At 66.5% G+C, this 84,578-nt stretch carries 61 protein-coding genes, 2 tRNA genes and 1 rRNA gene; 27 read left to right on the forward strand and 37 right to left on the reverse strand.

Annotated elements, in window-relative coordinates; translation table 11 throughout:
* From bamA to rpsB, 9 genes are all read right to left on the reverse strand, one after another.
* A partial coding sequence (gene bamA / locus U1H82_RS17390) for an outer membrane protein assembly factor BamA (protein WP_322966238.1) occupies nucleotides 1–1,223 on the reverse strand: 1,223 nt, incomplete at its 3' end.
* A 79-nt stretch (nucleotides 1,224–1,302) separates the two neighbouring features.
* On the reverse strand, nucleotides 1,303–2,439 hold the full coding sequence (rseP, locus tag U1H82_RS17395) for an RIP metalloprotease RseP (protein ID WP_322966300.1): 1,137 nt from the start codon (nucleotides 2,437–2,439) through the stop codon (nucleotides 1,303–1,305).
* Nucleotides 2,436–3,593: a 1-deoxy-D-xylulose-5-phosphate reductoisomerase gene (gene dxr, locus U1H82_RS17400; protein WP_322966239.1), complete on the reverse strand. Its 1,158-nt coding sequence runs from the start codon at nucleotides 3,591–3,593 to the stop codon at nucleotides 2,436–2,438. The genes rseP and dxr overlap by 4 nt, the downstream gene beginning before the upstream one ends.
* Nucleotides 3,593–4,360: a phosphatidate cytidylyltransferase gene (locus tag U1H82_RS17405; RefSeq protein WP_322966301.1), complete on the reverse strand. Its 768-nt coding sequence runs from the start codon at nucleotides 4,358–4,360 to the stop codon at nucleotides 3,593–3,595. Before U1H82_RS17405 ends, dxr begins: the two co-directional genes overlap by 1 nt.
* Before the next feature lie 53 nt (nucleotides 4,361–4,413).
* The gene (gene uppS / locus U1H82_RS17410) at nucleotides 4,414–5,082 is read right to left on the reverse strand and encodes a polyprenyl diphosphate synthase (protein ID WP_375339555.1); all 669 of its coding nucleotides are present in this window, start codon (nucleotides 5,080–5,082) and stop codon (nucleotides 4,414–4,416) included.
* Between the two features lie 89 nt (nucleotides 5,083–5,171).
* Nucleotides 5,172–5,729, reverse strand: coding sequence for a ribosome recycling factor (gene frr / locus U1H82_RS17415; protein ID WP_007404456.1), 558 nt, complete (start codon nucleotides 5,727–5,729; stop codon nucleotides 5,172–5,174).
* A gap of 3 nt (nucleotides 5,730–5,732) precedes the next feature.
* The gene (gene pyrH / locus U1H82_RS17420; RefSeq protein WP_322966240.1) at nucleotides 5,733–6,458 is read right to left on the reverse strand and encodes a UMP kinase; all 726 of its coding nucleotides are present in this window, start codon (nucleotides 6,456–6,458) and stop codon (nucleotides 5,733–5,735) included.
* Between the two features lie 328 nt (nucleotides 6,459–6,786).
* The gene (tsf, locus tag U1H82_RS17425; protein ID WP_322966242.1) at nucleotides 6,787–7,722 is read right to left on the reverse strand and encodes a translation elongation factor Ts; all 936 of its coding nucleotides are present in this window, start codon (nucleotides 7,720–7,722) and stop codon (nucleotides 6,787–6,789) included.
* 160 nt (nucleotides 7,723–7,882) lie between these two features.
* Nucleotides 7,883–8,692, reverse strand: coding sequence for a 30S ribosomal protein S2 (gene rpsB, locus U1H82_RS17430; RefSeq protein ID WP_322966243.1), 810 nt, complete (start codon nucleotides 8,690–8,692; stop codon nucleotides 7,883–7,885).
* A 125-nt stretch (nucleotides 8,693–8,817) separates the two neighbouring features.
* Between rpsB and U1H82_RS17435 the strand changes: the two genes are divergently transcribed.
* The gene (locus U1H82_RS17435) at nucleotides 8,818–9,300 is read left to right on the forward strand and encodes a hypothetical protein (protein ID WP_322966244.1); all 483 of its coding nucleotides are present in this window, start codon (nucleotides 8,818–8,820) and stop codon (nucleotides 9,298–9,300) included.
* Here U1H82_RS17435 and pssA read toward each other — a convergent pair.
* Complete coding sequence (pssA, locus tag U1H82_RS17440) at nucleotides 9,236–10,060, reverse strand: CDP-diacylglycerol--serine O-phosphatidyltransferase (protein WP_322966245.1); 825 nt, start codon at nucleotides 10,058–10,060, stop codon at nucleotides 9,236–9,238. The two genes, U1H82_RS17435 and pssA, sit on opposite strands and share 65 nt — an antisense overlap.
* Nucleotides 10,061–10,071: 11 nt before the next feature.
* The gene (locus tag U1H82_RS17445) at nucleotides 10,072–10,794 is read right to left on the reverse strand and encodes a phosphatidylserine decarboxylase (protein WP_322966246.1); all 723 of its coding nucleotides are present in this window, start codon (nucleotides 10,792–10,794) and stop codon (nucleotides 10,072–10,074) included.
* A 142-nt stretch (nucleotides 10,795–10,936) separates the two neighbouring features.
* On the opposite strand from U1H82_RS17445, the gene U1H82_RS17450 reads away from it, so the two are divergent.
* Entirely contained in the window at nucleotides 10,937–12,157 is a 1,221-nt protein-coding gene (locus U1H82_RS17450) for an NADP-dependent isocitrate dehydrogenase (protein ID WP_322966247.1), read from the forward strand.
* A gap of 102 nt (nucleotides 12,158–12,259) precedes the next feature.
* Here U1H82_RS17450 and U1H82_RS17455 read toward each other — a convergent pair whose 3' ends face one another.
* The gene (locus U1H82_RS17455) at nucleotides 12,260–12,709 is read right to left on the reverse strand and encodes a c-type cytochrome (protein WP_322966248.1); all 450 of its coding nucleotides are present in this window, start codon (nucleotides 12,707–12,709) and stop codon (nucleotides 12,260–12,262) included.
* A gap of 136 nt (nucleotides 12,710–12,845) precedes the next feature.
* Here U1H82_RS17455 and U1H82_RS17460 point away from each other — a divergent pair, with 136 nt between their 5' ends.
* Nucleotides 12,846–14,624 carry a cation:proton antiporter domain-containing protein gene (locus U1H82_RS17460; protein ID WP_322966249.1) on the forward strand — a complete coding sequence of 593 codons (1,779 nt, stop codon included), beginning with the start codon at nucleotides 12,846–12,848 and terminating at the stop codon, nucleotides 14,622–14,624.
* Nucleotides 14,625–14,758: 134 nt separating this feature from the next.
* Here the strand turns inward: U1H82_RS17460 and U1H82_RS17465 are convergent, their stop codons facing one another.
* The 5 genes from U1H82_RS17465 to U1H82_RS17485 all read right to left on the reverse strand — a co-directional run bounded on the left by U1H82_RS17465 (nucleotide 14,759) and on the right by U1H82_RS17485 (nucleotide 22,010).
* Entirely contained in the window at nucleotides 14,759–17,431 is a 2,673-nt protein-coding gene (locus U1H82_RS17465) for a valine--tRNA ligase (protein ID WP_322966251.1), read from the reverse strand.
* Nucleotides 17,432–17,473: 42 nt separating this feature from the next.
* The gene (locus U1H82_RS17470; RefSeq protein WP_322966252.1) at nucleotides 17,474–19,099 is read right to left on the reverse strand and encodes a histidine kinase famiy protein; all 1,626 of its coding nucleotides are present in this window, start codon (nucleotides 19,097–19,099) and stop codon (nucleotides 17,474–17,476) included.
* 73 nt (nucleotides 19,100–19,172) lie between these two features.
* Nucleotides 19,173–19,748 (reverse strand): DUF2497 domain-containing protein, encoded by a 576-nt coding sequence (locus tag U1H82_RS17475; protein ID WP_322966253.1) that lies wholly within the window; start codon nucleotides 19,746–19,748, stop codon nucleotides 19,173–19,175.
* 54 nt (nucleotides 19,749–19,802) lie between these two features.
* Entirely contained in the window at nucleotides 19,803–21,335 is a 1,533-nt protein-coding gene (locus U1H82_RS17480) for a TolC family outer membrane protein (RefSeq protein WP_322966254.1), read from the reverse strand.
* Nucleotides 21,336–21,341: 6 nt separating this feature from the next.
* Complete coding sequence (locus tag U1H82_RS17485; RefSeq protein WP_322966255.1) at nucleotides 21,342–22,010, reverse strand: protein-L-isoaspartate O-methyltransferase family protein; 669 nt, start codon at nucleotides 22,008–22,010, stop codon at nucleotides 21,342–21,344.
* A gap of 270 nt (nucleotides 22,011–22,280) precedes the next feature.
* On the opposite strand from U1H82_RS17485, the gene U1H82_RS17490 reads away from it, so the two are divergent.
* The 5 genes from U1H82_RS17490 to U1H82_RS17510 all read left to right on the forward strand — a co-directional run bounded on the left by U1H82_RS17490 (nucleotide 22,281) and on the right by U1H82_RS17510 (nucleotide 28,918).
* A tRNA-Cys gene (locus tag U1H82_RS17490) sits at nucleotides 22,281–22,354 on the forward strand.
* A 159-nt stretch (nucleotides 22,355–22,513) separates the two neighbouring features.
* On the forward strand, nucleotides 22,514–24,400 hold the full coding sequence (locus tag U1H82_RS17495; protein WP_322966256.1) for a M61 family metallopeptidase: 1,887 nt from the start codon (nucleotides 22,514–22,516) through the stop codon (nucleotides 24,398–24,400).
* A 132-nt stretch (nucleotides 24,401–24,532) separates the two neighbouring features.
* A complete protein-coding gene (locus U1H82_RS17500) occupies nucleotides 24,533–25,093 on the forward strand; it encodes a PAS domain-containing protein (RefSeq protein ID WP_322966257.1) in 561 nt (186 codons plus the stop codon).
* The gene (locus U1H82_RS17505; RefSeq protein WP_322966258.1) at nucleotides 25,090–28,539 is read left to right on the forward strand and encodes a CheR family methyltransferase; all 3,450 of its coding nucleotides are present in this window, start codon (nucleotides 25,090–25,092) and stop codon (nucleotides 28,537–28,539) included. Before U1H82_RS17500 ends, U1H82_RS17505 begins: the two co-directional genes overlap by 4 nt.
* Nucleotides 28,532–28,918: a response regulator gene (locus U1H82_RS17510; protein WP_322966259.1), complete on the forward strand. Its 387-nt coding sequence runs from the start codon at nucleotides 28,532–28,534 to the stop codon at nucleotides 28,916–28,918. Before U1H82_RS17505 ends, U1H82_RS17510 begins: the two co-directional genes overlap by 8 nt.
* Nucleotides 28,919–28,933: 15 nt before the next feature.
* Here U1H82_RS17510 and U1H82_RS17515 read toward each other — a convergent pair whose 3' ends face one another.
* Genes U1H82_RS17515 through U1H82_RS17535 form a run of 5 tightly spaced genes read right to left on the reverse strand, consistent with a single transcriptional unit; the run spans nucleotide 28,934 to nucleotide 35,332 of the window.
* Nucleotides 28,934–30,214 carry a TolC family outer membrane protein gene (locus U1H82_RS17515; RefSeq protein WP_322966260.1) on the reverse strand — a complete coding sequence of 427 codons (1,281 nt, stop codon included), beginning with the start codon at nucleotides 30,212–30,214 and terminating at the stop codon, nucleotides 28,934–28,936.
* The gene (locus U1H82_RS17520; protein WP_322966261.1) at nucleotides 30,207–32,609 is read right to left on the reverse strand and encodes an FtsX-like permease family protein; all 2,403 of its coding nucleotides are present in this window, start codon (nucleotides 32,607–32,609) and stop codon (nucleotides 30,207–30,209) included. The genes U1H82_RS17515 and U1H82_RS17520 overlap by 8 nt, the downstream gene beginning before the upstream one ends.
* Before the next feature lie 25 nt (nucleotides 32,610–32,634).
* Entirely contained in the window at nucleotides 32,635–33,393 is a 759-nt protein-coding gene (locus tag U1H82_RS17525; RefSeq protein WP_322966262.1) for a GIN domain-containing protein, read from the reverse strand.
* Between the two features lie 14 nt (nucleotides 33,394–33,407).
* Entirely contained in the window at nucleotides 33,408–34,085 is a 678-nt protein-coding gene (locus tag U1H82_RS17530) for an ABC transporter ATP-binding protein (protein WP_322966264.1), read from the reverse strand.
* A 14-nt stretch (nucleotides 34,086–34,099) separates the two neighbouring features.
* The gene (locus U1H82_RS17535; protein ID WP_322966266.1) at nucleotides 34,100–35,332 is read right to left on the reverse strand and encodes an efflux RND transporter periplasmic adaptor subunit; all 1,233 of its coding nucleotides are present in this window, start codon (nucleotides 35,330–35,332) and stop codon (nucleotides 34,100–34,102) included.
* Between the two features lie 102 nt (nucleotides 35,333–35,434).
* Here U1H82_RS17535 and U1H82_RS17540 point away from each other — a divergent pair, with 102 nt between their 5' ends.
* Together U1H82_RS17540 and U1H82_RS17545 are read left to right on the forward strand one after the other, a co-directional pair.
* Nucleotides 35,435–36,745, forward strand: a complete 1,311-nt coding sequence (locus U1H82_RS17540; RefSeq protein ID WP_322966267.1) for a sigma-54-dependent transcriptional regulator — start codon at nucleotides 35,435–35,437, stop codon at nucleotides 36,743–36,745.
* On the forward strand, nucleotides 36,735–37,907 hold the full coding sequence (locus tag U1H82_RS17545) for a sensor histidine kinase (protein WP_322966268.1): 1,173 nt from the start codon (nucleotides 36,735–36,737) through the stop codon (nucleotides 37,905–37,907). The genes U1H82_RS17540 and U1H82_RS17545 overlap by 11 nt, the downstream gene beginning before the upstream one ends.
* Nucleotides 37,908–38,035: 128 nt before the next feature.
* Here U1H82_RS17545 and tpiA read toward each other — a convergent pair whose 3' ends face one another.
* Nucleotides 38,036–38,767, reverse strand: coding sequence for a triose-phosphate isomerase (gene tpiA / locus U1H82_RS17550; protein WP_322966269.1), 732 nt, complete (start codon nucleotides 38,765–38,767; stop codon nucleotides 38,036–38,038).
* A complete protein-coding gene (gene glpK / locus U1H82_RS17555) occupies nucleotides 38,764–40,260 on the reverse strand; it encodes a glycerol kinase GlpK (RefSeq protein ID WP_322966270.1) in 1,497 nt (498 codons plus the stop codon). Before glpK ends, tpiA begins: the two co-directional genes overlap by 4 nt.
* A 121-nt stretch (nucleotides 40,261–40,381) precedes the next feature.
* Between glpK and U1H82_RS17560 the strand changes: the two genes are divergently transcribed.
* The 3 genes from U1H82_RS17560 to U1H82_RS17570 all read left to right on the forward strand — a co-directional run bounded on the left by U1H82_RS17560 (nucleotide 40,382) and on the right by U1H82_RS17570 (nucleotide 43,518).
* Complete coding sequence (locus U1H82_RS17560; RefSeq protein WP_322966271.1) at nucleotides 40,382–41,899, forward strand: glycerol-3-phosphate dehydrogenase; 1,518 nt, start codon at nucleotides 40,382–40,384, stop codon at nucleotides 41,897–41,899.
* Nucleotides 41,896–42,696 carry a DeoR/GlpR family DNA-binding transcription regulator gene (locus U1H82_RS17565; protein WP_322966272.1) on the forward strand — a complete coding sequence of 267 codons (801 nt, stop codon included), beginning with the start codon at nucleotides 41,896–41,898 and terminating at the stop codon, nucleotides 42,694–42,696. The genes U1H82_RS17560 and U1H82_RS17565 overlap by 4 nt, the downstream gene beginning before the upstream one ends.
* A gap of 69 nt (nucleotides 42,697–42,765) precedes the next feature.
* Nucleotides 42,766–43,518, forward strand: coding sequence for a FadR/GntR family transcriptional regulator (locus tag U1H82_RS17570; RefSeq protein WP_322966273.1), 753 nt, complete (start codon nucleotides 42,766–42,768; stop codon nucleotides 43,516–43,518).
* 18 nt (nucleotides 43,519–43,536) lie between these two features.
* Here the strand turns inward: U1H82_RS17570 and U1H82_RS17575 are convergent, their stop codons facing one another.
* Genes U1H82_RS17575 through U1H82_RS17590 form a run of 4 tightly spaced genes read right to left on the reverse strand, consistent with a single transcriptional unit; the run spans nucleotide 43,537 to nucleotide 49,689 of the window.
* Complete coding sequence (locus U1H82_RS17575; RefSeq protein ID WP_322966274.1) at nucleotides 43,537–44,529, reverse strand: DUF2891 domain-containing protein; 993 nt, start codon at nucleotides 44,527–44,529, stop codon at nucleotides 43,537–43,539.
* Nucleotides 44,526–45,431: a DUF979 domain-containing protein gene (locus tag U1H82_RS17580; protein WP_322966275.1), complete on the reverse strand. Its 906-nt coding sequence runs from the start codon at nucleotides 45,429–45,431 to the stop codon at nucleotides 44,526–44,528. Before U1H82_RS17580 ends, U1H82_RS17575 begins: the two co-directional genes overlap by 4 nt.
* Complete coding sequence (locus U1H82_RS17585) at nucleotides 45,428–46,090, reverse strand: DUF969 domain-containing protein (protein ID WP_322966276.1); 663 nt, start codon at nucleotides 46,088–46,090, stop codon at nucleotides 45,428–45,430. The genes U1H82_RS17580 and U1H82_RS17585 overlap by 4 nt, the downstream gene beginning before the upstream one ends.
* Complete coding sequence (locus tag U1H82_RS17590; RefSeq protein WP_322966277.1) at nucleotides 46,090–49,689, reverse strand: hydantoinase B/oxoprolinase family protein; 3,600 nt, start codon at nucleotides 49,687–49,689, stop codon at nucleotides 46,090–46,092. The genes U1H82_RS17585 and U1H82_RS17590 overlap by 1 nt, the downstream gene beginning before the upstream one ends.
* A 176-nt stretch (nucleotides 49,690–49,865) precedes the next feature.
* On the opposite strand from U1H82_RS17590, the gene U1H82_RS17595 reads away from it, so the two are divergent.
* Nucleotides 49,866–52,556, forward strand: coding sequence for a TonB-dependent receptor (locus tag U1H82_RS17595; protein WP_322966278.1), 2,691 nt, complete (start codon nucleotides 49,866–49,868; stop codon nucleotides 52,554–52,556).
* Here the strand turns inward: U1H82_RS17595 and U1H82_RS17600 are convergent.
* The gene (locus U1H82_RS17600; RefSeq protein ID WP_322966279.1) at nucleotides 52,534–53,271 is read right to left on the reverse strand and encodes an acid phosphatase; all 738 of its coding nucleotides are present in this window, start codon (nucleotides 53,269–53,271) and stop codon (nucleotides 52,534–52,536) included. The two genes, U1H82_RS17595 and U1H82_RS17600, sit on opposite strands and share 23 nt — an antisense overlap.
* Before the next feature lie 242 nt (nucleotides 53,272–53,513).
* Between U1H82_RS17600 and U1H82_RS17605 the strand changes: the two genes are divergently transcribed.
* The 6 genes from U1H82_RS17605 to U1H82_RS17630 all read left to right on the forward strand — a co-directional run bounded on the left by U1H82_RS17605 (nucleotide 53,514) and on the right by U1H82_RS17630 (nucleotide 64,658).
* Complete coding sequence (locus U1H82_RS17605; protein WP_322966280.1) at nucleotides 53,514–56,243, forward strand: TonB-dependent receptor; 2,730 nt, start codon at nucleotides 53,514–53,516, stop codon at nucleotides 56,241–56,243.
* Nucleotides 56,244–56,393: 150 nt separating this feature from the next.
* The gene (locus U1H82_RS17610) at nucleotides 56,394–56,900 is read left to right on the forward strand and encodes an RNA polymerase sigma factor (protein ID WP_322966281.1); all 507 of its coding nucleotides are present in this window, start codon (nucleotides 56,394–56,396) and stop codon (nucleotides 56,898–56,900) included.
* Nucleotides 56,893–57,906: a FecR family protein gene (locus tag U1H82_RS17615; RefSeq protein ID WP_322966282.1), complete on the forward strand. Its 1,014-nt coding sequence runs from the start codon at nucleotides 56,893–56,895 to the stop codon at nucleotides 57,904–57,906. The genes U1H82_RS17610 and U1H82_RS17615 overlap by 8 nt, the downstream gene beginning before the upstream one ends.
* Nucleotides 57,907–58,426: 520 nt before the next feature.
* Nucleotides 58,427–61,180, forward strand: coding sequence for a TonB-dependent receptor (locus tag U1H82_RS17620; RefSeq protein WP_322966283.1), 2,754 nt, complete (start codon nucleotides 58,427–58,429; stop codon nucleotides 61,178–61,180).
* 80 nt (nucleotides 61,181–61,260) lie between these two features.
* A complete protein-coding gene (locus tag U1H82_RS17625) occupies nucleotides 61,261–63,543 on the forward strand; it encodes an alpha-N-acetylglucosaminidase (RefSeq protein ID WP_322966284.1) in 2,283 nt (760 codons plus the stop codon).
* On the forward strand, nucleotides 63,540–64,658 hold the full coding sequence (locus U1H82_RS17630) for an acyltransferase family protein (RefSeq protein ID WP_322966285.1): 1,119 nt from the start codon (nucleotides 63,540–63,542) through the stop codon (nucleotides 64,656–64,658). The genes U1H82_RS17625 and U1H82_RS17630 overlap by 4 nt, the downstream gene beginning before the upstream one ends.
* Nucleotides 64,659–64,767: 109 nt before the next feature.
* Here U1H82_RS17630 and galA read toward each other — a convergent pair whose 3' ends face one another.
* Together galA and U1H82_RS17640 are read right to left on the reverse strand one after the other, a co-directional pair.
* Nucleotides 64,768–67,653: a beta-galactosidase GalA gene (galA, locus tag U1H82_RS17635; RefSeq protein ID WP_322966286.1), complete on the reverse strand. Its 2,886-nt coding sequence runs from the start codon at nucleotides 67,651–67,653 to the stop codon at nucleotides 64,768–64,770.
* Nucleotides 67,650–70,460, reverse strand: coding sequence for a glycosyl hydrolase 115 family protein (locus U1H82_RS17640; protein WP_322966287.1), 2,811 nt, complete (start codon nucleotides 70,458–70,460; stop codon nucleotides 67,650–67,652). Before U1H82_RS17640 ends, galA begins: the two co-directional genes overlap by 4 nt.
* A gap of 192 nt (nucleotides 70,461–70,652) precedes the next feature.
* Here U1H82_RS17640 and U1H82_RS17645 point away from each other — a divergent pair, with 192 nt between their 5' ends.
* Nucleotides 70,653–71,774 carry a glycoside hydrolase family 43 protein gene (locus U1H82_RS17645; protein ID WP_322966288.1) on the forward strand — a complete coding sequence of 374 codons (1,122 nt, stop codon included), beginning with the start codon at nucleotides 70,653–70,655 and terminating at the stop codon, nucleotides 71,772–71,774.
* 144 nt (nucleotides 71,775–71,918) lie between these two features.
* Entirely contained in the window at nucleotides 71,919–73,778 is a 1,860-nt protein-coding gene (locus U1H82_RS17650) for a glycoside hydrolase family 97 protein (protein WP_322966289.1), read from the forward strand.
* Between the two features lie 234 nt (nucleotides 73,779–74,012).
* Here the strand turns inward: U1H82_RS17650 and U1H82_RS17655 are convergent, their stop codons facing one another.
* Entirely contained in the window at nucleotides 74,013–75,698 is a 1,686-nt protein-coding gene (locus U1H82_RS17655) for an alpha-L-fucosidase (RefSeq protein ID WP_322966290.1), read from the reverse strand.
* Nucleotides 75,699–75,952: 254 nt separating this feature from the next.
* On the opposite strand from U1H82_RS17655, the gene U1H82_RS17660 reads away from it, so the two are divergent.
* The gene (locus U1H82_RS17660) at nucleotides 75,953–76,321 is read left to right on the forward strand and encodes a hypothetical protein (protein ID WP_322966291.1); all 369 of its coding nucleotides are present in this window, start codon (nucleotides 75,953–75,955) and stop codon (nucleotides 76,319–76,321) included.
* On the opposite strand, the gene U1H82_RS17665 is transcribed toward U1H82_RS17660, so the two are convergent.
* Nucleotides 76,293–76,553, reverse strand: coding sequence for a DUF3253 domain-containing protein (locus U1H82_RS17665; protein WP_322966292.1), 261 nt, complete (start codon nucleotides 76,551–76,553; stop codon nucleotides 76,293–76,295). The genes U1H82_RS17660 and U1H82_RS17665 overlap by 29 nt on opposite strands.
* A 147-nt stretch (nucleotides 76,554–76,700) precedes the next feature.
* Between U1H82_RS17665 and U1H82_RS17670 the strand changes: the two genes are divergently transcribed.
* Entirely contained in the window at nucleotides 76,701–77,684 is a 984-nt protein-coding gene (locus U1H82_RS17670) for an amidohydrolase family protein (RefSeq protein ID WP_322966293.1), read from the forward strand.
* Here the strand turns inward: U1H82_RS17670 and U1H82_RS17675 are convergent.
* Both U1H82_RS17675 and U1H82_RS17680 read right to left on the reverse strand, forming a co-directional pair.
* Entirely contained in the window at nucleotides 77,668–78,525 is an 858-nt protein-coding gene (locus U1H82_RS17675; protein ID WP_322966294.1) for a serine hydrolase, read from the reverse strand. The genes U1H82_RS17670 and U1H82_RS17675 overlap by 17 nt on opposite strands.
* 115 nt (nucleotides 78,526–78,640) lie before the next feature.
* A complete protein-coding gene (locus tag U1H82_RS17680) occupies nucleotides 78,641–79,546 on the reverse strand; it encodes a LysR family transcriptional regulator (RefSeq protein WP_322966296.1) in 906 nt (301 codons plus the stop codon).
* A 184-nt stretch (nucleotides 79,547–79,730) separates the two neighbouring features.
* Between U1H82_RS17680 and U1H82_RS17685 the strand changes: the two genes are divergently transcribed.
* The 3 genes from U1H82_RS17685 to U1H82_RS17695 are packed head-to-tail and all read left to right on the forward strand — an operon-like array spanning nucleotide 79,731 to nucleotide 83,921.
* Nucleotides 79,731–81,416: an ABC transporter transmembrane domain-containing protein gene (locus U1H82_RS17685; protein ID WP_322966297.1), complete on the forward strand. Its 1,686-nt coding sequence runs from the start codon at nucleotides 79,731–79,733 to the stop codon at nucleotides 81,414–81,416.
* Nucleotides 81,400–82,470 (forward strand): efflux RND transporter periplasmic adaptor subunit, encoded by a 1,071-nt coding sequence (locus tag U1H82_RS17690; protein ID WP_322966298.1) that lies wholly within the window; start codon nucleotides 81,400–81,402, stop codon nucleotides 82,468–82,470. Before U1H82_RS17685 ends, U1H82_RS17690 begins: the two co-directional genes overlap by 17 nt.
* The gene (locus U1H82_RS17695) at nucleotides 82,467–83,921 is read left to right on the forward strand and encodes a TolC family protein (protein ID WP_322966299.1); all 1,455 of its coding nucleotides are present in this window, start codon (nucleotides 82,467–82,469) and stop codon (nucleotides 83,919–83,921) included. Before U1H82_RS17690 ends, U1H82_RS17695 begins: the two co-directional genes overlap by 4 nt.
* Nucleotides 83,922–84,311: 390 nt before the next feature.
* On the opposite strand, the gene U1H82_RS17700 is transcribed toward U1H82_RS17695, so the two are convergent.
* Both U1H82_RS17700 and rrf read right to left on the reverse strand, forming a co-directional pair.
* Nucleotides 84,312–84,388, reverse strand: a tRNA-Met gene (locus U1H82_RS17700).
* Between the two features lie 59 nt (nucleotides 84,389–84,447).
* A 5S ribosomal RNA gene (gene rrf, locus U1H82_RS17705) occupies nucleotides 84,448–84,562 on the reverse strand.
* Nucleotides 84,563–84,578 lie beyond the last annotated feature (16 nt).

The following is an 84,578-nucleotide window of genomic DNA, read 5'->3' on the forward strand; positions in this document are numbered from 1 at the left end:
CGCACCTGGAAGCTGTTGAAGGCGTCGCCCTCGGCCACGCGGATTTCGCGGCGGACGACCTTGTCCTGCGTCTGCGTGTTGCCGTTGATGTCGATCCGCTCGACATAGGTGCGCTTGGCTTCGGCGATGTTGAACGTGATCGACATGGTCAGCGCGTCCTTGTCGCGCTGGAAGTCGGGGTTCACATCGGTAAAGGCATAGCCGAACAGACCCGCCGTCTGGCTGAGGCTGTCGATCGAATCCTCGATCAGCTTGGCGTTGTACCAGTCGCCCTTTTTCATGGGCAGCGAGGCGGCCAGCTTGGCATTGTCGAAGTCGCGAATCTGGCTGTCGACCTTGACGTCGCCGAACTTATAACGCGGACCTTCCTCCACCACATAGGTGATGATGAAGTCCTTCTTGTCCGGGGTCAGCTCGGCCACCGCGCTGGTCACACGGAAATCGGCATAGCCGTTGGTCAGATAGAAGAGGCGCAGCTTCTGCTGGTCGGCGGCCAGGCGATCCTGGTCATAGCTGGTCGCCGAGGACAGGAAACGGAACCAGCGCGACTGCTTGGTGTACATCGCACCGCGCAGCTGATCGTCGGAGAATTTCTCGTTGCCGATGATGTTGATCTGGCGGACCTTGGACTTCGGCCCCTCGCTGATCTCGAACACCACGTCGACGCGGTTCTGGTCGAGATTGACCATCTTGGGCTCGACCACCGCGCCGAACCGGCCCTGGCGGCGATACAGCTCGATGATGCGGGCCACGTCCTGGCGAACCGCGGTCCGGGTGAAGATCTGCCGCGGCGCGAGCTTGATCTCCTTCTTGATCTTGTCTTCCTTCAGGCGCTTGTTGCCCTCCAGGATGACCCGGTTGATGATCGGGTTCTCACGCACGCGCAGCACGATGTCGCCCGTCTCCACGCCGGAGATCGAGAAATCCGCGAACAGCTCGGACGCCTGAAGGTCCTTCAGCGCCTGGTCGAGCGTTTCGGGCGTATAGGGCATGCCGACCCGAAGCTTGGTGTAGGACAACACCGTCTCGGGCTCGATACGCTGCGCACCCTCGACGCGCAGCGACTTGATCGTGCGCACCGGCGCCGGGGCGATCAGCGGCGTGGGTGCCGCCCCCGGTGTCGTACCCGCGCCCGGCGTGGCAGGCGCGGTCTGTGCCATGACGGGCACACCCGACAGCATCGTGCCCGCCAGCAATATGGCGCCCGCGCGCACAGTCTTCATACCCGTCATTGCTGTCACCAAACCCACCCCAGAAAAGTCGAACCGACCCCTGTCGTCGTCGCGCCCTGCCCCATCGGCGTCAGCCGATCAAGCTGCGGATGTTTTTCCATAGCCCCAAATTGCCCAGATCGTTGAACGTCACGAAGAGCATCAGGGCCAGGATTGCGATCAAACCGCCGCGAAACGCCCATTCCTGCGCCACCGGCTCCAGGGGGCGCCGCCGCACGGCCTCGATCGCATAGAAAAGAAGATGACCGCCATCCAGCATCGGCACTGGCAAGAGGTTGATGAACCCTAGATTGATGGAAACCAGCGCCACGAAGAAAACAAAGGCGTCGAGGCCCAGCGACATCTGCTCGCCCGACACCTTGGCGATCGATACCGGCCCGCCCAGTTCCTTGACCGAGCGGCGGCCCGAAATCACCTGGCCCAAAGTCTCGACCATCATCCGGACGATCTCCGCCGTCCGCTCGACCGCGACGACGGGCGCGCGCAACAGGCTGACCGGCCGGATATCCACCATGCCCGCGCCGCGCAGGCCGAGACGACCGATGCGGTAGCTGTTGCCGAAACGGTCGCGCTGCTGCTCGGTGCCGATCGTCGCGCTGGTCGTAAAGGGGGTGCCGTCCCGCGTCGCGGTGATCGTCACCCGGTCGCCCGCCCGAATCTGCACATAGCGGGCGATGTCGGCAAAGTCGGTGACGGCACGATCGTCGATCGCCGTCACCCGGTCGCCGGGGCGCAGGGCGGTCGCCGCTGCCGCGCTGCCCGGCATGATCTGTCCCACGACCGGCGGCACCACGGCCTCGCCATAAGCATAGGCAAAGCCCGCCAGGATCAGGATCGCCGCGACGAAGTTGATCGCAGGGCCCGCCGCCACGATAATCGCGCGCTGCCATACCGGTTTCGCCTGAAAGGTCCGGGCGCGCTCCTCGGGGGGCAGCGACAGCCAGGCGGCGTCGGGCTGGCTGGCGGGGTTCATGTCCCCTGCGAACTTGACGTAACCACCCAGCGGCAGCCAGCCGATCTTCCACCGCGTGTCGCGCTTGTCGGTGAAGCCCGCGATTTCCCGGCCGAAACCGATGGAGAAGGTCTCCGCCTTCACCCCGAACAACCGCCCGGCGAGATAATGACCCATCTCGTGCACGAACACGAGCGGGCCGAGCGCGAGTATAAAGGCCAGGACGGTCAGCAACAGGCCGGGGGTTTCGATCAAACGACGCAATCCTCAACGCGCTCGGCCGCGATCACCCTCGTCTCCGCATCGATCGCAATCACCGCATCGAGCGTTTCCGGCGGGGCCGGGTCGTAGCGATGAAGAACATGTTCGACGATTGCGGCAATTTCGAGGAAGCCGATCCGTTTGGCAAGAAAAGCCGCGACCGCGATCTCGTTGGCCGCGTTCAATATGGCGGGCGCGGCCCCGCCCGCCTCCAGTGCGGCCCGTGCCAATCGCAGCGCGGGGAAGCGCACCGGATCGGGTGCGGCGAAGTCCATCCGTCCCAAGGCAACCAGATCAAGCGGCGCCATCGGTGTCGGCATCCGGTCGGGCCAGGCCAGGCAATGCGCGATCGGCACGCGCATGTCCGACGGACCCAGCTGCGCCAGCATCGACCCGTCGACATAATCGACCGCCGAATGGATCACCGATTGCGGGTGCAGCACGATCTCGATCCGGTCGGACGGCACGGGGAACAGGCGGGCGGCCTCGATCAGTTCCAGCCCCTTGTTCATCATCGTCGCCGAATCGACCGAAATCTTGGCGCCCATCGACCAGTTGGGATGGGCGACCGCCTGTTCGGGCGTCACACCGCGCATCTCGTCAAGGCTCGCCTCACGAAATGGCCCACCGCTGGCCGTCAGCACGATCCGCCGCACCCGCTCGGGCCGCGCGAAGTCGAAACATTGGTAGATGGCGTTATGCTCGCTATCGGCCGGGAGCAAGGTCGTCCCTGCCTTGGCGGCCGCCGCCAGCACGACCTCGCCCGCAGAGACGAGCGGCTCCTTATTGGCGAGAACCACCGTGCCGCCATTGGCGATCGCGGCCATGGCGGGTTCAAGTCCCGCGCATCCGACGATGGCGCCCATCGTCCAGTCGACCGGCAAGGCCGCCGCCTCGATCACCGCGGCCCGCCCACCCGCAACGCGGGTTTCGGTTCCGGCCAGCGCATCGCGCAACGCAGGCAGACAGCTTTCGTCCGCGACCACCGCCAGTTCGGCCTTGGTCCGCTTCGCCGCCGCCGCCAGCTTGGCGACGTCGCAATTCGCGGTCAGCGCGCGAACGCGGTAGCGATCGGGCTCGCGCTCGATCAGGTCCAGCGTCGAGGTGCCGACCGATCCGGTCGCGCCCAGAATGGTTACGCTGCGCATCAGAACAGGTCCGGCAAGAAGATCAGAAGCGCAGCGATCGGCGCGACCGGCACGATACCGTCCAGCCGGTCCATCACGCCGCCATGACCGGGCAGGACATTGCCGCTGTCCTTGACGCCTGCCCGCCGCTTGAGCGCGCTCTCGAACAGGTCGCCCATCTGGGCCAGCACCGCCAGCACCGGCGTCGCGATGACCAGATGCAGCGGCAGGTCATGCCCCCAGCGCATCAGCACCGCGAGCAAGGTCGCCGCCGCGACGCCGCCAAACAGGCCCGACCAGGTCTTGGCCGGACTGATACTGGGGGCGAGCTTGGGCCCACCGAACTGCCGCCCGACAAAGAACGCCCCGCTATCGCATGCCCAGACCAGCGCCATCGACCAGAGCGACAACACCAGCCCGTCCGAATGCAGCCGGATCGCCAGCAGCGAAAAGACCGGCAGTCCGACATACAGCGCCCCCGCCCCGAACTCTGGACGGCGCGATACGATGGTCAGGAAAAAGAAGGTCGCCGCGATCAGCCCCAGCGCAAAAAAGCCCGGTCCCGCCGCCAGCCCCGGCGCCATGATGGCGAGCGGCACCGACAGGGCAAATTGGGCCAGCCGCTTCTGCTTGGCATCGACCTTCAGCAGGTCCGACCATTCGGCCATCATGAACAGGGCGACGACGACCGCCAGCAGCCAGAAGGCCAGATCGCCCAGCGCGAGACAGACGCTGGCCACCGCGATCATCACGATGCTGGCCAGGACCCGCTTGGTCAGGTTGGACATGCTCTTGACCGGAGCCGGATCGGGCGTGCCGGTCGACGGGATTTCAGGATCGGTCACAGGCCGCCGAAACGCCTGTTCCGACGGCCGAACTCCGCCACCGCATCGGCCAGCGCCGCCTCGTCGAAATCGGGCCAGAGCGTATCGACGAACAGCAATTCGGCATAGGCCGCCTGCCACAGCAGGAAGTTGGACAGCCGCTGTTCGCCCGAGGTGCGGATGACCAGGTCGAGCGGCGGCAGGCCGTTGGTCTGCAACTCGGCCTCGATCGCATCCGGCGTGATCGCGTCGGCGGTCATCTCGCCCGCCGCGACCCTTGCCGCCAACCTTTTGGTCGCCTCGACCAGTTCGGCCTGCGCACCATAATTCAGCGCGATCGCCAGGATCGGGCCGCTATTGCTTTCGGTGCGGGCGATCGCATCGTCGATCATCGCGACCAGATCGGGCGCGAAGCGGCGATAGTCGCCGATCACCCGCAACCGGACATTGTCCGACACCAACTCGGCCAGATCCTTGCGCAGGAAGATGCGCAAGAGCCCCATCAGGTCGCTGATCTCGGTTTCCGGCCGCCGCCAATTCTCCGAGGAGAAGGCATAGAGGGTCAGCGCCTCGATCCCCAGGCTGCGCGCCGCACGCGCGATGCGGCGCACCGCATCCACCCCGGCCTTGTGACCGGCGAAGCGGGGCAGCAGACGGCGTTTGGCCCAGCGACCATTGCCGTCCATGATGATCGCGACGTGACGCGGGACCGCACCCGTATCGGGCACGGCCACCAGCGACCCCAGAGCCGTCTGGGCCGAGGCGGCCGGAGGACTCACTTGCCCAGGATTTCCTTTTCCTTGGCCGCCGCCGCCGCATCCAGCTCCGCGATGGTGGCGTCGGTCAGCTTCTGCACCTCGGTCTCGTGGCGCTTGCGCTCGTCCTCGCCGAAGACGCCCTTCTTCTCGTCGGTCTTCAGGCTGTCCATGCCATCGCGGCGCACGTTGCGCACCGCGATGCGCGCGCTCTCGGCATACTTGTTGGCCAGCTTGGCAAGCTCCTTGCGGCGCTCCTCGGTCAGGTCGGGGATCGGCAGGCGCAGCGTCTGGCCGTCGTTGATCGGGTTCAGGCCCAGACCGGCCGAGCGGATCGCCTTTTCGACCGACGACACGTTCGACTTGTCCCACACCTGCACCGACAGCATGCGCGGCTCGGGCGCGGAGACGGTCGCGACCTGGTTGAGCGGCATGTGGCTGCCATAGACCTCGACCGTCACCGGATCGAGCAGCGCGGTCGAGGCGCGGCCGGTGCGCAGGCCGTTCAGATCGTGCTTCAGCGATTCGACCGCACCCTGCATGCGGCGTTCGAGATCGGATTTGTCATAGGCTGCCATGATTTAAGCTCCTGCGTTCTGGACGATCGTCGACACGCCTTCGCCAGCGAGCACGGCACCGAAATTGCCATGCTCGCGGATGTTGAAGACGACGATCGGGATATTGTTGTCGCGGCACAGCGCGATGGCCGAGGCGTCCATGACCTTCAGGTCGTCGGACAGCACCTTGGAGAAAGTGACGGTTTCGTAGCGGGTCGCGGTCGACACCTTTTTCGGATCGGCATCATAGACGCCGTCGACACTGGTGCCCTTGAACAACGCGTCGCACTTCATCTCTGCCGCACGCAGCGCAGCGCCGCTGTCGGTGGTGAAGAAGGGCGAGCCGACACCGGCGGCAAAGATCACCACGCGGCCCTTTTCCAGATGGCGCTCCGCACGGCGGCGGATGAACGGCTCGCACACGCTCGACATCGGGATGGCCGACTGGACGCGCGTGTCGACGCCGATCTGCTCCAGCGCATTCTGCACGGCGAGCGCGTTCATCACGGTCGCCAGCATGCCCATATAATCGGCGGTCGCCCGCTCGATCCCCTTGGCCGCCGCCGACAGGCCACGGAAGATATTGCCACCGCCGACGACGATGCACAGCTCATAGCCCTTGGCACGGACATCGGCGATCTCCTGCGCCACGCGCGCGGTGATCTCGGGCGAGATGGCCAGGCCGCCCTCGCCCATCAGGACCTCACCCGACAATTTCAGAAGGATACGTTTGAAGCGCGGGGTGGTCATCGTTTCTCGGATCTTGGTGATGAAAGTGGCGCGGACCTTAGGCGGCGACCGGCCAGCGGGCAACCATGGAGCGGCGGACCGTGGGGATTTTCGTGGAGCATTCCATTCCTCCCCAAGCTCGCTTGGGGAGGGGGACCATCGCGCCAGCGATGGTGGAGGGGCCAAGACGAACCGGCCATGCCCCTCCACCACGCCCTGCGGGCGCGGTCCCCCTCCCCGAGCAAAGCTCAGGGAGGATTTCAGGAAGCCCCAAACACAAAGAGAGCGGCCACCTTGCGGCAGCCGCTCCCCTTTGCCATCACCGTCCCATTACAGGACGGCACAGGAATTACGCCTTCTGCGGAACGCCCGAAGCCGCCGCCACTTCGGCCGCAAAGTCCGACGCTTCCTTCTCGATGCCCTCGCCCAGCTGGAAGCGGACATAGTCCACCAGCTTGATCTCGGCACCGGCGTCCTTGCCGGCCTTCGCCACGACGTCGCTGATCTTGGTCTTGCCGTCGATCACGAACAGCTGGCTGACCAGCGCGTGCTCCTTGCGGTACTTGGCGATCGAACCCTCGACCATCTTGGCGATGATGTCGGCGGGCTTGCCCGATTCGGCAGCCTTTTCGGTCGCGATCGCGCGCTCACGCTCGATCTCGGCCTCGTCCAGGTCTTCCTCGTTCAGCGCCTTGGGGAAGGCAGCGGCGATGTGCATCGCCAGCTGACGGCCCAGCGACTGCAGCACGTCGTCGGCGGCGTCCGACTCCAGCGCGACCAGCACGCCGATCTTGCCCAGGCCCGGCGCCTGCTGGTTGTGGACGTAGGACACGACCGCGCCCTTCGACACTTCGAGGCGCTTGGCGCGACGCAGCGACTGGTTCTCACCGATCGTCGCAACGTTGTTGGTCAGCACTTCGGCGACGGTGCCGCCCTGCGGCATCGCTTCATTCTTCAGCGCTTCGATGTCGTCGCTGGTCTTCAGCGCGATCGCGGTCACGTCCTTCACAAACGCCTGGAACTGGTCGTTCTTGGCAACGAAGTCGGTTTCCGAGTTCACTTCGACGGCGGCGCCGACGGTGCCATTGGTGGCGACGCCGACCAGACCCTCGGCGGCGGTACGGCTCGACTTCTTCTGCGCGGCCGCCAGGCCCTTCGTGCGCAGCCAGTCCAGCGCGGCGTCCATGTCGCCATTCGCCTCGGCCAGCGCCTTCTTGCAGTCCATCATGCCCGCGCCGCTCTTTTCGCGCAGGTCCTTGACCATCGCTGCGGTGATATCGGCCATTGTCTGATTCCTCTGTCTGAAAAGGGGGATGCGGGTAGGGCCGCCCCATCGGAGGCGGCCCTTAGCACGGCTTGCATGTCAAGCCGATGTCATCGACCGGCGAGATGCCCCATCCGGTCGACGATCGCCCCGCCCGCACCGCGGGGCTCTTGTCACGCGATTACGCGTCGAGCTGACGCTCGGCCTCGACCGCCTGCTCGGCGACGTCGGCGGGAGCGACGGTCAGCGCTTCCTCGACGGGCGGCTCGGCCATCGCACCAAAGTCGGTGCCGCTGCGGCGCTGCTGCTCGTTGTTGCCACGGGTCGCGGCGATGGCAACGGCTTCGCAGTACAGACGGATCGCACGGCTGGCGTCGTCATTCGCAGGAACCGGGAAGGCGATGCCGTCGGGCGAGACGTTCGAGTCGAGGATCGCGACGACGGGGATGCCCAGCGTGTTGGCTTCCTTGATCGCCAGCTCTTCCTTGTTGGCGTCGATCACGAACATCACGTCCGGGATGCCGCCCATGTCGCGGATGCCGCCCAGCGACAGCTCGAGCTTGTCGCGCTCGCGGGTCAGGTTCAGCACTTCCTTCTTGGTCAGGCCGTGCGTGTCGCCCGACAGCTGCTCTTCAAGGGTCTTGAGGCGCTTGATCGAGTTCGAGATCGTCTTCCAGTTGGTGAGCATGCCGCCCAGCCAGCGATGGTTGACGAAGTGCTGGCCCGCACGGCGAGCGGCCTCGGCGACCGGCTCCTGCGCCTGGCGCTTGGTGCCGACGAACAGGACCTTGCCACCGCCAGCGACGGTCGAGCTGATGAACTCGAGGGCGCGCGCGAAGAGCGGCACGGTCTGCGACAGGTCGAGAATGTGAACGCCGTTGCGGTCGCCAAAGATGTAGGGCTTCATCTTCGGGTTCCAGCGGTGGGTCTGGTGGCCGAAGTGCGCGCCGGTCTCGACCAGCTGCTGCATGGTGACGACGGGTGCCGCCATAAGATAATTCCTTCCGGTTAGTCCTCTGGGAAGCGGATGACGCGGCGGGCGAAGCCCATGCGCACCGAAATATGATGCTTCCCATGCGGTGTTGAGGGCCGGGCGCTTAGCCGATCGAAAACTCGATGGCAAGCGCGATGCAGCGTTCACTTTTGTTCCAAGGGCGGTTGACAGAGGAACATCGGCGGAACATAAAGCGATCACAACAGGGTACACAGGTTGACCGTCGCATAACGCTTTCGCAACGTCGCGGATTTGGCACGGTTCATCCTGATGTCGCCGTTTTGGCGACGGAACTGGACGGAAAAATCAATGGTTACGGCCGGGTTAATATGCCGGTTCGTAACGTACGGCAGGAGGCTGACATCATGATGATCGTGGTGAGTGTTCTGGTTTTCACGGGCGCCTTGGTGGCAGCCCTGACCACCATTGCGATGATGATCGCACCCCAATGGCGTCGCATCCTTCATCTGGCGACTGGCCATGTCGAACCGGCCTTCACCCCGCTCTCCACGCTGGTCGTGGCCGAGCATCGGATCGCCGTCAGGCGCTGGGCGGCGGGCTCGCCTGCCCCTTCGTCGCTGATCCGCCGCCGCGCTGCCGCTTGAGGCGGGCATAGGCGATCATGGTAATCGGGATGCTGGCCAGATAGGCAAGACACACGGCGGTTAATGCGTGCCACGGTGCCGAGAGGAAGGCCACACCGACCAGCACGATGATCGCCAGCGCCTCGAACCGCACATTGCGGCGCAGACGGAACGAGGTCCAGGACAGGGTCGCCAGGCTCGACACCATCAGCAACGCGATGAAGGCAACCCAAGGCGCGACCAGATAGGGCGAGGCGAAGATCGGCTCGCCGGTCCAGAACCAGAGATAAAGCGGCAACATCGCCAGCCCAGCCCCGGCAGGGGCCGGAACGCCGGTAAAGAAGCCAGCGGTCTTGCGCGGCTGATCGGCGACATCGAGTTGCGAATTGAAGCGCGCCAGACGCAGGGCACAGAATACCGCCTGTAGCACGGCGCAGATCCAGCCGATGCGCGGCAGGTTTTGCAGCGACCAGAGATAGAGGATCAGCGCCGGCGCGACGCCGAAGGAAATCGCGTCGGACAGCGAATCGAGTTCGGCCCCGAACCGGCTCTCGCCCCGCAACAGCCGCGCGATCCGCCCATCGAGCCCGTCGAGCACCGCCGCCACCATGATCATGGCGACGGCCGCTTCCCACGATCCGGCGATCGCGAACTTCACCCCCGTCAGCCCGGAACACAAAGCGAGCGCGGTGACCGCATTGGGAATGATCGCGCGCAGGGGAAGACCGCGTGGCGGGGCACCATCGGCACGGCGACGCGCGAAACGGGGGGAAAGGGCCATCGGGTTTAGACTTACTGCGCGATGCCGGTCATCGGCTTGCCGCCGACCCGGCCGATCACCGTCTCACCCGCGACCGACCGCTGGCCCAGGCAGACCTGCGGCGTGACATCGTCGGGCAGATAGACGTCGACACGGCTGCCAAAGCGGATCAGGCCGACGCGCTGACCGGCAGCGACCATATCCCCCGGCTTGACGAAGCCGACGATGCGCCGTGCGACCAGACCGGCAATTTGCGTGAAGCCGTATTTGCGGCCGTCGCGCCCCTCGACCACGAAATGCTGGCGCTCATTCTCGTCCGATGCCTTGTCCAGGTCGGCATTCAGGAACTTGCCCGAGATATAGACGACCTGACGGATGACACCCGCAACCGGCGTGCGGTTGATGTGCACGTCGAACACCGACATGAAGATCGATACCCGGACCAGCGGCGCCTCGCCCAGTTCGCCGACCAGTTCACGCGGGATCGGCACGCGCTGGATCATCGTGACCAGCCCGTCGGCGGGCGCGACGATCAGGTCGTCGCCCTGCGGCGTGGTCCGGATGGGATCGCGGAAGAACGCCGCGATCCAGATGCACAGGCCGACGAACGGCCAGAACAGCACCTTGGTGACGAGGGTGGCCAGCAGGGTCAGGCCCGCCCCGATCAGCACATATTTGCGCCCTTCGGGATGGACGGCGGGAAAACGCCACTTGACCGTGGTGGTGGCGATGGGAGGCTTTTCAAGCGAAGGCATCGGACCTGTTTACCTGTCCACCGGCCGTCGCACAATCTTTTCGGTTCGCCCCGGCCCTTTCGCCGATCCGAAGGGGTGGTTGATCCATCGCGCCCCCTCCCCTAGACGCGTGGCAAACCCGCCTAATCTGAAGGATGCGCATATGGCGAAGATCAAGGTAAACACCCCCGTCGTGGAGATCGACGGCGACGAAATGACCCGGATCATCTGGGAATGGATTCGCGAGCGCCTGATCAAGCCGTATCTCGACATCGAGCTCGCCTATTTCGACCTGTCGGTCCAGAACCGCGACGCGACCAGCGACCAGGTGACGATCGACAGCGCCCACGCCACCCAGAAGTACGGCGTCGCCATCAAGTGCGCGACCATCACCCCCGACGAGCAGCGCGTCGAGGAATTCGGCCTGAAGAAGATGTGGAAGTCGCCCAACGGCACGATCCGCAACATCCTGGGCGGCGTGGTGTTCCGCGAGCCGATCGTCATCAAGAACGTTCCTCGCCTCGTTCCCGGCTGGACCCACCCGATCGTCGTCGGCCGCCATGCGTTTGGCGACCAGTATAAGGCGACCGATTTCAAGGTCCCCGGCAAGGGCAAGCTGACCCTGAAGTGGGAAGGCGAGAATGGCGAGTCGATCGAGGAGGAGGTGTTCAACTTCCCCGCGGCGGGCGTCGCCATGGGCATGTACAATCTTGACGATTCGATCCGCGACTTCGCGCGCGCCTCGATGAACTATGGCCTGAACCGCGGCTGGCCGGTCTATCTGTCGACCAAGAACACCATCCTGAAGGCCTATGACGGCCGCTTCAAGGATATCTTCCAGGAAGTGTTCGACGCCGAATTCGCCGAGCAGTTCAAGGCGGCGGGCATCGAATATCAGCACCGCCTGATCGACGACATGGTCGCCTCGGCGTTGAAGTGGCACGGCGAATTCGTCTGGGCCTGCAAGAACTATGACGGCGACGTGCAGTCGGACACCGTGGCGCAGGGCTTCGGCTCGCTGGGCCTGATGACCTCGGTCCTGATGACCCCGGACGGCAAGACGATCGAAGCGGAAGCGGCGCATGGCACCGTGACCCGCCACTATCGCCAGCACCAGCAGGGCAAGGCGACCTCGACCAACCCGATCGCGTCGATCTTCGCCTGGACCGGCGGCCTGAAGTATCGCGGCAAGTTCGACAACACGCCCGACGTCGTGCGCTTCGCCGAGACGCTGGAAAAGGTCTGCATCAAGACCGTCGAGAACGGCCAGATGACCAAGGACCTCGCCATCCTGATCGGCCCGGACCAGCCCTGGATGACCACCGAGCAGTTCTTCGAGGCGATCCGCGTCAATCTCGAAACCGAAATGGGCAACTGGCAGTAAGTCTTACCGACAGATGCAAGGAAGGGGCTCGGAAGCATTGCTTTCGGGCCCTTTTTCTATGCGCCACCTGCCTTGGACGAAACCCCGCTGCCTGCCGCGCGGCTATTCCCGCCCTTCCCGCTCCAGATAGGCGATGACGTCCGCTCGATCGAGCGGATCGGACAGCCCGGCAAAGGTCATCTTGGTCCCCGGCGCAAAGCGCTGCGGCGAAGCCAGCCAATGGTCCATCGTCACCCGGTCCCAATGCCCGCCAACCCGCTCCAGCGCCGCCGTATAGCCGAAACGCGCGCTACCACCCGCCACCGGCTTGCCCATGATGGCGTGCAGATTGGGGCCTGCCCGGTCCAATTGTCCCTTGCCGATGGTGTGACAGGCCAGACACTGGCCGAAGGTCCGTGCGCCCGCATCGGCATCCGCGACCCGCATCAGCGCGTCGAGCGACGGATTGGGCCCCGCCGCCTTCAACCGCGCGGCCCGGCCATCATCACCACAAGCGGCAAGCGTCAGACAGGACAGGAGCAAAAGGGCGGACAGGGCACGGAACGATATCATGCCCCGCCCTACCCCCCGCCAAGCCGCCCGCCCCATTGGACGAATCGCCCCAATGAACCGCCTCATTAACCACAGGGCGTCGTTTCGTGGGATTAACGACCTGACAAGCGTCATCAAGCCGGTCTAGTCTGTCGCCATGGCACTTCGGTTAGACAATCAGGGCTTCTCCGACGCTCTCGTCATCCTCGGCTCCGCGGGGATCGTCATCCCGGCCTTTGCCCGCTTTCGGGTCAGCCCGGTAATCGGGTTTATCCTGGTCGGATTACTGGTCGGACCTGCCGGGCTGGGATCGCTCGTACCGCATGCGCCGTGGCTCTATTACCTGACCATCTCCAACCCGGAGTCGATCGAGCCCTTTGCCGAGTTCGGCATCATCCTATTGTTGTTTTCCATTGGCTTGGAGCTTTCCTTTCGCAGGCTTTGGGCAATGCGACGGCTGGTGTTCGGCACCGGCGCGGCGGAGCTGATCGGCTCGGCGGCGCTGATCGGGATCGCGCTGCACCTGCTGGGCCAGGGCTGGGCGGGCGCGATCGGACTCGGGCTGGCGCTGACCCTGTCCTCGACCGCCTTGGTGCTGCCCTTGGTCGGCACGACCAGCCCGGTCGGGCGCGGTGCGTTCGCGATGCTGTTGTTCGAGGATCTCGCGCTGGTCCCGATCATCTTCGCCTTGGGCGCGATGGCGCCGACCGCGTCGGACGAAGGCTGGGTCGGGATTGCGGGCGTCGCGTTGCGCGGCGGATTGACCGTGCTGGCCATGTATCTGGGCGGCAAGATCGTCCTGCCCCGGCTGTTCTCGCAAGCCGCGCGGACCAAGAGCCCGGAGCTGTTCCTCGCCGCTTCGCTGCTGGTGGTGATCGTCGCCAGCGTCGCGACCACGGCGGCGGGACTCTCGCCGATCGTTGGCGCGCTGCTCGCGGGCCTGTTGATCGCAGAGACCGAATATCATTCCGAGGTCGAGGTGATGACCGCGCCGTTCAAGGGGCTGGCGCTGGGCGTGTTCCTGATTACAGTCGGCATGAGCCTGGACCTGCGGCTGATCGCCCGGAACTGGGACATGCTGCTGCTGGCGGTGGTCGGCGTGGTCGCGGTCAAGGCGATCGTCACCTATCTGCTGCTGCGCGTGGCGCACGCCCGCCGCGGGGTGGCGGCGGAGACGGGGTTGCTGATGGGCAGCCCGTCGGAAACCACGCTGATCGTGCTGGGGACGGCGGCACAGGCGCAGCTGATCCTGCCCTCGACCGCCGCTTTCTGGCAGACGGTGACGGCGATCGGCCTGACCATCACTCCGCTGCTCGCCAAGGCCGGGCGCGTCATCTCGCGCCGGATCGAGGCGCGCAGCACCGATGGCCCCGCCGTGCCGGAGCCGGATGCGGATGCCGGGCGGACGGTCATCATCGGCTTTGGCCGCGTCGGCAAGATGATCGCCGACATGCTGACCGTGCACGGCCAATCCTATGTCGCGGTCGAGGCCGATATCGATTCGGTGACCGAGGCGCGGCGGGCGGGCTATCCGGTGTTGTTCGGCGATGTCGCGCGGGCCGAGCTGGTCGACCGGCTGGACCTGCCTGCCGCGCGGGCGCTGATCCTGACGATGGACGATCCGGTGCTGACCGTGCGGCTGGCCCGACGTATCCGACAGGCCGCGCCCGACCTGCCGATCATCGCGCGTGCGCGGGATATGGCGCATGCGACCGAACTCTACCGCGCGGGCGTCAGCGAGGCGGTGCCGGAGACACTGGAAAGCTCGCTGCAATTGTCGGAGGCGGTGTTAGTCGATCTGGGCGTCGCGATGGGGCCGGTGATCGCGTCGATCCATGAGAAGCGCGACGAATTGCGGCAGGTTATCCGGCGCGAGGCGCAACTCCAGCGCGAGCCGCGCATCCGGCGGCTGAGACGGCTGGGGGAACAGAGTTAATCAATCCTCCCCAAGCTCGTCTTGGGAAGGGGGACCATCGCGCCAGCGATGGTGGAGGGGCAGGCCCCTCGCCCCTCCACCACGCCCTACGGGCGCGGTCCCCCTCCCCATGCACAGCATGGGGAGGATTGGGGTTAGCCCAGGCGGCCTAGGGCCGCGTGTAGCCTGGCCGCTTCCGCCATTTTGTCGGCGTGGTCGGCCTTCGCCTTTTCCACCGCTTCGGGCTTGGCCCGTTCGACGAAGCTGGCGTTGCTCAATCGCCCGCCCAGCGCGTCGCGTTCCTTCTCCACCGCCGCGATCGCCTTGGTCAGACGCTGCCGCTCGGCGTCGAGGTCGATCACGCCCTCCAGCGGCAGGACGAAGGTCGCCTCGTCCACCACGACCTGCGCCGCGCCACCGGTCGCTTCGCTTTCGGCCGCTTCGACGCGCGCCAGACGGGCCAGCGCCGCGGCCTGGCGTTCGAGCCGCGCCTTGGTGTCGGCACGGGCATCGCGGACATGCATCGGCAGTCGTGCGCCCGGCGGCACGTTGAGTTCGGTGCGGGCGGCGCGAATTTCGCTGACCAGACGGATCAGCCAGTCGATCTCACGCTCCGCCTCGGGGTCGAGCGCGCGGGCGTCGGCCATCGGCCAGGCCGCCACGATCAGGTCATGATCGCGCGCGCCCATGGCATGCCACAGTTCCTCGGTGATGAAGGGCATGAACGGGTGGAGCAGGACCAGGATCTGGTCGAGCACCCAGCCCGCCACGGCGCGGGTCTCGTCCCCCCCCTCTTCGCCGCCCTGAAGGACCGGCTTGATGAGTTCGAGATACCAGTCGCAGAAACGGCTCCAGACGAACTGATAGATCGCATTCGCCGCGCCGTCGAACCGGTAATCGGCCAGCGCCAGGTCGACCGCCTGCACCGTCTTCACCGTCTCGGCGATGATCCACTTGTTGACCGCGAGGCTCGCGTTCGGAGCCTCCAGCGTGGTCGACGCGCCGATGCCATTGGCCTGAGCGAAGCGCGCCGCGTTCCACAGCTTGGTCGCGAAGTTGCGATAGCCCTCGACCCGGCGTTCATCCATCTTGATGTCGCGGCCCTGGCTCTCCATCGCCGCCATGAAGAAGCGCAGCGCGTCGGCGCCGTACTGGTCGATCAGGCCCAGCGGATCGACCGTGTTGCCCTTCGACTTCGACATTTTCGAGCCGTCGGCGGCGCGGACAAGACCGTGGAGATACAGCGTCTTGAAGGGCACTTCTTCCATGAAGTGCAGCCCTTGCATCATCATCCGTGCGTCCCAGAAGAACAGGATGTCGAAGCCGGAGATCAGCACGTCATTGGGGTAGCGCCCCGCCAGCGTCTTGTCGCCATTGTCGGGCCAGCCCAGCGTCGCGAACGGCCAGAGCGCCGACGAGAACCACGTATCCAGCACGTCCGGGTCGCGGGTCAAGGTGACACCTTCGCCTGCTTGCGTCTGCGCTTCTTCCTCGGTCTCGGCGACGAACACGCGGCCATCCTCGGCAAACCATGCCGGAATCTGGTGGCCCCACCAGAGCTGGCGGCTGACGCACCAGGGCTGGATATTCTCCATCCAGTTGAAGAAGGTCTTCTCCCAAGCCTGCGGCACGATCTTGATATCGCCCGAGCGCACCGCCTGGATGGCGGGCTGGGCTAGCGTCTTGGCGTCGACATACCATTGGTCGGTCAGCCACGGCTCGATCACCACACCGGAACGGTCGCCATACGGGGTCTGGATCGTCCGCGGCTCGGCGTCGTGCTCCTCGCCGTCCTTGTCGATATGCGGGATCAGGACGCCTTCGTCCTTCAACCTTGCGACGACGGCCTTGCGCGCGTCGGCGGTCGACAGGCCGAGGAAGGCGTCGGGGATCAGCCCGTCGGCGGTCTGGCAGACATGCGCCTTGGCATCGAGCATGTTGAGCATGTCACGCGCTTCGATCCCGGCGCGGCGGCCGACCTCGAAATCGTTGAAGTCGTGGCCGGGCGTGATCTTGACCGCGCCCGATCCCAGTTCGGGGTCGGCATGTTCGTCGGCGACGATCGGGATCAGGCGGCCGGTGATCGGCAGACGCACCTGCTTGCCGATCAGCGCGGTGTAGCGCGCATCGTCCGGGTGCACCGCGACCGCCATGTCGGCCAGCATCGTCTCGGGGCGCGTCGTCGCGACCTCGATAAAGCCCGATCCATCGGCCAGCGGATAGCGCAGGCGCCAGAAGCTGCCCTTCACTTCGCGCGTCTCGACCTCGAGGTCGCTGATCGCCGTGCCAAGGCCCGCATCCCAATTGACCAGCCGCTTGTCACGGTAGAGCAGACCCTGACGGTAAAGGTCGACGAACACCTTCAGCACCGCCTTGCTGAAGCCCTCGTCCATGGTGAACCGCTCATTGGCCCAGTCCATCGAACAGCCCAGACGGCGCAGCTGGCCGGTGATCTGGCCGCCGCTTTCCGCCTTCCACGTCCAGACCTTTTCCAGGAACTGGTCGCGGGTGAAGTCGGTGCGCTTCTCGCCACGCGCGTTCATCTGGCGCTCGACCACCATCTGGGTCGCGATGCCCGCATGGTCGGTGCCGACCACCCACAAAGCGTCCTTGCCCTTCAGACGGGCATGGCGGACCAGAATGTCCTGCAACGTGTTGTCCAGCGCGTGGCCGATATGCAAATTGCCGGTGACGTTGGGCGGCGGGTTGACGATCGTCCACGGCTCGGCATTCGGGCGGTCGGGGCGGAACAGGCCCTTTTCCTCCCAATGGCCATACCAGCGGGCTTCGATTGCGGCGGGGTCGAACGTCTTGGGCAGCTCAGTCATGCCGCTGCCTTAATGACCCGCGTCGCCGGACGCCAGATGCTATCAGGTGCGGGCCCCCGGCCGGTCGAGGACGGCGCGGATGCGTTCGTTCAGATCGGTGCGACGATAGGGCTTGCGGATCAGCTCATAGGAGCGCGCACCTTCGTCGATCGCCTCGTCGGCAAAGCCGGTGGTCAGCAGCACCGACAGGCGCGGATAATCGCGCCGTACCGCCTGCGCCAGGGCGACGCCGTTCATCCCGCCGGGCATCAATATGTCGGTGAACAGCAGTTGGAAGTCATCGTCCTTCGCCAGATGGTCGAGCGCCTCGCGCGCGCTGCGGGTCAGGACGACATCATAGCCCAGATCCTCGAGCATCGACTTGCCCAGATCACCGACATCCTCCTGATCCTCGACCATCAGGACGCGCTCGACCCCGCCGCTATGCGCAGGCTGAACCGGCATGGCGCGGCGTTCGGTGACGCCCGCCGCGCGGGGAAAATACAGGGTGATCGCCGTGCCACCGCCATCACCGGCTTCGACCGTCGCCAGCCCGCCCGATTGCCGCATGAAGCCATAGACCATGGCGAGGCCCAGGCCCGCCCCCTTCCCCATTTCCTTGGTGGTGAAAAAGGGATCGAAAATCTTGTCGGCGATCTGCGGGTCGATGCCGGGGCCGTCATCGGCGATGCACACCACGACATATTCGCCCGGCTCCAAATTGGTCGGCCCCTCCGGCTGATCGACGGACTGGATCATGTTGCGGGTCGACACCGCGATTTCGCCATGCCCCCGGTCGCGACCGATCGCCTCACGCGCGTTGGTGACGATGTTGAGCAGCGCCATCTCGGCCTGGACCGGATCGATCCGGCAATTCCAGAGATTTTCCTCCAGCCGCTGGCGCATCACGATGCCGTCGCCCGCCGTGCGGTTCAGGATCGGGCGGAAATCCTCGATCAGCTGGTTGAAGTTGAGCAGCCGGTCGCGCAACTCCTGCTTGCGGGCAAAGGCGAGCAGTTGCTGGGTCAGCGTCGCGCCGCGTGCCGCAGCGGCAGCGATCGCCTCGACCGCGCGGCGTCCGCTGCGATCGCCCTGATCGACCCGTGCTTCGAGAATGTCCGAATAGCCGATGATGACCTGCAACAAATTGTTGAAGTCGTGCGCGATGCCGCCGGTCAGCTTGCCGACCGCCTCCATCTTCTGCGCTTCGTGCAGGGCATCCTCGGCCTCGCGGCGGCGCGAAATGTCGAGCTGGCTGCTGAAGAAATAGACCAGTTCGCCCGCATCGTCATAGACGGGCGAGACGAACAGCGCGTTCCAGAAGGTCGAGCCGTTCTTGCGATAGTTGAGCAGTTCGACCGCGATCTCATCGCGCCGCGCGATCGCCGCACGCACCTGTGCCACTACGTCGCGGTCGGTTTCGGGCCCTTGCAGGAAACGGCAGTTGGTGCCGAGAATTTCGGCTTCCGAATAGCCGGTCATGAAGCTGAAGGCTTCGTTGCAGAAGACGATCGGGTTGTCCGGCTGCCGGGGATCGGTGACGATCATCGGCATCCGCGTCGTCTTCACGGCGGCGAAGAAGATGTCCGACTGGCCCGAATGCGGTTGCTTCGCATCGGCGATCGGCGGGGACGACACGTGCGAGCGCGTCGATTTCGACAGATCGGGCGTCTCGGGCGTCGGGTCCATGGACATCGAACCCGGACAGGTGCCGCCGGTTCCGCTTACACCTTGATGTACGTGGAAAAGTCGGTGGGCGGGATCAGCGCCCTTCGCGTGTGATCCGGGCGATTTCGCGGGCCACCATCGCCTCGACCATCTCGGGCAGATGGGTGTCGAGCCACTCACGCAGCATCGGGCGCAGCATCTCGCGAACCAACCCTTCCAGGGTGCCGTCGCTGCTCGGTTCCGGCTTGACCATCATACGGCTGAGCGCCTCCAGAGAACCACGGCTGGCCTCGGCCACGCGCGGGGAAACGATCGCCTCTTCCCCATCGTCATCGGCCGGATCGACCTTAGCGACAGACGGGGCGGCGGGCGGGGCCGGTTGCGGTGCGGGGGCTGCGGCCTGCGCGACGGGCTCGGGGACCGGAGCAGGCTCAGGGACGGCGCGCATCGCCGATTCGGCAGCACGGGCGGCGGCGGCCTCGACCTTCATGCGCAGCGGCATGGGATCGCTCAGTTCCAGAACCTCGGGCGAATCATCGTCCGCGGCAGGTGCAGGCACGGGGCGCGGCTGACGCCGCTGACGTGTGGGCACCTCGCCCTCTTCGGCAATGATCCGTTTGATCGAGGAGAGGATTTCCTCCATCGACGGCTCGGCGCTGATCTCACCCATGACCGCAAACCCCATTTCAGCCCCCCAAGGCCCCCCAAAGGCCAGCAGCCGACCTTATTGCCGGCTTGGTGCCGATGCACCTGTGGTTAATGCGGGGCTTCTGTCAACAGGGGCGTTGACGTCGGCGTCGAGCGGACGGGTGATCGCCGCCGTCTGGGCCGGGGTTACGGCGGTGGTGCTGGCGACCGGCGCAGGCTCGCCGTCACCGTCCCAGTCGTTGATCCTGTTGCGGACGCGCTTGTAGTTGGCGACCGGATCATAGAGCGGACCGCCGTCCAGCCCCAGGTCGCGCGCCTCGGCATTGCCCATCGCCGCGATCAGCGCGAAGCCCGCGACATAGGCATCGCGCCGCGCCGTCACCAACGTCACCTGACTGTTCAGCAATTCCTGCTCGGCGTTCAGGATATCGAGCACGGTGCGGGTGCCGACGCTGTTCTCGGCCCGCACGCCCTCCAGCGACAGCGAATTGGCGCGCACCGCCGATTCGGCCGAGGCGATCACCTCCTGCGAGGATTGCCACACGGCATAGGCGGAGCGAACCTGCGCCACGACCTGCCGCTCGGTGCCGGTCGCGTTCTCCAGCGCCTGGCCGCGCAGTGCCTCGGCCTGACGGACCTGCGCCGCCGGGCGGCCCCCCTGGAACAGCGGCATGGACATCTGGACGCCGACCGTCGCGTTGACGCCGGAGGTCGGGACGTTGCCCGCGCTCGGAGGCGCATTGAGGGAGCCCAGATAGTTGAAATAGTTGCCACTCGACACCGCAGCGACCCGTGGCAGCCGATTGGCGCGCGCGACGTTGATGTCATACCGGGTCGCATCCGCCGAACGGCGTGCGGCGATCAACTGTGGGTTCTGCTCGAGGGCGACGGCCACCGCCTGATTGGGCGAGGCAGGCAGCGTCGGGAGTGCTGGCGGCGGCTCCAGCCCGACAGGTGCGATACCGACGATGTTGATGTAATTCTCGCGGCTGGAGATCAGATTGGCCTGCGCCGACTGAAGCTGCGCCCGCGCCTGCGCCAGACGCGCCTCGGACTGGGCGACGTCGGTCCGGGTCAGGTCGCCGACCTGGAACCGGTCGCGCGAGGCGCGCAGGTTCGTCTCCAGCACATTGACGTTACGCGTGTTGAGATTGACGATCGCCTCGTCGCGAATGACGTTCATGTACGCCGCGACGACATTGGTGAAGAGGTTCGCCTCCACCCCTCGCAATTGCGCGCGCCCCGCATCGACCCGCGTCTCCGCCGCCCGCACCGCATTCTTGACCGCGCCACCCTGATAGAGCGGGACCGACAACTGCAACTGCCCCGTGCCGACGCGCTCCGGATTCAGGAAGTTGTTGTTGGCGACAACGATGTTGTCGATGATCTGCCCGTTCGACTGAAGCGACGGCAGGCCGTTCGATTTGGCGATCGGCACATTCTCATCGGTCGCGCGCTGGGCGGCCCGCTGGCCGGTGATCGTCGGATTGGTCTGATACGCCCGCACCATCGCCTCGCGCAACGTCTCCGCCGAAGCCGACCCGGCCAGCAACAGGGCCGAGCCGATCAGAACGCCGGAGGTCAGGCAGGAAGTCAGGTGCAGGCGCATAGTCCCTCAGAATTGGAAGGCGCGGGGACGGGCAAAGCCCGGCAGGATGGTGCATTCGGCATCGGCAAAGGCGCGCACGCCGTGACCGCCCTCGGTCCGGCGACCGCTGGCCAGCCGAGTGACGCCGTTCTCGACCAGCCCGGTGACGATCCGGCCGCCGATCTTGACCTGCTCGACCAGCGCGGTCGGCAGTTCCTCGACCGCGCCGTCGATGACCAGCACGTCATAGGGGGCCGCAGCGGCATGACCGGCATTGAGCGCGCCCTGCACGACCTCAACCTTGGTCTCACCCGCCAGCGCGGTGCGCGCAGCGGCGACCAGCTCGGGCTGTTCCTCGACCGCGATCACCTGGGTCACGATCCCGGCCAGCAGCGCGGCGGTATAGCCGGTCGCCGCACCGATCAGCAGCACGCGGTCACCCGCCTCCAGATAGGCCTCGGTCAGCAGACGGCCAGTCGCCATCGGCAGGTTGACCGCGCGGCCCTGCCCCAGGTCCAGCGTGCCATCGCGATAGGCGACCGGCCGCAGCGCCTCGGGCACGAACGCCTCACGCGGAACCCGCGCCATCGCGGCGACGACACGCTGGTCGCTGACCGCCGTGGTGCGCAGCTGGCTGGCCACCATCGCATGGCGCATCGCGTCGAAATTCGAGGAATCAAAGCTGGTTGTCATCATCGCCCTACCCTGTCGCACAGCCGTTTTAGTTGTGCAATACACTAAATTGGTTCCCGCCGCTTCTATCGCGTGGGGCGATTTCCGCCAAGCGTGGTTGCATGTCGACGCAAAGCGAGCGTTCGACTGTTAATCGAGCGGCGGCACCACCGAATCGCAGCCGCCCTACCCCTGGGGTAAATCAGGAACAGTGCGTACTTTTTCAAATCGACTGCGTACTCGCTGTTGACAGTCCGGCGAAAACCACAGAAAGGCGCCGCTCCCACGCATCGAGGCGCGATGGCGGAGTGGTGACGCAGAGGACTGCAAATCCTTGCACCCGGGTTCGATTCCCGGTCGCGCCTCCAGATTTTCCTGACATTCGGATGAGCGGACCATCCCTGCGGGGCGGGACGCAAGGCGATTCGGCCGTATTGCCGTAGATCGCCGCCCACCGCCGAAAAGCGGTGGACCCATTTGTACGTCCATGCCTAAGTCACGGCATGACAGTTATGATGGGGAACAGGATGCGGGTTCTGGCGATGACGGCGGCGTTAGCGCTGGCCTCCACGGCGATGCAACCGGTCGCGGCGCGGACCGCCCCCGCCGCCAAGGCCACGCAGGTGCCGGTCGACTATGACATCGCCTTCCCCCGTGCCGAGCATCACGAGGCGCAGGTCAGCGTCACCTATCGCGGGTTGCCCCGCAAACCCGTCCGCTTCCAGATGGCACGCTCCTCGCCCGGCCGCTATGCGCTGCACGAGTTCGCCAAGAACGTCTATTCGGTGTCCGCCGTCGACGGTACGGGCAAGCCGCTGACCGTCGAGCGGACCGATCCCTATGGCTGGACCGTGGCGGGCCATGACGGCACGGTGACGGTGCGCTACACGCTGTTCGGCGACCGGGGCGACGGCACCTATGCGCAGATCGACCCGACCCATGCCCGGCTGAACATCCCCGCGACCTTCCTCTGGGCGGTGGGCCAGGACGCACGGCCGATCCGCGTCCGCTTCCACCCAAAAGCCGGGTGGAAGATCGCCACCCAACTCGCACCCACCAACGACCCGACGGTCTTCACCGCGCGCGACCTGCAATATTTCATGGACAGCCCGGTCGAGCTGTCCGCCTGGGACGAGCGCCACTGGCCGGTGACGAACGGCGCCAAGACCTACACCATCCGCCTGACCGTCCATCATGACGGCAGCGCCGCCGATCTCGACCGCTTCGCCGCGATGGCGCAGAAGGTCGTGGCGCAGCAGATCGCGATCTTCGGCGAGCCGCCCGCCTATGATTACGGCACTTACACCTTCCTCGCCGACTACATGCCGCAGATCAGCGGCGACGGCATGGAGCATCGCAACTCGACGGTCATCAGCACGCCCAAGTCGCTGGCGGCCGCCAAATTCTCGCAGATCCAGACGCTGAGCCACGAATTCTTCCATAGCTGGAATGTCGAGCGCATCCGCCCGGCCGAGCTGGAGCCGTTCGACTTCACCCGCGCCAATGCCACGCCGTCGCTATGGCTGGCCGAGGGCTTCACCCAATATTACGGCCCGCTGGCAGTGGTGCGCGCGGACGAGATGCCGCTCGACGATTATGTCAGGCAGATATCGGGGACGCTCAACGCGCTCATCAATTCCCCGGCACGTCGCTATGGCGGTCCGCAGGAAATGAGCCTGCGGGCGCCCTTTGTCGACGCGGCCCAGTCGATCGACCCGACCAACCCCAATATCTTCTTCTCTTACTACCCCTATGGCGCGATCATCGCGCTGGCGCTGGACCTGGAGTTGCGACAGCGTTTCCCGAACCTGACGCTCGACGATTATATGCGCCGGCTCTGGCGCAGCTTCGGCAAGCCGGAGCGTAGCTATCGCCCCGACGACCTGCGCGTCGCGCTGGCGCAGGTGACCGGGGATCAGGGCTTTGCCGACCGGTTCTTCGCGCGCAGCGTAACCGCGAGCGGCCTGCCCGATTTCGCGCCGCTGCTCGCCCAGGCCGGACTGACACTGCGCAAGGCGCATCCGAATGCCGCCTGGGCGGGCGGCACGCCGGGAGTGGAAGAGGGCAGCCTGACGATCGCGGTTCCGACTGTGCCGGGTACGCCGCTCTATGAGGCCGGGCTCGACAAGGGCGATCGGATCGTCAGCGTGGATGGCCACCCCGTCACGACGCAGGAGGCCTGGACCGCGCTGCTGGCGCGTCATGTGCCGGGCGACCGCCTGCCCATCGTCTATCGCCAGCGCGGCGGGGAACGGAGCGCGACGCTGACCCTGGCCACCGATCCGACTATCGAGGTCCTGCCCAATGAACGGATCGGCCAGCCGCTGACGCCCGAACAGACCCGCTTCCGCCAGGCCTGGCTGGGCCCGCGCCCGGTGCCCACCGCCTCTTTGCCCGTTCCGGCCTCGCAATGATTCGGTGATCCGCCGGGAACGCCATGTGTCACCGGCGGGTTTACCCATGTGAATTTTTCGGGGGCCGCCGGGCATCTCGGTACTTGCGAAGGGACAGACGCCATGCGAATGCGCGTCCAGGAGCCAGGTTTCGTGCACGATATACCAATACCCAGTCATCTGGCCGCCTATCTGGACCAGTCCCCCATCGCCCTGGCCTTGGCCGATGCGCGTGACGACAATCCCTTGATCTTCATCAATCACGGCTTTCGGGAACTTACCGGCTATACCAGCGAGGACATGATCGGGCAGAATTGCCGGATGCTTCAGCGCGATGCCGATAATAGCGAAGCGCGCGACCGCATCCGCGAGTTCCTATCCAATGATCGCCAGTTGAACGTCCGCACGATGCTCATCAATTTCCGCAAGGACGGATCGCCCTTCGTCAACCTTCTCTACATGTCGAAGCTGCGGCAACTGGGCGGTGAGATGCCCTATATCTTCGCCTCGCAATTCGATGTCAGCCGCTCACAGCCGGAACGACTTTCCGCCTATGACGCGGAACTGGGGCGCACGTTGGGCCGCCTGACCCCGATCCTAGCGGAAAGCGGCATGGTGCTGGAGGGATCGCTGACCGCGATCGCCAACACCGCCGCCACCATCGCGCAGGCCAAGCTGACCCTGTCGGACCTCGACCGGGCAACCTTTCCATGAGCGCCGACGCCGAGGCTCCGCAGGCCACCCCCGCGAACGATCGGGGCATCGCACCGGTGCCGGTGGTCGGCATCGGCGCGTCGGCAGGCGGGCTGGAGGCGCTGCGCGAAATGCTGACCCCGGCACGCGCGCCGACCGGCATGGCGTTCGTCGTCGTCCAGCATCTCGACCCCAATCACGAGTCCATGCTGGCCCAGTTGCTCGACCGGCACACCAATTTGGAGGTCCGCCAGTGCGAGGGGTCGGAGCGGATCGAGGCCGACCGCGTCTATATCATCCCGCCCGGCCGGGGCCTGGCCATTCGCGGCGGCGTGCTGGAGCTGACCGACTTCATCCAGCCGCGCGGGCTTCGCCGCCCGATCGACGATTTCTTCCTGTCGCTGGCGAGCGACCAGCAGGCCAATGCCGCCTGCGTCATCCTGTCCGGCACCGGCGCGGACGGGACGACGGGCCTGCGCGCGATCAAGGAGAATGGCGGGGTCAGCGTCGTCCAGAAGCCCGAAACCGCGCGCTATGACGGGATGCCGCTGTCGGCGGTGGGCACGGGCCTTGTCGATTTCGTCAAGCCGCCCAGCGACATCCTCGCCTGCCTCCACGCCTTTTTCGCGCGCCGCTCGGGCGATCCGAAGGCGCATGAGGCAGAGGTCGTCGCCGACCATATCGACGATCTTTGCCAGGTGCTGCGCAACGCGGTCGGGCATGATTTCTCGGGCTATAAGCGCACCACCCTGGTCCGCCGGGTCGAGCGGCGGATGCACGTTCTGGGCATCGGCACGGGTTCTGCCTATCTGGCGCGGGTCAAGAGCGATGCCGATGAGTGCGAGGCGCTGTTCCGCGACCTGCTGATCAACGTCACCCGCTTCTTCCGCGATGCTGAGCTGTTCGAGACGCTGCGCACCCAGGCGATCGAGCCGCTGATCCGCGCGCGCGACCCGGAGGAGGATATCCGCATCTGGATACCCGGCTGCTCCAGCGGTGAGGAAGCGTACAGCATCGCCATGCTGTTCGCCGAGGCGACGCGTGAAGCCGGACAACCGCTGGCGGTGCAGATCTTCGCGACCGATATCGACGAACAGATGCTCCAGATCGCGCGCAACGGCAGCTATCCCGCCGCCGCGCTGGCCGATATCCCGGCGCCGCTTCGCGAACGCTATACGATGCCGCATGCCGAGCGGTTCACGATCAATGCGTCGATCCGCGACATGATCCGCTTTTCGAACCACAGCCTAGTCAAGGACCCGCCCTTTTCGCGGATCGACCTGGTCTCGTGCCGCAACCTGCTGATCTATTTCGACGATCGGTTGCAGCAATCGGTGCTGCCGCTGCTCCATTATGCGCTGAAGCCGGGCGGCTATCTGTTCCTGGGACCGTCCGAAAGCGTCGGGCGGTTCGATCATCTCTTCCCCGCGATCGACGGCCATGCCCGGCTGTTCGAGCGGTCGCCAGGCTCCCCCTCCTACCCCATCGACCTGCCCGGCGGGGCGAGCCGCAGTCCGCGTCGGCGCGGCGAACGGGGCGAGCGTGACGAGCGCGCTTCGAACGGTGACGAGACTATGGCGATGCGCCGCATCGTCGACCGCTATTCCCCGCCGAGCATGGTGGTGGATCAGGATGGCGGCATCCTCGCCGCATTCGGACGCCTCAGCCGGTACTTCACCTTCCCCGTGACCCGCGCGGGCGGATCGAGCGCGATCACGCTCGCCCGTCCCGGCCTGCGCGAGGTGATCGGCCCGATGCTTCGCCAGGCCCGCGACGCGCGCAAGCGGATCGCGGCACGCGACGTGGCGGTGACTACCGAATATGGCGTCCAGCGGATCGAGGTGATCTGCGACCCGCTGACCGACGGATCGCTGCTGTTCCTGTTCCGCGATTCCGCGCCGTTCAGTCCGGTCGAGGCGAGCGATCTGGCCGATCTGGAGCCGGGCGACGATCATATCGAGGCGCTGGAAGACGAACTCCGCCTGACCCGTCACCGGCTGCGTTCGACCGTCGAGGAACTGGAGACGGCGAATGAGGAGCTGAAAAGCTCCAACGAAGAAATGATGTCGATGAACGAGGAGCTTCAATCGACCAACGAGGAATTGTCGACCGTCAATGACGAGCTGAAGACCAAGGTCGACCAGCTGACCGTCGCCAATTCCGATCTGCGCAATTTCTTCGAATCGACCGATCTGGCGGTGGTGGTGCTCGACAAGCATCTGCGCATCCGCAGCTATACCGAGGCGGCGCGCGCCATCTTCCCGTTGCAACCCAGCGACCGGGGGCGGTTGCTGGCCGATGTCTCCACCCGACTGGCGACGACCGACTATCTGGACGGTGCGGCGCAGGTCGCGGGCGGCGGCGCGGCGATGCAGCAGCGGGTGACGACCCGCGACGGCGGGCGCACCCTGTCGCTGCGCATCCTGCCGTACCGGACGCAGGGCGACGGGATCGACGGCGCGACCCTGGTGCTGACCGACATCACCGACGCGCTGAGCCTGGAGCGCGAACTCGCCGCCGAACGTGAGCGGCTGGACCTGGCGATCAAGGCGGGCGGCATCGGCGTGTGGGAATATCGCGGCGGCACCGGCGAAATCTTGCTGGACGAAACGGGCCGCCATCTGTTCGGTTTCGACGCCAAGGATAGCGCCGATCAGGTGCATCACGTCTTAGACCGGATCGTGCCCGAGGATCGGCCGGGCGTCGAACTTTCGCTGGCCGAGGCGATGGCCGGGCGCGGCGATTTCGAGATGACCTTCCGCCTCGACCTCGACGGCAAGGAACGCTGGATCAAGGGTTTCGGCCGGGTCGTCACCGCATCGGCGCCGCACCGGATGGTCGGCGTGTCGATCGACGTCACCGCCGAATATGCCATTGCGGAGACGCGCGAGCTGATGCTGCGCGAGATGAACCACCGGGTGAAGAACCTGTTCGCGATCATCTCCGGCATCGTCTCGGCGGCATCACGCTCGCATGACGACGTGACCGAGATGGCGGACGATGTGCGCGAGCGGATCGCCACGCTGGGCCGCGCGCATTCGCTCGCCTCGCCCGCAGGCGAGCAGCAGGCGATCGAGCTGGCGGCTTTGGTCGAGGCGACGATCGCCCCCTATCGCGGCCAATCGACCATCATCATCGACGGCCCGCCGCTGCTGGTCGACCGCCGCTGCCTGTCGCCGCTGGCGCTGATCCTGCATGAATGGGCGACCAACTCGGTCAAATATGGCGCGCTGGCCAGGGCCGAAGGGGAATTGTCGATCCACTGGACACTGGCCGACGGCAAACTGGCGCTGGAATGGACGGAGACGGGTGGCGAAGTTCCCGACGATGCCGGTGCCAAGGGCTTCGGCACGCTGCTCGTCCAGACATCGTCGCGCCAATTGGGCGCCCAATTGGAGCGCAAAAGCGTCGACGGACGTTTCCTGCTCAACCTCATCTTGCCGGAGACGGTGCTCTCGCATGACTAAAACGATATTGCTGGTCGAGGACGAGTTCTTCGTCGCGCTGGATCTCCAATCGATCATCGAGGATGGCGGCTATCAGGTCGATGGCCCCTATGTCAGTGTCGAGGACGTGCTGGCACATCTGGACGGCGACAAGCCCGAGCTGGCCTGTGCGATCCTGGACGTGCGCCTGCGTGACGGCGAGGTGTTTCCGGCGGCCGAACGCCTGCACGAGGCGGGTGTGCCGTTGATCTTCCATTCGGGCCATGCCGACGAACAGGCCCTGCAATCGCGCTATCCAGGCGCGGCGGTGTGCGGCAAGCCCTGCTCGCCATCGCTGCTCCGCCGCACCCTGTCGATGGCCGTCTCGGCCCCCAGCGAAAGCGACCGCGAGGCAAGCTGAGCCGTCAGGGGGCGCTCAGTCGAACGCCCCCCGCCCCATCCGGCCCGTCGCGCGCAGCAACGCCGCCTCCGCCGTCAGCACATCGACCTGCGCCCGCGCCACCGCCAGCTGCGCCGCGCGATAGCTCTGGTCGGCCACCAATATGTCGATCGTCGAGCGCAGGCCGAAGCCATATTCGGCCCGCACGCCCTTCAGCGCCAGATCGGCCGCCTTCAGCCCCTCCGCACTCGCCGTCAGCCGTCCTTGCGCGGCGGTCAGCGAGGCCCAGGCGGTGTCGGCCGCGCGCACCACGCCCCGCGCCACGGCATCGGCGTCGAACCGCTCGGCCCGCCGCGCCGCCTCTGCCTGCCGCACGCGCGAGGCGACGAGCCCGCCGGTCAGCAACGGGATACGCAGCGCCAGCCCGGCATTGGCCGCACTGTCGAAGCCGTTCGCTTGGCCCCCCACCCATTGCACACCGCGCCCATAGCCCCCGGTCAGATCGACAGCAGGCGCACGGTCGGCCCGCGCCTGATCGATCCGCGCGGTGGCCGCATCGACCCGGCGCTGCTGGGCAAGCAACAACGGATTGCTCGCCTCCGCCGCCGCCCGCGCATCGGCCAGCGTACGGGGCAGCGCGGCGGGCGTCGCAATCGTCGCATCCAGCGCCCCGGCATCGCGCCCGACGATCGCGCGATAGGCCGCCGCCGCCGTCGCCACCGCCCCCTCGGCATCGACCAGGTTGGAGACGACGCTGGCCCGCTGCGCCTCCAGCTGCGCCACGTCGGTCCGGGTCGCCTGGCCCAGGCCATAGCGCGACTTGGCCTCGGCCACCTGCCGGTCGAGACGTTCGATCCCGACCCGCGCGACCTCGACCGCCTGCTGGGTATAGAGCAGGTCGGCATAAGCGCCGACCACCCGCTCCAGCACATCCGCCTCGACATCGCGCAAGGCTTCGCTGCCCGCCGCGACATCGCCATTGGCCGCACGCACCGCCGACGGCACCCGGCCCCCGGTCCAGATCGGCAAGGTCGCCGTGACATTGCCCAGCGCCGAGGTCGCCCCCGTGCGCACGCCGGTTCCGTTATAGCCCAGCCGGTCATAGCCCGCATTGCCGGTTGCCCCGGCGGTGAGCCGCCCGGCGGCCCGCGCCTGATTGGGCGTCTCGGCCAGCGCATCCTGCCGGGCGCGCGCGGCGGCGAGTTCGGGATTGCCCTCCCACGCCGCCGCGATCGCCTCCCGCAGCGTCTCGCCCGAGGCCGGAGCGGCCGCGACCAACGCCGCCCCCATGAGCAGCCACGTCCCGCGCTTAGTCATGACGGAGTGCCCAGGCAGGCGCGGCACGGCTGGCCTTGAGCGACTGGCCCAGCACGGTCAGGACGGCAATGGTCAGCGCCAGCACGGTGGCCGCGACGAAATAGAGCGGCGACAGCGGCACCCGGTCGTCGAACCCGGCCAGCCAAGTCCGCATCGCGACATAGGCCAAAGGCCAGGCCACCAGATTGGCGATCAACACCGGCCGCAGGAACTGCCCGACCAGCAGCTTCACGATGTCGGTGGCAGACGCGCCAAGCGTCTTGCGGATACCGATCTCCTTCACCCGCCGCTGGGTGTTGAACGACGCCAGGCCCCACAGCCCGACGCAACCGATCAGCACGGCGAGCCCGGCACCGATGCCGAACAGGCGCGTAGTGCGATCGTCGGCGGCGTAATAATCCTCCATATTCTGGTTGGCAGTCTTCGCCTCGAACGGCACTTGCGGCGCGATCTGGCGCCACAATGTACGCAGCGCATTGATCGTCACGCGCGGATCACCATCGACCCTCAAGGTCGTACGCGGGTGGTACGGATAGCCTGATCGGTAATAATACATGGTCCCGTTGACGGGATCGCGCGGGGAGAAAAAACGTGCGTTTTCGACGACGCCGATGATCATACGCGGGTTCGACCGACCGACCGTCTTGCCCAACGCGGCCTGCGGGCTTTCAAAGCCCAGATCCTGAGCAGCACGACGGTTGATGACGACATTCAAAGTTGGTGTCCCGCTGACATCGTCAAAATTGCGGGCGTCGTCGGCGCGGTGCGCGTCATCAGGAAGCCGACCCGCGATCAGCCGCAATCCAAAGGTGGGAAAAAAGTCCTTACCCACGATGATTGCCTGCAAACTAGGGCCGGGTTCGGGCTTGCCTGGCACAGCATAGCCATCGCTGTTCCCGCTGCTTGATCCCGGCGTGGAATCGGACGTCGTGATCGACTGTACGCCGGGCAACGCGGCGGCCCTGGCGACAAAGGCCGTCATCTGCGATTTATCCACGGCGCTGTCGCTGGTCGAACTGACGATCACCAGCCCATCGCGTCGAAACCCGACATCGGTCTTACGGACATGCTGGGTCTGTGCGATCAGCACGACCGTTCCGATCATGAAGGCGATGGCGAGCGCGAACTGAAAGACCACCAGCGCTTCCCGCACCCGCGTTCCCGTCCGCCCGCCGCCGGGCGAGCGTACCGAGGCGAGTACGGCTGCGGCCGGAAAACGGGAGAGCAGCACCGCGGGATAAAGCCCGGCCGCAACGCCGACGACCAATGCCAGCGCCACCAGAGCCGGTATGACCACCGCATAGTCGAGTGCCAGCTTCAAACCGCCTGCTGCGTTGATCAGCGGCAGACCCAGTTCGGCCAGGATCAGACCACCGAGAGCCGCCAAACCAGCGACGAGCACCGCCTCACCCAGAAACTGCCGGATCAAGGCACTACGATCCGCCCCTAGAACCTTACGCATCGCCACTTCGCGCGCGCGAAGCCCAGCACGTGCAGTCGCAAGGTTCACGTAATTCACGATCGCGATCAGCAGCGTCAGCACGCCGACGATCCCGAGCGTAGCGACCGTCATCTTGCGGGCTGGCGTCGTTTGAAGATGGATATCGGCGAGCGGGGTAATCTTGAGGCTCAGGCTTTTCGTGGATGGCCCCTGATCCTTGGTAGCACGCCGATCGACAAAACCGCGCATCTGCCCTTGCAGTCGCGCCGCATCCTTCGGCGTATCGAAGCGCAGGATCGTCCAGACGCGCGAACTGCCCCAATGGAACCACATCTTGTCGGGATGCGGATTCGGCGTCTTAGCCAGAATCGAAAAGCGCAATTCGGTATCGGGCGGCAGGTCGCGGAAGATGCCGGCGACGCGATAATTGGCGGTCTTGCCCATCACCGTCAGGGTCATCGTTTGTCCGACCGGATTTACGCCCGGAAAATATCGCTTGGCGACGGTTTCGTTGATCAGGACATTGTCCGGCGCTTGCAAGGCCCGGGCGTTCCCGGAAACCATGGGCAGATGGACGATATCCAGAAAATTGGCGTCGGCATAAGCGAAGGGCTCCGTCGTGGCGGTATCTCCACGCACGACATTGGCATCCATGATCTGAACGCGCGTGCCGATGATTCCGTGGAAATCCTCGCGAAGCTGCTCGATCAGGCCGCCCATCGTGCTGGTCGAATAGCCATTGGCGGGACTGCCCGGCATGTCCCAATATTCTTCGGCAAGGTAAAGCTTGTCATGGCCCGGCAGCCATTTCTCATAGCCCGTCTCGAACCGGACATAGAGGCTAAGGATCAGAAAGACGGCGATGCCCACCGCCAGCCCGCCGATGTTGAGCGCGGCATAGAGCTTGTGGCGCACAAGCGAGCGATAGAGCGATAGAAGCGCGAAGCGGTTCATCGTGGCTTTCCCCCGAAAGACGCGGTCATCGGCCGCAGGCGATGCGGGCGAGCCCGCTCTTGGAGACGGTGCAGCGCGGTTTCCCCTCGACGGTGACGTTCGCCATGCCGCTGGCGCTCACCTGCGCCTGTTGCGCCGCCCCGGCGCGGACATTGGCCGTGCCGCTGGCGCCGATGGTGACGTTCGGCGAGGACAGCGCGCGCGCATTCACGTTGCTCGCCCCGCTGCTGTCGATGGCCAGTTGCCGCACGTCGCCGTCCGCCCGCAGGACGCTGGCGCCGGACGTGTCCAGGCTTGCACGCTCGGCTCGGAGATTTTGTACGATGACCTGGCTCGCTCCCAACAGGTCGAAGCTCACCGCGCCGCTGCGCAGGGCCGGAAGGCGGAGCACGCTTGCGCCGCTGGTCCCGACCGCGAACGTGGGGACGTCGAGCGCGGGCAGGTTCATCTCCGCCGCGCCGCCGACATGCACGGCCTTGAGCGACGGCAATGTCACGGTGATCGCCACGCGGCGGTCGTGACCGTTGCAGCTGTCGTCGCGGCGGCGGATACGCAGGGTCGCGCCATCGGTGTCGATCCGCAGAGCGTCGATATTGGCCGCCCGCCCCCGCGCCGTCACGCCGTAAGCCGCGCCCAGCGAGACGCTGACGATATCGCAGCCGCTCAGGTCGATCCGGTCGAACCCGCGCACCTGATAGCTGCGCGCGGTCTGCTGACCATCCTGTGCCGACGCCGGAGCGACGGCCACGAGCGACATAAGGGCGATGGTGGAGATCATCTTCATCACGGAGAATCCTTTCAGATCGCGCGCATGGCGCTGGCGACGATGCGGCCGTCGAGCATGTCGATGCGGCGCTTGGCGAGGTCGGCATGGCTGGGCGAGTGGGTGACCATCACGATGGTCGCGCCCGCATCGTTCAGCCCGGTCAGGATGTTCATCACCTGCTCGCCATTGGCCGTGTCGAGATTGCCGGTCGGCTCGTCCGCCAGGATCAGCTTGGGATCGCCGACGATGGCGCGGGCGATGGCGGCGCGCTGCTGCTGACCGCCCGATAGCTGGTGCGGGAAGTGGCGGGCGCGGTGGGCGATGCCGACCTTGTCCATCGCGGCGGCGACGCGCGCCCGCCGATCCCCGACATCGCTGCGATAGGCGAGGCCCAGCGCGACATTCTCCTCGATCGTCAATTCGTCGATCAGGTTGAAGCTCTGGAAGACGAAGCCCAACGTCTCCGCGCGGAACCTGGCCAGTTCCTTCTCGCCCATCGCCGCCAGATCGCGGTCGCCGAACAGATACCGTCCGCCCGTCGGCCGATCGACGGTGCCCAGCGTGTTGAGCAGGGTCGACTTGCCGCAGCCCGAAGGGCCCATGATGGCCAGGAACTCGCCCGCCGCGACATGCAGGTCGATATCGTGCAGCGCGGTCGTCTCCACCTCGTCGGAGACGTAGCGGCGCTGAATGCCTTCCAGTCGGATCATGATGTCACTCCCCCTTATCGGATGTTCAGGATGTCGCCCTTCACGGACGATGTGTTGCTGATGACGATGCGCTCGCCGGGATTGAGGCCCGCCAGGATCTCGACCTGCTCGGGATTGCGACGGCCGATCTTCACGCTGCGGCGGCGGGCATGGGCGCCGTCGGGATCGAGGACGAAGGCCGAAGTCCCGCCTGCCTCCAGCCAGCCGCCGACCGGGGCCACCACTGCCCGGCTCGCCGCGCCCAGGGTGATGCGGATGTCGATCGTCTGCCCGCGATTGAGCCCGGCCGGTGCCTTGTCGAAGGTCAACTCGACCTGGAATCGGCCGTCCTTCACGGCAGGAAGCACCTTCGACACGGTCAGCTTCGCGCCGTCCGCGGTCGTCGCCGTCTGCCCCACCGCGACGCGGCCGAGATAATATTCGTCGACCTGCGCAACGAGCTTCCACGATCCCTCGCTATCGACCTGTCCCACCGGATCGCCGGGCTTCAGCGTCTGGCCCGGCTGGATGGTGAAATTGGTCAGCCGCCCATTCGCGGGCGCGCGGATGGTCAGTGCCTCCAGGCCTGCGCGCACCGCCGAGAGGTTGCCCGACAGTCGCGCCTGGGTATCGTTCAGCCGCGCCGACTGGGTCGCGGTGATCCGCGCCTCGGTCGCGCGACCGGACTTCAACTGGGCAAGCCGCTTTTCCTGATAGGCGGCCTCCTCCTCGAAGCTCTTCACGCCTGCATCCGACAGAAAGCCCTGGTCGTGCAGCTGGCGGCGGATGCCCAGATCGCGGCGCGCCTTGATGAGGTCATATTCGGCCTGCGCCACCTGCCCCGCACGGTCGAGCGTGTTGCGCTCGATCCCCAGCCCCTCGCTCGCCACGCCGCTCAACTGGCTGGCGATCTGCGCCTCGCGGGTCAGCACGTCGAGCTTCAGCTGCGGATTGGCGAGGGTGGCGAGCGGCTGTCCCTCGGTCACCATCTGGCCGTCCTGCGCCAGCAGCTTTTCGACCTGCCCGCCCGCCAGCACGCCGACCAAGGTCGTCACGCGCGGCGTGACGGTGGCGCGGACCGGCAGATAATCGTCGAACGCGGCGCGGGTCACTTCGCCCGTCTCGATATTGGCGGCGGCGATATCGGTCGACCCGGCGGCGGGCAGCATCCGCCAGATCAGCACCGCCCCGATCGCCAGCAGCACGGCGATCACCATCGCGCGCCGCCGCCACCAGGGCATCGGCTTTCGCTCGATCCGGCGGTCCATTGCCGCCCCCGGCCCCGCTCCGGGCGAGGCGCTTGCGTGTACGGGTTGTTCGGTCATCATGGGTGGAGTGTCACCCAGGACGGTCGAAAAACCTAAAGCCCTATGAAAACGCCACTTTCCCATGTTCGGCCCGAATCCGACCGTTCGGCAACGGACGCACCGTCCGAAAATGGACGGTCGGCACCCGCGTCAAGCCCGCTTGCGATCCTGGTCATCGACGACAATCCCCGTATCGCCGAATCGCTGGCCATCGCGATCGATCTGGCCGGGCACCGGCTGGATGTCGCACTCGGGCCCGAAGAGGGTTTCTCGCGACTGGCGGCGCAGCGCTATGACGCGATCCTGCTCGACCTGAACTATGCCGCCGGGCGGACCGACGGAGCGGAGGGGCTGGCCATGCTCGATCGGCTGCTGGCCGATGATCCGGACGCGTGCATCATCGTCATCACCGCGCATAGCGGCATCCGGCTGGCCGTCGCCGCGATGCAGGCGGGTGCGCGCGACTTCGTGATGAAGCCGTGGCGCAATGCCGAGCTGATCGCCAAGATCGAGGTTGCCGCCCGCCGCCGTGCCAGCCCGACCGGCGCGCCCCTCCCCGACACCGCCGCCGAGCCGGTCCGCCTGTTGGGCGACAGCGCCGCGATCGCGCAGGTCCGCCACCTCATCCGCCGTATCGGCCCGACCATGGCGGGGGTCGTCGTGACCGGCCCGTCCGGGGCGGGACGAAGCCTGATCGCCACCGCGCTCCATGCCGCGTCGGCCGGGGCCGACCGGCCGATGGCGCGGGTCGATCTGCGCGATCCGCTCGCCTGGGCGCGACTGAGCCAAAGCGAGGCGGGAGCGACATGGCTGCTCCGCCATCCCGACCGGCTGGACGAGATCGAACAGGCCCGGCTGCTCGACCTGTTGCGGACCGAGGATCGCTATATCGCCATCGCCGATGATGCCCGTGCCATCATCCCCGCGCTCGCCCGGCGGATTGCGGCGGTGGAGATTGCCGCGCCGCCCCTGACCGAACGGCGCGCGGACGTGCCGCTGCTCGCGCGCCATTTCGCGCGGCTCGCGGCGGAGCGGCATCGCCTTGCCCCGCCCCGCTTCACCCCGGCGGCCGAGGCTTTGCTGTCGACCGCGCGCTGGCCCGACGAGGCGCGCGGGCTGGCCAGTGCGATCGAACGGGCGCTGCTGCTGGGCGAGGACGGGGTGATCGAGGCCGCGCTGCTCGCCCCGCAACCCGTACCTGCGCCCGGCATCGCCACCGCCCCGGCACGCGCCAGTTTCGATCTGGACGAAAGCGAACGTGCGATGATCGAGGCCGCACTGATCGAGCATCACCACAATGTCACCCAGGCCGCCCAGGCGCTGGGGCTCAGCCGCGGTGCGCTGTATCGCCGGATGGCGCGCCATGGGCTTTGAGCTTTCGCAGGCGCGCAGCGTCGCGGCGGGCTTGGCCGGACTGACGCTGACGGTCGGCGGCGCGCTGATGGTGCTGGCATGGCAGCGGGGCATGTTCGCGTCGATCCTGGGATTGGCGCTGTGCATCGCCTGGCTGATCGCGGCCGGATGCTGGGCGGCGGCGCGTGCGGCCAGCCTGCCCCGCCATGCCGAGGCCGACCGCCCTGTCCCCGATGGGCCACCGCTGGATGCGCTGTTCGACCAGATCCCGCTGCCGCTGCTGCGTGTCGATGCGGGCCGCGTCCAGGCGATCAACCGCGCCAGCCGCAGGCTGTTCGGCACCGACGACCGACTGATCCCGCCCCCGCCCGCGCTGCTCGACGCCAGCCAGACCCGGCTCCGGCATGAGGGAAAGAGCTGGCGGATCGAGCGGGTGGCGGGCACCGGCCGCGCGCTGGTCCTGCTGGTCGATGTCGAGGCCGAACGTCGCGCCGCCGAGGCCCATGCCGACAACGAGATGATCGACATTCTCGGCCATGAGTTGCTGAATGGCCTGTCGCCGATCGTCTCGCTGGCGGACAGCGCGCAAGTGGCGGCAGAACGGGGCGACGCACGACTGCCCGGCATATTGGCGACGCTGACTCGGCGGATCGAAGGGCTGGAGCGCTTCACCCGCGCCTATCGGATGCTCGCCCGCTTGCCCGATCCGGCACGCGCCATGGTGGATATGGGCGAACTGACCGACGACCTGTCCCGCCTGTTCGCCGAGCGTTTCGGGGAGCGGGTGACGCTGTCGATCGCGGTTCCCGAAGGCGCGACCGGATGGTGTGACCGGGACCAGATGACGCAAGGCCTATGGGCGCTGCTCCACAATGCCGCCGAGGCAGCGCTTGCCGGGCCGGTCGCCCCGGCGGTGGGTCTGCGCGTCGCCGCCGAGACCGACCGGCTGATCCTGCGTGTGTCGGACAGCGGCCAGGGCGTCGCGGCGCCGGAGCGAGCGCGGATTTTCCGGCCCTTTCACACCACCAAATCTGAAGGGTCCGGCATCGGCCTGACACTCGCCCGCCGGATCGCCCGCGCGCATGGCGGCGACCTGACCCTGTTGCCGGTGGCGGTGACGACTTTCGAATGGGTGGTCCCGGATGACCAACCTTCGTCCCCTGCAAGGGAAGGAATTGGCTAAAGCAGGATGACGTCAGTTTGACCCAATCCGTCATTGCGAGCGTAGCGAAGCAATCCAGAGCGTCTTGCCCGGACACTGGATTGCTTCGCTACGCTCGCAATGACGATTCCAGCTCATGTCATTCTTCTCTAGTTTCCGGCCGAAGGTGCCACCAACCCGAGAATCGCGGTAAAGGCATCAGCCTCCAGGCTCTGGCGGCCGACCAGGAAACCGTCGATGCCGCCCTCCGTGAAGAGCGCTGCGCCGTTATCGGGCGTGACCGAACCACCGTAGAAGACACGCACCCCGGAAACCGCATCGCGGATCACCGCCGCCATCGCCGCGACTTCGCTCGGATCGGGCACGCGGTCGCTACCGATCGCCCAGATCGGTTCATAGGCGATCGCGATGCCTGACCCCGCTGCCCCGCCGAGCGAGCGGATCACCTGATCGCGCACGACCGCCGCCGATCGTCCGGCGGCATGATCCTCCGCCGTCTCGCCGACGCACAACACCACGTCCAAGCCCGCACCCCGAGCCGCGCGCAGCTTGGCGGCGATCAGCGCATCATCCTCGCCGTGATCGCGCCGCCTTTCGCTATGGCCCAGCAGGACGAGCGACGCCCCAGCCTCGCCTAGCATCGGGGCGGAAATATCGCCGGTATGTGCGCCGCTTGCCTGAGCGTGGCAATCCTGTCCGCCGATGGCGAGGTCCGGACAGGCGACCCGTGCCCGGTCCAACAACGTCGCAGGCAGGCAGAGCGCGACATCGACCGCCGGATGCCGCCGCGCCGCCGCGCCGATCGCCTGGATAATGGGCAGGTCGCGACCATCGCCATGCATCTTCCAATTGCCGACCAGCATCGGCCGCACCGCCGTCATGCCCCGCCGGGTCTGGCAAGCGTCCGCGCCACCGCATCGCGCCATCCGGCAACCAGCGGCGCGCGCGCTTCGTCGGTCATCGACGGCTCGAAACACTGTTCCCGCGACCAGAGCTTTTCCAGCGCGTCCAGCCCTGACCAGACGCCGGTCGCCAGCCCCGCATGGAAGGCCGCCCCGCGCGCCGTCGTCTCCAGATCGGCGGGCCGCTCGACCGGGGTGCCGATCATGTTCGCCAGGAAGCGGCACAACCAGTCATTGGCCGCCATGCCGCCATCGACACGCAGGATCGCCGGGCCCTCGCCCGCATCGGCCTTCATCGCCTGGGCCAGGTCCATCGTCTGGTAAGCGACCGACTCCAGCGCCGCGCGCGCCAGATGCGCCGCGCTGGCCCCCAGGGTCAGGCCATAAATGGCGCCGCGCGCATCGGGTTCCCAATAGGGCGCGCCCATGCCGACAAAGGCCGGGACCATGTAAACGCCGTGGCTGTCGGGCACCTGTGTCGCCAGATCGTCGGTCTGGCTGGCATGGGTGATGACGCCCAGCCCGTCGCGCAGCCACTTCACCGCCGCGCCCGCAACGAAGATCGATCCCTCCAACGCATAGGTCGTCCTGCCGTTCAGCCGATAGGCAGGCGTGGTCAGCAATCGATGCTGCGAGGCCACCGCCGTCTCGCCGGTGTTGAGCAACATGAAACAGCCGGTGCCATAGGTCGACTTAGCCATGCCGTGACGGAAACAGGCCTGGCCGAACAGGGCCGCCTGCTGGTCGCCCGCCATGCCCGCAATCGGGATGGCTGCGCCGAGTAGATCGGGCGCGGTCGTGCCGAAGACATGGGCATTGTCATGCACGTCGGGCAGCATCGCCATCGGCACGCGCAGCAATCGGCATAGTTCTGCGTCCCATTCGCCGCGATGGATATCGAACAACATGGTGCGGCTGGCATTGGTGATGTCGGTCGCATGCACCGCCCCGCCGGTCAGTCGCCAGAGCAGGAAGCTGTCGATCGTGCCGAAGGCGAGTTCCCCGCGCTCGGCCCGTTTCCGCGCGCCCTCGACATGATCGAGCAACCAGGCGAGCTTGGTGGCCGAGAAATAGGGATCGATCAGCAGACCGGTCCGCGCCCGCACCAGGTCTTCGGCACCATCGGCCTTCAGCGTCTGGCATAGATCGGTGCCGCGCCGGTCCTGCCACACGATGGCGCGGTGGATCGGTTCGCCGGTCGCGCGGTCCCAGACGACGACCGTCTCGCGCTGGTTGGTGATGCCGATCGCCGCGATCCCGGCGGGGGCGATGCCGCTCTCGGCGATGGCGCGCCGCGCGGTGGCAAGGGCATCGCGCCAGATATCCTCGGGATCATGCTCGACCCAGCCGAGCGCGGGATAATGCTGCGCGAATTCGGCCTGTGCGATGGCCACGCGCCGCGCCTGCCCATCGAACACGATGCTGCGTGTCGAGGTCGTCCCCTGATCGATCACCAGAATGTGCGACGCCATCGCTCACCCCTCTCCCTGTTTTCGCTTCGAACCGTCACACGCTTTCATATGAACGTCAATGCTTTCGTTTTACCTTGGGATGGTATAGCAAGGGACGCGTTCGAAAACAGGGACACGCGGCATGACGGACCATGACATGGAGAGGATCGACCTGCTGGTCGTCGGCGGCGGGATCAATGGTGCCGGGATCGCGCGCGACGCTGCCGGGCGCGGCCTGTCGGTGCTGCTGGTCGAGCAGGACGATCTGGCCAGCCATACCTCCTCGTCCTCAACCAAGCTGATCCATGGCGGCCTGCGCTATCTGGAATATGGCGAATTCCGGTTGGTGCGAGAGGCACTGATCGAGCGCGAGCGGCTGCTCGGCATGGCGCCGCACATCATCTGGCCCTTGTCCTTCGTCCTGCCCCAGACCCATTCGCCGCGCCGCGCCTGGATGGTGCGGCTGGGCCTGTTCCTTTACGATCATCTGGGCGGTCGCGAAAAGCTGCCGGGCACGCGTACCGTCGCCTTGGAGCGCTCACCGCTGGGTGACGGGCTTTCGCCGCGAAAGGGCAAGGCGTTCGTCTATTCGGACTGCTGGGTCGAGGACAGTCGCCTGGTCGTGCTCAACGCAATGGACGCCGCCGAACGTGGCGCGGTGATCGCGACACGGACGACGCTGGTCGATGCGAAGCGCGACGGCGATGGCTGGGTGGCGACGATCAAGGCAGCGGGCGAAGCTCGCACGGTTCGCGCCCGAGCCCTGGTCAATGCGGCGGGGCCATGGGTCGCCGACGTGATCGGCCGGACCCACGGCGCGAGGGCCGATCGCGGCGTCCGACTGGTCAAGGGCAGCCACATCATCGTGCCCAAACTCTATGAGGGCGACCATGCCTTCATGCTCCAGAACGACGATCGCCGGATCGTCTTCGCCATCCCCTATGAGGGCCGGTTCACGCTGGTCGGCACCACCGACGAGCCATGGACCGAGGCGCCCGCCAAGGCACAGATCGGCGCGGCGGAGACCCGATATCTGCTCGACACGGTCAACCGCTATTTCGCGCGCAAGACGGGGGAAGGCGACATCGTGTGGAGCTATGCCGGTATCCGGCCGCTCTATGACGATCACTCGGCCAATGCCTCGGCGGTGACGCGCGACTATGTGCTCGACCTCGACACAGGGCCCGAAGGCGCGGAGCATGCGCCGATGCTGAACATCTTCGGGGGCAAGATCACCACCTATCGCAAGCTCGCCGAGCATGCGATGCGCGAACTGGCGCGGTTCTTCCCCGACGCCGGGGGCGCATGGACGGCGGGCCAGGCACTGCCCGGCGGCGATATCCCGGATGCGGATTTCGACGGCTTTCTGGACATGCTGATCCGCGAGCGTCCGGAATTGCCCCCGGCGCTGCTGCGCCGTCTGACCCGCGCCTATGGCACGCGGGTCCGCACGCTGCTGGGCACCGCACAGGTGGCGAGCGACCTCGGTCCCGATCTGGGCGGGGGGCTGCACACCGCCGAGGTCGATTATCTGGTCAGGGTCGAATGGGCGCGCACGGTCGAGGATATCCTCTATCGCCGCAGCAAGCTGGGCCTGCACGTGCCCCTCGACACGCCGGACCGGCTGGCGCGCTATCTGACCGGGCAGGGCCTCGCATGAAGCCCCCCACCCTCGGATCGGCGGAAATCGTCGCCGCGCGCCACGCCGCCATCCTCGACGTGGCGCGGCGCACCGGCAGCGTCAGCGTCGATGCGCTTGCCGAAAAGCTGGGCGTCACGCCGCAGACCATCCGCAAGGATCTGAACCTGCTGGCCCGCCAGTCGATGCTGGCGCGCGTCCATGGCGGCGCGGTCGTCACCTCGGGCACCGACAATCTCGCCTATGCCGAGCGACGCACCGTGGCAGCCCCCGCCAAGGCCGCGATCGGGGCCGCCGCCGCCGCGCTCGTCCCCAACGGGGCCAGCCTGTTCATCAATATCGGCTCGACCACCGAAGCGATCGCCAAGGCGCTGGTCGATCACCGCGACCTGATGGTCATCACCAACAATCTGAACGTCGTCGACATATTGGGCGGTCGCCCCTCGATCGAGGTGATCGCCGCCGGTGGCCGGGTGCGCGCCAGCGACCGGGCGGTGGTGGGCGCACTCGCGATGGACTTCATCCGGGGGTTCAAGGTCGACATGGCGCTGATCGGCGCATCGGCAATCGATCCGGACGGCACCTTCCTGGACTTCGACGTGGACGAGGTGCGGGTGTCGCAGACGATCATCCGCCATGCCCGTCAGGTCCTGCTGGCGATCGACGCGTCCAAGCTGGACCGCGCCGCGCCGGTGCGTGTCGGGGACATGGGCGATGTCGATTTCCTCGTCACCGACGCGGTCGATCCCCGCCTGGCCGAGGCGGCGCGCGCGGCCGGAACGACCGTCATGCCGATCGAGGATGCGATGCGCGAATAGGCGAATGTCGCATCCGGTCCGATGCAAGCGCTTGACCCGTGCGCCGACTCGGCCCCTATAAGGGTCGTGATGGACAACAACACGACCCAGGACCGGCTCTACCGGGAACTCGCCCGCACGCTGATCGCCGAGTTGCAGGAGGGCCGCTACCCGATCGGCACGCGCATGCCCGCCGAGCGCGAACTGGCGACGCGGTTCGACGTCAGCCGCCCGGTCATCCGCGAAGCGCTGATCGCGCTGGAAGTCCAGGGGCTTATCGAGGTGCGGATCGGCTCTGGCGCGCATGTCGTGGCGCTGCCGGGCCAGGGCGAGACACCCGATTTCGGCGTGTCCGCGATGGAAGTGGCCGAGGCGCGGCTGCTGTTCGAACCCGAAGCGGCGGCACTGGCAGCGGCGCAGATCACCGACAGCGAACTGGACGAGCTGGCGACTCTGGTCGACGCGATCGAGGAGGAGAACAACACGGTCGGGGGCACATTCCGCGCGGACCGGGCCTTCCACACGCTGATCGCCCGCTCGACCCGCAACAGCGCCGTTCTGGAGACGATCGACCGGTTGTGGGAACAGCGGCTGCGATCGGCCGAAAGCGTCTTTCTGGATGCCAAGGCCATCGCCATCGACGTGCGCCCGATCGTCGAGCATCACGCCGCCATCCTGGAGGCGCTGCGCGCCCGCGACTCGCTGGCGGCGCGGACCGCGATGCAGCGTCACCTGACCGCCGCGCTCGAAGGCCTGCTGATCGCCAGCGAAGCCCGCGCCGTCGCCGAAGTCCGCCAGGCGCTCGCCGCCAAGCGCGACCGGACCGCCCATCTGAAGATCTGAGGGCGGGGACCGGCCCCCTTACGCCGCCAACGCCAGCAGCGCGAAGGTGGCGAGCCAGTGCTCGCCCATATAATGATCCCCCAGATGCGGCAGGCTGGCGGCGAGATGCGCATCCGCCGTCGCGCTGGCGCGGGCCGAAACCGGATGTGCCGAGCCCAGCTTCGCGGCGATCACCCGCCAGCACCAGGCGCGGGTCAGGTTCAGCCCGTCGAGATGCGCGATCTTCCCGTCGGTCCGGTCGGACACGATGGCGGGCGTGAAGAGCGTGGCGGGCTCTCCCGCCGCGACATGGGGCAGGAACGCATCGAACCAGGTGCGGAACCCCTGGGTGTCGAGCACCCGGCTCATCAAAAGCGCCTCGGACAGCGCGGGCGACAGGAACTCGTCGCCGCCCGGCTCCCAGGCTTGGCAGCCACGATCCTGTCCGAACCAGGTCTGCGCGGCCTGCGCGATCTGGGCGCGCAGCCCCGGATCGCGCTCCCCCGCCCAGTCCCAGGCGAGCGTCAGCGCAAAGCTGGTGTTGAAATGCGTGCCCACCCGCAACGGATAGGTCAGGCGCGGCAGGAACGCCGCGAAGGCCCCCGCGAAGAACCGGGCAAGCGGCTCCAGCATCGTCGCCCAACCCGCGTCATGGCGGCTCGCCTCGTCATGCAGCGCCAACATCCAGGCCCAGCCATAGGGCCGCTCGAACCCCGCTGCGCTGGGCCGCTCCAGATAGGCCAGCTCGCCCGCGACCTTGTCGGGCACGAACATCGCATCGGCCCGCGCGCGGATCGCCGGGGCGGCCTCCAGATCGGGATAGAGCCGGATCAGGCGCAGCAACTGCCACCAGCCATGGACGCAGCTATGCCAGTCGAAACTGCCATAGAAGATCGGATGCAGTTCGGAGGGCGTGCGCGCATCCTCCGGCCCGTTCAGCACATGGATCAGGACATTGGGATATTCCCGCCCGACATGCCCCAGCGTCATGGCGGCGAAGCGTTCGGCGGTGGCGCGGTCCAGTCGGGTCATGCGATCATTCCGTAGAGCAGGAGAATGTTGAAGACGAGCAGCGGCAGCGCGGTCGGCACCTGCGCGCGGATGACGGCATATTTGTCCTTCAGGCCCAGAAGGGCCGCGGGAAGCAGGTTGAAGTTGGCGGCCATCGGCGTCATCAGCGTCCCGCAAAACCCCGCGAGCATCCCCACGGCGGCGACCATGGCTGGGTTCCCGTGCATCTGGTGGACCAGGATCGGCACGCCGACCGCCGCTGCCATCACCGGAAAGGCGGCAAAGGCATTGCCCATGACGATGGTGAACAGCGCCATCCCCAGCGCATAGGCCAGCACCGCGCCGATCACGCTGCCCGCCGGGATCACCGCACCGATCAGCTCGCCGACCACCCCGCCCACGCCTGCCAGCGCGAAGACCGCCCCCAGGCTCGCCAGCATCTGGGGCATCACCGCGACCCAGCCGATATCGTCGGTCAGCGCGCGTCCGGCGACGAACGGCTCGGCAGGCCTTGCGCGCAGCAATAGGCCGCACAGGACCAGCGCGATCACGGTGCCCAGCGTCAGCGCGACCAGCGTCGCCTGCTTGGGATCGACCAGCATCGGCACATGCTTGAACGCCAGCGTTCCGAGCAGCGCGACCGCAGGAATGATGAGCGCGGGCACGAAGACCTTCGCGCCATGGCGATCGTCCGCTGGCTCGACCGGATCGGCCCGGCGCATCCGCCCTGATGCGGCGATACCGACCAGCGCCAGCACCAGTACGCCATTGCCGACATCGCCCAGCCTGTTTCCGAACAGGAAGGACACGGTAATCAGCCCATAAAAGGCCGCATTGGCAAAGCGCCGGTCGCGGGCCGACAGCATGGCGAAGACCGCAAAGACGATCCCCGCCACGGCATAGACCAGGTTCAACCCGATCATCGCACGCTGCCCCGCGACAGGTGCCGGTCGAACCACCAGAGCCGCGTGCCATGGATCACGAAGGCCGCGATCGCCGTCGGGATCGCCCAGACGGACAGCTGGAAGGGTTCCAGAAGGATACCATAACCTTCCAGCACGCCCTTCATCAGCAGGATCGATCCGACCGCCAGGAAGATGTCCTCGCCGAAGAACAGCCCGACCGTGTCGGTCGCCGCCGCCATCGCCTTGACCCGGTCGGCGTCCTCGGGCGCCCCGCCCTGACGCTCGGCGGCGGCCTCCGCCATCGGGGCGACGAGCGGGCGGACGGTCTGGGCGGGCCCCGCGACCGAGGTCAGGCCCAGCGCCGCCATGACCTGCCGGAACACAAGATAACCGGTCAGCAGCCGTCCCGCCGTCGCGCCGCGAAGCCCGCCGACCAAAGCCCGCGCCCGCGCCTGTAGCCCCCGCCGCTCCAACAGGCCGATCACGGGCAACACCATATAGATGACGGTCACATAGCGCGTGTCGTTAAAGGCATGGCCGAAGGTCGCGACGATCCGCAACCAGTCCAGCCCCGCCGCCAGTCCGGTGACGAGCGCGGAGGCGATGATGACCAGCAGCGGATTGAAGCGCAGCAGGAAGCCGCCCGCGATGACGACGATCCCGGCGAGCACCCACATCAGCGTTTGTCCGAACCGGGGGCCGTGCCATAGCCGCCGCCGCCGGGCGTCTCGATCACCATCAAGTCCCCCTCCCCCATATCGACCCCGGCGGTCGGGGCCAGATCCTGTACGGTCCCATCGGCCCGTTCGACCCGGTTGCGCCCCGGCCGACCGTCGCCGCCGCCGTCCAGCCCAAAGGGCGGGATGATCCGCCGATTGCTGAGGATCGCGGCGCGCAGCGGCTTCAGGAACTGCAGGCGGCGGATCGTGCCGTCTCCGCCGCGCCATCGCCCCTCACCGCCCGAGCTGCGCCGGATGGAGAATTGCTCGAGCAGCACGGGATAGCGCGTCTCCAGCACCTCCGGGTCGGTCAACCGGCTGTTGGTCATATGCGTCTGGATCGCATCGGCCCCGTCATGCCCCGGCCCCGCGCCCGCGCCGCCCGCGATCGTTTCGTAATATTGATAGCTGTCGTCGCCGAAGGTCAGGTTGTTCATCGTCCCCTGGCTACCCGCCATCGCCCCCAGCGCACCCAGCAGCGCATCGGTCACGACCTGGCTGACCTCGACATTGCCCGCCACCACGGCGGCGGGGAAGCACGGATTGAGCATCGATCCTTCGGGCACGATCAGCGTGACGGGCCGCAGGAACCCCTCGTTCAGCGGCACCGCCTCGTCGACCAGCAGGCGCAGGACATAGAGGACGGCGGCGCGCGTCACCGCCAGCGGTGCGTTGAAGTTGGTGGGGCGCTGTTCGCTGGTGCCGGTGAAGTCGATCGTCGCGCGGCCCTGTTCGGCATCGATCGTCACCCGGACGGCGACGACCGCCCCGTCGTCCAGCCTGTAGCGGAATGCGCCGTCCTTCAGCGTCGCGATCATCCGCCGCGCCATCGCCTCGGCATGCGCCTGAACATACGCCATATAGCGGGTGACGACGCCCTGCCCCTGTTGCGCGGCGAGTTGGCGAAGCCCATCGGCACCGCGCGCGCAGGCCGCGACCTGGGCGGCGAGGTCGGCGATATTCTGGTCGATATTGCGCGCTGGCCAGGGGCCGCTGGCCAGGAGGTCGCGGATCGCCTGCTCGCGCATCGCACCGTCTTCGACGATCAGGACATCGTCAAAGACGATGCCCTCGTCCGCCAATGTCCGGCTGTCCGGCGGCATCGATCCCGGCGTCGTGCCCCCGACATCGGCATGATGACCGCGCGCCGCGACGAAGAAGGCGGGTGCGTCCTCGTCCGCAAAAACCGGCATGATGACGGTGATATCGGGCAGATGGGTGCCGCCGCGATAGGGATCGTTCAGCGCATAGACCTGTCCCGCACGCATCGTATTCCCGCGCGCCTGGATGACGGTGCGGATGCTCTCGCCCATCGACCCCAGATGGACCGGAATATGCGGCGCATTGGCAACCAGCCCACCTTCGGCGTCGAAGATCGCGCAGGAGAAATCCAGCCGCTCGCGGATATTGACCGAGGCCGCGCTCCGCTGAAGCGCCGCGCCCATTTCCTCGGCGATGCCCATGAACAGCCCGGCGAATATCTCCAGCCGGACCGGATCGACCGCTTCCTCAGCCGCCTGTTCGCGCCGCGCCGCGACCCGCTCCAGCAGCAACGTGCCCTCCGCCAGCACCCGCGCCTGCCAGCCGGGCTCGACCACCACGGTCGACACCGGATCGATGATGAGCACCGGCCCCGCCAGCACCGCATCGGCCGCCAGTTCTTGGCGGGCATGGACCGGCACGTCGTGCTTTTCGCCCGCCAGATACATGGCGACGGTATCGATGGGATCGCCGGTCTGTACGGCCAGCGTCGGCGCGGGCAGCGCCTGCGCCGCACCGCCTGCGATCGCCTCGACCCGCAGCTGCTCGACGACCAGCGCATCCTCGCCGACGAAACCGAAACGCTGGCGATGCGCCTCGGCAAAACTGTCGGCCATCGCCGCCGGGCTGTCCCAGGCGACGCCGATCGTCTGGTCGTTGCGCGCATAGCGAAGCTGCGCCAGCGCGCTCGCCCGGACGTCGGCCGGGTCAACACCCTGTTCGGCCAGGCCCGCGACTGCGGCTGCGCGCAGATCGGCCAGCGCCGTCTCCAGTGCTTCGTCGCCCAGCGTCAGGCCGACCGTCGCCTCGCGCACCACGCTGCGATCGGCCAGCCCGATGCCGACCGCCGACAGCACGCCCGCCAGCGGGTGGATCAGCACCTGGGCCATGCCCAGCGCATCGGCGACCAGGCAGGCATGTTGGCCGCCCGCCCCGCCGAAGCAAGCGAGCGCGTAAGAGGCGGGGTCCTCGCCCCGCGCGACGGAGACGGCGCGGATCGCGCGCGCCATGCTGGCCACCGCGATCGCCACCAGTCCCTCGGCCGCCGCCATGGGATCGAGGCGCTCGCCGGTGGCCGCCTCGACCTGATCGAGCAAGGCGCCCAGCGCCCGCGCGGCGGCATCGCGGTCGGGCGGCAGGTTGCGGTCGGGGCCGAACAGCGCGGGAAAATGGCCCGGCTGGATCTTGCCCAGGATCATGTTGCAGTCCGTCACGGTCAACGTGCCGCCGCGCCGGTAACAGGCAGGACCCGGCTCCGCCCCTGCCGAGGCCGGGCCGACCAGCAGCCGCCCACCATCGAAGTGACAGATCGACCCGCCGCCCGCCGCAACCGTGTCGATCCGCATCATCGGCACCGCGACCCGCACCCCCGCCAGCACCGCGTCGGAGCGCCGGTCATATTGCCCGGCATAGAGCGACACGTCGGTCGAGGTGCCGCCCATGTCGAACCCGATCACCCGGTCGAAGCCCGCGCCGCTGGCGGTCCGCGCCATGCCGACGATCCCGCCCGCCGGTCCCGAGAGCAGCGCGTCCTTGCCATGGAAGTGATCGCCCGACACCAGCCCGCCGCTCGACTGCATGAAGAGCAAACCGCCCGCCGCCGCCTCGCCCAGGCCCGCGTCCAGCCCCTGGACATAGCGCCCGAGCACCGGCGACAGATAGGCGTCGGCCAGCGTGGTATCGCCGCGCGCGACAAGCCGGATCAGCGGCGCGGTGCGGTGGCTGACCGAAATCTGGGTGAAGCCCGCCGCCTCGGCCAGTTCGGCCAGCGCCCGTTCGTGCGCCTGATGCTTCCAGCCATGCATCAGGACAATGGCGATCGACCGAAGCCCCCGCGCATAGGCCTGTGCAAAGGCCGCCGCCGCCGCCTCGCGGTCGAGCGGGGTCAGGACGGTGCCGTCCTCGGCCACTCGCTCGTCGATCTCGACCACCTCGGCAAATAGCGGCGGCGCGCGGCGGATATCGCGCGCGAAAATGTCGGGACGATCCTGATAGCCGATGGCCAGCGCATCGCCGAAGCCGCGCGTGATCGCCAGCAGCACCGGCTCCCCCTGCCGCTCCAATAGCGCATTGGTCGCGATGGTGGTGCCGATCCGGATCGCGCAAGCGGGCAGCGGTCCGTCACCCACCCCGGTCAGCTGCCGGATCGCGGCCTCGGCGGCGTCATAGCGGCGATCGGGGTCTTCGGAGAGCAGCTTGGTCGTGACCACCGCGCCATCGGGTGCCCGCGCGACCACATCGGTAAATGTACCACCGCGATCGATCCAGAATTGCCACCGCGCCCCCGCGTCCTGCATGTCATCCCTTTCCTTGGCCGATGATAGTATCATTTGTAACGGCCTTTGCCACTGACACGCAGCCTACACAATTGCTGCCTATCGGCGATCTTCCCATAATCGGGCACAGCCGCACGATATCCGTCAAGACAGGAACGCAGGGGGCGCATGAATTCCGATCCGCCAAAAGGGCGGCGATGACCTTGGCTGTCGCGCTGGCGCTGGCCGCCGTTTCCGATGACCCGCTGCTCTCCGTCGACCTGCCTGACGCAGCCGTCGCCATCGGGCTCGATCGGCTGGCGCGTCAGGCGGGTCAGGCCGTGGTCGCACGCCCCGGCGACCTCGCCGGGCGGCGCGTCCCTGCGCTGAAAGGGCGGATGCGGCTGTCCCATGCGCTGCACCGCTGGTGTCGACCGGCCGCGCTGTCCTGCCGCCTGATGGCGGGGGGCATATTGGTGCGCGCCATCGGCCCTGCTCCCAAACCGTCCGCACGGGCCAGACAGTCCATCCCCCCCACGCCCGACCCGATGACCGGCCCCGACGTGATCGTGACCGGCAGGCGCGGAACGATGGTGCAGGGCGCGCTCGACCGCAGCTATTCCGCCTCGCATCTGGACGAAGCCGAACTGGCACGCCGCCCGCCGCAGAGCCTGGCGGAACTGCTCTCCGGCCTGCCCGGCCTGTGGGTCGATACCTCCGCTGGCGTGGCGGCCAACACCATCCGGGTGCGCGGCATTCCGCTCGACGGCTATCAGGCGATCGCGGTGCAGGAGGATGGCCTGCCGGTGCAGCATGACACGCTGCCCTGGACCGATATCGACCAGTTCGTCCGCCCCGATTTGATGATCGAGAGCAGCGACTATGTCCGCGGCGGCCCCTCTGCGATCTTCGCCAGCAATGCGCCGGGCGGCGTGCTCAACCTGCGCACCCGCGCGCCCCGCGACAGGCCGGGTGGCGAGATGCGGGCGACCATGACCAGTTATGGCCTGATCCGCTGGGAAGGCTATGCCACCGGGCCGGTCGGCAATGGCTGGCGGGTGATCGCGGGCGGCTCGGTGGCGCGCGATCCGACGGTGCGGCGGATCGCATCGACGCTGGGCGGCGGACAGTTGCGGGTGCGGGCCGACCATGATCTGGGCGGCGGCGGGCGGTTGACGCTGGCGGTACATGGGCTGGACGACGACACGCTCAACATCTCGTCCTTTCCTATGCGGTACGAGCATGGCCGGATCATCCCCCTGTCCGGCTTCGATCCCCGGCGGGATAGTTTTTTTGGGCCGGAACTGACCCGGCTGCGCTTCGCTGCGCTCGGCGACCGGCCGCTGGGGCGCAACAATCGCAACCGGATGGTCACGCCCTCGCTGGCATGGACCCAGCCGCTCGCAGGCGGCCTGCTGAGCTTGCGTACCCATTACCGGGCGTCGCGGACCGAGCGTTATGCGCTCTCCTCCTCCGGTAATGCCGTTCCGGCGGCGCAGGCTATCGCCGACGCATTGCCGCGCCTGACCGCCGCCTTTGCCGATACCGCGCAAGTCGCGCTGCGCCATGCCAGCGACGGCAGTGTTTTTGTACCGCTACCGGGCAATGACCGGGTCATCACTCTCAACCCCGTCGCTGCCGACACCCGGCTGCACGAGGCGATTGTCGACCTGTCCTATGCCCATACGCTGGAGGCGGCGGGCCATCATGACCTGACGCTGGGCCTCTATGCGGTCGGCTATCGCTGGGACTTTCGGCGCGCGGTCGCTCGCGTATTGTTGGAAGCGCGCGCGCAGGGACGGCGGCTCGATCTGGTCGCACGCGATGCCGGCGGGCGTGTGCTGGGCCGGGCGACCGATAACGGGCTGTCGAGTTCGGGCTCGACCTATGAGGCGCTGACCGGCCGCCAGCATATGGTCGCGCTCTATGCCGCCGATGAGTGGCAGGTGGGACCGCGCTGGCGGATCGATTGGGGCATTCGGCATGAGCGCGCCGCGCTGTCCGCCTCGGTCGAGCGGCCCATGCTGGTCGATGGCGGCGATCCCACCACGCTGGCCGATGATCGGATCGCGATCGGCTCCGGGCTCTGGGATGCGCGGGCGCAGCGGATCGCCCGCACCGCGACGACGCTGGCGCTGCATTGGCGCGCGAGCGATCGACTGGGCGCCTTTGCCCGCGCGACCCATGCGATGCGACTGCCCGATCCCGGCGTGTTCCGGATCGGCGGCGACGACAGCGCGCGGGCGCTGACCATCGAACAGGCCGAACTGGGGCTGATCTGGCGGCGGGGATCGACGGGGCTCGACGCGACACTGTTCGCCAGCCGCTTTCCCGACATCGCCGTGCCCGACCTGTCGCTCGATCCCGCGACCGGCGCGGTGCGGGTCGGCGAATATCCGGCGGCGGCGCGCACCATCGGACTGGAGCTCAGCGCCAACGCCGCGCCGCTGCCCGGCCTGTCGCTGCGCGGTACGGTGACATGGCAGGACCCGCGGCTGAAATCCTATCGCGTGACGCGCCAGACCGGCGGGACGACCAGCGTTACCGACTTGAGCGGCCGTATCCCGCGCCGCGTGCCGCGCGTCATGGCCAGCCTGTCCGCCAGCGCGATCCTGCCCGACACGGGCGTAACGCTGGACGGCGATGTCTCGGCGATGGGGCGGCGCTTTGCCGATGACGCCAACAGCCTGCCGCTCCCCGGCTTCGCGCTGGTAGGGATCGGCGCACGCTGGGCCGCGACCGAGGCGCTGACGGTACAGCTACGCGCCACCAACCTGTTCGACCGGATCGCGATCATGCAGGGCGACGCGCTGGGCGGCGAGGTCCGCGCCGAGGATGGCGGCGGGGTCGTCACCGTCCGCGCGCAGCAAGGCCGGGTTGTGTCGCTCAGTGCGGACTGGCGCTTTTAGCGCGGTAGCGCGCCAGTTCCTCGGCCGCCGCCGCCATGTCGCGCCGGAACGCGGCATTGCCATGCTCGCGCGCGACCACGGCGCTGGCCGCCATATAGCCGCCCTCGACCGCGCTCTGGCTGTGCGAGCCGCAAATCCAGCGACTAGTACCATAATCGCGCCCACGGGTCAGGATCGCCTCGGCCCGGTCGGGCAGCAGCTCGGCCATGATGAGCGCAAAGCCCCAGCCGTGCGCGGTATGGCCCGAGGGATAATCGCCATTGGCGATCAGCGAGGGCTTGCGCGGCTCGCAGATGGGCAGGTCGGTGCCGATAAAAGGCCGCTTGGACTGCCAATGCGCCTTGGCCGCGCCGATCGCCGCCGAACGGTCCGCATCGAACCTGGCGAGCAGCGCGCGCGTGACGGGCAGTTTCGTCCAGTCCGGCCGAAACCCCAAGGCGGTGGCGAAGCGCTCGCCCATGTCGCTGGAGACATCCGCCGTCGCCTGTTGCCAGCGCGCCATGCCGCGCAGCGCCCGGCTATCGCGAAAGGCGCGCGCATCGGCCAGCGCGCGCGGCGAGCCCGGCGTCGGCGGCCCCGGCAGCACCGCCGCGAGGTTCAGCCCCTCACCCGCCGCCAGATACCCCGTCCCCTCGCGCGCCGCCGCGCCCGCCGGAGCCAGCACGAGCAGCGCCATCGCGGCCGCCATACCCCATCGCCATGCCTGTTTCGCCATATCGCCCACCCCTTTCAAGACTTGATCCCGCTACCCCAAGAGTCCGCCGATCGTCCATCGGGGACAGCGGCCATGGAAACTTGCCCGAACAAAGACAAGCTCTGTCCGGCTTGTAACAAAAACGCCACAAATGTCTTAAAACTTTTACAAAATTCCTTGTCCCCGTTTGACCGCGACCCCCGTCTTCCCCGCGATCGTCCGTATGGCCGGGCGAGCCATTTGTCTTTTGGGGGTTTGAAGTGATGGGAACGAAGCGGACGCTGCTGCTGGCGTCGAGCGCGCTGTTTGTCGCGCAACCGGTACTGGCCCAGGATCAAGGCGATCAAACGACCGCGACCACCGGCGGCGCGACCACCGAAGGGGGCGATGTCGTCGTCACCGGATACCGCACCAGCCTGGCGCAGGCGCGCAATTCCAAGCGTGACGCGACGATCATCAAGGACTCGATCTCGGCCTCCGACATCGCCGCCTTCCCCGACCTGAATCTCGCCGAAGCGCTCCAGCGCCTGCCCGGCGTCGCGATCAACCGCGAGGCGGGCGAGGGTCGCCGGATCTCCTTGCGCGGCTTGGGTCCTGACTTCACCCGCGTTCAGTTGAACGGCATGGAAGTGCTGGGCAATGTCGACTCGCCGCAGGACAGCCGCGGCCAGACCACGCGCGACCGCGCCTTCGACTTCAACCTGTTCGCCGCCGAACTGTTCAACCATGTCGATGTCGAGAAGTCGTATCAGGCGCAGCAGACCGAGGGCGGTCTCGCAGGCACCGTCGGTCTCTTCACCGCACGCCCCTTCGATTACAAGGGCACCAAGATCGCGCTGTCGGCGCAGGGCGGCAGCAACACGCTGACCCGCGATTTCCAGCCGCGCCTGACCGGCCTCATTTCCAAGAACTGGGGCAATTTCGGCATCCTGGTGTCGGGTGCGTATAGCCGCCGCAACACCCGCGAAGAGGGTTTCGACACCTATCGCTGGCGCCGCAACAAAGCGAACGGCAGCAACATCAGCGGCCTGACCGCCGCCGAGCAGGCCAAGATCAACTCGGGCGACCTGTTGTTCGCGCGCGGCAACCGCCTGTCGGTCTGGGACAGCAAGCAGGAGCGGATCGGCCTGACCTCCTCGATCCAGTGGGCGCCGACCGACAAGGTCCATGTCACGCTCGACGGCCTGTACGGCCAGTTCAAGGGCGACCGGTTCGAGACCCATCTTGCCTCGCGCGGCGGCGGCAGCTCGACCTGGCTGGGCGGCGGCGAGACCTTTGCGGGGACCGTCTATCCCAACTCGCGGGTCAACGCGATCCAGTGGAACGATCGCAACGAGGTGACCTATCTCGACGTATCGGGCGGCAAGGCGTCGACCGAAACCCGCGTCCAGAACACCAGGAACATCTTCAAGCAGGTCGTGCTGAGCGGCGACGCGGAACTGGTCGACGGGCTGACCTTCACCTGGCTGGGCGGGGTCGAGCGGTCACGCTACGACATGCCGGTCAACGACAAGTTCACGCTGGAGGGCTTCGGCGACGTCACCTCCGACTATCGCGGCGGCACCTATTCGCTGGTCAACACCTACAAGTTCAACACCACCGATCCCAATTTCTGGCACGCCAAGCGCCTGTACGTGAACAACACGTTCCAGGATTCGGCGTTCGACAACATCAAGGGCCGCTTCGACTATAAGGTCACGCCCGACGACACGATCAGCGTCGGTGGCGAATGGCGGCGTTTCTCGAACGGCGGATATTATGCCGAACAGGACAATATCCTGACCAGCAGCTTCGTGTCGGGCAAGGTCAACGCCAATCCCAGCGCCTATGCGCGGACCTACACCGGCTATTCGGGGCAGGACTGGACGATCGTCGACTTCCCCAAGATGCTTCAGACGCTGGGCATCAACCGCGCGCAATATCTGACCAACAAGATCGGCGTGTACGCGGTCGAGGAGCGGACCGGTGCCGCCTTCGTCCAATATGACTGGAACCACATACTGGGCGGCATCCCCTTCCGCGGCAATATCGGTGCGCGTTATTATCGCACCAATGTCACCTCGAACGGCACGGCCAATGTCGGGCCCGTCACGGTTCGTGGCGAATATGAGGGCGTGCTTCCGGCCGCCAACCTGATCTTCGAGCTGGATCGTGGCCTGATGCTGCGCTTCGCCGCGTCGAAGAACATCAACCGTCCGGCACTGGGCGCGCTGGCGGTCAACGGATCGGTGACGAACGACAATGGCAATGTCACCGTATCGATCGGCAATCCGAACCTGCGCCCCTATAAGTCGAACGACTATGACATCTCGGCCGAATATTATTTCGGCTCGGTCGGCTATGTCGCAGCGGCGCTGTTCTACAAGAACCTCGACGGCTATATCTCGACCCAGACGATCAACAACGTGCCCTATTCGCAGACGGGCCTGCCCGACAATCTCTATCCGGGCGTGACCGGATCGACGGTGGTCGACAGCTATTCGCGCCCCGTCAACCTGGCCAAGACCAACCTGTTCGGCATCGAGCTGTCCGGCCAGACCGACTTCAAGTTCCTGCCCGCCCCCTTCGACCGGCTGGGGACGGCGGTGAACTTCACCTATGTCGACTCGCGGCTGGACTATTCCAAAATCTATCAGGGCAGCATCCCGACCACGCTGGAGGGGCTGAGCAAGTATAACGCCAACGCCACCCTCTATTACCAAGACAAGGCATTCGACGCCCGCGTCTCGGCCAATTACCGCAGCGGCTATATCTTCAGCGCCTCGCCGGTGCTGACCGCGCTGGGGCCGGACCAGGACGTGACCGGGTTCGAGGGTACGGTCTATGTCGACATGTCGGCGCATTATTCGGTCACGAAGAACGTCCAGCTGACGCTGAACGGCATCAACCTGACCAACCAGCGCGAGCGGCAATATTCGAACAGCACCAAGCGGCTGTACGTCGTCACCCGTTCGGGCACGACCCTGCTGGGCGGTGTCCGAATTACCTTCTGATCCGATCCCCGAACGCCCTTGATGTCCGGCCCGTACGGGATATCAAGGGCCCCTGTGCCGCGTCGACCCCGCCACGGGGGCGGCGCGGTGTTTTTTCGACGAGGATTGTCCCCGGATGCGATGCAACCGGCTCTTCCTGAACGGGACCGAATGACCGCCGCGAACGCCTGGATCGCGGAAGGGCGCGAGCGTCTGCTGACCTATGTCCGCAGGCGAATCCGCGAACCCGAACAGGCGGAGGATATCGTGCAGGAGGCGATCATGCGGGTCATCGAGCAGGAGCGAAAGCAGGTCATCGACCAGCCGCTCGCCTATGGCTTTCGCGTGGCGGACTCGGTCATCTACAATCGCGGGCGGCGCGGGAGCGAAAACCATGCGCCGGTCGATCCCGAACTCGCCTGCGCCCTGCCGCTGGCCGATGAAATCCTCGATTATCGCCAGCGTTACGACCGCTTCCAGGCCGCGCTGTCGCGCCTGCCCGCGCAGCGTCGCGCGGTCTTTGTCGAGCGGCATCTGGAGGGCAAGTCGCGCCAGCAGATCGCCGAGGAGATGAACATCAGCATCGAGGCGGTGAAGAAGCATCTGGTCCGCGCGATGATCGATCTGGACGGCTGTATCGACGACCTGCCCGTGCGTGGAGGTCGCCTGCATGACTGATCCCGACATCATGCTGGAACAGGCCGCCGACTGGGCCGACCGGCTCGACACGCTCTCGCCCGAGGCGCGGGCCGAGCTGGGCGCATGGCTGAACGCGGCCCCAGAGCACCGCGCGGCGCTGTCGCGGATGGCACGGCTGTTGGGCGATCCGGCGTTGTTCGACGTGGTCGAACAGACGAGCCGGGCGACAATCGCCCCACCCCCGCCACGCCCGCGTTCGCGTGGCTGGCCCATGGGTTCGGCACCCCGGACACGACGCCGCATGACGGTCGGTATCGCCGCCGCCCTGGCCGCCGCGATCGCCGCGCCTCTGGTCTGGCATGTCGCGACCCCCGGCGGAGCGCCGGTCGAGCATGTCTATGCCTCCGCCATCGGACAGCAGCGTCAGGTGGCGCTTCCGGACGGATCGGACATGACGCTGGATGCGGCCTCGCGGGTCGCCATCGCCTTTTCGGACCACGGCCGCGACCTGACGCTGGAAAGCGGCGCGGCACGGTTCGAGGTTCGTCACGACGCCGCCCGCCCCTTTGCCGTGACCACGCCCGAAGGCGAGATGGTCGCGCTGGGCACCAATTTCAGCGTCGATCGCGGTGCGGGGCATAGTGAGTTGCGCGTCTATCGCGGTCGCGTCCGGCTGACCGTGCCGGGCCAGGCCCCGGTGGTCGTAACCGGTGGGCATTGGGCCGAGGCGGGCGCGGGGCGGATCACGGTGCACAGCTTCGACACCGCTCGTTATCAGGGATGGCAGGATCGCTGGCTGACCGGGGACCGGATCAGGCTGGGCGATGCGGTCGCGCGCTTGGGTCGCTATAGCACACGGCCGATCACCCTGGCCGACCCGGCCATGGCAGGCGAGACATTCAATGGCCGTTTCCGCCTGGATACGCCGGTGGAGAGCCTGAGGCTGATCGGGGCGCTGTTCGACCTGTCGGTCAAGGACGACGGCAAGGCGATCAGGCTGATACATGGCGGGCGGACCGAACAGGCCGATTGGCCGAACCAATAGCCGCAATACCAATTCAGACTCGATAAACCCGGCAGCGTGAATGCCATAGGGACGGGATCGTTTGTGCGTCCCGGCAATGACAGCGCCATCCCTCCACGCGCGACATGACGTAAAATTCATCTTACTATCTATTTGTAATACATGACTTATTTTTGAACCTAGGCACACCTGACCAATTATCGCGTGGAACGGGTTTTCACCCCGTTGACAGGCATGACCATTTCATGTCACCGATAAGACCATAAGATTACAACACCGTGATGCAGGAAGACATATTCGGTCCATTGGCGCACTTTGTCGCACACGGCTTATAGGCCGGGCGGCGGGCGGGCCACGGACTCCGGTAGGTTCCGCGTACCCGATACAGCAAGACTGACGGCCGATCCCGGTCCGTGAACGGCGCCCCCGTTCCGGCGGATGACGCGCCCTGCCTGCTTGTCGGCGACGAAGGACCATCCGGCAAAGTCTCGGGGAAGCCCGGCGCGATGTGCCCGCGTCGGGATCAGAGGGAGGGAAGAGCATGACCATGTCACCGTGCCACGACGCGTCGCGTCTCCGGCGCAAACGCCTGCTTCAGACGACGGCCTTCACGGCAAGCTGGCTGGCCTCGGCGATGATCGCTGCGCCCGCTATGGCGCAGACCAGCGGCCCCGCCGCCGCCGCACAGGCAACATCGCAGACCGATACCGCCGGGGCCGATGCCCAGAACGAGATCACCGTCACCGGCTATCGCCAGAGCATCGCCTCCGCCCTTGCCGCCAAGCGCAACGACATCCGCATCACCGACGGCATCTCGTCGGAGGATATCGGCAAATTCCCCGCCCAGAACATCACCGAAGCCATTCAGCGCATTGCGGGCGTCCAGATGTCCAACATCAACGGGCGCGGCTCGACGATCAGCATCCGTGGCCTGGGTCCGCAATATGCGCGTACCACGATCAACGGCCAGACCTTTGCCAGCGCCGACTTCAAGGACGGCTTCCGCTACGACATCATCCAGACCGATCTGGCGAGCGCGATCCAGGTCATCAAGTCGCCGACCGCCGACATGGATACGGGCGGGCTGGCGGGCACCGTCAACATCGATACGGTCAAGCCGCTCGCCTATAAGGGCCCCAGCTTCATCGCCGGGATCAAGGGCTATCATTCCGACTATCGCGGCGGCGTCACGCCCAAGGTCAATGCCGCCTATATCAAGCGCTTCGCCGACGACACGATCGGCGTCATGCTGGACCTCGGCTATCAGAAGCTGAAGGATCGCGGCGACTATCTGTTCATCAAGAACTGGTATCAGCCGGGCGCGGTCGCCGGTGCCCCCGATGTGCAGGTGCCGGGCAATCTGCGCTATCGCCGGATCGACCGCGACACCGAACAGCTGATGGGCAGCGGCGCGATCCAGTGGAAGCCGCAGGACAATTTCGAGGTCCTGTTGCAGGGCGAATATTCGCGCGACCACACCCGCTACGACACGCGCCAGATGGTCTTCGGCCGCTGGGCCGCCTCGGCGGTGACGGTCAACCACACCGCCAACGGCGTCGCCGACAGGATCGGGATCAGCAGCTTCAACGTCGACAACAACGACCAGCCCGAACTGCGCAAGCTCCAGACCCAGGCCTATACCGGCACCGTCAACTGGAGCCCGACCGACACCACCCATATCCGCGCGATCGGCCATTATACCCAGGGCGATGCCAAGCTGTACGAATGGGCGACGATCGACGAAGTGCGCTTCGCGAATGGCGGCCAGCTCGACATTTCCGATCCGTTCAACGTCAAGTGGAACACCGCCAGCCTGACCGACGGTTCGATCTACAATATGGGCAATCGCACCTGGTACGCCTTTGTCGACGGCGCAACGCATATCCAGTCGGCCCGCGACCGTGCGATCCAGACCGACCTGACCCAGGACCTCGACTGGCACGGGATCAAGGCGCTGGTCTTCGGCGCGAAATATCATCACGAGAGCTTCGCCACCAAGGCGTATCGCCACGACCGCGACGCCGATGTGACCGACCCCGTCACCTATCCCGAATTCGCCTGGATTCCGGACCTGTCGAAAACCGGCGTGCTGGTAAACAACTTCCTGGGCGGATCGATGGCGATCCCGCACAGCTTCCTGTCGGTCAACGCCCCGCTGTGGCAGCAAATCCTGCGCGACAAGGGGATCAGCGTGCCCGACACGCCCGACTGGCCCAACACCTATAAGGTCGACCGCTATATTCCGGCGGTCTATGCGATGGCCAATATCGACGGCACGCTGTTCGCTCTGCCGGTGCGCGGCAATGTCGGCGTCCGTTACGAACACACCCATCAGAACGTCACCAGCAGCCTGACCAACGGCACCGGCAGCGACGCCACGCTGCTCGGCCAGCAGCATGTCGTGCAGGATTATGGCAATGTCCTGCCCAGCGCCAGCTTCGCGCTGGACCTGACGCCGCGCCTGGTCGCCCGCATCGCCGCGGCCAAGGTGCTGGTCCGCCCGCTGCTCAACAGCCAGACGCAGATGGCCGACACCATCACCCGCGTCACCACCAGCCTGCGCCCCAGCGTCTCGGTGGCCCAGGGCGAAAGCCGCCTGAAGCCGCTGACCGCCAACCAGCTGGACCTCAGCCTGGAATTCTACCACGGCAAGGGCAATTCGATCAGCGTCGCAGGCTTCTACAAGGCGGTGAAGAACGGCACCTTCACCCAATTCTACTGCCCCAGCTCCTATGACGGCGTCGCGCTGAACGGCGTGGTCAGCGATTGCCAGTCGGCGGATCTGAAGACCGATTACAGCTTCAGCCGGGTGCTGAACGACAACCGGGTCATTCATATCAAGGGCGTGGAATTCTCCGCCTCGCAGAATTTCGATGCGATCCTGCCGGTGAAGGGGTTCGGTGCGGTCGGCAACGTCACCGTGGTCGACACCGATGCCAGCGCGATCGGCACCGGCTTCAACCTGCGCGACCTGTCGAAGCTGACCTGGAACCTGACGCCCTATTGGGAAAACGAAATGTTCAGCGCGCGGCTGTCGGTCAACCACCGCAGCTCCTACGTCCAGGACGCCGCATCGAGCTTCTTCGTCAATGGCGGCCTGACCCATGTGGTCCGCCCGCGCACCCAGCTGGACCTGGCGCTGGGCTACACGCCCGCCAGCTATCTCAGCTTCACGGCGGGCATCATCAACCTGAACAACACGCATGAGGACGCCTATCAGACAACCTCCGACACGTTCCAGCTCGCCAGCCGGACGGGCCGGACCTTCTACCTGTCGGCCTCGACGCGGTTCTAGCTCCCCTCTGAAGGGTGGACCGCCATGCGGGTCGGTCCACCCTTCCTTTTTGGAATGTGATGGGGACAATGCCGCTTGTGATGACCATTCCCAAAACACTCGGCCTGTTCGGCGGCCTGCTTCTCACCGCCTCCATCGCCCATGCGCAGGTCGACGGCGGCCAAGCGGCGCGCGCGGCACTCCAGCGGCTGGGCGTGCCGCAGCAGCACGTGTCGGTGGCGATCCAGCCTTCAACCACCTCCCGCTATCGGGTACGGGTCGATCATGACCGGTTGACGGTCCAGGCCTCCTCGGCCGTAGCGGCGGTGCGCGGAGTGGCCGCCATGCTGAACGCGCAAGGGCGGCTGTCGATCAGTTGGGAGGGGCGGCGCGTCGGTCCGATGACCCGGCTGGCGCCGCAGGACAGCGGTTGGGTATCCTCGCCCTTCGGCTTTCGCGCATATCTGAACACCTGCACCTATGGTTATACCACCCCTTGGTGGAACTGGACCCGCTGGGAGCGGGAGATCGACTGGATGGCGGTCCACGGCGTCGACATGCCGCTGGCGATGGAGGGGCAGGATTATGTCTGGCGCCAGCTCTGGCGCGAACAGGGATTGAGCGAGGCGCAACTGGCCCAGCATTTCTCCGGCCCCGCCTTCCTGCCATGGCAGCGCATGGGCAATATCGAGGGTTATCGTGCCCCCCTGCCAACCGGGTGGATCGACAAGAAGCATGACCTGCAAAAGCGTATCCTTGGCCGGATGCGCGATCTGGGCATGACGCCGATCCTGCCCGCCTTTGCGGGGTACGTACCCAAGGCTTTCGCCGAGGCGCACCCGAAGGCGCGCATCTACAAGATGCGCTCCTGGGAAGGGTTCGAAGGCACCTATTGGCTCGACCCGTCCGATCCGCTGTTCGCACCGCTCGCCAAGCGGTTCCTGCAACTCTACACCGCCGAATATGGGCCGGGGCAATATTACCTGGCCGATGCCTTTAACGAGATGGTGCCGCCCATCGCCGAGGATGGCAGCGACACCGCACACGCCGCCTATGGCGACGCCACCGCCAACACGCCTGCGCTGGATGCCGCGACCAAGGCGGCCGCCCTGCCCCGCGAGGTGCGTGACGCGCGGCTGGCGGCCTATGGCCAGCGCCTCTACGCCGCGATCGCCGCCGCCGCGCCGGGGGCGACCTGGGTCATGCAGGGCTGGCTGTTCGGCGCGGACAAGAAATTCTGGACGCCCGACGCCATCGCCGCCTTCCTGCGCGACGTGCCGGACGAGAAGATGCTGATCCTCGACATCGGCAATGACCGCTATCCCGGCATCTGGAAGACGACGAACGGCTTCGACGGCAAGAGCTGGGTTTACGGCTATGTCCATAATTATGGCGGCAGCAACCCGGTTTACGGCGCGCCCGATTTCTACCGTCGCGACGTGGCCGCGATGTTCGCCGACAAGGGGCGCGGCCATGTGCGCGGCTTCGGCATGTTCCCCGAGGGGCTGCACAGCAACAGCCTGGTCTATGACTATGCCTATGACGTGGCGTGGCCGGGCGACGAGATGGCGCTTGGCCCGTGGCTGAGCCGCTATACCGCCGCACGTTATGGCCGCCGCGATCCGGCGATGGTCGCGGCGTGGCAGGATGTGGTCGCGGGTGCCTATGACGTACGCTACTGGACCCCGCGCTGGTGGAACGAGCGGGCGGGTGCGTACCTCTTCTTCAAGCGCCCCGCCGCCGACGCACCGACCTATCCCCCCGAGCCGGGCAACCGGGCGAGGCTACGCGCCGGGATCGCGGCGATGCTCAAACTTGCCCCCGCATACGGCGCAAGCCCGCTCTACCGCTACGACCTGATCGACCTGACCCGTCACGCCGCCAGCCTGTCGCTGGACGACAGCGTAAAGGCCGCCGTCGCCGCCTATCAGAAGGGCGATGTCACCACCGGCGACCGCGAGACGGCGAGGGTGAAGGCGCTGGCGCTGGCCATCGACCATCTGATCGGCGGACAGCAGGAAAGCCTGGCCAGCTGGATCGCCGATGCGCGCGCCTATGGCGATACGCCCGCCGAAAAGACCGCCTATGAACAGAACGCCAAGGCGCAGGTGACGATCTGGGGCGGACGCGGCCATCTAGGCGATTATGCCTCCAAGGCCTGGGCGGGCATGTATGCCGATTATTACCTGCCGCGCTGGACCCGCTATCTGGTCGCGGCGCGCGCGGCCGCGCTCGCCAAGCGGCCCGTCGACGATGCCGCGTTCACGGCGAAGCTGCTCGATTGGGAAAAGGCCTGGGTCGCCTCGCCTCGCACCTACAAGGCCAGCGCGCCCGCCGATCCGGTGGCCGAGGCCCGCGCCCTGATGACGGAGACCGCCCGATGACCACGGCCAGACCCGAGCGCTTCGCCTCGCTCGACATGTTCAGGGGCGCGACCATCTTCCTGATGATCGTGGTCAACACGGCGGGCGCGGGCGGCGCGTTCGGCCAGTTGCAGCATGCGCCGTGGATCGGCTTCACGCTGGCCGACCTGATCTATCCCAGCTTCCTGTTCGCGGTCGGCAACGCCATGAGCTTCGCGCTGACCCGGCCGATGCCCGAGCATGTCTTCCTGCGACGAGTGTTCAAGCGCGCCGCGCTGATCTTCCTGCTCGGCGTGCTGATGTACTGGTTCCCCTTCGTCACGCATCAGGCGGACGGCAGCTGGGTCGCCAAGCCCTTTGCGGACACACGGCTGACCGGCGTGCTGCAACGCATCGCGCTCTGCTATCTGCTGGGGGCGCTGCTCGCGCGCTATTTGCGGCCCAGCCATCTGGTCATGGTCGCCATCGGCCTGGTCGTCGCGCACTGGGCGATCCTGGTCGGCCTCAGCCCGGCGGGCGAGGCGTTCGGGCGCTATCAGAATGCGGGGACGCTGTTCGACCTGTGGCTGATCGGGCCGGAGCATCTCTACAAGAAGGACCATGGCTTTGATCCCGAGGGGCTGCTCGGCACCCTGCCCGCGACGGCCAATGTCATTGCGGGCTATCTGACCGGCCTCGCCATCCAGCGCTGGGGAAAGCATGGTGCGACGGTCGGGAAGCTGGCGGCGATCGGGGGGGCTTTGGTCATCATCGCGCTGCTGTTCACGCCGGTCCTGCCCATCGGTAAGAAACTGTGGACCGGGTCGTTCGTCGCGCTGACGGTCGGGCTGGACCTGATCTTGCTCGGCGCGACGCTGTGGCTGGTCGAGGTGCGCGGCGTGACGCTCGGGCGGTCCTTCCTTCAGATGCTCGGGCGCAATCCGTTGGCCATCTATCTGTTTTCCGAGCTGCTCGTGGTCGCGCTGGAGCTGGTCCATGTGGACGGCGTGGGCCTCTACACCTGGATCGGGCTGCACGGGTTCCAGTCGATCGCGCCGGGCCCCGTCGGGTCGCTGTTGTGCGCCCTGGCCTATACGCTGATCTGCTGCGCCTTCGGCTGGGCCTTGGATCGCAAGGGGATCATCCTCAAAGTCTAGCATCAACCGTCATTGCGAGCGGAGCGAAGCAATCCAGGGCGTCCTGGTCCGGCTACTGGATTGCTTCGCTCCGCTCGCAATGACGAAGGAGCGTATCAGGCATCCCCCCTTATTTCTCCCGCACGGAAATCGTCCGGCCCAGGCCCGAAGCCTTGCCCGGCTCCGCCTCCACGATCAGCACGACCTGACGCTCGCCCGGCCCGGCCGGGAAGGGCACCACCAGCGGCGCACCCGCAAAGTCCGTCTTCTCCGCCCGCTTCACCCCGTCGACCCAAGCCTCCGCCCGCCCGACGACATCGGCGAAGACCATCGCGCCGCCCTGCTCCGCCACCCGGCGGCGCGGTTTGAAGCTGGTGCGATAGGTCGACCACACGCCCTCGCCCGGCCCCTCCAGCCTACCGGGTCGCGCATAGACCAGGCTGTTCATGTCATTGCCCGCATAGCGCCGCAGCGGATCGGGCCGGGTCGCGGTGAAGTCGCTGCGCTTCCAGTCGGTCAGCATCGCGACGGGGCGCGTCGCAGGGACTGCGGGCAAAGGCTCGGCAGCGATCACCCGCACCGTGGCGCGCGCGGGTTTCAACCCCGGCGCACTCGCCTCGACGATCAGCGTCCCCGCCCCCGCCTCGGCGCGGACCAGCGCCTGGGCCAAGCCGTGGAACAGGCGCCGCGCGGGCACGACCTCCGAGTCATGATCGTTGGGATCGCCATTGCCGACCCCGATCACCACCCCCCGCGTCACCCGGAAGTGGACCGGCGCATTCGCATCCGGCACCACCCGTCCGCGCGCATCGACGGCCATCACGGTAAAGGGCTGGACATCGCTGCCGGTCCCCAGCATCCCGCCCCGATCCGCGACCAGCTTCAACGCGACCGGCTTGCCCACCGTCTCGACCGCAGTGCGGGACACCTCGCGCCCGCCGCGATAGCCGACCGCCTCCAGCTGACCGGGGCTATAGGGCACCTGCCATTCGGGCATCGCCAGCCGGTCGACCGCCTTGGTCCCCAGGCTCTTGCCGTTCAGGCGCAACTCGACCGTCTCGGCATTGGTCAGGGCGAGCACCCGGATCGCCTGCCCCTCGCGCCCCGGCCAGGTCCAGTGCGGCGCGATGGCGAGTGCGGGCGCATCGTCCACCCATTGCGCGCGGCGCAGATGGAAGGCCATCTTGGCGAAACCGCACAGGTCCATGATGCCGAACACGCTGCTGGTCGTCGGCCATTCGAACGGCGTCGGCTCGCCATGATAGTCAAAGCCGGTCCACACGAACGTCCCCGCGACGAAAGGCCGCGTGTCGATCATCCGCCAGCTTTGGTGATGGGTCAGACCCCATTCGGCGGCGTCGGTGTCATAGGAGCTGACCTCGTGCGCGGCCATGTCGGTCTTCCAGACCCCGCGCGTCATGAAGGCGCTGGTATCCTCCGAGCTGGTCATCGGCTTGGCCGGATGCGCGGCGTGAAATGGGTCGTAGCGGCGATGCTGATAGTTGAAGCCCATCACATCGACCGCATCCGAGACGTTGAGCGGGGAGAACATCCCGTCGTTCATCGCCGCCGTGACCGGGCGCGAGGCGTCGAGTTCCTTCACCGCCTCGGCCATGCGGCGCACCATCTCATAGCCCTGTTCGGTGCCCTGCATCGGCTCTTCGTTGAAGACCGACCAGAGGAAGACGCTCGGATGGTTGCGGTCGCGGCGGACCAGCCATTGCAGCTGGCGCAGATAGTCCGGGCTGGGGTTGAAGTTGCGGTTCTCGTCCATGACCAGCATCCCGAGCCGGTCGCAGGCATCGAGCAGTTCGGGTGCTGGCGCATGGTGCGAGCAGCGCAGCGCATTGCAGCCCATCGCCTTCAGCCGCCGGATGCGCCATTCCCACATCGCATCGGGCATGGCGACGCCGACCCCGGCATGATCCTGATGGACGCAGACGCCCTTGATCTTGGTCGCCACGCCGTTGAGGTAGAAGCCGGTGGCAGCGTCGAAGCGGATTTCGCGAAAGCCGATCCGGGCGGCGCGGGCATCGATCGGTTTGCCGTCACGCAGCAGCCGCGCCTCCACCCGGTAGAGCGTCGGCCGATCGACCGACCAGAGCTGCGGGGACGCGACCGGGATCGCCACCTTCGCCTCGGCGGTGCGGAGCGGATCGATGGTTACGTCCGTTTCCGCCCGGCCGATCATGCGGCCGGCCGGATCGATCAACACCGCCTCGGCCCGAACGGTCGCCGCCGCCTTCTGGATGTTGGAAACGGTCAGCGCGACCGGCACCGCCCAGCCATCCCCTTCGCGACGCGGATCGGCGTGAAGCCCATCGGTGACGATGCTCACCCCGTCGCGTACCGCCAGCCAGTTGTGGCGATACAGCCCCGCCCCCTCATACCACCAGCCCTCCATCGTCTCGGCATCGACGCGGACGGCCAGCGTGTTCAGCTCCTCGCCGAACCGGGCATAGGGGGTGATATCGATCAGGATCGCGGTATAGCCGCTGAAGCTGTGCGCGACGAGGACGCCGTTGAACCAGACCGTGGCGTTGGTCGCCGCCGCGCCCAGCTGCACCTCCAGATAGCGGCCGCGCCATTCGCTCGGCAGTTTCAGCGTGCGGCGATACCAGCCGATCCCGCGCCGCCGGTATCCTTGCGCGACATTGGCCTTGGGGTCGACCACCTCCTCCATGGCCCAGTCATGCGGCAGCTCTACGCTGCGCCAGTTGCTGTCGTCATAGCTGACCGCCGCTGCCCCCTGCGCGATCCCGGCCTTGGCATTCTGATAGCTTTCCTCATGCCCAAGGATCGGCGGCACGGTGATGTCGCCCTTGTGGAACAGCCAGCCATCGTCCAGCCGCAGCAGGCTGGGGTCAGCGACGAAGGGCGGCTCGGGCATCGCATCGAAGGGCGCGGGCGCATCGCCGCTGTCGAGCAGGACCGGGCGATTTGCCGCCAGAGCCGGGGTGCCGAGCGCCGGGGCGGCCAACCCGCTGACGAGGAGAGTGCGGCGGGTCACGGTCATCGGGCAATCTCCGGCGGAGAATCAGAAAGGAGCGGCGCGTAAAGCGGGCGGGCACCGTCGAGCACCAGCTCGACACGGTCGAGGGTCAGGCCAGGGTCGAGCGGCACGATCGCCACCTGATGCGCTCCGGCGGCGAAACTCTTGAGCGGGATGTCGGCGATCGCGGTGTTGGTCAGCACATTCTGCCGCCATTGGTCGCTGCGTCCAATGGTCGCGAAATCGACCGTCCGCCACGTGCCGTCATCCAGCCGGACGGCGGCACGAAGTCCGTGCGCAGGATCGCGTGGATGGGTCGGCAGCGCGACGATCCGCAGCGTCGCCCCCGCCTCCGTCATGGTGGCGAACCGCCATGTCGCGGGCGAGCTCTCAGCCGCCGAGCCGCGCGACGGCAGGGTCAGCTTCGCTCGCAGCGCACCGTGCTGGCTGCCGAGATCGGGGATCGCTTCCCAATCTGCGCCATAACGGGCGGCAAGCGCGGGCATGGTGACGCGGCGTTCGTCCTCGATCGCCGTGCCCGCCTCTGCCTTGGGCGGGGTGAGCGTCGTCGCATGGACGACCACCGGCCGATCGCCGCAGCGCAGCGTCACCGGCCCGACCGCGCCCTTGCCGTCATAACGCAGGGTCAACCGCTGCTCATACCCACCGCGCGCGTTCAATTCGCCCTTGCTTTCCGACAGCGATAGACCGGCGGGCATGTCGCTCACCGCCCAGGCCGTCGCCTGTGGCTGATGCTGGTACAGCGTCACGAGTCGCGCGGCGGCAACGCCACGGGTGAAGGTCAGGACATTTTCGTCCCCGATCCACGCGCCCCATAGTCCGGCGGCGCAGCCTTTCTGGGTCGAGGGCTGCCAGCTTGGCCACATCGGCTCGGCAAAGACCGGCAGACGGCGCGGCGCCATATCCATCATCCCGCGCCACTTGCCCCCGGCCAGCGCATTGTAGCGCGCCGTATCCGCGACCAGCCCGCCATGCGCCGCCTTGGCCCGCGCGACATAGCTATTGGCGCTCGCCCGCTGATCGCGCGCGTACAGCTCGGCCAGATCGAGCGACAGGATGCGCGTGTTCAGCCCCGCCGCACCGCGCACCGGATAGAGCACCAGTTCGTAGAACGCGTCCTGCCGATCCTTGGGGATGCGCGCGCCGATTGCCTCGGCCTGCGTCGCGAGTGCCCGATAGGCCGCGATCCGCGCCTGCGCCTCCTCGCCGTCCGACTGGACATAGCCGCTAGGGCGGTTGGGCGTGACCCATTCGGTCTGGCCGAAGCCCATGAATTCGGGCTTTCGTGGCCAGGCGAGGTCGTAGAAGCGCATCATCACATCGGCGATGGCACCCGCCTGGCCCTCGCCGAACTGCTCGGCCATGAAGCAGCGCAGATGATCGCGCGGAGCCTCATCCAGCAGCCGCGCGTCGAAGGCGAGGTCGAGGAAATATTGCGAGAGATATTCAATCGGCTTGATGTCGCCGACATTGACCACCCAGATGCGCCGCGCGTCGGTATCCCAGGCCCGTCCCATCTCCTCGCGGATCAGCGCGGGATGGGTCGTGCCCAGCCATAGATAGTCGTGCGGCCGCCCCCAATAGGACAGATGGTAATAGACCCCCGCCCCGCCCGGCCGCTTCTGCTCCTCCGACGTGCTCAAACGACGCAGATAGCCGTAATTGTCGTCGGTCCACATCAGCGTGACGTCGCCGGGCAGGGTCAGCCCCGCGTCGTACGCCTCCTGCAACTCGTGATAGGCGACATAGAGTTGCGGTACTTGGGTCGCGGGCTTGCCCAGCGTGTCGGCCAGAAGCGCACGCTGACGCCCGACCACATCCTCCAATATGCGCCGCCGCGCCGCCGTGGTGGTAGCGCCCTGCATCGGCCCGTCATGCAGGCCGCGCAGGCCCACCGTGTAGAACGCCTCCTGCCCCTTCGTCTCACCCACCCGCTCACGCCAATAGTCGAGGATCGCCTGGGGCCGCCGGGTGAAGTCGAACCCGCCGCGCTGGCCCTCGTTCCATTCGCGCAGGTTGTTGCGGAGCATCGGTTCGGCATGCGAACTGCCGATGACGATGCCGTATCGACGGGCAAGCGGCGCATTGCCCGGATCGCCGAAAAACGGCGTCGAGACCGAATGCATGGCAGGCCAGAGCGTATTGGCCTTCAGCCGCCACATCAGTTCGAAAACGCGCGCATAGGTCTTGGGCCCGATATTGCCCTTGGCCGGATCGAAGGTCTTGGCCGCCCAGGGCTCCAGCCCCCAATCCTCATCGTTCAGGAAGATACCGCGATACTTTACCGAGGGTTCCCGCGAGACGAGCATGACGTCATCGACCACGATCCGCGCACGTCGGCGCGGGGTGACGTCCGCCCACCATTCCCAGGGCGACACCCCCAGCGCACGCGACAAATCGGTCACGCCATAAGCCGCGCCACGCGCGTCCGATCCGACGATCATCAGATAGCGCCGGCCCGACACCGTCACCCCGGCCCGAATGTAGCGTTCCCAACCGCCCGTAAGGGGCGACAGGTCGACGCCGCCCGCCCGCGCCAGTTGCTGGACGACCGGCGACGCGGTGGTGCCGATAACGATGCAGATGCCGGGACAGGCCGCCGCATCCTCGACGATCGGCCCCGGCCGACCACCCAGCGACGTCAGATCCCGCGCCAATAGTTCGGCGGCGATACGACTGGTCCCCACACCATCCGCCGCCGCCAACAGGCCCGCGCGGGTCAGGTCGAGATTGGCGGCCTGGACAGGGGTGGCGACCAGTACCGCCCCGACGAGGCTTGCGCCAACCCCATAGATTCCCGCCCGCTTCATCCACCCATCCCCGCAAACAGGCGAGCAATCTAACCGGATGAATGGGGCTGTAAAGGGAATTTGCCTGACCAATTACCGACCTATTGCGGCCTTTCGGGCTAAGCTTGGACACTACCACCTCAAGCGCGCTGGCTTGCAAAAAGCCTGACAATTGCCCGATAGCTGGCACGATACGATATCGGCGAGGGTCGCGTGGCAATTTCAACCAAGCTGGCATGTCTCGTGGCGGCGATCGTGGCGCCGCTCTCGATGGGCATCGCCCGCACGGTCCAGGACCCGCCTCCCGGCACCGGGCCGCAACTTCAGCGCGTCGCCAACCTCGGACGCCCCATGCCAGCACCGCCTGAAAAGGCCCGGAGCGCCTATCTGCTCGTCTATTTCAAGGAGCATGTTCATTCGCTCCATTTCGCCGTTTCGCGCGACGGCTACAGCTTCACCGACGTCAATAATGGCCAGCCGGTCCTGTCCGGTGCGGCGGTCGCAGCGCAGAAGGGCATACGCGACCCCTATCTGATGCGCGGACCCGATGGGGCCTTCTACCTGACGATGACCGACCTCCATATCTACGCCAAGGAGGCAGGGTTGCGGACGGCCCAGTGGGAACGCCCGGACGCCGACTATGGCTGGGGCAACAACCGCAACCTCATCCTGATGAAAAGCAACGACCTGATCCATTGGACCGTGGCCAGAGTAGACGTCACCCGCTTGTCCCCCGCCTATCGCGAGGCGGGGATCGCCTGGGCGCCGGAGGCGATCTATGACCCGGTACGCCGCCGGATCATGGTCTATTTCTCGACCCGCATCCGCAACGGCGTGAACTTTCTGGTCTATGCCTATGCCGACCCGGCCTTTCGCACGCTGGGCGCCCCCCGGCCGCTTTTCCCCTTCCCCCGGGCGGGCAAGAGCACCGTCGACGCGGACATTACCCGCGTCGGCAACCGCTATCACATGTTCTTCAGCACCGATGACGGCGCGGGCAATATCCGCCAGGCCGTATCCGACCATCTGACCAGCGGCTATGTCTATGATCCCACCAAGGTCGATCCCGAGACGGTCGGAACCGAAGCGCCGATGGTCTGGCGTCGCCACGGCACCGAGACCTATGTCCTGATGTACGATGTCTATGCCGCCAAACCCAACAATATGGGCTTTTCGGAGACGAAGGACTTTCGCACGTTCCGCAATATCGGCCGGTTCAACGAACTCGGCTCGCCGATGAAGGCGACCAATTTCGGTGCGCCCAAACATGGCTCGGTCACCGCGATCACGCCGGACGAGGCGGATCGGCTGGAGCGCTATTTCGGGTCGCGTTGACACCCCCAAAAATCATGGAACGCCATTTCATGCTTGCATCCACCACATTCCAGTTTCACACATAGAAATATCAAATGTTACGGGAGAGGTTCGGACTGCACATGCGCGCATGTGTCATCCGGCCTTGTAAAAAGGGGCGAGGGCATGACGGGAGTCAAAGGATCGCGGTTCAGGGCGGGGGCATGTCGCTGGGCGATCGCCTGCTCGGCGATGATGGTGTTCGCGCCCGCCGCCCAGGCGAAGACGGTGACCATCGCCAGTCCGGACGGTAAGGTGCAGGCGCTACTGTCGGACGATGGTGGCAAGCTGCAATATCGCGTGACGGTCGACGGGCGGCCGATCCTGTCCCCTTCGCCGCTCGGCATGCGGGTCGACGGCATGGAACTGGGCGACGCCGCACGGATCGGCACGGTCCAGCGGCGCAAGGTCGACAACCGCTATCGTTTCTTCGGCGGCAAGGCCGAGGCGGTCGACCGCGCCAATGTCGCCAGCGTCGCGCTGACCAAGGGCGCCACCCGGTTCGAGGCCGATGTCCATGTCGCCGATGACGGCGTCGGCGTCCGCCTGCGCCTTCCCGCCAAGGCCGGGCGCCAGGTCGAGGCCGATCGGTCGGGCTGGAAGCTGGCCGCCGCCGATCCGCGCGTCTGGGTGACGAACCTCGATCCCGGCTATGAGGCAGTGTACGAAGCCAAGACGCTCGGCCAGTCGACCGGCCGCCCGCTGGGCCTGCCGCTGACCGCGAAGATCGACCGTTATTGGGTCACGATCAGCGAAGCGGCGGTGGTGAATTATGGCGATATGGGCATCACGCCCGACGCGACCGGACTGCTCGAGGGCAATCTCTATGCCGATCCCAAGGGCTGGCAGACCGATGCGGCGGTCATTCAGCCCTGGCGCGTTACCATCGTCGCGCGCGACCTGACCGGCCTGGTCAACACGACGCTGATCCAGAATCTCAACCCGCCGCCTTCGACCACGCTTGCCCAGGCCGACTGGATTCGACCCGGCGTCTCCAGCTGGCAATGGCTGGCGATCGGTGCGCCCAAGGAGGACGACCAGCACCAATGGGTCGATTGGACCAGGCAGCTCGGCTATCGCTATTATCTGGTCGACGAAGGATGGGCGGCGTGGAAGCGTCCCTGGGAATCGCTGGAGGACACGGTCCGCTATGCCCGGTCGCAGGGCGTCGACATCTGGGTCTGGGTGGACAGCAAGGAGATGTTCGATCCGGCCCAGCGCCAGAAGACGCTGCGGCGCTATGCCGATATGGGGATCGTCGGCGTCAAGGTCGACTTCCCGCAGCCTCCCAACCACATCTGGGCGACCTGGTATCAGGATTTCGCGCGCGACGCGGCAGCCGACCGGCTGATGGTCGACTTCCACGGTGCGATGAAGCCGACCGGGACCGAGCGGACCTGGCCCAATGTGCTGACGCGCGAGGCGGTGCGTGGGCATGAATGGCACATCACCCGTTACAAGCGCGTGCTGCCGGGGCCGCACGACACCATCCTGCCCTTCACCCGCTATATCGTCGGGCCGGGCGACTATACCCCGACCGTGTTCGAACCCGCCGAGTTGCAGGGCAATAGCTGGGCGCATGAGGTGGCGCAGGCGATCCTGTTCACCTCGCCCTATCTGTCGATGGGCGGGCATCCGAAGACCTATCTGGAGAACCCGGCACGCGACGTGCTGAAGGCGATCCCGGCGATCTGGGACGAAACCATCGTCCTGCCGGGCAGCGAGCCGGGCACGATGGCGGGCTTTGCCCGGCGGCGTGGCAAGGACTGGTTCGTCGCGGTCATCAACGGCACCACGGCGCGTCCGCTGAAGGTCGACCTGCGCTTCCTGGGGGCGGGCAGCTGGACGCTCGTCTCGCTGGCGGACAGTCAGGCGCGGCCCGATGCCTATGACCGGACCGAACGCACGGTGAAGGCGACGGACTCGATCGACGCAGGCCTGCGGACGCAGGGCGGCTATGTGGGCTGGCTGCGCCCGGCACGCTGACGGGCTCCTGGATGACAGGCATCGGGGTCGGGGATCACCTCCCTGGCCCCGATTGCGTTTTCAGGCGCCGGGAAAAGACGATCCGTCATTGCGAGCGAAGCGAAGCAATCCAGGGCGTCCTGATCCGGCTCTGGATTGCTTCGCTTCGCTCGCAATGACGGGGTAAGCTCGCCCAAACTGGTTTTTTTCCCATCAGCCGAGGGACCACCCCAAGCGGCCCCCCTATTCCGATCGTCAGGCGGTGACGCCGTTGCCCGAAATCACCAGCGGAATGCCGATCTCATGCCGTGCGCCCCGCGGCAGCGTGACTTCCAGCGCCTCGGCCGTCCGCCTGAAGGACAGCGGACTATTGTCGCCCTGCAACGTCACCCGCTGGATCTCCCCCGGCATGGTCGGGTTACCCTGTGCCAGCAGGGTCATCCGCGCCACCCCGTCCTCGGGCCAGCCCATCATCAGCGCATGGAGATTGCCGTTGCGTGTGACGTAACGCACATCGCGCGCCGTATAGGGCGACTTCGGCCCGCCTTCGGAAAAGTTGCCGGAATTGCCGCGGGTCGGGCCTTCGCCGTTCAGCTTCCACGGGCGGCTGCCATAGATCGCCTCGCCATAGCGGCCCATCCATTCGGCGATGTCGTTGACGACCTTTTCCTCCTTGTCGTCGATCGTCCCGTCGCCGCGCATCGGCACCGACAGCATCAGATTGCCGTTCTTCGACACCACATCGCATAGCGTGTGGATGACGTTCGCCGCCGACTTGTAGCCGTTATTATTGTAGGTATCGATGTCATAGTGCCAGCCGCCGATGCAGGTGTCGGTCTGCCACGGAAAGCGCTCGATATAATTCTTGCCGCCGCGTTCGACGTCATCGACGATGCCCATGCGCCGCTGCGGCGGGGTCACCTTGCTCGTGACGACGGCCTCCAGGCGACCGCCATGCCACTGCATCGACCGGTTGTAGAACCAGGCGGTGAATTCCAGCCCGTATTTCTCCAGCGGCAGGTCGAAATTGTCGAAATAGATCATGTCGGGCCGGTACTTCTCGGCCAGGTCCTTGGCGCGGAGCAGCCAGTTGCTGGCGAAATTCGTGCCCGCCGGTACGCCCTCGTTCCACATGCCGTCGGTGGCGTCGTGCCAGGCATTGGCCTCCGCGATCGTGCGGATGCCGTCGGGCATCGGCATGTGACGACCGACATAGAGCTGCTGCGGGTCCAGCCCGTCCCACCATTGGCCACGCCCCTGCGCGGCGGTCAGCTTATAGGCGTCATAGCGCTCGCCCGCGCGCGGCCCGGTCGGGTCATAGCCGTAAGCGGGCTGGTTCCAGTGCCAGGCATGGGCGGAGTGGTTCGACACCGCAAAGCGCAACCCCCGCTCGCGCGCCGCCTTTTCCCAGGTGCCGACGAGATCGCGGCGCGGCCCGACCCGCGTCGTGTTCCACGGATGATATTGGGAATCATAGGTGTCGAGATTGTCGTGATGATTGGCCAGCGCCATGAAATATCTGGCGCCCGCCTTCTTGTAGAGGTCGAGCAAACGGCCGGGGTCCCAGCGATCCGCCTTCCACATATTCTGGATCTGCATGAAGCCGACATCGGCCGGGTGACCATATTTCCTGATATGGTGGTTATAGGCGCGGGTGCCTGGCAGATACATGTTGCGCGCATACCAGTCGCCCTGCTCGGGCACGCATTGCGCGGTCCAGTGAGCCCACATGCCGAACTTGGCATCGCGGAACCAGTCGGGCACGCTATATCCCGCGGTCAGAGATTCCCAATCGGGCGTGAAACGCACGGGCGGCGGCACCTTCAGCGCGCGCCCTGCCCCCATGGGTTGCGCCGCCGTCGTGACCGCAGACGCCGCTGCCGGCGCAAGGGCCGCCGCCGCGATCGTACCGCCGATCATTTCACGTCTCGTGGCCTTCATCTCGCTCTCCTGACATCGCTCTGATCGGCGCTCCGTCACCCCGTCGCTGGTCGGCCCGACAGGTCACGATGCCGATCCTGCCGGTTACGCCTACTCTCTTATATGAAAACATTATGTTATCCACGCGAAGCTAACGCATGTAGGATGGCTTTTGCAAGCGGTCTCCCACGGCGGGAACCCGAACCAAAGCATGCCCGTCCTGGAATCGCGCGATGCGAGGTTGATCCCGAAAGCCCGCCATGTCAGGCAAAGCCATGCAACCCCATATCCGCGCGATCACTGCCGCCTCCGCCGATGCGCTCGTGACGGGCAACAAGGTGGCCGGACTTTACGACCATCAGGCCGACCGGCATCTCCGCATCGCGGCGGAGGCGCGCGGCCAGCATCTTCAGGGCTTTGACGGCGATCGGAATGCGAAGTTCGGCGGCAGCCTTCCCGAACTGCGCGATACCGGTGCCGACACGTCGATCTATATGCAAATCGACGACGACGGCGCGCAAGGGTTCGACCGAAGCACGTCCAGCCATTTCACCATCAAGATCGCCGAGAATCTGGTTCAGCTTTACGATCACAGCGAAGCGACGTGGTTCACCTTCACGGTTGAGATCGCGCCGCAAGGCTGATGCGATAGGGACCGGTGCGGGCGCTCAGGGGGCGCCCCTTCCAGCTCAGCCGCACGCGCCCTTCTTCGAGCAACTGGTCGACAACCCCATGAACGAGCGGCATCGCATCCCGCCACGCACCACCGGGAACCAGGGCACGCGCGGCCTCGCTGGGGCATAGTGTCGCCGTCGCCGATCGGGCGGCAAGCAGCGCGAGGACAGTCTCCCGGCATTGCGACAGGGGATCATCCATCACAGGTTTCGATCGTCACCGCCATCCATTCGAAACGCCGGACGGCGGTTCGGGTCGCAAGCATAGCCTATTCCCCGCGAATAGCGCGCTATAGCCCGCCCTATTTCGATATGACATGATCGGCATACCGTTCGTGAAGGCCGACCCATGCGTTTGATTGCGATCGAAGAACATATCCTGCCGGACGCCGTGCGCGACGCTTGGGCGGCGGCACCGCCACCGCATGACCCGGTGTCGGCGTTTGCCGATGGCGGCGAGAATGGCCGACGCCTGGCCGATCTGGGCGAGGACCGGATCGCCCTGATGGACGAACAAGGCGTCGACGTGCAGGTGCTGTCGCTCACCACGCCGGGCCTCCACAACCTTGCGCCCATGGTCGCCGTCGACATGGCGCAGCGGGTGAACGACCTGATCTCGGACGCCTGTGTTCGGCATCCGGACCGTTTCCAGGGGCTGGCCGCCATCCCCACCCCCGATGCACAGGCCGCACCACGCGAGTTGGAGAGGGCCGTGCGCGAACTGGGGCTGAAGGGCGCGCTGTTATGCGGCCGCACCCGCGAGCGGCATCTGGATCATCCGGACTTCCGCCCCCTGCTGGCGAAAGCGGCCGAGCTTGGCGTACCCCTGTTCATCCATCCGCAGACGCCGCTGCCCGAGGTTCGCGAGGCCAATTACTCCGGCATCGGCGAGACGGCCGACCTGGCTTTGGCCGCCTTCGGCCTGGGATGGCATTATGAGGCAGGGCTGCAATGGATTCGCCTGGCCGCGTCGGGCGTCTTCGACCAGTTTCCCGACCTCCAGATCATCCTCGGCCATTGGGGTGAGGTCGTGCTCTTCTATCTGGAGCGCACATCGGCCGTCTTTTCGCGCACGCTGACCTTGGAGCGTCCCTTGGCCGACTATGCGCGGCGCAACCTCTACGTCACCGGCAGCGGCATGTGGAGCGAGGCCTATCTGCAGCGCTGCCTGGAGATCGTCGGCCCGGAGCGCCTGCTCTTCTCGACCGACTTTCCCTATCAATATAAAAGCGGTGGCGGCCCGCGCCGCTTCGTCGAGGAGGTCGCGCTCGACGAGGCGGCGCGGCGGGGCCTTGCCTATGCCAATTGGGAGAGGCTCACCGCAGGCGCATGAACGCCGCGACCGCATTGCGGACGCTGTCGGTGAAGCGATCATAGATCATCCGCGAGAGTTCGGCGATGACCGGCTGGCGATCGCGCCCCCCTCTGGCGAACACGGCGATGGCCACGCGGCGACCATCGGGCATGGTGATGAAGCCCACATCGTTCGAGATACCGTCGAGAGTCCCGGTCTTGTCCTCGACCAACGTCCCCACCGGCAGCAAGGCCCGGATACGCCGCGTACCCGTGCGACATTGCCGCATGAGATCAAGCAGAAAGCTGCGGCTTTGCGGCGTCAGAACGGCGCCGCTGTCGAGCAGCTTCAGCAAGGTGACCATGGCGACCGGTGTCGCCACATCCTTGCTGTCCGCCAGATGGCCCCGCTCCCGCAGCAACTGGGCGATGGTGCGGTCGACGCGAATGCCGGTGATATTGTGCGACGACAGCCATAGCTGCACCTTGGCGGGGCCGCCCAGCGTCGCAAACAGCTGATCGGCCGCCAGATTGTCGCTGCGAACGATCATCGCCTCCATGACTTTCGCGGCGGAACGACCGTGGATCATCTCGCTGAGGCTCCGTCGGCCTTCATCGACCTCGGTCAGATAGGCCGCCGCGATGGCCAGCTTCACCGTGCTCGCCATCGGGAAAAGCGTACCGCCGTTGATCGCCGCCGTCGAGCCGTCGCGCAGATCGATGGCGGCGACCCCATATTCCCCCGAGCGGCCCGCCACCAGCGCGCGCATTTCGCGCTGAAGCTCGACGAGTTCGAAAGGCCCTGATGCGGCCGATACCGAGACAGTGAAACTTGCCGCAATACCCGTCAGACAAAGACGGAAAAGCAGGGCTATACGCATCAACCTTCCTCGATCGCGACATGTGGTGATGGGGCCATGCTAACCGCAAAAGCCGAACGCGTCGCGCGGAATATGACCGTCCATGCCTCGATGACACCGGCGATGCGGCGAAACGCTACGGCGCCAGCAGTCGCTGCGCGCAGCCCTGAACATGCTCGGCGATCAGCTTGAACGCCGCACTCATCGGGGATTGCCGTCGCCAGGCGATGGCGATCGATCGGTGTGCGCCCCATCCCTGGACCGGCAGGATCTTGAGCCCCGCCGCGCCGCCCATCTCGGAGCGCAGATAAAGGCTGGGCAGCAAAGCGAGGCCCAGCCCGCTCGCCACCATCTGGTGCAGGCTTTCCAGGCTGGTGCCGTAATAATCCGGTGCGATCGTCATCCCATATTGTTCGGCGATGGCGGCCGCCTGCCGCGCCAGATGATGGCGCGGGTCGAGCGTCAGCAGCGGGCTGCCGCTCAGAACGTCACGCGTCGTTTCGGCATCCGCCTCGATCGGATGATCCAGCGCCGCGACCAGATGGAGCGGCTCGCGGAACAGCGGCTCGATCGTCAGGTCATCCCCCGTCATCGGCAGCGGGCCGAGCACGACATCGATATTGCCCCGCGACAGTTCCAACACCTGTTCGTCCGGAATACCCTCTCGCACGTGCAGGCGCAGGTGCGGGGCCATGCGGTGCAGTTCCGCGATGATCGGCGAGAGGAGATAGGGCCCCAGCGTCGGCGTGGTCCCCAGCCGCAGGATACCTGTCAGGCTGTTCGACGCCCCAGCGGCCAGCGCGACAATATCGCTCGCATCGCTCAGCATCCGCCGCGCCGTCCCGACGATGCTACGCCCGACCGGGGTCAGCATCGCCCCCGCCGCACTGCGCTCGAACAGCTTGGTGCCCAGGCGATCCTCCAGGGCACGAATCTGCTGGCTGAGCGTCGGCTGCGAAACATGGGCAACGCGCGCCGCCAGCGCGAACGACCCGGTATCCGCAATCGTGACCAGATATTCGAGCTGACGCAGCGTGGGCATGCCCCCCTATAGCCCAGCCCTATAGCTACGACACTCGAAATCCGATTAGCCAAGCCTGCGATATGTTGTTACCCCACTATCACATGGATCAAGCCATATTGGTCCTTGTGGAACATGGGAGGGGGGATTTCGGCGGCTTGTCGTCGGCGGCAGGCATGCTCAGGGTGCAAAAAGGGGGACGGTTTTGGCAGCGGAACGACTGGGTTTTCGGGACGCGGTGGGCTGGCTCTCGCAGATCATAGGTCCGGATGCGGCCTATATTCGGCTTGGCATCGTCTATACCACCGCGATCAGTTTGTTGGCCTTGGCGACGCCGATCTCGGTGCAGTTGCTCATCAACAGCGTCGCGAACACCGCGATGCCCGCGCCGCTATGGGCGCTGTCCGGTGTCCTGCTCCTGCTGCTGTTGCTGGTCGCGGGGCTCAGCGCGCTTCGCGTGTGGATCATGGCGGCCTTCGAGCGGCGGCTGTTCGCGCGTGTCGTGGCGGAGGTCACCCTACGCGCCGTCCACGCCCAGGACCCCTTCTTCGCCGACCGCAAACGCGGCGACCTGTTCAACCGCTTTTTCGATCTGGTCGTCGTCCAGAAATCGGTCCCCAGCATGGTGATCGGCGCCTTCACGATCGTATTGCAGGCGGTGATCGGGTTGACCATCACCAGCTTCTATCATCCCGTATTCCTGGCCTTCAACGTCGTGCTGGTCGCCGCCGTGTTGCTGGTCTGGCTGCTTTGGCGACGCGGGGCGATCAGCGGCGCCGTGGCGCTGAGCCATGCCAAGCACAATGCCGCCGGCTGGCTGGAAAGCGTCGGCGGATCGAACGGCTTCTACAAGTCCGCCCGCCATCTCGATTTCGCGATGAACCGGTCGGAGGCGATGACCGCCGCCTATGTCGCCACGCACCGCCGCTATTTCCGCTATCAGTTCGCACAGACGGTCGCGTTCCTGCTGATCTACGCCTTTGCCAGTGCCGGACTGCTGCTGCTCGGCGGCATGCTGATCCTGCGCGGTCAGCTGTCCTTGGGCCAGCTCGTCGCGGCGGAGCTGATCCTGTCGGGCGTCTTCTACGGCATCTCCCAACTCGGTCTGTATCTCGACATCTTCTACGACATGGCGGCCAGTTCCGAGGAATTGTCGCTGCTGTTCGCCATTCCGCAGGAAACCGCGGTGCGCGGCGAGAACGGCCCGCGCGACGGCTCGGTGAAGCTGACCGACGTGGCCCTTGACGATGCCCGGTATAATCTGACCCTGGCATCCGGGGAGCAACTCGTCGCGGTCGCCGAACCGGGGGCCGAGCGCCGCCTGGCCATGCTGCTGAAGCGGCACGCCCTGCCCGAGCGCGGCCTGGTCCGGATCGGCGGCGGCGATCTGGGCTCGTTCGACATGTATCATCTCCGCTCGGACGTGACGGTGCTGGACCGCTCGACGATCGTCGAGGTCACGATCCGCGAATATCTCCGCCTCGCCTCGCAAGGGCTGGACGATGCGGCGATGGAGGCGCTGGCGACAGTCGGGCTGGAACGCCGGCTGGCCAGCCTGCCCCAGGGGTTGGACACGCCGCTCGGCTCGACCGGCTATCCGCTCAGCGTGGGCGAGACCATGGCGCTGAAGCTCGCCAACGCGCTGCTCGTTCGCCCCAAGCTGTTGCTGCTCGGTCAGCTTTTCGACCTGTTGCCGCCCGAACGGCTGCGCGCGGCGCTGCGTCTTCTGAAAGACCATGGCACGACGGTCCTGCTGTGCACCGGCCGTCCCGAGGATCTGACGCTGGACGGCTATCTCCTTCTGGGGCTGACCGAACAACGCCGCTTCGACCATCTGGCCGACCTTCTGGCCGCCTGCAACCGGGAGGGCGTCGATGCCGCATCCGCCTGAACAGCTCGCGCATTTCCGCACCCTCGCCACCTTGCGTCCGCCCCGCACCACCGTCGCCATCGCCTGGATCGTGACGGTGGGGATGGCAGCAGCCGTCTTCATCCTGTTCTTCGTGCCGTGGCTGCAAACCGCACAGGGGCGCGGACAGGTCGTCTCGCTCGATCCGCAGGACCGCGCACAGGACGTGACAGCGCTGGTGCCAGGGCAAGTGGAACGCTGGTACGTTCATGACGGCCAGCATGTGAAGCGCGGCGATCCGATTGCGCGCATCGTCGACCTCGATCCCAACCTGTTGTCGCGTCTTGCCGCCGAACGGGCGCAGGTACAGGCCGAGATCGCCTCGGTCCAACAGTCCCGCGCGGTCGCGCAGATCGACGTCAACCGGACCCGCCAGCTCTTCTCCGAGGGGCTCGCCTCCCGCCGCGATTACGAACAGGCACAGATCAAGGTCGCGGACTCCGGTGCCAAGCTGGCGGAGTCGCGCGCCAAGCTGAACCGCATCGACGTCCAGCTCAACCGCCAGTCGGCCCAGCTCGTGCGTGCCCCCCGCGACGGCCGTATCCAGAACCTGAACGCGGCGGCCGGTGGTGCCTATGTATCGGCGGGCACGGCGCTGGCGGTGGTCGCGCCCGAACAGGTCGAACGCGCGGTCGAACTGCTGATCGACGGTCGTGACGTACCGCTGTTGCGGCCCGGCCGCCCGGTCCGGCTGGAGTTTGAAGGCTGGCCCGCCATCCAGTTCAGCGGTTGGCCCTCGGTCGCCTATGGCTTTTTCGACGGCCGCATCCGCACGATCGACCCGAATGCCAATACCCAAGGGCTGTTCCGCATCCTGGTCGAGCCCATGCCCGGCAAGCCCGCCTGGCCCGAGCGCCGTTTCGTCCGCCTGGGCGGTAAGGTGCAGGGCTGGGTCCAGGGCGAGACGGTGACGGTCGGTTACGAACTCTGGCGCCAACTCAACGACTTCCCGCTGGAGTTCGGCCAGGCCACGACCGACAAGGAAAGCAGTAAGGACGACAAGAAGATCGCAGCCAAGGCGGGGAAGCCGAAATGATCCGGTTCGGTCCTCTCATTCCCGCGCTGATCGTCGCCCTCGCCTTGCCTGCAACCGTCATGGCGCAACATATTGCGGCGAACCCGGCACCGGTATCCACGGCCGTTGCGGGGCCGCTGACGCTGGACGATGTCCTCCGCGCCTCCGCCCGCGCCGCGCCGCAGATCGTCGAGGCGCTGGCCAAGATCCGCGCCGCAGAAGGCCGCGCGATCACCGCCAGCGGCGCGTTCGACACGGTGTTCGACGCCGAAGGCCGCGCGCGCACGCTCGGCTATTATGACGGGACCGTCGCCTCCGCACGCGCGACCCGCCCGCTGACCGACAATGGCGGCTATGTCTATGGCGGCTACCGCGTCAGTCGTGGCGGCTTCCCTGTCTATGAGGATGAAAATTACACCAACCGCCTCGGCGAGGTGAAGGTCGGCGCGCTATACGCCTTGCTGCGCGACCGGCTGGTGGACGAACGCCGAACCCGCCGCACGCTGGCATCGGGCGATATCGACATCGCCCAGTTCGAGCGCGAAGCGGTGGCGATCGGCGTGCAGCGGCGCGCGATCGATGCCTATCAGAACTGGGTCGCGGCGGGACTTCGCCTGCGCGCCTATCGCGACCTGCTCCAGCTTTCGGAAAGCCGTCGCGGCGGGCTTGCGCGTCAGGTCCAACTCGGCGCGCGACCCGACATATTGCTGGCCGAGAACGACCAGAATCTCGTCCGTCGCCGCGCGCTGGTGGTGCGGGCCGAAGGGGATTTCCAGGCGGCGGCCAATGCCCTCTCCCTCTATTTCCGCGACGCAAACGGCAATCCCTTGCTGGTCGGCCCCGAGCGCCTGCCCGCCGATGCTGACGCCCTGGCTGGCGTGGCCGCCGTGGCACGAGACGATTTCGAACGCCGACGGCCCGACCTGCAGGTGCTGCTGGCTCGGATCGATCAGGGCACGGCGCGGCTGGCGCTGGCGCAGAACGACCTCCGCCCCCGGCTCGACCTGCGTGGCGAGATGGGGAAGGATATCGGTCCCATCGGGTTAGGCGGCGCCTCGCGCACACCGCTCGAAGCGGCGGTCGGCTTCCGCTTTTCCATGCCGCTCCAAAACCGCGCGGCCAAGGGCCGGGTCGTCGAAGCGCAAGCCGAGATGGACGCGCTGGCGGCGCGCCGCCGCTTCCTGCGCGATCAGATCGCGGTCGAAGTGGAAGGCATCACGATCGGCGTCGGCGCTGCCGAAAAGCTCGCCGCCATCGCCGAACAGGAACGTCAGCTCGCCGAACGCCTCGCGGCCGCCGAGCGACGCCGGTTCGAACTGGGATCGAGCGACTTCTTCCTCGTCAACCAGCGCGAGGAAACCGCCAACGACGCCCGCGTCCGCCTGATCGACGCCCAAGCCCGCATCGCCGCAGCCCGCGCCGAACTGGCGGCGGCGACCGCTGATCGAAAGGCATTGGGCCTGGAGCCCTGATTTAGGAAGGGGTGTGATCGGCGATGGCCTATTCGGCGGTCTTTGGAACTGCGCCAATCTGTACGAAATCTGCTGGCGGATATCGCCGCCTCCACCCTGTGTCAGATGATCGACGAGTGGGAGGCAGAAGAGGCTCGCCTGATCGCGCGAAACGCCACTGTCGACCAAGGACTGCGGGCACATTTCCAAGCGGGTGGCCGACCTGCGCACTACGCTGGAAGCCCCTGCGGTACGCGGGCAGGCCGTCACGGCTACCGAGAGCGTGACGATCTATCCGGATGAGCGGGATTGCCCTGCGGCGGAGGTGATGGCCAGCGTGGTGGCTTTGGTGGGGCATGCCACAAACGGCAACGCCGCCCGTTGGGGCGGCGTGAGCGGTTTCGATAGGAATGGTTGCGGGGGCAGGATTTGAACCTGCGGCCTTCAGGTTATGAGCCTGACGAGCTACCGGGCTGCTCCACCCCGCGCCAAGAAGGTAAGGTGGTGGACAAGTGAATGGGTTTTTGTTGTGTTCGCGGACTGTAATGCCTGGCGACGCCCTACTCTTCCACTGCTTGAGCAGTAGTACCATTGGCGCAGTCGGGTTTCACGGCCGAGTTCGGGATGGGATCGGGTGGGACACCGACGCTATGGCCACCAGGCAATAGAGTCCGCGAA

This window comes from Sphingomonas fuzhouensis (assembly GCF_034659795.1).
In the GTDB taxonomy this organism is placed as follows: Bacteria; Pseudomonadota; Alphaproteobacteria; order Sphingomonadales; family Sphingomonadaceae; genus Sphingomonas; species Sphingomonas fuzhouensis.

Coding starts and splice junctions, on each gene's coding strand:
- dxr (WP_322966239.1), bottom strand. CDS start 3,593: ATGCGCAGCGTAACCATTCTGGGCGCGACCGGATCGGTCGGCACCTCG.
- U1H82_RS17405 (WP_322966301.1), bottom strand. CDS start 4,360: ATGTCCAACCTGACCAAGCGGGTCCTGGCCAGCATCGTGATGATCGCG.
- uppS (WP_375339555.1), bottom strand. CDS start 5,082: ATGGACGGCAATGGTCGCTGGGCCAAACGCCGTCTGCTGCCCCGCTTC.
- frr (WP_007404456.1), bottom strand. CDS start 5,729: ATGGCAGCCTATGACAAATCCGATCTCGAACGCCGCATGCAGGGTGCG.
- pyrH (WP_322966240.1), bottom strand. CDS start 6,458: ATGACCACCCCGCGCTTCAAACGTATCCTTCTGAAATTGTCGGGTGAG.
- tsf (WP_322966242.1), bottom strand. CDS start 7,722: ATGGCCGATATCACCGCAGCGATGGTCAAGGACCTGCGCGAAAAGAGC.
- rpsB (WP_322966243.1), bottom strand. CDS start 8,692: ATGGCGGCACCCGTCGTCACCATGCAGCAGCTGGTCGAGACCGGCGCG.
- U1H82_RS17435 (WP_322966244.1), top strand. CDS start 8,818: ATGGCAAGCGCGATGCAGCGTTCACTTTTGTTCCAAGGGCGGTTGACA.
- pssA (WP_322966245.1), bottom strand. CDS start 10,060: ATGGCCCTTTCCCCCCGTTTCGCGCGTCGCCGTGCCGATGGTGCCCCG.
- U1H82_RS17445 (WP_322966246.1), bottom strand. CDS start 10,794: ATGCCTTCGCTTGAAAAGCCTCCCATCGCCACCACCACGGTCAAGTGG.
- U1H82_RS17450 (WP_322966247.1), top strand. CDS start 10,937: ATGGCGAAGATCAAGGTAAACACCCCCGTCGTGGAGATCGACGGCGAC.
- U1H82_RS17455 (WP_322966248.1), bottom strand. CDS start 12,709: ATGATATCGTTCCGTGCCCTGTCCGCCCTTTTGCTCCTGTCCTGTCTG.
- U1H82_RS17460 (WP_322966249.1), top strand. CDS start 12,846: ATGGCACTTCGGTTAGACAATCAGGGCTTCTCCGACGCTCTCGTCATC.
- U1H82_RS17465 (WP_322966251.1), bottom strand. CDS start 17,431: ATGACTGAGCTGCCCAAGACGTTCGACCCCGCCGCAATCGAAGCCCGC.
- U1H82_RS17470 (WP_322966252.1), bottom strand. CDS start 19,099: ATGGACCCGACGCCCGAGACGCCCGATCTGTCGAAATCGACGCGCTCG.
- U1H82_RS17475 (WP_322966253.1), bottom strand. CDS start 19,748: ATGGGTGAGATCAGCGCCGAGCCGTCGATGGAGGAAATCCTCTCCTCG.
- U1H82_RS17480 (WP_322966254.1), bottom strand. CDS start 21,335: ATGCGCCTGCACCTGACTTCCTGCCTGACCTCCGGCGTTCTGATCGGC.
- U1H82_RS17485 (WP_322966255.1), bottom strand. CDS start 22,010: ATGATGACAACCAGCTTTGATTCCTCGAATTTCGACGCGATGCGCCAT.
- U1H82_RS17495 (WP_322966256.1), top strand. CDS start 22,514: ATGCGGGTTCTGGCGATGACGGCGGCGTTAGCGCTGGCCTCCACGGCG.
- U1H82_RS17505 (WP_322966258.1), top strand. CDS start 25,090: ATGAGCGCCGACGCCGAGGCTCCGCAGGCCACCCCCGCGAACGATCGG.
- U1H82_RS17510 (WP_322966259.1), top strand. CDS start 28,532: ATGACTAAAACGATATTGCTGGTCGAGGACGAGTTCTTCGTCGCGCTG.
- U1H82_RS17515 (WP_322966260.1), bottom strand. CDS start 30,214: ATGACTAAGCGCGGGACGTGGCTGCTCATGGGGGCGGCGTTGGTCGCG.
- U1H82_RS17520 (WP_322966261.1), bottom strand. CDS start 32,609: ATGAACCGCTTCGCGCTTCTATCGCTCTATCGCTCGCTTGTGCGCCAC.
- U1H82_RS17525 (WP_322966262.1), bottom strand. CDS start 33,393: ATGAAGATGATCTCCACCATCGCCCTTATGTCGCTCGTGGCCGTCGCT.
- U1H82_RS17530 (WP_322966264.1), bottom strand. CDS start 34,085: ATGATCCGACTGGAAGGCATTCAGCGCCGCTACGTCTCCGACGAGGTG.
- U1H82_RS17535 (WP_322966266.1), bottom strand. CDS start 35,332: ATGGACCGCCGGATCGAGCGAAAGCCGATGCCCTGGTGGCGGCGGCGC.
- U1H82_RS17540 (WP_322966267.1), top strand. CDS start 35,435: ATGAAAACGCCACTTTCCCATGTTCGGCCCGAATCCGACCGTTCGGCA.
- U1H82_RS17545 (WP_322966268.1), top strand. CDS start 36,735: ATGGGCTTTGAGCTTTCGCAGGCGCGCAGCGTCGCGGCGGGCTTGGCC.
- tpiA (WP_322966269.1), bottom strand. CDS start 38,767: ATGACGGCGGTGCGGCCGATGCTGGTCGGCAATTGGAAGATGCATGGC.
- glpK (WP_322966270.1), bottom strand. CDS start 40,260: ATGGCGTCGCACATTCTGGTGATCGATCAGGGGACGACCTCGACACGC.
- U1H82_RS17560 (WP_322966271.1), top strand. CDS start 40,382: ATGACGGACCATGACATGGAGAGGATCGACCTGCTGGTCGTCGGCGGC.
- U1H82_RS17565 (WP_322966272.1), top strand. CDS start 41,896: ATGAAGCCCCCCACCCTCGGATCGGCGGAAATCGTCGCCGCGCGCCAC.
- U1H82_RS17570 (WP_322966273.1), top strand. CDS start 42,766: ATGGACAACAACACGACCCAGGACCGGCTCTACCGGGAACTCGCCCGC.
- U1H82_RS17575 (WP_322966274.1), bottom strand. CDS start 44,529: ATGACCCGACTGGACCGCGCCACCGCCGAACGCTTCGCCGCCATGACG.
- U1H82_RS17580 (WP_322966275.1), bottom strand. CDS start 45,431: ATGATCGGGTTGAACCTGGTCTATGCCGTGGCGGGGATCGTCTTTGCG.
- U1H82_RS17585 (WP_322966276.1), bottom strand. CDS start 46,090: ATGTGGGTGCTCGCCGGGATCGTCGTCATCGCGGGCGGCTTCCTGCTG.
- U1H82_RS17590 (WP_322966277.1), bottom strand. CDS start 49,689: ATGCAGGACGCGGGGGCGCGGTGGCAATTCTGGATCGATCGCGGTGGT.
- U1H82_RS17595 (WP_322966278.1), top strand. CDS start 49,866: ATGACCTTGGCTGTCGCGCTGGCGCTGGCCGCCGTTTCCGATGACCCG.
- U1H82_RS17600 (WP_322966279.1), bottom strand. CDS start 53,271: ATGGCGAAACAGGCATGGCGATGGGGTATGGCGGCCGCGATGGCGCTG.
- U1H82_RS17605 (WP_322966280.1), top strand. CDS start 53,514: ATGGGAACGAAGCGGACGCTGCTGCTGGCGTCGAGCGCGCTGTTTGTC.
- U1H82_RS17610 (WP_322966281.1), top strand. CDS start 56,394: ATGACCGCCGCGAACGCCTGGATCGCGGAAGGGCGCGAGCGTCTGCTG.
- U1H82_RS17615 (WP_322966282.1), top strand. CDS start 56,893: ATGACTGATCCCGACATCATGCTGGAACAGGCCGCCGACTGGGCCGAC.
- U1H82_RS17620 (WP_322966283.1), top strand. CDS start 58,427: ATGACCATGTCACCGTGCCACGACGCGTCGCGTCTCCGGCGCAAACGC.
- U1H82_RS17625 (WP_322966284.1), top strand. CDS start 61,261: ATGACCATTCCCAAAACACTCGGCCTGTTCGGCGGCCTGCTTCTCACC.
- U1H82_RS17630 (WP_322966285.1), top strand. CDS start 63,540: ATGACCACGGCCAGACCCGAGCGCTTCGCCTCGCTCGACATGTTCAGG.
- galA (WP_322966286.1), bottom strand. CDS start 67,653: ATGACCGTGACCCGCCGCACTCTCCTCGTCAGCGGGTTGGCCGCCCCG.
- U1H82_RS17640 (WP_322966287.1), bottom strand. CDS start 70,460: ATGAAGCGGGCGGGAATCTATGGGGTTGGCGCAAGCCTCGTCGGGGCG.
- U1H82_RS17650 (WP_322966289.1), top strand. CDS start 71,919: ATGACGGGAGTCAAAGGATCGCGGTTCAGGGCGGGGGCATGTCGCTGG.
- U1H82_RS17655 (WP_322966290.1), bottom strand. CDS start 75,698: ATGAAGGCCACGAGACGTGAAATGATCGGCGGTACGATCGCGGCGGCG.
- U1H82_RS17660 (WP_322966291.1), top strand. CDS start 75,953: ATGCAACCCCATATCCGCGCGATCACTGCCGCCTCCGCCGATGCGCTC.
- U1H82_RS17665 (WP_322966292.1), bottom strand. CDS start 76,553: ATGGATGATCCCCTGTCGCAATGCCGGGAGACTGTCCTCGCGCTGCTT.
- U1H82_RS17670 (WP_322966293.1), top strand. CDS start 76,701: ATGCGTTTGATTGCGATCGAAGAACATATCCTGCCGGACGCCGTGCGC.
- U1H82_RS17675 (WP_322966294.1), bottom strand. CDS start 78,525: ATGCGTATAGCCCTGCTTTTCCGTCTTTGTCTGACGGGTATTGCGGCA.
- U1H82_RS17680 (WP_322966296.1), bottom strand. CDS start 79,546: ATGCCCACGCTGCGTCAGCTCGAATATCTGGTCACGATTGCGGATACC.
- U1H82_RS17690 (WP_322966298.1), top strand. CDS start 81,400: ATGCCGCATCCGCCTGAACAGCTCGCGCATTTCCGCACCCTCGCCACC.
- U1H82_RS17695 (WP_322966299.1), top strand. CDS start 82,467: ATGATCCGGTTCGGTCCTCTCATTCCCGCGCTGATCGTCGCCCTCGCC.